Consider the following 113,399-nt stretch of genomic DNA (forward strand, 5'->3'; position numbering starts at 1 on the left):
ACCTGGCCGGGACGTCCGCCCGGCTGGTCGGTGACGCCCTGGTGGACCGGCCGCACCGGCTGCTGTCGCTCGGCGTGGGCCGGGAGGAACTACGGCGGTACGGCTCCGCTGCCGACCACGCCCGCTGGCACGGGCTGGACGCGGCGGGCCTGCGCCGGGCGGTCAGCGCCTTCCTCGAAGCGGGGCGCTGACCCGGGTCAGCGCTGCGGGCTGTCGACGGGACGGCGGCGGGTGCGCTCCCGGCCGAGGATCCAGATCGCCTCGACGCCGTCCTTCCAAGTGATCTTCTTGCCCTCCTCCCGGCCCCGCGCCCGGTAGCTGATCGGCACCTCGTACGGGCGGATGCGCCGGCGCAGCAGCTTGCCGGTCACCTCCGCCTCCATGCCGAAGCCCCGGGAGCGGACGTCGAGGGAGCGGTAGAGGGCGACCGGCATCAGCTTGAAGCAGGTCTCCAGGTCGCCGATGTACGAGTTGAACAGCACGTTGGCCGCCATGGTGACGCCCTTGTTGCCCATCACGTACCAGAAGCTGTACGCGCTGTGGCTGCCGAAGGTGCGGTTGCCGTAGACCACCGTGGCGCGGCCGTCGAGCACCGGGTCGAGCAGCTTGGGAATGTCCTGCGGGTCGTATTCCAGGTCGGCGTCGAGGATGACCATGTACTCGCCGTCGGCGTTGTCGACCGCCGTCTTGATGGCCGCGCCCTTGCCGGCGTTGCGCTGGTGGGTGATCACCCGCAGCCGAGCGTCGTCGGCCCGGCCGAGGATCTCGCCGGTGCCGTCGCGGCTGCCGTCATCGACCACGACCATCTCGATCTCGCACGGGTAGTCGACCGCCAACGCCTGCTTGAGGGCATCCGCGATGCGTTCTTCCTCGTTGTAGACCGGCATCAGGATCGAGAGCTTCACGGGAATCTCCACGGTGGCGGCGACACGTCGGCCCCAGCCTAGCCTGGCAGGTCAGCGCGACGGGGTTCACCACCGTCGGGCGTCGAGCACGGCACATCCAGCCAGATGGTGTTTACTTCGCGCCATGTCGGCAGCCGGCTCCCTGCTCGTGGCGGCCCCATTCGCCGCCGTCCTGTCGCTCACCGTGGCGCTGCGGCCGCGCGGGACTGACGCGATCGCCCCGTTGCGCCTGGCAGTGGTCCGGGCCGCCGTGGTCACCGGCGCGTTCGCGGTGCTGGCGGTGGAGCTGCTCGGGGCGCTGCGCCTGCTGACCCTGCCCGCCTTCGCGGTCGCCTGGCTGGTCTTCCTCGCCGTCGCCGCCGGGGCCGCCGGCTGGCGACGTCGCCGCGACGACGCGTCGGGGGACCCGGCCGCCGCCGCCCGCGCCGGCCTCGCCCGGCTGGCCGGCCGGTGGCGTACGGCGGGGCGGGGCGAGCGGCTGCTGGCCGGCACGGTCGGCGGGCTGGTCCTGGTGGAGCTGCTGATCGCGCTGCTGGCCGAGCCCAACAACTTCGACTCGCAGACCTACCACCTGCCCAAGGTGGAGCACTGGGTGGCCCAGGGCGGCCTGGAGTTCTGGCCCACCGCGATCCACCGGCAGGTGACGATCCCGCCCGGCGCGGAGTACCTGCTGCTGCACCTGCGGCTGTTCACCGGCGGCGACGCGCTGCACAATCTGGTCCAGTGGGCCGCCGGGGTGGGCTGCCTGCTGGCCGCCACCCGGATCACCGCTCAGCTCGGCGGGGGGCGGCGGGCCCAGCTGCTCACCGCGTTCGTGCTGGCCACCACCCCCATGGTGGCGCTCCAGGCGACCAGCACCCAGACCGACCTGGTCTGCGCCGCCTGGGTGGCCTGCGTGGCGACCCTGGCGCTGGACGGGCTGCGCCGGCGGGCCGGGGCCGGCACGCTGCTGCTGCTCGGCGCGGCGACCGGGCTGACCGCGGTGACGAAGACCAGCGGGCTGATCGGGGTGGGCCCGCTGCTGCTGCTCTGGGGCATCGGCCAGCTCCGACTGGCGTTCCTGGGCGGCCGGACGGGCCGGGTACCCGGCGACGCCCCGGGCCGGCCGGTGCTGGTCGGGGTCGGCGCGGCCGGCAGGGCTGGGGCGGTCGAGGGCGGAGGCCACCCGGCGGCCACGACGGGGGTGCCGCCGCGCGGCGGCGTCGCGGATCGCCGGGCGGAACCGTCCCGGGCGGCCGGGGTGGCCCGGACTGCGGCCGGATCACTGCTGGTGCTGCTGGTCGCCCTGGCCGTGGTCGGGCCGTTCCTGGCCCGGGTGCAGGCGGAGTTCGGTCACCCGCTGGGCCCGCCCCGGCTGCGCGAGTCGATCCCGATGGAGCGGCACGACCCGGCGTCTGTCCTGGTGAACGCGCTGCGCATCGGGCACACCGCGCTGGACACGCCGCTCGCCCCGGTTCGCGCCAGCACGGCCGAAGCGATCATGGAGGGGTCCCGCGCGATCGGGGTGGACCCGCAGGACCGGGCCATCACCTTCGGCCGGGAAACCTTCCCGGCGCTGGCCTGGTACCCGGACGAGGACCGGGTGGCGTTCCCGCTGGCCGGCACGCTCGCCCTGGTCGGGGCGGTGCTGGCGCTGGCCCGGCCGGCCCGGGTCGCCCCGGCCTCGGCCGGGGCGCTGCGGGCGTACGCCGTCGTGGTGGTGGCCGCCGTCCTGCTGCACACGGCGATGATCAAATGGCAGCCGTGGGGGAACCGGCTGCTGCTGTACGCCCTGATCCTGGCGACCCCGCTGGCCGGCCTGTGGCTGGACGCGCTGTTCCGTCGCCGGCTCGCGTCGGGCCGACGGTCGGTGGCCGCCGGCCTGGCGGCCACGGTGCTGGCCACCTCCGCGCTGGCCGGGGTGCTCGCCCTGTCGTACGGCTTCCCGCGCCGGCTGGTCGGCACCGGATCGGTCTTCACCACCTCGGAGTGGGACGCCCGATTCCTGCGCCGGCCACAGTGGGCGGACGAGTTCCGCGGGGCCGCCGACGCGGTGCGGGCGTCCGGCGCCCGGCGGGTCGGGCTGGTGCAGCAGAACGACAACTGGGAGTACCCGTGGTGGCTGCTGCTGCGCGACGCCGACGGCCGCCCGCCCGAGCTGGTGGCGCTGGAGTCGGTGCTGCCGGACCGCCCGCCGGCCGCCCCCGCCTCGACCGACGCGATCGTCTGCACCGGCAGCCGGGCGGCCTGCGTGAAGCTCGTGCCGGCCGGCTGGGCGCTGACCTGGCGGGGCTACGTCGGCTACGCCCTCCCGCCCAGCTGATCCGAGCGAGGTGGGCGGTGGCGGTGGCGCCGTCCCGGGCCGGTCCATGGTTGCCGAACCTCGACGCCAGGGCGTGTCGGGCCGCGTTCGAATCGGGCAGAAAACCGCTCAGCGGGCCACAACGGGCCGCAACGCGGTGGGGCGGGCGGCGGCCGGGGCGTCGCCGATGGTGGCCACGATCCGCTCCCGGGCCGTCCGGAGCCGGGTCCGGAACGCGTGGTGCAGCATGGTGTCGAGCTGCCACACCTGCCTCGGGTGCTGGGGCCGGATGACGAACCGCTCCCGGACGCCGTCGATGGCGGTGGCGGCCAGCTCGACCGCGGGCAGCCGGGGGTCCGGGCTCCACGTGACGTCGCTCAGCTCACGCAGTTCGGCGTTGAGGTGCAGGCACAGGCGGTGCAGCACCCGGGTCTGCCGGATGACGACGAGGCGCCGGTGGGTCAACAACAGGAGGTATTCGTCGACCGGGCGTCGCGGCCCGCTGCACCGGGTCACCAGAATGGTGGCGTCGCCGTCGCCGACGCAGCGGCGGAAGATCGGCATGTGTCGGCTGACGGTCTGCGCCGCCAGCCCGGTGTCGGCGGCGGCGGGCAGGAACGTTCGGGAGAAGACGTCCATGCCCTGCCCAACGACAGGGGCGACGGAGTGACATGGGTCACGGCGGACTTGCGGAACTTCCACGTTCCGGCGGCCCACCGGGGGCAGCGGCCCGGCGCCGGCCGGGTGCCGGTGATGGCGGGCACCCGACCGGCTGTGCTCAGAGCAGCGGTTGCATGGGCCCGAAGCCGGAGCCGAGGCGGGTCGGCGGCAGCCAGGCACCGCCGTCCCAGACGTAGCGCAGCAGGTTACCCGTCGAGGTCTGCACGGCGACGAGGTCCGGCCGGCCGTCACGGTCGAAGTCACCGGGCTGGACCAGGTCACGCATGCCGCCCCAGCCGGTACCGGCCGGCAACGGCGCGCCGAACCCGTCCGCCGCGCCCGGGTGGACCAGGAGGCGGCCGGTGGCGGTCTCCCGGGCGAGCAGGTCCGGCCGGCCGTCGCCGGTGAAGTCGTTCCCGCCGGCCAGCTCGTCCATCGCGTTCCAGCCGTCGGCGGCGAGCAGGACCCGGGTGCCGAACGTGCTGCCCCGGCCGGGATAGAACCAGAGCGCGCCGGTGGACGTCTGGACCGCCACGAGGTCCTGGTAGCCATCGCCGTCGAGGTCCCCGACCGGGGTGATCTCCCGGACGGAGTTCCAGCCCGCGCCCAGCTTGACCCGGCCGGTGATGCCGGACCCGGTCCCCGGGTAGAGCCACAGGTACCCGGTCGACTTCTCGCGGGCGACGACGTCCTCGCCACCGGCCCGGTCGAAGTTCCCGGGCCGGACGATCGCGTCCATGCCGTTCCAGCCGGCGCCGAGGGTGACCCGGCCGCTGAGCGTGGTGCCGTTGCCTCCGTAGACGTGCAACTGCCCGGTGGCCGGATCGCGGTACGCCACGTCCGCCCAGCCGTTGCCGGTGAAGTCGGCGAAGCGGGCGGCCGGCAGCAGAGCCAGGTCGAGGTGGTCGCTGTCGATGTTGAGGGTGACGCCACCCCACGTCTCGTGGTGGTCGCCCTGGTACTGCTTCATCCGCCGCCCCGGCGCCCAGAACGACTCCGGAATGGCCGGGTCCGTCACCGTGGCCACCCCGTCCCAGCGGGCGAAGTCCAGGTAGTCCGGGCCGGCGTGGGTCGGCTGCTCGTGGGCGTCGACCTGGTCGGTCACGGCGCCGGTACCGACCTTGCCGTAGAGGCCGGAGAGGTAGCCGTTGTCGTGCAACCGGATCGTCCAGGCGTTGACGAAGGCGTTGACCGCCGCCGTGCACGCCGCGTCGCCGGTCGGGTAGGTCTCCATGTCGTAGAAGACGGTGCTGTCCGGCGCCAGCCCGAGGTCGCGGGCCCGGGTGGCGGCGTCGTCCGCCGCCGCGCGGCCCTGGGTCGCCGCCTGGGCCGGGTCGATGGTCCGGCTGTACGTCGAGCACGGCGCCTGGAGACCGACGTACAGCGGGAAGAACCGCCAGCCCGCCGCCGCCTGGGTGGCCACCCAGTCCTTGGTCAGGTTGGCCTGGGCGCAGCCCCGGTTGACCCCGCCGATGTAGATGCCGAGCGCCCGGTACGGCGAGGCGAGCCACGCCTTCATGGTGGCGCTCGACGGCGCGGCGCAGGTGTCGAAGCCCTGGCCGGTGAACGCGCCCGGGTGCGGGCCGGTGTAGCCCGCCGCGGCGGCCGGCCCGGTGGTGCCGGTGAGGGCGATGCCCGCGCCCAGAACCGTGGCGGCCGTGGCGGCCAGGGCCCGCCGGACGCCGCGCCCGAACGCGGGCGCAGAGAAGCTGTTCGTCACGTGTCCCCGATCTTTCCCCGTGCAGGAAGCGAGCCGGCGGGCGGACCCGGACAGTCCTCGCGCAGCGCCGGCGCCCCGATTGTTCCGGGCCCCCGGCGGCTTTGTCGAGATCGGACGGCGGTTCAGCCGGTGAGCCCGTGCAGGGACTGGCCGTGCGGACCGGACCAGGCGACCGGACGGCCGTCGAGGGAGAGCAGGAAGCGGGTGGCGTCGGCGGGCGGCGGCGCGGGGGTGCCGGCGGGCGACGGCAGCACCCCGGCCGCCTCGTTGGCGATCCAGTGCCCGGGCAGCCCGGCGACGGTCCGGGTGAACCCGACGCGGGCCACGGGCGACACGTACGCCAGGACGGCGCTGTGGAACACCACGAGGGTGGCCTCCGGCGGCGCGGCGGCGGCCAGCGCCGGCAGGTCCGCGAGCAGGTCCCCCCGCCGCAGCAGGGGCGGGTCGGCGCGGGCGACCCGGGCGGCGGCGGTCAGCCGGTCCCGCCGCCCGTGCTGCTCGGGCCAGACCAGGGCGGTGAGCCAGCTCAGGTCGTCCGGGTCGGTGACGTCCAGCGGGTTCAGGTCGAGCCCGGCCCGCCACACCACCTCCGGCACCCGTTCGGGCAGCGCGACGTCACCCGTCACCGCGCAGGTGAGCCATACCGGGCTCGCGTCCGGGCCGACCAGGTGGTCCGCCGCCCCGGGGCGGACGTAGCGGTACCGGTAGGCATCGGGGTACAGGCAGAGGCCGGCGGACGCGCCGACCTCCAACAGGGCCAGGGGCTGCGGCAGCCGGGCCAGCAGCGGCAGCAGCACGGCGCACCGGGCGGCCTCGTTGGTCTGGGTCCGCCGGGCCCGCACGGTCGCCGCCACCTCGGCCCAGTGGTCGGCCGTCCAGCGCCGGAACGCCGCCGGGTCGTCGACCGGGCCGCCGAGGTGGCGTACGGCACCGAAGAGCAGATTGGGCTGCCGCTTCGGTTCGGGTAGGCCGTCAAGGAGGGCGATCAGCCCGGGGTCACCGGCGACGGCGAGGGCCAGCCGCTCGTACGTGGGGGACTCGCCCCGGGCCTCGCGCTCGCCGAACGCCCGGTACCACCGTGCCGTGTCCATGCGGGCAGCCTCGCCCGGGGCGCACCGGTGCCGCCATGACGGGTGCCACACTCCCCGCCGCAGCCTGTCCGACCGGTCCCGGCTACAGCATGTCGGGCTCGAACAGCTCGGCGAGCCAGCCGGGGACCGCCTCGGCGTATTCGGCTCGGGCCGGGTCCGGGGTGGACAGAGCCCGCCGCCAGGACAACGACCGGCTGACCTTGGCCACGGTGACCGCGAGGGTCGCCGCCTCCCGCAGGTCGGCCCGGTCGTGCCGGTCGGTCCAGGCGTCGAGGTACGCGTCCCGCAGCCGGGCCAGCACCGGGTCGCCGGCCGGCAGCTCGAAGGTGCCCGCGACCGAGTTCAGCGTCACCAGAAGGGTGCCGAAGGGATGGGCCAGCGAGGCGTCGCCCCAGTCGAAGACGCGGTGGTCGGCCGCGAAGATGTTGCCGTCGTGCAGGTCGTCGTGCTGCACGACGACCGGTACGCCGAACGATGCGAGCCGGCGGCAGCGCGCCTCGAACTCCGGCACGAACGCCCGCAGCCGCTCGTGCGTCTGCGGGGTCAGGCCGTCCGGGGCACCGACACGCATCGCATCGCGGTCGTCGAGCAGCCCGGCGAGCAGGCCCGGCATCGCCTCCGGGCGGTGGTCCGGCACGCCGAGGGCCAGCAGTTCGCCGGCCCGCGGCACGGTCGCGCGCTGAAGCGCGGCGTACCCGGTCAGGACGGGTTCCCAGGCGGCCGGGTCACGGTCCCGGGCCAGCGCGTCCCGCAGGGTCTCCCCGCCGTCGGGCAGCAGCGTCCAGCCCCGCTCGGCGTCCACCGCCACCGGCTCGGGGACGCGCCCCGGGGAGATCCGGGCCAGCGCGCCGAGCAGTCCCGCCTCGAAGCGGGTGCCGGCGTTGTTGGCCTTGAACCAGTACGGGCCGGCGTCGGTGGGCAGCCGCCAGACCAGCGACCAGGGCCGGAGCCGGGCCTGGACCGGGCCGGTGATCCGGCGGCCGGCCCTGCCGAGGTGGTCGGCGACCCAGGCGTGGGCCAGGTCCTGCCACCGCTGGTCGGACCAGTCGGCGGGCTGCGTCGGAGAGGCGGTCACGGTGGGCAGACTAGGGGCCGCGCCGACACGGGGCGAGGAGATTTTCCCGCCGCCCGGCCGGGACGGGATGGGACGGGAGGCTCCCCGCCCGGTGCCGACCGGGAGGCCCGGTGGGCGGGGAAACTTCGACCGGCGGGGACGGTCAGAGCAACTCGACGATGGTGGCGTTGGCCATGCCGCCGCCCTCGCACATGGTCTGCAGGCCGTAGCGGATGCCGTTGTCCCGCATGTGCTGGAGCATCGTGGTCATGATCCGGGCCCCGGAGGCGCCGAGCGGGTGGCCCAGGGCGATCGCGCCGCCGCGCGGGTTCAACCGCTCCGGGTCCGCCTCCGTCTCGGCCAGCCAGGCCAGCGGGACCGGGGCGAACGCCTCGTTCACCTCGTACACGCCGATCTCCTCGATGCCCAGCCCCGCGCGACGCAGCGCCTTCGCGGTGGCCGGGATGGGGGCGGTGAGCATGACGACCGGGTCGTCGGCGGCGACCACGGCGGTGTGCACCCGGGCCAACGGGCGCAGGCCGTGCCGACCGGCCCACTCGGAGGTGGTGACGGCGAGCGCGGCGGCGCCGTCGGAGATCTGGGACGCCGACCCGGCGGTGACCACGCCGTCGGACCGGAACGGGGTCTTCAGCTCGCCGAGCTTCGCCAGCGTGGTGTCCCGGCGGATGCCCTCGTCGGCGGCGAACCTGCCGCCGTCGGGCAGGGCCACCGGGGCCAGCTCGGGATCGAACGCCCCGGCGTCCTGGGCGGCGGCGGCCTTCTCGTGGCTGGCCAGGGCGAACTCGTCGAGTTGGGCACGGGAGAAGCGCCAGCGGGCGGCGATCAGCTCGGCGCCGACGCCCTGGTTGAACGGCAGCGGGGCGTCTTCGGCGAAGCCCTCGACCCCCCGGTAGCGGTCGCGGATCTGGTCGCTGAACGGTGCGGCGTCGCCGACGCTGGAGCCCATCGGCACCCGGGTCATCGACTCGACCCCGCCGGCCACCACCAGATCGGCCTGGCCGGACGCGACGGCGGCGGCGGCGAAGTGCAGGGCCTGCTGGCTGGACCCGCACTGCCGGTCCAGCGTGGTGCCGGGCACCGACTCCGGCCAGCCGGCGGCGAGCACGCCGTTGCGGGCGACGTTCCACGACTGCTCGCCGACCTGGGACACGCAGCCCCAGACGACGTCGTCGACCTGCTCGGGGTCGATCCCGGTGCGCTCGGCCAGGGCGCGCAGCACATGGGCCGAGAGGTCGACCGGATGCACGGCGGCCAGGCTGCCCTTGCGCCGCCCGACCGGGGTCCGTACCGCACCGACGATGACCGCGTCACTCATGTTTACTCCCCGGTAACCTGGCAGGCCTCGATACTACGTCCTGTCCTGGCCGAGGCGGCCCCGACGCCGGCCGGTGGGGGCAGGCCGAGGCGGTCCCGGCAGGGCATGCTGTACGCATGCGGCCAGAGCGGAGCCCGGAGTCGTCGGCGGTGCAGCGGGAGTGGCGGGTGCCGGCCCTGGTGCCGGTGGTCAAGCTGATCGGCGCGGCGGCGCTGGTCGGGCTCGGGCTGCTCTTCGCCGAGGGCGACCGGGTGCGGCTGGTACTGGCCGCGGCGGGCGCCGTCGCGCTGGCCGGGTGGGCGGCGCGCGACCTGCTGGTGCCGGTGCGGCTCGCCGTCGACCCGACGGGGATCACGGTGGTCCGGGGCCTCGCCGGCCGGCACCGGCTCCCCTGGGATGCCGTCGAGGCGATCACCGTGGACCGTCGGCCCCGGCTGGGGCTGTCCGCCGAGATCCTGGAGATCGACGCGGGCGACTCGCTGCACCTGTACGGCCGGTACGACCTGGACGCCCCGCCCGGCGAGGTGGCCGAGGCGCTGCGCGCCGCCCACGGCGAGACCCCCTGACGTCACGCTGCGGCCCAGGCCGCGTCGGAGGTCAGCCCGTGAGCGTCGCCGTGCGGACGACCGCGAGCCCGATCAGCGCCACCAGCAACAGCACGACGCCGACGGCCTGGAACAGCCCGCGCCGGGACCGGGGCGCGTACGCCAGCAGCAGGGCCAGCACCCCGCCGGTCACCAGCCCGCCGAGGTGGCCGGGGATGGAGATGCCCGGCACGGTCAGGGTGAAGACCAGGTTGATCACCAGGACCGGGAGCACCGCAGAAATGTCCCGCCCCATCCGGCGTTCGATCACGATCAACGCGGCGAACAGGCCGAAGATCGCGGTGGACGCCCCGGCCGTGGTGGCGTTCTCGGCGCTGAACAGGTAGGCGGCCACGTTCCCGCCGAGCCCGGCGACCAGGTAGAGGGAGAGGAAGCGCAGCGGCCCGAGGTTGGCCTCCAGCGACCGGCCGAGCACCCACAGCGCCCACATGTTCAGCAGCAGGTGGATCACGCCGTAGTGCAGGAACATCGCGGTGACCAGCCGGTACCACTCGCCCTGGGCGATGCCGTGCACACTGCCGTCGGGGAAGAGGGCCTGGCCGAGCACCGAGCCCCAGTCGGTCAGCGGCGTGCTGCCGCCCATCAGGCCGCCGAAGCCGGAGCCGCCCGCCACCGCGTCCCCGCCCCGGTCGGAGGCGATCGACAGCACCATGAGCAGCACGTTCAGCGCGATCAGGGTCTTCGTGACGTAGCCGTGGCGGCCGACGGTACCGCCGCCGAAGGCGGTACGCGCCGGCCGCACGCTACGGCGTCCCTCGCCCACGCACTCGGGGCACTGGTGCCCGACCGAGGCCTCCTGCATGCAATCCGGGCAGATCGGCCGGTCGCAGCGGGTGCACCGGACGTACGTCTCCCGGCCGGGGTGCCGGTAGCAGACCGGGGTGGTCGGTGGGGACTCACTCACGGCCGCTGCCTCCCGATGCCGGCGGGGCGCTCAGTCATGCGAGCAAAGGTACATCGCGTCCCGGTCAGGCCGGGGTGCGCTCGATCTCGACCCGCTCGATGACCACGTCGGAGAGCGGGCGGTCACTCGGGCCGGTCGGGGTGCTGGCGATCGAGTCGACGACCTTCACCGACGCCTCGTCGGCCACCTGGCCGAAGATGGTGTGCCGGCGGGTCAGGTGCGGGGTCGGCGCGACGGTGATGAAGAACTGCGAGCCGTTGGTGCCCGGCCCGGCGTTCGCCATGGCGAGCAGGTAGGGCCGGTCGAAGCTCAGCTCGGGGTGAAACTCGTCACCGAACTTGTAGCCCGGGCCGCCGCGACCGGTGCCGGTCGGGTCGCCCATCTGGATCATGAAGCCGCTGATCACCCGGTGCGAGATCGTGCCGTCGTAGTACGGCCCACTGCCCGGCTGACCCGTACGCGGGTCGGTGTATTCCATGTTGCCCTCGGCCAGGTCCACGAAGTTACGGACCGTCTTCGGAGCGTGATTGGGGAAGAGCTCCAGCCGGATCGGGCCAGCGTTGGTGTGCAGGGTGGCGTAGAGAGCCTCGGCCACGGGTACTCCTCACTCGTTGGTCAGTTCCATGCGGATCCTCCCATGTGCCCGATCTGGCAGTGCGGAGGCATCCGAAGGTGGAGGATGACGAAGGAACAACTCCCAGGAGGTGGGACCGTGTTTGGAATCGGGCGACGAAAGACCCAGGGGCAGCTGGCCAAGGTCGAGCTGAACCAGGGCATCGGTCACCTGAGGCAGGCCGCCACTCACGCCGCGAAGGGCGCCGGCGCCACGGTCGGCCCGCGGGTCCAGGCTGCCCGGGGCGCAGTCGCGCCGACCGCCATGGTGGTGCGGGACCGGGCGTCGAGCGGTCTCGCGTCGACGGTCGCGGCCCTCGCGCCGCTGGCCCTGGCCGTCCGCAACGCGCAGGCCGAGGCCGCCGGCAAGGCCGTCGCAGGCAAGAAGGCCGCCGCCGGGCGGCAGGCCGCGCTGAGCAAGAAGGTCAAGGCGAAGAATCTGAAGGTCACGCGGAAGAAGCAGAAGAAGTCGTCGCGCGGGATGATGGCCGGCCTGCTTGCCGCCGGCACCGTCGCCGGCCTGGCCGGCGCGATGGCCATGCGCCGCCGCCGGGAGCAGCAGGAGTGGACCGAGTACGCCCCGGCCCGCACCCTGGAGCCGGCGCGCGACGAGGTGGACACCCTGATCGTGGAGACCCCGTCGACGAACGGCGTGAAGGCGACCGACCCGTCCACCATGTCCGGTGGCTCGCCGGTGGCCGGCGGGCCGACGGGGGCCGGCAGCTCGGCGGTGGCCGGCGGCGACAGCGCCTCCACCAGCACCCTCGGCACCCAGCCGGTGATCCACCCGAACGACAAGGTGCCCTCGGTCGCCGAGGGTGCCCGGGACGTCTCGGGCCGGCCGGCCGACGACCTCACCACGGCCCTCGGCAAGGAGAACACCGCGCGGTCCGGCGGCCGTCGCTGACCCTCGCCCCATCGCCCGCGGCGCGGAGACGACCCCGTCGTCCCGCGCCTCGGGCGTTCCCGGGCCCGGCCCTCCGGGACGCCGGGACGCCGCAGCCGGGCCAGGCCGGCGGGGCCAGGCCGGGTGACGGGCGGTGTTCAGGGGCGTCGGGCGTCGGGTGACGGCGTCGGGCTCGTCGGGCGTCGGGCTCGTCGGGTGACGGGCGTCGGGCTCAGAGCCAGCCGTTGCGGCGGAACCAGCGGTACAGGGACAGCGAGACGACCAGCATCAGCGCGAGCACGACCGGGTAGCCGTACGTCATCTTCAGCTCCGGCATGTTCGCGAAGTTCATGCCGTAGATGCCGGCGATCGCGGTCCAGACCGCGGCGATGCCGGCCCACGCGGCGATCTTGCGCATGTCGTTGTTCTGGTCGACCGTGACCTGGGCCAGCCGCGCCTGGAGGATCGAGTTGAGCAGGTCGTCGTACGAGTTGACCTGCTCGACGGTGCGGCTGAGGTGGTCCTGCACGTCCCGGAAGTAGCGCCGCACCTCCTGCGGGACATCCCGGTTGACCTGGGCGGTGAGGGTCATCAACGGCCGTTGCAGCGGCGCCACCGCCCGCTTGAACTCGACCAGCTCCCGCTTCATCTGGTAGATCCGCTGGATCCGGCCGCTGCTCTGCCGGTCGAAGACGTCGGCCTCCAGCACGTCCAGGTCGTCCTCCAGCCGGTCGGCCACCTCCAGGTAGAGGTCGACCACCCGGTCGGTGATCGCGTACGCGACGGCCCAGGGGCCGTGCTCCAGCAGCTCGTGCCTGGCCTCCAGGTCGGCGCGGACCGGAGCGAGCCGGCAGGCGTCCCCGTGCCGGACGCTGATCACGAAGTTCGGGCCGATGAACAGCATCACCTGCCCGGTCTCGACGACCTCCGAGTTCTCGGTCAGCTCGTCGTGCTCGCAGTACCGGGCGGTGCGCAGCACCAGGAAGGTGACCTCGCCGAAGCGTTCGAGCTTGGGCCGCTGCTGGGCCTTGACCGCGTCCTCGACGGCCAGCTCGTGCAGGCCGAAGGTATCGGCGATCGCGGACATCTCGGCCAGGTCGGGCTCGTGCAGGCCGACCCAGACGAATCCGCGCTCGCGGCGGGCCGCGGCCAGTGCCTCCGCGTAGTGCCGCTCACCAGGCTGCCGCCTGCCGTCGACGTAGAGCCCGCAGTCCATCACCGCGCTGCGCCCCGGCCCGACCGGCTCGGGGGCTCGCTGGCCGTCGTCGGCGTTGAGGATCCGGGTCATCGCCCGCACCGGGGCCCAGGCCCGTGGCTTGATCGCCCGCCCGCCGTCCGGCGACGTGGCCCGGCTCCGTTCCGCCCGGCTCGACATGGCGACCCCCTCCCCACGCTGTCGCGGCAGCCGCATGCCGTCGCGGGTTGCAGGGTACGCCCGAGCCCGGCGCGGACCGGCCGGCGTCGGCCGCCGCCTCAGCGGATGGCCGACAGCTGCCCCGGGCGCAGTTGGGGCGGCTGTCCCCGGGCGCGCGGATTGGGGCGGCGCCGGGGCGGGCCGTGCCGCGTCAGGGGGGTGAGGGACGGCACGGCCCACCCGGCGCCCTTTGGGCGGGGGTTGTGCTGCGCGCACCACCGGTCGGGTGGCCGAGGCCCGCATCGGGGCAGGTCGGCCGGACGACGTGAGTGGTGCTCGCAGCATTGTGGGCCGCGAACCGGCCGGGCGGGAGGCCCGACCCGGCCGGTGCCGCACTTCTGTCAGGAATCCGACAGAGAATCAGCCTCGGACGGCCGCCACCGCCTCCGCGAGACGACGAACACCCTCGTCGATCTGATCCGCGGTGACCGCCGAGAACGCCAGCCGCAGCGCGTGCTGCCCGCCGTCGAGCACGAAGTCGCTGCCCTTGACCACCGCCACCCCCCGCTCGGCCGCCGCGGGGGCGAGCCGGTCCACCAGCACGTCCTCCGGTAGCTCCACCCAGAGGAAGTAACCGCCGTCCGGCTCCACGAACCGCGCCTCGGGAAGGTGTCGGCGCAGCGACTCGGCGAGCACCCCGGCCCGCTCGCCCAACGCGGTGCTGACCGTCTCGATCGAGCGGGTGATGTCGCCGGAGACGCAGAACTGGTGCACGATCGCCTCGGACACCATGCCGGGCGAGATGTAGAGGCTGGTCGCCTTCTTCGCGATGTCGGCGATCAGGTCCGCCGCCCCGATCAGGTAGCCGACCCGCACCCCCGGGCAGACCGTCTTGGTGAAGCTGGAGGCGTGCACCACCACGCCCTGGGTGTCCATCGAGAGCATCGACGGCAGCGGCTCGCCCCGGAACCGGATGTCGGCGTACGGGTCGTCCTCGAAGATGATGAAGCCGTGCTCGGCCGCCAGGTCGAGCAGTTCCCGCCGCTTCTCCAGCGACAGGGTGACCCCGGCCGGGTTCTGGTAGTTCGGGATGACGTGCGCGAGCTTCGGGCGGACCCCGGACTCCAGCAGCTTGCGCAGCTCCGCGATGTCCAGGCCGTCCGGCTGGATCGTCACCCCGTGGATCTCGCCGCCCATCCGCTGGAGATTGAGCAGCGTCCGGTCGTACGTCGGGCGCTCGACCACGACCGCGTCGCCGGGGCGGACCAGGTGGTCGAACAGGAACGCGTCGGCCTGGAGCGACCCGTTGGTGATCAGCACCTGGTCGGCTGCGACGCCGTGCTTCTCGGCGATCCACTTCCGCAGGGGCGGGTAGCCGACGGAGGTGCCGTAGGCCGTGACCCCGGCAGGGTCGGCGTCGAAGGCTCGGACGGCGGCGGCCTTGAGCCCCTCGACATCGACGATGTCCAGCGAGGGAGCCCCACGGGCGAAGGAGATCAGCTGCTCGGCGGTCATGCGGACGAGCCTAGGGCCTGGCCCCGGCGGTCCGACCGGCATACACGCCAAGTTCAACATGCGGGCAGCGGACGGACGGCGGAACGGCCGACGCGAAAACGGCCGGAGATGCGCGACACTCAGGTGTCGATTATCGGACCGGTCCCTGGCCGCGTCCCCGCGACCGCCGAAGGATGGGCGTCCGCGCGGTGCCGACGGACGGCAACGACACGACACCGGAGGAGTGGTGAAATTCACGTGACCGAGGACGGTACGGGTCGACTCGACGACCAGGCCTTCGCACAGTGGCTGGCCGGCGCGGCTGGCAAGGCGCTGACCACGCTGCGCGCGGAGCAGGGATTCGCCGACCCGGCGGCGCTCAAGAACGCCGGCGACAAGGTCTCCCACGACCTGATGTCGACCGCCCTGGCCCGGTGGCGGCCCGCCGACGCGGTGCTCTCCGAGGAGGAGGCCGACAGCCGGCGCGCCTGGGCCGACGACGCCGGGGCCCGTCCCGCGCGGCTGGAGGCGGACCGGGTGTGGATCATCGACCCGCTCGACGGCACCCGCGAGTTCTCCGAGTCCGGGCGCGACGACTGGGCCGTGCACGTGGCGCTCTGGCAGCGCTCGGCCGGCCCGGACGGCGCGCTGGTGGCCGGCGCGGTCGGCATGCCGGCTCGTACCGCGCCGGACGGCACGCCGCTGGTCCTGGGCACCACCGCGTCGGCCGTGGCCGCCGTGGCCGGGCCGCTGCGGATCGCGGTGAGCCGCAGCCGGCCGCCCGCGTTCGTAGGCGAACTGGTCGAGGGCATCGGGGCCCGGGCGGTGCCGATGGGCTCGGCCGGGGTGAAGGTCTGCGCGGTGGTGACCGGCGAGGTCGACGCGTACGTGCACGCCGGAGGCCAATACGAGTGGGACTCGGCGGCCCCGGTCGCGGTCGCCCTGGGCGCCGGCATGCACGCGTCCCGGATCGACGGCTCGCCGCTGCGCTACAACCGGGACGACCCGCGCCTGCCCGACCTGCTGGTCTGCCGCCCGGAACACGCGGAATCCCTGCTGGCGGCCATCGACCGTCACCACTGACCAGCGGACCCCGCCGGCCGGCGGGCGCGGTCGTGGCGCCCCCGCCCGGTCCCACCGACACCGCCGACCCGAGGAGGGTCATGAGCCCCGGCCCCACCACCGCACCCGTCCTGCCCCCCGCCCCGGCCGAACCCGGCGGCCCGCGTCGCCGGCTCGGCCGGTGGCTGCTGCTCCCGGTGGCCGCCGGCGCGGTGGCGCTGGGCACCACGGTCGCCCTGGCCACCAACGGGGACCTGCCCGGGCAGCCGGCCCCGACGGTCACCGACGCCGCGTCCGAGGGCGCGGGTCTCGGCCCGGCCGCCCCCGGCGCCCGGCCGACGCCGGGCGGGAACGAGGGCTTCGGCAGCAGCCCGAGGGCCGCCACGCCGAGCCCGAGCGTCAGCGGCGGGACGGAGTCAGGCGCGTTCCCGGGGGGCCGGAACACCCTCCCGGGGGCGAGCATCCACCTTCAGAGCGGGGAGAGCTTCGCCGCCGGGCTGGCCCGGTCCGACCGCAGCTACGGCCCGCTGCGCATGGTCCGGGTCTTCTACCCCGGCCTGCCGCCAACCTGGTCCGGCAGCCGCGCCGACGCCGCCGACCGAACCGTGGTGGTCTCCTTCAAGGCGCCGCCCGGCGAGGTGGCCTCCGGCCGGCACGATTCCCGGCTCGCCGCCTGGTTCCGCGCCGTCCCCCGCAACCTGGACGTCTACTGGTCGTACTTCCACGAGCCGGAGGACGACATCGCCCGGGGCTCATACACCGCCGCGCAGTACCGGGCCGCGTGGCAGCGGCTCGCCGGCCTCGCCGACCGGGCCGGTAACGCCCGGCTGCGGGCCACGCTGATCCTGATGTGCTGGACGCTCAACCCGAGTTCGCACCGCACCTTCGAGGACTACTGGCCGGGCGGCGACGCGATCGACGTGCTCGGCTGGGACTGCTACAACAGCGGCGGCAAGTTCGACCGGTACACCGACCCGGCGCAGGTCTTCACCCCGATGATCGCCAAGTCGAAGGCGCTGGGGAAGCCGTGGGGGCTCGCCGAGACCGGCAGCGTCCGGATCGCCGGGGACAGCGGCGCGGGGCGGGCCGGCTGGATCCGGGCGATGAGCCGGTACCTCGACGGCCAGCGCCCGCTGTGGGTGGCCTACTACGACTACCAGGTCGCCGGGGGCGACTTCCGGCTCACCGACGCGCCGAGCCGGGACGCGTGGCGGGCCTGGTGCGCCGCCTCCTGACGCTCAGATCCCCCGGCCGCGTTTGTGCAGCGTACGCAGGACGCGGTCGGGGTCGACGGCCCGGCTGGCCACGGCGAGGGCCAGATACGCGCGCGGCTCCCGGGGGTTGCGGGACAGCGTTCGCCGGGCCCAGCGGACCGCCTCGCCCCGGTTGCCCATCGCCGCCTGGGCGAAGGCGATCTGCCCGCTGACCCTGGCCTCGCCGGCCGGCACGGTGGCGAACTCCGGGTACCGGCCGAGCAGCCACTGCAACGCCGTGGCGATGGTCTCCCAGCGCTGGGCGAAGTACGACTGCTTGTGCCATCGCACCGTCACGTACGACTCGACGACGTTCACCAGCGGGGCGTGCCGGGCGGCCCGGATCAGGAACTCGTAGTCCTCCGCGTAGCTGCCCGGGATCTCCTCGTCGACCAGCCCGATCCCGTCGAGCAGCGCGTCCCGGCGGATCAGGAACGTCGACGGGTGCAGCTCGGTGTGCCGGTCCCGCAACAGGGCGGCCAGCGGCACCCGGTCCACCGAGAGCACCCGGTCGACCGGGGGGCGGCCGTCGTAGTCGACCCGGATGCCGCAGCTCACGAATGCCCCGTCCGGGGCGGCGCGCAACGCGGCCACCTGCGCGGCGAGCTTGCCGGGCAGCCACTCGTCGTCGTCGTCGCAGAACGCCACGAGGTCGCCCGTGGCGGCCAGGATGCCGGTGTTGCGGTTACCGGCCAGGCCCGGGGTGCGCTGGTTGACCAGCACCGTGACCCGGGGGTCGTCGGCCAGCGACCGGTCCGGCTCGGACTGGTCGTAGACGACCACCACGTCGATCCGGCCGGGGTAGTCCTGGCCGAGGATCGCGTCGAGGGCCTTACGCAGCAACTCGGGGCGGTCCCGGGTGGGGACCACCGCGGTCACCGACGGGTGCTCGTTCAACGACTCGGTCATGGTGCCTCCGTGGAGCCCGGGCGGCCGAGGCCGACGTATCCGTACCGCAGCCGCAGCGGCAGCGTCGCGACGCTCACCACCGCCCGGCTGCGCGAGGGCAGGGCCGTGCGCCAGGCATCGTCCTGCCGGACCCGCAGCGGCCCCGCGTTGAACCGCAGCGGGTTGCCGGCGATGCTGTGCGCCCGGACCAGCGGCGTGGGCGACGGGTCGAGCACCCGCAGCGCGTCCGGGGTGTCCGCCAGGCCGGCGAAGCGGCGGACCCGGGCGACGGTGCCGCGCGGGTCGGCGGTGAAGTCCTCGTAGCGCAGCCGGATCACCGGCGCCCGGGTGGCGAGCAGGTGGAACGCGGCGTTCTGCGCCGTCCACAGCTTGCTCACCGTGAACGGCGAGAAGGTCGGCATGTACGCCTCGGCGTCCACCACCTCGGGCCGGCGCACCTGCTTCGCCCACGAGTACGCCACCGCCCGACTGTCCCGGACCAGGTGCAACACCCGCAGGTCGAGGTCGTCGGCCCAGCGCAGCGCGAACGCCGTCGAGGCGTGCTTGCTGGAGTCCACCACGAGCTGCGCCCCGGTCACCGCCATCGCGGCGGCGTAGATCCGCGTGTAGAGGTCGGCGTAGCGGCGCACCTGCGCCAGCTCGGCGGCGGGCAGGTCTCCCCTGGCCAGCCGGGGGATGTGCCGGGTCCGGTCGACGGTGGCCTTGAGCCTGAGCACGTCGTCGCGGTCGACGGCCGACCAGCCACCGAACGCGTGCTCGCCGACCCGCTGCCAGAAGTCGCAGGCGGTGAACCGCTCCCCGCAGCCACACCGCTCGTCGCCGCCGAGGGCCCGCTCCCACAGGTGGACCACCTCGCCGACGGCGCAGACGTCGGGGTGCTGGGCGAGGATCAGCTCCAGCAGCGTGGAGCCGCTGCGGCCGAGGCCGCCGACGAACAGCACACGGGCGTTCACCGCCACCACCTGCGCCGCCCCGGCTCCCGGCTGGTCCGGACCAGGTCCTCGACGATCCGGCCCACCGCCGTGGCGGCGGCGACCCGGGGATCGGGCCGGCCCGGGTCGGCCGACAGCGCGTACGCCCTCGGGTCGGCCACCCCCCGGTCCAGGGCCGCGACCAGGTCGGCCTCGGACTCGGCCAGCCGGACCATCCCGGCCGCGCCGAGGCGGCGGGAGAAGAGCTGCTGGTGGTCGTCGACGTGCTCGTCCCGGGTCGGGTCCCGAGGCACCACGATCGGCAGGTGCCCGTGCCGGCGTGCCTCGGTGATGGTGGCCGGCCCGCCGTGGCAGACCACCAGGTCGGCCTCGGTCATCGCCCGCTGGAGCTCGTCGTGGGCCAGGAACGGGGCCGCGTCGGGCAGCCGGGGCGCGCGGCTGCGCCCGTGCTGGACGACGAGGCGGACCTCGGGGGCGAGGGCGTCGCGGCCGGCGTGCCAGCGCTCCAGCCACTCGACCAGCCGGTCGAACCGGTGCACGTCGGTGCCGACCATGGCCAGCACGGTGCGCCGGGCCGGGGAGTTGGTGCGCTGGCGGGGGATCGGCGAGCTCACAGCAGGTTCCCCACCACGGTCGCCTTCGGGTAGAGCCGGCGCTGCTCCTCCCACTGCACGAGCATCGCGGAGAGGAACGGCCGGCACAGCCGGGCCGACAGCGTCGCGGTGTCGATCCGGTCGTACACCTCGATGTAGACGGTGGGGATGCGGCGCAGCCGGGCCACCACCACGAACGGCACGGCGACCCCGGCGCCGGTGGTGACCACCGCGGCGACGTCCCGCCCGCGGAACACCCGGACGGCGAGCCACAGGTTGCGGGCCAGGTTCTTCACGTTGCGGGTGGTCGGGTGGTGTGCCCAGACCACGTCCTCGCCGTCGAGCAGCGACCGGGCGTCCGGGGTGTCGAACGTGACCCAGGAATGGGCCCGGTCGCGATACCACGGTTGCAACGCCACCAGCTGGGCGAGGTGCCCGCCGCTGGATCCGACGAGCATGACTTCACCAGACTCCACGTCACCTGCCTCCCACGGCCCCGGCCGCACCCCGGGACACGCCCAGTGGGGGCGGTCGACCGGACGGCGCGGCGCCGCAACAATGTATCGGCCACCCGGCCGGGAACATAAGTGGCTCTCACCATCATCGGACCTGTCGGATGGTTGGCTGCGACCCTTTCGCCAGTGCCTCACTCAGCCGTCCCGTGCCTAGACTGCCTGCTGACAGCAACCCGGGCGAGAGGATGGCGGATGACCGACACGGCCGAGGCGGCGCGGGGCGGCGGCACGCGGGCGGTCCCCGATCCGGTCACCGTCCTGTACGTCTGCGGGATGCCGCGCAGCGGCTCGACCCTGCTCGACCTGATGCTCGGCCAGTTCGTCGGGCACTGCGACGTCGGCGAGCTGTTCTACCTGTGGCAGTCCGGCGTCGAGCGGAACTTCCGCTGCGCCTGCGGGGAGCACTTCGACGCCTGCCCGTTCTGGGGCGAGGTCGGCCGGCGGGCGTACGGCGGGTGGACCCAGGTCGACGTGACCGACGTGCGGGCGTTGCAACGCCGGGTCGACGCCACCGGCAAGCTGCCGCTGATCGTGAACTCCCGGATGTCCCCGGCGTTCCGGCGGGACCTGGACCGCTACACCGAGCTGCTGACGAAGCTCTACCGGGCGGTGGCCGAGGTGTCCGGGGCGAAGGTGGTGGTCGACTCGACCAAGCGCCCCTCGCTGGCGTACATCCTGGCCCGGGCCCCGCAGATCGACCTGCGGCTGGTGCATGTGCTGCGCGACCCGCGCGGGGTGGCGTACTCCTGGAGCCAGGTGGTCGAGCTGCCCGAGGGCACCTCGGCCAAGGGTCGGATGAACCAGCGGTCGGCCCGGCTGACCGCCCGGCGCTGGGTCACCGTCAACGCGATGGTGGCCGCGCTGGCCCGCCGCGGCGTCCCCCGGGTGACCGTCCGGTACGAGGACCTGGTCCGCGACCCGCGTGCCGAGCTGGGCCGGATCGCCGCGCTGACCGCCGACGTGACCGGCGTCGTGGACCCGCTGGAGTTCCTGCGGGACAACGAGTTCGAGCAGGCCGGCTCGCACGCGGTCGCCGGTGGCCGGATCCGGATGCGCAGCGGCCCGATCACCCTGGCGCTGGACGAGAAGTGGCGCCGGGAGTATGCCCCGGGCCACCGCCGGCTGGTCGGCGCGCTGACCTGGCCGCTGCGCCGCCGCTACGACTACCGCTGACCCGCCCGCCGCACCCCCGCCCCGACTGCCGTCGACCCCGCACGGGGCGGGGGGCGACGAGCGGCTCAGGGGCGGGCGGCGGCCAGGTGGGCGTCCAGGGTGTCCAGCAGCTCCGGGGCGCGCTCGTAGTCGAACTTGCGGGCGAAGTGCGCCCCGCTGGCCAGCGCCCGGGGCAGGTCCTCGGCGGTCAGCGACTTCGGGTGGTTGAAGGTGCTGCCCCGGAAGTCGAAGTACCGCTTGCAGTCCGGCACCAGGTTGAACCGCCCGGGGCTGCACGCGATGGTCTGGAAGACGGCCTCCACCGGGGAGAGGCAGCGTCGGAAGTACGACACCACGTCCGGCCGCCGGTCGAAGTACTCCCGCAGGTACGCCACCACGGGCCAACTCAGCGAGGCGAACGCCGACCCGCCGTGCAGGCGCAGGTCGGGCCCGAACGGGGTGCGGGCCCGGCGGCCCACCGCCAGCCCGTACGACACGTGCACCCGGACCAGCGGCTGCACCCGGTTGACCGCCTGGATCGGGCGGAGCAGCTTCTTGCCCCGGGGGGTGAGCGGGAGCAGCCGGCGGTGCTGGAAGTGGTAGCGGGACCGGACCCGGCTGCTCGGCCAGTGGCTGTCCGGGCCGAACGCGTCCCAGTACTCCATGAACCCGTCCGCGCCCGAGTCGACCAGCTCCGCCTCGCACTCGCCGAGCGGCCGTAGGGGGTAGTCCTGACCGGTGATGTTCACCAGCCAGTCGACCTGCACCCCCTCGTCGTTCAGCCAGTCCACGGCGGCCATGTAGCGGTCCACATGACTGAAATCACCGTAGCCGCCCTCGTGCGTCTGCACGACGACGTCGGGCAGCGAGCGCAGCTCAGCGAGGTCCAGCGGTGGGCCGTTGACGTCGTGGCTGATGTGCACCACGCTGTCCGGGCTGTACCGTTTCACGGCGTGGACCAGCCGGTTCATCTGCTCGGGGGACCTGTGGCTCTGGATGTGGTAGCAAAACCGCACCCACCCATCCTGCCTCCCGTACCCGGCCGCTGAGAAGCGCACCTTCGTCGGCTTCCCCTCACCGCCCGGATCGGGGAGACTCATGGTTCCGCCATGGTGCCGCCGCCGCGGCCGACTGGCCGGTCCCGCAAAGGAAGCGACACAGCCCGATGCCCTCGCCTCACCACACCGATCTGCGCGACTCAGACGGTCCCACGCTGATGACCTACCTCGAGTGGCTGCGCCGCCGGTGGTGGATCCTCGTGGTGGCCGCGCTGCTGGGCGCGGGCGCCGGCATGCTGGTCAGCCAGGTGCAGACCCGCACGTACGTCTCGACGACGTCGCTGCTGGTCCGCCAGGTCGGCCAGGACGCCAACCCCGGCGCCAAGGTCAACCTGGACACCGAGGCCCAGGTGGTCCGCTCCCTGGTGGTGGCCGAACGGGCGCGGGCCCTGCTGAAGACGACCATCCCGCCGGAGGACCTGGCCCGCTCACTGTCGGTGACCGTGCCGCCGAACAGCCAGGTGCTCCAGATCGTGTACGAGGCGCAGAGCCCCGAGGCGGCACAGGCCGGTTCGCACGCCTTCGCCCAGGCGTACCTGGACCTGCGGCTGGCCACCGCCACCCGGTCGCTGGAGAACGAGACGACCGCGCTCAAGCAGCAGATCACCGAGACCAACAAGCAGCTCGCCGCAGTCGCCGGGAAGATCGCCGGGGCCCCGTCCAACTCGGTCGAGCGGGCCCGCGCCGAGGCCGACCGGAACGTGCTGACCAACAATCTCGCCAGCCTCAACAGCCGGCTGAGCCCGCTGCTGAGCATCGCGCTCGACCCCGGCGAGATCATCTCCGACGCGGCGCTGCCCCGGAAGCCCAGCTCCCCGAACACCACCCTCAACCTGGCCAGCGGTCTCGGCGCCGGGCTGCTCTTCGGCATCGTGGTCGCCCTGGTGCTGGACCGGCTGGACACCCGGGTCCGGCGCGGCCGGGACGTGGCCGACCGGCTCGGCCTGCCGATTCTGCTGGAGCTGCCTCCCCGGCCGACCGGGCTGACCGTCCTGCCGGCGGCCCACGAGGTCTCCCGGGAACTCGGCCGGCTACGCAACGTGCTGCAGTCCCACATGACCGAATCGCGGCCCGGGCGGGGCCGTCTGCTGCTGCTCACCGACACCTCCCGCGGCCCGGCCGCCGGCTTCGTCGTCGGCAACCTCGCCGCGGCGTACGCCCGCACCGGGGCCCAGGTCGCGGTGGTCACCACCAAGCCGGACTCCCCGCTGGCCGGGATGCTCGGCGGGGTCCGGCCCCGGCACACCCTCGCCGACGTGCTGCGCCACGACGTCTCGGCGCTCACCGCGCTGACCCCGGCCCCCGGCCTGAACCAGCTCCGGGTGCTGCTCCCGGGCAACCTCGACACCGAGGTGGAGCTGCCCGTCGCCACCATGCTGGAGATCCTCGCCGAGCTGGCCGCCCGCTTCGACCACGTGCTGATCGAGACGGCCCAGCCGACGGCGGCGGTCGAGGCGCAGGCGCTGGCCCGGCACGTGGACGGCGTGATCCTGGTGGTCGAGGGCGGGCAGACCCGCAGCAGCGAGATCACCGCCGCGATGCGGCAGTTCGAGCAGGTCGACGCGCCGGTCCTCGGTGCGGTGCTGAGCCCCCGGCTCACCGACCGGGGCCCGACGGGCCGGCCGGCCCCGCCGACGCAGGCGGCCCGCCGGGAGGGCCCGCCGTCGCCCCGCCCGCGGCCGACGCCCGCCGGGCGGCCCCAGCCGGGCATGCCGAACATCGAGACCACGATGATCCTGCCCCGGGCCGGCGCGGGCGCCCGGGACGCCGCCGCCAAGCCGGGCCCGGTCCCCCCGGGCACGGCAAAGCCGGCGTCGGGCCCGCCGCCGGTGCAGGCCCCGCCGCCCGTGCAGGCCAAAGCGGCGAACCAGCAGAAGTCCCCCGGCAAGTCCACCGTCTACCGCTCCGCCCGGGACAACGACGGCCCCGACCCCGGCCGGTACTCGATGGTCGAGGACCGGGAGTGAACCGCCGGCAGGCGCTCGGCACGACGCTCGCGGCTGTGCTCGTCACCGCGCTCGGCGCCGGTTGCGCCGAGGAGCAGGCGCCCGGTGCCACGAACGTGGCGGACCCGGGTTCCCCGGCACCCCGGCCCAGCCCCACCCCGAGCCTGCCGGCCGCGCCGCTGTCCGGAAAGCCGGTCGCGGCGGCGACGGCCGCCCGCCAGGCCGTGGTGGTGCCGCTGCGGGTGACCGCCGGCACCAGCCCGGCCGGGCTGGCCGAGGCCGACCTGGTCTACCAGGAGTTCGCCGAGTCGGAGAGCCTGCACCTGACCGCGGTCTACCAGTCCCGGGACGCCACCCGGGTGGGGCCGGTCGCCGAGATCCGGCCGGTGGACATCCGCACGGTCGGCGTGCTGCACCCGTTCGTCGGCTACGCCGGCGGGCCCACCGGGTTCCTCCGCCAGTTCGAGGCGGCGGGCCTGCCGGGGGTCACCCCGGCGCAACGCTCGGCCGCGTTCCCGTCCGGCCAGGCGTCCGTCGCCGCGCTGCGGCAGGCGGCACCGAAGGGCGGCACCGCGCCGACCCACGTCTTCGACCACGCCACCCAGGGGACCCCGCTGGCCAGCCAGGGCGTCACCCCGGCCAGCCGGCTGACCGTCACCGCGCCCGGCCACCCCACCCAGACCTGGGCGTACGACGCGGCCAGCTCGTCGTGGCGCGGCAAGGTCGGCAAGGCCACGGTGAGCGTCGCCGCGGTGGTCGTGCTGACGATGGAGTACCGCACCATCGACGTCCGCAAGCCCAGCCCTCGCTCGCTGCCCGGGGCGAACGTCTACGGGTCCGGGGCCGCGGTGGTGGTGTCCGGGCCGTCCAGCGCGAAGGCGCAGTGGAGCAAGCCCGGGCAGAAGCTGGTCTGCAACGTCACCGACTCGGCCGGCTACCAGGTCCGCCCGCAGCCCGGCCCGGCCTGGGTGATCTACGCCCCGAAGACCGCCAAGGTCAGCGTGACATGACGACGGCCGCCCCGCTCCGGCCCACCCCCGGGCCGGAGCCGGCACGGGCCGGTCGCCATCCGGCCGACCCGCTGCAGAGCCCGCCGGTCGGCGGTGCCCGCCGCTGGTCGATGCGGCTGCCCGTCGCCTGGCCGGTGACCGCGCTCTTCGTGCTGTACCCGCTGTGGTGGGCGCTCGGCCTGCCCTCGTTCATCTTCGCCATCCTGGCCGTTCCGATGGGCTTCCAGCTCTACCGGCGCGGCGCCGTACGGGTGCCGCCGGGCTTCGGGATCTGGCTGATCCTGCTGGCCTGGGTGGTGCTGTCCGGGTTGATGCTCGACATCACCGCCCCCAACACGCTCACCCCGAACGGGTCCGGCCGGTACATCGGCTGGGGCATCCGGGTGATGAACTACACCGCGCTGACCGTGACGATGCTGTACGTGCTCAACCTCAGCGAGCGCGAGCTGCCCCGCAAGCGGCTGGTGAGGCTGTTCGGCATGATGGCCGTGATCACCGTCATCGGCGGGTACGTCGGCGCGCTGTTTCCCCAGTTCAAGTTCGTCGCGCCGCTGAACTACATCCTCCCCGCCGCCATCGCCAAGGAACCGTTCGTCAACCGGTTGATGCACGTCGAGGTCGCCCAGGTGCAGGAGGTGCTCGCCGGGGAAGCCAGTTCGCCCCGCCCGGCCGCCCCCTTCGAGTACACCAACACCTGGGGCGAGAACATGGCCATCCTGCTGATCTGGTTCATCGTCGGCTGGGTGGTCCTCGGCCGGGGGCCGCGCAGGCTCACCGGGTACCTGGTGGTGGCCGCCGCCATCTTCCCGATCGTCTACTCGCTCAACCGAGGGCTGTGGATCGGCCTGGTGGTCGGCGCGGTGTACGTGGCGGTGCGGATGGCGCTGCGCGGCCGGATCGTCGTCCTGGTGGGGTTGGCGCTGGCCACCGGCCTGATCGGGGTGGCGGTGCTCGCCTCACCCCTGGGCGCACTGCTCAACGAGCGAATGGCCAACGGGCACAGCGACGACATCCGGTCCACCCTGTCCAACGGGGCGATGGAGGCGGCGAACCACTCGCCGGTGCTCGGCTACGGCGGCAACCGGGCGCTGATCGGCAGCAACCGGTCCATCGCGATCGGCAAGTCGGCCGACTGCAAGCAGTGCGGCAACCGGGAGTTGGGCAGCAACGGCCAGCTGTGGAACCTGCTGACCGGCCAGGGCTGGGTGGGCGCGTTCTGCTACAGCGCGTTCTTCCTCTGGTGCCTGTGGCGGTTCCGGCACGACCACACCCCGATCGGCATCGCCGGCAGTCTGGTGCTGATCCTGATGCTGTTCTTCCAGTTCCTCTACGGCTCGCTGAACACCACCCTGGCGTACGGGCTGATCAGCGTGGCGCTGCTCGCCCGCAACGACCTGCACCTGCGTGCGCAGCGCCGCGAGACCCGGCTCGCCGCACTCGAGACGACGGGCCCGCGCGCGTGGCCGGAACGGCGGTCCCACTGATGATCACCCCACCCCCGGGCGCGGACGCGCGCGGCGCGTACCTGCCTGAGCTGGCCGGCTTGGTCTGGCCGGCGCCGGCCAGACCGGCGCTGCGGCGCGGCGGCCGGGCCGGTTTCGCGGTGGTGCCGTCGGCCGCGCGACCCCGGCTGCTGGTCCCGGCCGGCTCCCGGCGGGCGGCGGCGGGCGCGGTCCGGCACTCCACCGAGGCGCAGGGGGCGAAGGCCCGGCTGCGCCGCGCGGTGCTGGCGGCGGCGTTCCGCACCGGGCTGGGCCGGCTCGCGTTCCGGGACCGGCTGGTGGTCGACGCCGCCGCCGACGCGCTCGACGCGCACCTCGCCGCCGTGCTGGGCCGGCCGGCGCTGCTGAGCATCCACATCGGCCCGGCCCGGGCCAACCGCAAGCCGGTGGTCCAGCTCCTCGACGCCGCCGGTGACCCGATCGGGTACGCCAAGCTCGGCGTCGACCCGCTCACCCGGGCCCTGGTCGACGCCGAGGCGGCGGCGCTGGGCCGGCTGGCGACGCTCGATCTGCCCGGAATCGCGGTGGCCGAGGTGCTGCACCACGGCGCCTGGGGCGGGCACGCGCTGCTGGTGCAGAGCGCCCTGCCGGTGGGCCTGCCCCGGGCCGCCCCCGCTCGGGCCGCCGAGGCGGAGCGGGCCGCCATGGTCGCGGTAAGCCGCTGCGCCGGCGTCGACCGCCGGTCGTACGCCGACAGCGCCCATGCCCGGCGGCTCGCCGACGAGCTGGCGGCGCTCGGTGACCGGCCGGAGGCGGCCCGGCTGAGCGCCGTGCTGGCCGAGGTCCGCCGCGCCGACCCGATGCTCGACCTCGGCGCCTGGCACGGCGACTGGAACGGCGGCAACAGCGCGGCCCTGGCCGACGGCCGGGTGCTGGTCTGGGACTGGGAGCGGTTCGCCGACGACGTGCCGGTCGGCTTCGACGCCCTGCACCGTCGGGTGCAGACGGCCATCACCCGGGCCGGCGTGGAGCCGCGCGCGGCGGCCGGGCGGCTGATCGCCGACGCGGCCGGGGCACTGGCGGAGTTCGGGCAGCCGGCCGGGGTTGCCGATCTGGTCGCGGTGCTCTATCTGGTCGAGCTGGCCGCGCGGTACCTGCGCGACCGGCAGGCCGAGGCGGGCGCCCGGCTGGGACACGTGGCCGCCTGGCTGTTGCCGGCGGTGGAGGAGCACCTGGCCGGTCGGCCGGGCGCGGGAGGAGTGGCGAAGTGACGCTGGTAAAGGCACAGGCGCGGCGCGCGGTGCGATCGGTGAGCCGGACGTACGGCCGGTGGACCGCCGGGTCGCGGCTCGCCCCCGACTTCCTCATCGTAGGCGCCCAGAGGTGCGGCACGACGTCGCTGTTCAAGACCCTCTCGCAGCACCCGGCGGTGCTGCCGGCGAACTACCACAAGGGCGTGCACTACTTCGACACCGGCTACGACCGGGGGATGGACTGGTACCTGGGGCACTTCCCGACGGTGCGCCGGGCCGAGGCGGTCCGGGAGCAGGCCGGGGTGCGCGGGGTGACCGGCGAGTCGAGCCCGTACTACATGTTCCACCCGCTGGCGGGCGAGCGGATCGCGCGGGACCTGCCGGACGTGCGGCTGCTGGTGCTACTGCGCGACCCGGTGGAGCGGGCGTACTCGGCGCACTCGCACGAGGCGGCCCGGGGCTTCGAGCCGGAGGGCTTCGAGCGCGCCCTGGAGCTGGAGGAGGAGCGGATCGCCGGGGAGCGGGAGCGGCTGCTCGCCGACCCGACCGCGCACAGCCACCACTACCAGCACAACGCCTACCTGACCCGGGGTCGCTACATCGAGCAGCTCGAACGACTGGAGTCGATCTTCGGCCGGGACCGGCTGCACGTGGTCGACGCGGACGACTTCTTCGCCGACCCCCGGCCGTCGTTCGACGCGGCCTGCGACTTCCTCGGCCTGCCACACTGGGCGGAGATCTCGTTCGGCAAGCACAACGCCCGGTCCCGCTCGCCCATGGACCCGGCGCTGCGGGCCCGGCTGGAGGAGCACTTCGCCCCGTACGACGAGCGGTTGAGCGCCTGGTGGGGACGCGTGCCGTCGTGGCGACGGTAGCGCCGACCCGGTCCCCGGCCGGCGAGCTGGGCGGGGCGGCCCGGCACGGGGTGGCGAACCTGCTCGGGGTGGCCGTCGCGGCGGTCGCCGGATTCGGCCTGAACATCGTCGTCACCCGGGCCTGGTCCATGGCGGACGCGGGCCTCTTCTTCGCCGCCACCAGCGCCTTCATGATCGCGTACGCGGCGGCCCGGCTGGGCACCGGCGTCGGCTCGGTCTACTTCCTCAGCCGCTACCGCACCCTCGGCCAGCCGGAGCGCATCCGCGCGTCGGTGCTGGTCGGGCTGCTGCCGGTGGTGCTGTTCGGCACGCTGATCGCGCTGGCCGGGTGGTGGGCCGCCCCGCGGATCGTGGCGCTGACCTTCGACGAGCCGGTGCCCGGGGCGGTACGGGCGCTGCGGCTGCTGCTGGTCTTCGTGCCGGTGGCCGCGCTCTGCGACTTCGCGCTGGCCGCCTGCCGGGGGTTCGGCAAGATGCGCCCGTTGCTGCTGGTCGAGCGGCTCGGCCGGACCGGGCTGCAACTGGTCGGGGTGGGCCTCGTCGCCCTGTTCGGCCTCTCCGCCACCACCGCCCTGCCGCTGGCCTGGGCGCTGCCCTACCTGCCCGCCGCGCTGCTCGGCACCGTGTGGCTGGCCCGGCTGGTCCGGCGGGCCGAGCGGGGCGCGCAGGCCCCGCCGGTGTCGCTGCGCGACGAGTTCTGGCCGTACTGGCGCTACAGCGGCCCCCGGGCACTGAGCGGGCTGGCCCAGATGGCGGTGCAGCGGCTCGACATCGTGCTGCTCGGCGCGCTGCGCGGGCTGCCGGAGGCGGCGCTCTACACGGCGGCCACCCGGTTCCTGGCCCTCGGGCAGCTCTCCGGGCAGGCGCTGTCCACCGCCGTGCAGCACCGGCTGGCCGAGCACCTGGTCCGCGACGACCGGGCCGCCGCCGGCCGGCTGTACCAGGCCGCCACGGGATGGCTGGTGCTGCTGGCCTGGCCGGCGTACCTGCTCTTCGCGGTCTTCGCCGAGCCGATGCTGCACCTCTTCGGCGACGGGTACGCGGCCGGCCAGCGGGTGACCGTGTTCCTGGCGCTGAGCATGCTGGTGGCCACCGGCTGCGGAATGGTGGACACGGTGCTCAACATGGCCGGCCGGACGTCCTGGACGTTCTACAACGCGCTGGCCGGCACGGTCGTCAACGTGGTGCTCAACGTGCTGCTCATCCCGCGCTTCGGCATCATGGGAGCGGCGGTCGCCTGGTCGGCGTCCATCCTGATCACCAACCTGGTGCCGCTGGCCCAGCTGCACCACGCATACCGGCTGCACCCGTTCGGCCGGGGCACGCTCGCCGCCGCCGGGCTGGCGGTGGCCTGCTTCGGCGTGCCGGCGCTGCTGGCCCGCACGGTGGTCGACGCCGGGCCGGTCACGCTGGTCGTGCTCGTGGTGCTCGGCGCCGCCGGGTACGCCGTCGGGGTGTGGCGGCTGCGCCGGGTGCTCCAGCTCGACGCGCTGCGGGCGCTGCGCCGGGGTCGACGGCGCTGAGGTTCCGGCCATGGGCCCGTCCACCAAACGTCCTCCACCGGAGCGCCGGTGGCCTCAGCACGGGGAAGGTACGGCAACGATGAAGCGGTTCCAGACGGCGGTGGTGCTCCTGCTCGGGTCGGCGCTGGCCGTGTCGGCGTGCTCCGAGGCGGCCCCGGACTTCGTGCCGCCCCCGGCTGGGCCGACCGGCACCGCGCCGGCCGCGAGCCCTCGCGCGGCGGATGGCCTGCGCACCACCGGGCGCGGCCCCGAACTGCCCGGGGAGGGTGCCTGGCTGGGCGCCTGGGTGAAGCCGGACTGGCAGACCCCGGAGGGCCGGGTCGACGCGCTGACCGCGTTCGCGGACCAGACCCGCGGCAAGGTCGTCCTGGCGCACATGTTCCACGACTGGGAGGACGACTTCCCCGGCCCCACCGAGCACGCGTTCCAGGCGGCCGGGAAGCTCCAGATGATCTCCTGGTCCGGTGCCGACACCCGGTCCATCCGGGACGGGATGTACGACCAGCTGATCCGGCAGCGGGCCGAGAAGATCAAGCAGTTCGGGGTGCCGCTGCTGCTGCGCTGGCGGTGGGAGATGGACCGCCCCAACCTGACCCAGAGCGTGCACTCCCCGGAGGACTACGTCGCCGCCTGGAAGCGGATCCGGGGCATCTTCACCGAGGTGGGGGCCACCAACGCCGGCTTCGTCTGGTGCCCGCACGTGCAGGGGTTCGTCGACGAGAAGCGCAACGCGGCGGCGTACTACCCGGGCGACGACCAGGTCGACTGGCTCTGCACGGACGTGTACCCGGGCAAGGAGTTCGACGGCTTCGCCGAGCAGATGGACACCTTCATGGCGTTCGCCGCCCAGCATCCTCGGCCGGTGGTGATCGGCGAGTTCGGGGTGACGTACCCGGGCGGCCCCGGCCAGCGGGCAGCCTGGTTGCGCGAGGCCCGCGACTACGTCAAGCAGCACCCGCAGATCAAGGCGGTGGTCTACTTCGCCGCGAAGCAGAACACGAAGCCCGTGTACGACAGCACGTTCAACGAGGACCCGGAGGGGCTGGCCGCGTACCGGGAGCTGACCGCCGACCCGTGGTTCGCCGCACCACCCCCGCCGGTCCCGGCGCACGGCCCACGTACCCGGTGACCCTGGCCTCCCCGGGTGACCGGCCCGCCGGCGAAGGCCGCGTCGATCCGATGACGGACACAACGGGCACCCCGGGGTAGACGCCGCGCGCCGCATGCGCCATCGTGTGCTGAGACTCTGTGTTCCCGGTCGTCGCCTCCCCGGCCGGGAATCACCAGGACCACCGACCGGCCGGGCCGGTCGGGTGGAGGCATCCCCGTCGTTTCTCTCCGCCGTTCATTCGGAGTTGCCCGTGGCCCGTATTCCCGCGCTCAGCCGCCGACCACTCGCGGTCCTGACCGCCGCCGCACTCACCGTCACCGGTGTCCTCGTCGCCAACCCCGCGCCCGCCGGCGCCGGCCACGCCACCGTGGTGGGCGCGGTCCCGTCCGGCCCCTCGCCGGACATCGTGGACGGCACCGTCTTCGCGATCCACGACGCCGGGAGCAAGGTCGTCGTCGGCGGTTCGTTCACCGGGGTGGAGAACCGCGGCTCGGACGTGAAGATCGCGCGCAAGTTCGTGTTGGCCTTCGACAAGGCCACCGGCAACGTGGACACCGCGTTCGTCCCGGTGGTCGACGACGAGGTGCTGGACATCCTCGCCGGCCCCACCGCCGGCACGGTCTACCTCGCCGGCAAGTTCAACACCGTCAACGGGACGAACCACCGCAAGCTCGCCCTGGTCAACCTGTCCGACGGCAGCCCGGTCGCGAGCTTCCCCAACCTGGCGTTCAACGGCCTGGTCAACGACGTCGTCAAGGTCGGCAACCGGCTGCTGGTGGGCGGCACCTTCACCACCGCCGCCACCAGTTCGCGCGGGGGGCTCGTCTCGCTCAACGCCACCACCGGCGTCGTGGACGACTACCTGACCGCCACGCTGACCGAGCACCACAACTACGACGGGGTGAGTGGCGCGAGCGCGGGCGTCGGGGCCGAGAAGCTGACGGTCTCGCCCGACGGCACCCAGCTCGTGGTGATCGGCAACTTCAAGAAGGCCAACGGGGTGCTGCACGACCAGGTGGTCCGGCTCAGCCTCGGCGCCTCCACGGCGGCCGTCTCGACCTGGAACACCAACCGCTACGAGCCGCGCTGCAACGCGAAGGCGTTCGACTCGTACGTGCGGGACGTCAGCTTCTCGCCGGACGGCCAGTACTTCGTCGTCGCCACCACCGGCAGCCCGTACGCCGGGACCCTCTGCGACGCGGTCGCCCGGTGGGAGACCTCCTCCACCGGCACGGCCGTCCAGCCGACCTGGGTCAACTACAGCGGCGGCGACACGTTCCTCTCCGTCGGCATCACCGAGCAGGCCGTCTACGTCGGCGGCCACTTCCGCTGGGTGAACAACACCTCCGCCACCAGCTCGGCGTACCCGGGCGCCGTCGCCCGGCCCAGCATCGCCGCGCTCGACCCGCTCAGCGGCCTGCCGCTGGCCTGGAACCCGGGCCGGCACCCGCGCGGCTATGGCGTGGCCGAGCTGCTGGTCACCCCGCAGGGCCTGTGGCTGGGCTCCGACCAGGAGTGGATCGGCAACTTCCAGTACCGCCGGGGGCGGATCGCGTTCTTCCCGCTCACGGGCGGCGCGGCACCACACTCCACCGCCACCACCACCCTGACGGGCAACGTCTACTACGCCGGGTCCGGCGGGGCGAACACGCTGCGCACCCGGGCCTACGACGGCCTCCGCGGGGTCAGCCTCTCCGCGCCGGTCCCCAGCCCCGACGGCACCGCGTGGTCGACGGTCCGGGGTGCCTTCTGGGTGGGCGGCACCCTCTTCTACGGGGTGAACGGCGCGCTGTGGCGGCGCACCTTCGACGGCACCACCTTCGGCGTGCCGAAGCTGGTCGACCCGTACCACGACCCGCTGTGGGACAGCGTGGTGACCGACTCCGGGCCGGAGGGCCAGAAGTACGCCGGCAACACGGTGAACTTCTACCCGGAGCTCCCGAACGTGACCGGCGCGTTCTACACCAACGGCCGGCTCTACTACACGCTGACCGGCCAGAGCGGCCTGTTCTGGCGCTGGTTCAGCCCGGACAGCGGCACCGTGGGCGCGGACAAGTTCACCGTGGCCGGCGCGACCGGCTTCGCCGACGCCGGTGGGATGTTCGTCTCCGGATCCAGCATCTACCTGGTCAGCCGCACCACCGGCAACCTCTCGTCGGCCGGCTGGGTCAACGGGGCGCCGACGGGTGGCTGGACGACGCGCAGCGGCCCCCAGGTCGACGTGATCGACTGGCGGGCCGCGGCGGTCTTCACCGGCCCCGACAGCCCGAACCCGCTGCCGACGAAGCGGACTCCGGCCAAGCGGACTCCGGTCAAGAAGAGCCGCTGACCCGCGCCCGAAGGCCCGGCCCCCGCGCGGGGGCCGGGCCTTCGGCGTTCCCGCCGGTGGCGTCCCTGGTCACCAGGCATCGCCCTACCGGGCCTCGGCTCGCTACTGTCGACAGGTGTCCACCGAGCCTCTCCGCTGCGCCGGCGCCCTGATCGTCGACGACGACGGCCGCCTCTTCATCCAGCGCCGGTCCCCGCAGCGGGTCCTGTTTCCCGACACCTGGGACATCGTCGGCGGCCACCTGGAACCGGGCGAGGGGGTGGAGGACGCGCTGCGCCGGGAGGTCACCGAGGAAACCGGCTGGACCGTGTCGCACATCCTCGGCCCGGTCGGCGAATACCGCTGGACCGGCGCCGACGGGCTGGACCGGATCGAGAGCGACTTCCTGGTCCGGATCGACGGCGACCTGGGCAGCCCCCGGCTGGAGGTGGGCAAGCACACGGAGTTCCGCTGGCTGGCCGAGCGGGACGTCGCCCTGCTGGACGAGCACCGCGACGTCAACGACGGGCTGATCCGGCGGATCGCCGAGGACGCCTTCGCGGCCCTGCGCTCGATCGGTCTGTGAGCGAGGACGTCGAGCTCGCGCCGCACCGGTTCGCCGGGCTGGTCGCCCCGGCGGTGGACCGGGTCTTCGTCGCCGGCATCCTCGCCGGCCGCGACGGGGGCGGCGCGGAGCTGAGCCAGCGGTACGGCGGGCCGGCGGCCACCGGCTTCCTGATCGAGTTCCGCACCCGGCTGGCCGCGCCGGGCGGGACCGTCGACCCGGCGGGCTTCGCCGCCGTGACCCGGTACCGGGACCCGGGGTCCTGCCAGCGCGCGCTGGACAAGCAGGTCGCCTACGGCATGCTGCACCGCCGCCCCGACGGCTGCTTCTCCGCGACGGAACGCGGGCAGGCCTTCCTCACCGAGATCTACCAGATACACGCGGAGGTGACCGAGGAGCTGTGGGCCGGGCACGACGACCGGGTGCTCCGGCTGGTCGAGGCGCTCGGCCGGCTGCTCACGTACGCGATGGTGGCCGCCGAGGAGGAGCCGGGCTCGGCCGGCGACGCGTTCGCCGTGATGGCGCCCCCGCACGAGCCGGACGGCGCCCCGCCGGGGATGCTGCTGCTCAACCGGCTCGGCACGCTGCGCTACCACCGGGCCGACGCGCACGAGGCCGCATGGACGGCGGCCGGGCACACCGCGCTCAGCATCACCGAGCTGACAACCGGCCCGGAACGGCTGGCCATCGAGCAGGAGACGGACCGGCGGGCGGCGGGCCCGTACGTGGTGCTGACCGCCGAGGAGCGGCTGGCCGTGCTCGCGGACCTGGCCGCGCTGCCGGGGTGAACCCCCGGTTGACGGCAGGCGTGATCCGTCCCGGCGCTATCCTCCACCGGTGACCTGGAGTCGTACGAGGGAGGCGGTCGCATGATCGGGATGGTTCTCGCAGCCGGTGCGGGGCGTCGACTGCGCCCGTACACCGACACCCTGCCCAAGGCGCTGGTGCCGGTGGACGGTGAGACCACCATCCTGGACATCGCGCTGCGCAACCTCGCCGAGGTCGGGCTGACCGAGGTGGTGATCGTCGTCGGGTACGCCGCCGACGCGGTCGTCTCCCGCCAGGCGGAGCTGGAGAAGCGCCACGGCGTCACGATCGCCCTCGTGCACAACGACAAGGCCGAGGAGTGGAACAACGCGTACTCGCTCTGGCTGGCCCGGGAGCACTTCGCCCGGGGCGTCCTGCTGGTCAACGGCGACACCGTGCACCCGGTGAGCGTGGAGAAGACCCTGCTGGCCGAGCGCGGCCCGGGCATCCTGCTCGCGGTGGACACCATCAAGCCGCTGGCCGAGGAGGAGATGAAGACCACCTTCGACGCCGCCGGCCAGCTCACCCGGATCACCAAGCTGATGGACCCGGGCGAGGCGTACGGGGAGTACATCGGCGCGACGCTGATCGAGCCCCAGGTGGCCGACGCCCTCGCCGACGCCCTGGAGACGACCTGGCGGCGGGACCCGAACCTCTACTACGAGGACGGCTACCAGGAGTTCGCCGACCGGGGCGGCGAGGTGCGGGCGGCGCCGATCGGCGACATCTCCTGGGTCGAGGTCGACAACCACGCCGACCTGGCCCGGGCGCGGGAGATCGCGTGCCGCTGCTAGCCCGCACGGTCCTCACCCCGCTGCACATCGACGTGCGGCGGGGCGCGGTGGCGGACCTGGCCGCGATCCTCGCCGACGGCCGGATCTCCTCCGGCGGCGATGTGGCGGTGGTGGTCGGCCCGGGGCAGGGCGGGCAAATCGCCGAGCTGATCCGCCCGTCGCTGCGCTCGGCCGACGTGTTCACCGTCGCCGGGGGCACCCTCGACGCCGCCGACGACCTGGGCGGCAAGCTCCGCGCCCGCTCGTACGACGCGGTGGTCGGCATCGGCGGCGGCAAGACCATCGACGTGGCGAAGTACGCGGCCACCCGGCGCGGCCTGCCGATGGTCACGGTGGCGACGAGCCTGGCCAACGACGGCATCGCCTCCCCGGTGGCCTCGCTGATCACCGAGGGGATCAAGGGCTCCTACGGGGTACACATCCCGATCGCGGTCATCATCGACCTGGACTTCGTGGAGGCCGGCCCGGAGCGGCACAACCGGGCGGGCATCGGCGACGTGGTGAGCAACATCAGCGCGCTGGCCGACTGGGAGCTGGCCCGGCGGGTACGCGGGGAGCCGGTCGACGGGCTGGCCGCCTCGCTGGCCCGGATGGGCGCCGAGGCGGTCCTCGCCCACCCCGGCGACATGACCGACGACGCGTTCGTCACCGTGCTGGCCGAGGCGCTGATCTCCAGCGGCCTGGCGATGGCGATCTGCGGCACCAGCCGCCCGTCCAGCGGCGGCTGCCACGAGATCATGCACGCCGTGGACGCGCTCTTCCCGGGCACCGCCTCGCACGGCGAGCTGGCCGGCCTCGGCGCGCTGTTCTGCACCTGGCTGCGGGGAGACCTGCGCCGGTTCCGGGAGATGTCGGCCTGCCTGGCCCGGCACGGCCTGCCCCGGCTGCCGGCCGACGTGGGGCTCAGCGACGACCAGTTCGTCGAGGCGGTGCAGTTCGCCCCGGCGACCCGGCCGGACCGGTACACCATCCTGGAGCACCTGGCGATGTCGCCTTCCGAGACGCGGGAGCGGCTGGCAGACTACGCCGGTGCACTCCGCGACCTTGGCTGAGCCGTCCCGCCCCTCCGTAGCCGACTTCCACCGGGTCAACCGGGGCGGCGGCCTGTTCAGTGAGTCGGTCAGCCAGTGGCTGGGCGCGGTGTTCGCGCTGGTCGCCCAGCGGCTGGGGCTGCGGCCCACGGCGCTGACCATCGCCAACCTGGTGCTCGGCCTGGCGACCTCGGTGACCGTGGTGGCCCTCGCCGGCCGGGTCGCCGCCGGGGACGTCCCGGCCTGGGTGGTCGGGTTGGTCGCGCTGGTCGGCTGGCAGGTCGCGTACGCCCTGGACTGCGCCGACGGGCAGCTCGCCCGGGTGACCGGGCAGGGCAGCGCGGCCGGCGCCCGGGTGGACGTGCTCTGCGACGTGGCCGCCCAGATCGCCCTGGTGGCCGCCCTGTCGGCCACGGCCGTGGCGCAGCACCCGGAGACGCCGAGCTGGCTGGTCGCGGTCTTCGCGGGCACCTGGATGGTCAACCTGGTGACCTCGGTGATGCAGTCCGGCCCGAACGCGGCCAGCATGGTCACCTCGACCTCGCTGCCGGTACGCCTGGTGAAGCTGGTCCGCGACTACGGCGCGGTGATCTTCGTGGCCGGGCTGGTGCTGGCGTTCGCCCCGGCCCTCGTCCTCTGGGTGATCGTGGCGTTCACGATCGTCAACGGCGGCTTCCTCCTGGCCAGCATCGCCTTCTCGGCCCGCGCCTCCCTGCGCTGACAGCCGTCATCACGACCCCGCAGGCGGTTCGGATCCGTGGTCTTCCGCGCGTTGTCGGCGGAGTTGTTCGAGGACGGCGGTGTCGGCTTCGAGGCCGGGGTGGTCGACCTGGCGGTCGAGGTCGACGACGTGTTCGAGTTCCTGGATCGCCTGGTCGAGGTCACCGCCCGCCCGGTGGATCATCGCGATGTTGTACCGGGTGGTGGCTTCGCCGGCCCGGTCGCCGACCTCCCGCCGGATGGGGAGCGCCTGGTGGTAGAAGTCGAGAGCCCGCCGCCGGTCCCCCAACCCGGCGTACACAAGGCCGATGTTGCTGAGAGTGACAGCTTCGCCGGTCCGGTCGCCGACCTCCCGCACGATGGGGAGCGCCTGGTGGTAGAAGTCGAGAGCCCGCCGCCGGTCCCCCAACCCGGCGTGCACACCTCCGATGTTGTTGAGGGTGACGGCTTCGCCGGCCCGGTCGCCGACCTCCCGCCGGATGGGGAGCGACTGGTCGTAGAAGTCGAGAGCCCGCCGCCGGTCCCCCAACCCGTCGTGCACGTGGCCGATGTTGGTGAGGGTGGCGGCTTCGCCGGTCCGGTCGCCGACTTCCCGCATGATGGGGAGCGCTTGGTGGTAGAGGTCGAGAGCCTGCGGCCGGTCTCCCAACCCGTCGTGCACGTGGCCGATGTTGTTGAGGGTGGCGGCTTCGCCGGTCCGGTCGCCGACTTCCCGCATGATGGGGAGTGCTTGGTGGTAGAGGTCGAGAGCCCGCTGCCGGTCTCCCAACCCGGCGTGCACACTTCCGATGTTGTTGAGGGTGGCGGCTTCGCCGGCCCGGTCGCCGACCTCCCGCAGAATGGGGAGCGACTGGTGGTAGAAGTCGAGAGCCTGCTGCCGGTCCCCCAACCTGTCGTACACAGCCCCGATGTTGTTGAGGGTGGCGGCTTCGCCGGCCCGGTCGCCGACCTCCCGCCGGATGGGGAGCGACTGGTGGTAGAAGTCGAGAGCCCGCCGCCGGTCCCCCAACCCGGCGTGCACGAGGCCGATGTTGGTGAGGGTGGCGGCTTCGTTGCCGTGGTCGCCGGCCTGCTGGTACATGGCCAGGGCCCGGTGGAAGTCCTCCAGCGCCGGCCGGGGCTGGCCGGTCGACGACCGTGCCCAGCCACGGTGGTAGAAGGCGCTGGCGTCCGAGCCCAGGGTCAAGGTCGCGGTGGCCATGGCCTCGACGGCGGCGAACCGGGAGGTACGCAGCCACACCCGGCACACCCGGGCACCGGTGTCCCGGGCGATCGCCGCCTGCCGGCCGGCGACAGCGAGCCGATGCACCTCGACCCACCGGACGAGGGTCAGGGGGTCAGTGGCCATCGGGGGCGGTGGGGTCGAGGACCCAGAGTCGGTGGAGGGACTGTGCGGCGGCAGCGCAGGCCTCGGTGTGTTCGTCGTCGGTGATCAGGGGGCGGACGAGGGGGTGCAGGACGTTGGAGACGTAGTAGCGGGGCTGGCGGGTTTCGGGGTCGGTGCCCTCTTCGAGTAGGCCCAGTTGAACGGCCCGCTGGATGTGCCGGGCGGCGTCGGGGTGTTGGTGCAGGGCGTGGACGGTGGCGGTAGGTACGGGTAGTTCGACGACGTTGATTCTGGCGAGCATGCGGCGGAGTTCGAGGGGCTGGGAGTCGAGCAGATTGTCGGCCAGGACGGTCTCGCGGCGGAACCGGTCGGTTTCGTTCTCGATGGCGGTGAGCAGGCCATCGATGTCGAGGGTGGGATCGTCGACGATCCGGTTGAGCCAGTCGAGCAGGCGGGGGTTGCCGGCTGCGGCCTCGATCGCCCGGTCCCGGATGGCGGGGTCGATCGTGGATCCGGGGCGCAGGTTGGCCAGGTTCGCGATCTTCTTGCTCTGCTCGACGGAGGTGAGGGTCACCAGGGCCTCGACGGCGACGGTGGTGCCGGCCGGGGCGGGGAAGCGGTAACGGCTGGTGATGATGACGCGACTTGGGCTGCCGGTGTCGCGGATAGCGGTGAGTAGGGCGGGCAGGATGTCGGCCATCGCCGGGGCGAGCACACGGCTGCCGTCGTCGCGCGTGTCGAGGTTGCCGGCTTCGAAGTCGTCGAACACGAACAGGCAGGGTGTCCCGCCGAGTGGCCCGTCGGCGTCGAGCAGGTGCCGCAGCCGGATCGGGAGGGGGACCTGTTCGTTGTCGAGGAGTTTGTTGGCCTCGCTGGTCTGGTCGACACTGTCGAAGCGGATCTTGCTGGTCAGCTCGCGAAACTTGATGGCGTCGACCTGGCCGTACCAGACGGCGTGCTGGTGGGTGGGCATGCGTTCCAGAAGCCGGGAGGCGAGGCTGCTCTTGCCGAGCCCGCCCATGCCGGCCAGCAGCAGGCCCTGCGCCGCACCGGGGGTGTCGGCGGGTTGCCTGAGGGTGCGCAGGCAGCGCTGGATGAGCCGACGCCGGCCGACGAACTCGGCGCGGGACGCGACCCGGGACAGTTGGGTCTGCGGGTCCAGGAACTGCTGATCGGCGGCGCGTACCTGCGACCGTCTGCGGCCTTTGGTGTGCAGCGGCGTGACCAGGGGCGCCAGCGGGGACCGGTCGGCGTAGACCCGGAGCAGATGCCAGTAGCTGCTCTTCTTGTCGCGGCACAGGTGGCGGCGGGCCTCGATGACGGCCTGGTCCAGCGACCGGCCGTCGGCCAGGGCCTGGTAGAGAGCGGCGGCGAAATCGGTGGCGGAGACGTCCCCGACCGGCAGCGCCCAGCCGAGCACTGCGGGGGCACCAGCCTGGACCAGGCTTTCACTCATCGATGGGAACACCCCACCGTCAGGGGCGTCAGCGGTCAGGCAGCCCGAGACGAACACCAGCCTCGGCCAGTGTCCCTGCATCGCTTGGGCGATCTGATCGGCCGTCGCCCTGGCGATCGCGCCGAACTCGTCTTCCACCACAAAGACCGGCTCCCCGCCGTCGGTGGTGGCGTGCCCACTCAGGTGCAGCACGTCGAAGTGGCCGGGCCCGTAGTCGCGGCTGAGGAACCGGAGCCCTTCCAGGGTGCCGCTCTCCTCGACCACCAGATCGGTGCCGGTCCGTCGCGTCGCCGCCAGGATCGCGGCCTCCTCGGCCTCGAAGTTGAGCTCCGGCTCGACACCTTCGGGGGAGGCTGCCATGAACAGCACCCGCAACGGCCGGTTGCCCGGCGTGACCGGGCCGGTCAGCGCCGCGTGGGTGCCGACCGCACGGACCGGCAACAGCGGCGCCCGCCCGGCCACGGTCAGGAACGTGCCCTGCTGGGCGAGTAGTTCCCAGGGCAGGTGCCGCAGCCGTTGCTCGGCGGTGATCCGCAGCACCGCCCCGTCGGGATGGGCCAGGATCGGGGCCAGCCACCGCTGGTCGCCGTCGAGGAACTCCGCCAGCCGCGCCCCCAGCTCAACCAGCCGGACCGCGCCGTACACCTTCTGTGCGCCAGCGTCACTGCTGTAGTCACGCTGCACCAGCGTGATCAGCTCATCGACCGCAGCCCGGTCCAGACCACGCGTCCGGGGCGGCTCGCCATCGGCGGCCAGCCGCAGCTCGTAGTAGTTGGAGGTCTGCGCGAAGACCTCCAGTTCGAAGGTGGTCATCTGCCCATCCCGTTTTGGTGGCCGGTGATCAGTGCTGCCCGGTGCCGTCCTGCCGCATGGCGATCTCCAGCCGCGCCTGGCTGCCCTCGGCCAGCTCGATCCGGGTGCCGTCAGGCAGCAGCACCGTGACCGCAGCACCATCCGGGTGGCGGGAACTCCACCACTCGATGATCGTCTTGGCCACCTCGACCCCGGAGAACACCAGCCCGATGACCGCAATCACCATCTCTGCCGACCGGTGCACCTGCACCGGCGACACGCTGTCGTTTGGCCCCACGGCCGCGGCCAACACAGCCCGCAGCTCCGCGGCCCACCGCGCGGCCTGAGCCCCGGAAACCTCCACTGTGGCGCTGCTCATCGCCCACACCCTCCCCCGCTGTGTCTGGTCAAGCCGGTCCAGGATTGCCTGCGTCTGGCCCAGGCCAGGCGATCGACGGCGGGCCATGGCGGCCACTGTACGTTTTGTTCGCGTACCGGGCCCGGTCGGTGGACCCGGCTCATGTGACGAGTTTCCGACTCACTGACCGCATCCCGGCCATCGTGGGAAGAACAATGACGACCGACGCACCCGCCCCACGCCGGTGCCATGGTCCGGCCCTCGGCAAGCGCCGAGTCGGCAGCCGGAGCAGCAGGAAGAACGAGGTGGCTCGGGCATGGAGGATCCAGAACCGTCGCGACCGCATCCCCTCAGCCTCGCTGCGACGGCCACCGTCACCCGACACGTGGAGGTGCATCGGCTCGCTGTCGCCGGCCGGCAGGCGGCGATCGCCCGGGACACCGGTGCCCGGGTGTGCCGGGTGTGGCTGCGTACCTCCCGGTTCGCCGCCGTCGAGGCCATGGCCACCGCGACCTTGACCCTGGGCTCGGACGCCAGCGCCCTCTACCAGCGTGGCTGGGCACGGTTGGCGACCGGCCAGCCCCGGCCGGCGCTGGAGGACTTCCACCGGGCCCTGGCCATGTACCAGCAGGCCGGCGACCACGGCAACGAAGCCGCCACCCTCACCAACATCGGCCTCGTGCACGACAGGTTGGGGGACCGGCGGCGGGCTCTCGACTTCTACCACCAAGCGCTCCCCATCCGGCGGGAGGTCGGCGACCAGGCCAGCGAAGCTATCACCCTCAACAACATCGGAAGTGTGCACGCCGGGTTGGGAGACCGGCAGCGGGCTCTCGACTTCTACCACCAGGCACTCCCCATTCTGCGGGAGGTCGGCGACCAGGCCAGCGAAGCCGCCACCCTCAACAACATCGGAAGTGTGCACGCCGGGTTGGGAGACCGGCAGCGGGCTCTCGACTTCTACCACCAAGCACTCCCCATCATGCGGGAGGTCGGCGACCAGGCCAGCGAAGCTATCACCCTCACCAACATCGGCCTCGTTCACGACGGGTTGGGAGACCGGCAGCGGGCTCTCGACTTCTACCACCAAGCACTCCCCATCATGCGGGAGGTCGGCGACCGGGCCAGCGAAGCTATCACCCTCAACAACATCGGGGGTGTGCACGACGGGTTGGGGGACCGGCGGCGGGCTCTCGACTTCTACCACCAAGCGCTCCCCATTCTGCGGGAGGTCGGCGACCAGGCCAGCGAAGCTATCACCCTCAACAACATCGGAAGTGTGCACGCCGGGTTGGGAGACCGGCAGCGGGCTCTCGACTTCTACCACCAAGCGCTCCCCATTCTGCGGGAGGTCGGCGACCAGGCCAGCGAAGCCGCCACCCTCACCAACATCGGCCTCGTGCACGACGGGTTGGGGAACCGGCAGCGGGCTCTCGACTTCTACCACCAAGCACTCCCCATCATGCGGGAGGTCGGCGACCGGGCCAGCGAAGCTATCACCCCGGTACAACATCGCGATGGTCCACCGGGCGGGCGGTGACCTCGACCAGGCGATCCAGGAACTCGAACACGTCGTCGACCTCGACCGCCAGGTCGACCACCCCGGCCTCGACGCCGACACCGCCGTCCTCGAACAACTCCGCCGACAACGCGCGGAAGACCAGGAATCCACATGAGATAGGTCCGCCAAATCAATCTGATAGACCCATCAGAGACAGACCTAGACCTGTCCCACGTACGGGAGGGAACGGATCCGCGTCTGCGGTGTGGAGGGAACGTCAACCGCACATCGTCGCGGGAGTTCTTCAAACCGCGCCGGCAGGCATACGCGCCGAGAGCCGCCGCTTTCATGGTCAACCTGGCCTTGGGACGCCGTCCGCGCGGTCGCCTCTGCCCGGCTCGTGGACCGCATCGACGACCAAGTCCCGCTACCGGGCGCGCCCGGCCAGGTGCAGCCGCCCGATCCCGGGCTCGCCCCGGTAGCTGGGCACGAGGTCAAGCGACTCCTGGGGTGACGCTAGTTGTTCTTCAGGGAGTCGATGAAGCCGTGCCAGCCGTCAGCGTCGAAGGCCAGCACGGGGCCGTTCGGGTCCTTACTGTCCCGGACGGCCACCCCGTCGCGGAGGTCGGCCACCTCGACACACTGACCATTGGCGTCGCTTCGGCTGCTCTTGCGCCACACCGCGCGTGACCGGTCCATTGCCGCGACTCTCCCTACGTCATGTCCTTGGCGATGGCGGCGATCAGCTCCCGGGACTTGTTGACGCTGAGCGCTGCCGCGTGCAGGTGAGTGTAGGCAAGCGTAACGCGCCGCAAGTCATCCTCGCGTTCGAGATAGGCGTCTCCCGCCTGGCTCACCACGTACACGACTGGGCTGTGGATGTCCTCGGGGAACTCCAGGATCGAGAAAGAGCCCACGGTGCCGGGGTGCCACCCCTCGCTGAACGGCAGTACCTGAAGCTCGATATTCGGCCGGTCGCTCATCTCGATGAGATGGTGGAGCTGGGCGTGCATGACGTCTGGGCCACCGGTCTGACGACGCAGCACGCCCTCGTCCACGATTCCCCAGAACTTCAGCGCCGGCTCTTCGGTAAGGCAAGCCTGCCTGGTCATGCGCACCTCGACCCGGCGGCGTGCTTCCTCGCTCTGGCCCGGCCAGGCCGCACTGGTGATTGCGTAGGCGTATGCCTCGGTCTGGAGCAACCCCGGCACAACGGCCAGCTCGAAGTTCCGTACTGCGGTCGCTGCGGACTCCAACCCGATGTACATGCTGTAGGGGTTCGGGAGTTGGCCGAACTTCGCCCACCAACCACGTTCCTTGCCCTGGCGCTGGAGGTCGAGGGCGGATTGCCGTATCCGGTCGTCGCTGACGCCGTAGTGGGTGAGCATCACGATCACGTCGGCCCGGCTGACGCCGACCACCCCTGATTCGATCTTGTAGATCTTCGACTCCGAGCAGCCCAGCTCTGCCGCGATCTCCTTGTGCGAAACGCCGGCTACCTCGCGGAGCCTGTGCAGCTCCCGGCCGAGCTGCCAGCGCGCGATTGTCGGGCCGCTTGCCCTCGCCACGTCTACCTCCAGGGTCGCGAACACCGCCAGTGTTCTCCTCTCCACCTCCGAGATCAAGGCACGCAGAGCGAACCATCACCTTCCATAGAAACTTTCCATGGAACTCTAGACTTGCCGGATCTGACTTGTCACTCTCTGATTGGAAGAAGCTACGTTTCGGGAGGCCCGATGGCTCGTCACGCGAAGAACCCGACACACCCCGGTCTGCTGCGGAAGCTCTGGCCGTTCAAGCGCCGTCGGGCGAGCCGACTCGAACGCCTAGGCCCGGCGACGATCTGTCCGAATCGGGCGGGGGCACATCGGGCCGTAGGCGTGGCACAGGTGACCTACCTGCCGGAACGGCCGGTGCTGACCCTCGCGGGGAAGCACCGGGCGGGGTGCTGGTCGTGACGGCGCGGCAGAAGCCCGAGCGCGAGGACCGAGGCGAGCAGATCCAGGCGGCGGAACGGGAGGCCGCGCGGCAGCGAATCCTCGCGCAGGCCGAGGCGGACCGGATACCGACGGAGGAGACCACCCGGGCGGTGCCGGACCGGAGGTGGCGGCGTGGACAGCGGTGATCTGCTGCCGGTCGGTCGGCGGGTGGCGTACTGGCGGGGGCGGCGGAAGCTGTCGCAGCAGGTGTTCGCCGATCGGCTCGGCAAGTCGAAGTCCTGGGTCGACAAGGTCGAGCGGGGTGTCCGGTCGCTGGACAAGGTGTCGACGTTGCGGGAGATCGCCGCCGCTCTGCGGATCGACACCGCCGTGTTGCTCGGCCGGGACGCTCAACCCGCCGCCATCGCCGAGCAGGTCGAGGGGGTGGAGCGGATTCGGGAGGCCCTGTCGGCGTACGAGATTGCCCTGGGCCGGCCCGTAGCCCGCCGTCTTGTGCTGCCGGCTGACCGGTTGGCCCGGGATGTCGAGCACGCGTGGGTCATGTTTCAGCATGCCCGGTATCCGCAGGTGATCGCCGTGGTGCCGGGCCTGCTGGCCGGCGTGCAGCGCATCGCCGCCGACGATTCCGGGTGGGGTCGCCCGCTGCTGGTGGAGGTGTATCGGCTGGCCGCGTCGTTGCTGGTGAAGCTCGGCGAGGTCGACCTGGGCTGGCTGGCCGCTGACCGGGCCGTGGCTGCCGCGACCGGCGATCCCGTGTTGGTGGCCGCCGCTGCGGTGCAGCTCGGCCAGGTGTTCCGCGCTTCGGGGCGGGCGCGGGCGGCGCTGTCGGCGACGCTGGCCGCCGCGTACCGGATCGCCCCGCCTGATCCGGGGGACGGTAGCCCCGGCGCGTTGTCGTTGTGCGGGACGTTGCTCGTGCAGGCCGCCCTGGCGGCGGCCCGCCAGGGCGACGACCACGCCACCGCCGAACTCCTCGACGAGGCCGCCGGCATGGCTGCCCAGGTGGGCGACGGCCACGATCATCACCGGACCGCGTTCGGGCCGACGGCGGTCGACCTGGCCCGTACCGCCGCAGCCCTTGACCTGGGCGACGCGAGCGAGGCGGTTGCCTGGCACGAGAAGACGACCAAGCGGAACGCCTGGCGGTGGCTACCGGTGGAACACCGGGCAGCGCACCTGGTCGATACCGCCCGCGCTTACGTCCAGGCCGGTGACCCGGTCAGCGCGGGCCGGGTGTTGGTCGACGCCGACCGGATGGCACCGGCTGAGGTGCGCCACCGGCCGGCCGCCCGGGAGGTGCTCGCCCAGGTGGCCCGCGACCCGGATGCCCCGGCCACAGTCATCCGACTCGCCGTCGCCCTCGGGGTGACCTGAGCATGACCGCACCGTTCCTGTCGCTGGCCCAGATCCGCAACCGGCTGGTCCTCACCGCCCGAGCGGTCCTCCGCGACCACCGGACCGGCCCGGACGGCCGCTGCCGGGTCTGCCGACGCCCGCACTGCCCGGTGTCGACCGCCGCCCGCAACGTCATCCAGGCCGCCTCTGCTCCCCGCGCAGCGGAAGAGCAGGCAGCGAACGACGAACTGTCGTAGCCGAACGGGCCGGGCCCGGCGGTTTCCCGCCGGGCCCGGTCGATGGTGGTACGTGTCGTCGACGATCAGCTGTAGACGCCCCAGTACTGGCCCGAGTTGGGGCCCAACTGCCCAACGTGGCCGCCGTTCACCGGGGTGGCGTCCAGACGGCTCAGCCGCAGGCCGCTCTTGTGGTTCTTACGCAGGTAGCCCTCCTGGGACCAGCCTTGCTCCAAGGCACCGTAGACGCAGGTCACCTGAACGGCGTGGGCGCCCGCCGCGATGCTGCCGCCCTCGATCGAGAGGCATTTGCCGCTCTTGGCGTTGACGAGCTGAGCGGACCCGTCCCAGTCCCAGCGCTGCTCGGCGCCACCATTGCAGGTCGCGACGATGACGTGGGCGCCATTGGCCACGCTGGCGCCGGCGACCGCCAGGCACAGGTCGTAACCAGTGGGACGAAGCGTGAAGCCGCTGGCGACGGCGGCCTGCGCCGGTGCGGCCGTGGACAGCAGAAAAAGGGCGGCGGCGGCAAGGCCGGTCGCCACCCTACGGCTCTTCTTGAACACAGTTGCCTTTCGATGAACGGGCCGCGCCGGGACAGCCGGCACGGGTCGCGCGTCGAGACTTCTGGCCAGCAGGAGGCATTCATGCCACCCCTTGGACTGGCTGGTTGGCAGCGGCCTTTCGGCCGGAGCCATGATCAATATAGCGCCGGAGGGGGAAAGCCGGGCAACGTTGTTTCCAGCTCGACAGACACCGTCTGCACCACCGGCACACGCCGCCCTGGCTAGGCGTCCTCGGCCTCGCTGAGGTCCTCCATCCGTACCGGCCGGTCCCGGTCGAACGTGACGATGATCCCGTACGGGTCGCAGATCGGCATGTTGCCCTCCGCGAACCGTAGATCCCACTCGTCGCCGGTGCGGAACGTCAGTTCCGGCTCCGACAGCGGCAGTTCGTGCGGCTCCAACGCCTCGTACGCCGCCACGTCGTCCATCCTCAGCCCGAAGAGCCCCGGGTCCGCCAGCAGCGAGGCCCGCAGGTAGGCGAGCGCCGCGTGCACGTACCCATCGAGGTTCTGCACGACGCCGCGGATCAGGCCGAGATCGATGCCCTCCGGGAAGTCCGGCTCGCCGCGCTCCCGCACCACGTAGACGCGCACGTCCCGCCCGCTGGCCCAGCGCACCGCCGGCGCGTCCGTCCCCCAGCACCGGATGCCCTGCGGCGCGTCGATCACCTCGAAGGGCGGCAGCCCCTCCACCGTCACCACGCTCATACGTCCCTCAACTCCGTCCGAGACACCGCCGCCCGGCGAGCGAGGGTGGCTCAGCGGGGCGGGGCGGTGGCCGAGACGCCCTCGTAGATGTCGATGAGCTGCCGCGTGACCACGTCGGGGTGGAAGGTGCGCTCGTAGCGGGCGCGGGCGGCCGGGGCGAGCGTCGCCGCCCCCGCGCGGGCCACCGGCAGGGCGGCGGCCATGGCGGCCGGCTCCGGGGCCACCACCCAGCCCACCTCCCCCGCCTGCACCCCGACCGGCAGCGCCACGCGGCCCTCCCCCGGTGCGGCCGTGGCGACGGCGGCCGGACCGGTGCCGGCGGGCTCGCGCGGGCCGTCCGCGCCGAGCAGGTACGGGATGCCGCCGAGTGCGGTGCCGAGCACCGGACGGCCGCTGGCCAACGCCTCGATGATCACCGTGGGCAGCACGTCGTGCCAGGTGGAGGCGGCGATGATCACCGCGCTGGCCTCGATCGCCGCGCGCACCCCGGCGCGGTCCAACGGCCCGAGGTACGTCACGTCGGCGCGCTCGGCGGCGGCGGCCTCGGCCAGCGGGCGCAGCTCGCCGTCCCCGGCGATGCGCAGCGGGCCGAGCGACCCGTCCGGGTGCCGCCGCCAGGCGTCCAGCAGCAGGCCCATCCCCTTCTCCGGGGAGAGCCGCGCCATGTACAGGAAGCCGTCGCCGAGCGGCGCGGGCGCACCCGGGTCGGGAATGCCGTTCGGCTTCACCACGATCCGGTCCGCCGGGACGCCGTAGTCGCGCAGGTGGTCGGCGACGGCGCTCGTGAGGGCGACGAACCGGTCCACCGACTTCCAGGTGCCCCGGTGCACGGCCAGCGTGGTGGCCATCAGCGCGCTCTGCGCCCGCGAACCCCGGTAGCAGCGGTGCACGATCGCCGGCACGCCGAGCGCCCGGCCCCGGCAGTCCTGGCAGATCATCCCGTCCCGGAAGTACAGCCCGGAGGAGCAGACCTGCCGGTAGTTGTGCACCGTCTGCACCACCGGCACGCCGTGCTTGTGCGCGGTCCGCACCACCCAGGGCGAGAGCAGCGGGTACGGGTTGTGCAGGTGCAGCACGTCCGGCCGGTGCTCGGTGATCAGCCGGCTCAGCTCCTGCTGCGCCCGGGGGGCGTAGATCGGGGAGACCGGCAGCAGCGCCTTGGCCGACTTCGGCATGCTCGGGATCTCGTCGGAGCTGCGCAGGAACGGCAGCACCTCGACCCCGGCCGCCGTGAGCTGGGCGATCTCCGCGTCGACGATCGTGTTCTCGCCTGAGGGCTGGGCTTCCCGATACCGGTTGTGCGCCACCACGATTCTCACGAGAAAGAAGGCTACCGTTGGCTGATGCCTGAACTTCCCGAGGTGGAAGCGCTCGCCGGCTACCTGCGGGAGCGCGCCGTGGGGCAGCGCGTCGACCGGGTCGAGGTCGCCGCGATCAGCGCCCTGAAGACGTACGAGCCGGCGCCGGCCGCCGCGTCGGGCCGTACGGTGACCGACGCCCGACGGCACGGCAAGTTCCTCGCCGTGGTCCTCGGCGACGACCTGCACCTGGTGGTGCACCTGGCCCGGGCGGGCTGGCTGCACTACCGGGAGTCGTTCCCCTCCGGCGGGCCGTTGCGCCCCGGCAAGGGGCCGATCGCCCTGCGGGTCCGGCTCGACGACGGCTCCGGCTTCGACCTGACGGAGGCGGGCACCCAGAAGAAGCTGGCCGCGTACCTGGTGACCGACCCGGCGGCGGTGCCCGGGGTGGCGAAGCTCGGCCCAGACGCGCTCGCCGCCGACCTGGAGACCTTCGCCGGGCGGCTGCGCAGCCGGCGGGGGCAGGTCAAGGGGGTGCTGACCGACCAGACGGTGCTGGCCGGGGTGGGCAACGCGTACTCCGACGAGATCCTGCACGCCGCGCGGCTGTCCCCGTTCGCGCTGTCCGACCGGCTGACCGACGAGCAGGTCGCCGCCCTGCACGAGGCGACCGGCCGGGTGCTGGGCGACGCGGTGTCCCGCTCACTGGGACAGAAGGCCGCGGAGTTGAAGGGCGAGAAGCGGTCCGGGCTGATTGTGCACGCCCGGACAGGGCTGCCCTGTCCGATCTGCGGCGATACCGTGCGGGAGGTCTCGTTCGCCGATTCGAGCCTCCAGTACTGCCCCACCTGTCAGACCGGCGGCAAGCCGCTCGCTGACCGTCGGTTGTCTCGACTCGTACGGTGAGTGACGACACAGGGTGGTTACGGAGTGGAATCGCCGGCCGAGCGCCGATCCTCCCGGTCCGTGCCTCTACCGGGGCCGCAATCCATCGGTATAGTGGCTCGGTCCCCGGCTTTCGCACCTGAGGTGGAGCCGGCCGGATCCCACGCGGCACACCGGCGAGAAGTCCCTAGGGTCTACGCCCGGTGCGGACCCCGCGTGGGAAACTGAACGGTGGGCGACCCGAGCCCTCACTGCGAGTGAGCGGCGCGCGTCATGCGGGAGGACATGGGTGAGGTGACGACAAGCCTCCAGCGCCCGGTAACCAACGAAGGCCGGAGCGAACTCGTGCGGCACGTGGACAGCTTCGAGATCCAGCCGCCGACACCGCCGTCACACAACGGCGTGCCTCGGTCGGCCTGGGCCCGGGCCCGTCGACGCGTCTCCCGCTGGCACCGGCCGTACACCGTCGCCCTGATCCTGCTCGATTTCGCGGCGGCGGCGCTGGCGAGCTTCCTCGCCATCCAGATCTTCGACCAGGCGGCCTCCGGCTTCTACGGCGTGAAGGAGGATCCCACCTGGTTCTACACGGTCGCCTTCGGCCTGATGCCGCTCGGCTGGGTGGTGATCCTCTGGGGCAACCGCGCGTACGACCGCCGCTACCTGGGCCTGGGCCCGGACGAGTTCAAGCGGGTGATCCGGGGCGGCGTCGCGGTCGCCGCGACGGTCTCCTTCATCGCCTTCGCCACCGTCACCCAGCTCTCCCGTTACACGGTCGGCTTCGCGCTGCTCGGCGCCCTGCTGCTGATCCTGTTCGGCCGCATCCTGGCCCGCTCCACGCTGCACGCGATCCGCCGCCGGGTCGGCCAGGCCGGGCACCGGATGGTGCTGGTGGGCACCCTGCCGGAGTGCCTGGAGGTCTACACGGCGGTCACCCGCAACCCGAGCGCCGGGCTCGTGCCGGTGGCCATCTACATCACCGACGGGTACGCCGCCGCCCGGGGCATGCAGACCCCGGTCCCGGTGTACGCCGGCCGGGACATCCTCGCCCTGGTCCGGGAGGTCGGCGGCGACACGATCGCGGTCTGCGGCTCGGCGAGCGCCGAGCCGGGCGAGCTGCGTCGGCTGGCCTGGCAGCTTGAGGGCTCCGGCGTCGACCTGGTGGTGGCCCCGCAGCTCACCGACATCGCCGGCCCCCGGGTGCACATCCGCCCGATCGAGGGGCTGCCGCTGCTGCACGTCGAGGAGCCGACGCTGTCGGGCCCGGCGCTGCTGGTCAAGAACCTGATGGACCGGGTCGCCGCCGGGATCGGCCTGCTGCTGCTCGTCCCGGTCTTCCTGGCCGTCGGGGTCGCGATCCGGCTCTCCGACCCCGGCCCGGTCTTCTTCCGCCAGCCCCGGGTCGGCCACGAGGGCCGCACGTTCCGGGTGTGGAAGTTCCGCACCATGTACGTCGACGCGGAGGACCGGCTGGCCGGCCTGGTCGACCAGAACGAGACCGACGGCATGCTGTTCAAGATGAAGCAGGACCCCCGGGTCTTCCCGGTGGGCCGCTTCCTGCGGGCCTCCTCCCTCGACGAGCTGCCCCAGTTGATCAACGTGCTCTGGGGCGAGATGTCGCTGGTCGGTCCGCGCCCGCTGCCCGCCGACGACGGCGACTTCCTCGGCGACGTGCGCCGCCGACTGCTGGTCCGGCCGGGCATGACCGGGCTGTGGCAGGTCTCCGGCCGCTCCGACCTGTCCTGGGACGAATCGGTCCGGCTGGACCTCTACTACGTCGACAACTGGTCCCTGGCGTACGACCTGAGCATCCTGTGGCGCACGGTGGGCGTGGTGCTGGCGAGCAAGGGCGCGTACTGACGGGCTTGGCGTAGCGGGCGGGACAGGCCAGGATCGCTGCGTGGGTGGCAACATATCCGCCGTCGTCGGCGTGGTCTCGCTCAGCACCGCGCTGGCCGCGGCGCTGTACGCGGTGGCCCGGCTGCGCGCCCGGCGGGGCATCGCCACCGCCACCCAGCGGGCCACCTACGAGGTGCTGCACACCGCCGGGCTGGCCGCCGAGCCGCTACGGGCCGGCCTGAGCGCGGCGGGGGCGGCGAAGGCCGTACGCCACCTGCGGGCCCTGATCGGGGCGGCCGGGCTGGCCCTGACGGACCGGGAGGCCCTGCTCGCCCTCGACGGGCGCGGGACGCACCACACCGACCAGCTCGTCGCGGCGGCCCGGCGGGCGGTGTCCGGCGGGCGGTCGACCGTGCTGGGGGAGCCGGAGCTGCACTGCGACCGGGTCGACTGCCCGGTCCGGGGCGCGGTGGTCGCCCCGTTGCGCGCCGACGGCCGGGTGGTCGGGGCGCTGGTCGCGGTCGCCGACGGCCCGCCCGCGCCGGGGCTGGTGCAGGCCACCCTGGAGACCGCGCACTGGGCCGGCAACCAGCTCGCCCTGGCCGAGCTGGACGCCTCCCGGGAGCGGCTGGCCCGGGCCGAGGTGCGCGCGCTGCGCGCCCAGATCAGCCCGCACTTCATCTACAACGCGCTGACCGCGATCGGCTCGTTCGTCCGGACCGACCCGGAGCGGGCCCGGGAGCTGATCCTGGAGTTCGCCGAGTTCACCCGGTACTCGTTCCGCGCGCACGGCGAGTTCACCACCCTGGCCGAGGAGCTGCGCTCCATCGACCGGTACCTGACCATCGAGCGGGCCCGGTTCGGCGACCGACTCCAGGTGCGGTTGCAGATCGCCCCGGAGGTGCTGCCGGTGACGCTGCCGTTCCTCTGCCTCCAGCCGCTGGTGGAGAACGCCGTCCGGCACGGGTTGTCCCGCAAGCCCGGCACCGGCATGGTGAGCATCGAGGCCCGGGACGCGGGCGCCGAGTGCCACATCACGGTGGAGGACGACGGAGTGGGCATGGACCCGACGACGCTGACCGCCGGGATCGCCGAGCTGGCCGGGGCCGGCAGCGACCCGACCGACGACCCGGGCCAGCACGTCGGCCTCTCCAACGTCGACGAGCGGCTCCGCTCGGCCTTCGGGGACCGGTTCGGCCTGGTCGTCGAGACCGGCCTCGGCTCCGGTACGAAGGTGAGCATGCGGGTGCCGAAGTTCCACCCCGGCGTGCGGGCGGGCTCGTGAGCGAGCGGCCCGGCCCCGCCGGCCTGGCCACCGGCGCATTCCTCCGCGTGCTGGCGGTCGACGACGAGCCGCCGGCGTTGGACGAGCTGGCGTACCACCTGCGGGCCGACCCCCGGGTCGCCCGGCTGCACACGGCCGGGGACGCCACGGAGGCGCTGCGGGTGCTCCGCGACGGCGACGTGGACGTGGTCTTCCTGGACATCCGGATGCCCGGGCTGGACGGCATGGAGCTGGCCCGGGTGCTGCGCCGCTTCGCCCGGCCCCCCGCGATCGTCTTCGTCACCGCGTACGACGACGGCGCGGTGGACGCCTTCGACCTGGGCGCGACGGACTACGTGCGCAAGCCGGTGCGGGCCGAGCGGCTGGCCGAGTCGCTGCGCCGGGTGGTCGGCTCCCGGGTCGTGCCGGCGCACCCGGCGGCCCTCGCGCGGGCGGAGGAGGACCCGACGATCCCGGTGGAGCTGGCCGGCACCACCCGGATGCTGCCCCGCTCGGCGGTGCGCTGGGTGGAGGCGCAGGGCGACTACGCCCGGCTGCACACCGCCGACGGTTCGCACCTGGTCCGGGTCTCGCTGGCCACCCTCGCCGAGCGCTGGGCGGACGCGGGATTCGTGCGCATCCACCGGTCGTACCTGGTGCAGTTGAAGCTGATCGCCGAGCTGCGCCTGGTCAACTCCGGCTACGTCGTGGTGCTCGACGGCACGGAGCTGCCGGTGAGCCGGCGGCACACCAGGGAACTGAAGGACAAGCTGGTCCGCGCCGCCAAGCAGGACTGGAACCGCTGAGCCGGGAACAACCGAAACGCCGCCGTACGTTGTACGGTAGACGTACGACTCCCGTGGAGGCCACCGTGACCGTCATGAACCGCACCGCCGACACCCAGCGCACCGCCGACGCGGATCGCCCCACCGACCTGGACCGCAGCTCCGACCCGGACCGCACCACCGTCGTCGAACCCAGCGGCTTCGACCCCGGCACCGAGTTCGACCGGCAGGTCGCCAACCTCGTCCGCCTCGGCTACCCGGCCCTCGCCGGCTGGACCGTCGACCGGTTCACCGAGCTGGTCGCGCCGCTGCGGGCCGCCGCCGTGGCCGGCGCAGCCGAGCTGCCGCCGCCCACCGAGGCCCGGGTGCCGTTCCTGCTCGTGATCACCCGCGACCTGGCGCCCGTGCCGGACCGCCTCGCGCTGACCACCCTCGCCGGCAAGCGCAGGCCCGGCTTCCTCGACAAGAACTTCCCCCTGGCTGACCTGCCGAGGTTCGAGCCGGTCAAGGAGCTGGCGCTGCCGGCCGGGCCGGCGTACCTGCTCTTCGACGTCGACCGGGGGGAGGAGTTCCGCAACGTGACGCCCGCCGCCGCCGTGGACGCGATGGCGGCCGTCGACCGGCTGCCGATCACCATCGACGAGGGGATCGCCCTCATCACCCAGTTCCCGGCCGCGCTGGCGAGCAACCGGTGCTTCTCGCTCGTCGGGTCCCGCTGCGGCGACCGCCGGGTGCCGGCGCTGTGGATCAGCCAGGTCGCGCCGAAGCTCGGTTGGTGCTGGCACGGCAACCCGCACACCTGGCTCGGCTCCGCCTCCGCCCGCCCGGAACGGATCGGCCTGAACTGACTGACGGGACCACCGTGCCGTTCGTCCACGGCAGCCTTGCCCGAACGCCGGCCCACCGCGTTGTCCACCGGGTTATCCACAGGTGTGGAGAGTTCTCCACAGGTTGTTCACAACGTGCCCCACCGTCCTCCACGACCCCTGCATACAGTCACCTCCCATGAGGGAACGCAGGGTGCTGGTGGTCGAGGACGAGCGGACGATCGCCGAGTCGGTCGCCACCCGGCTGCGGGCCGAGGGCTTCACGGTGGAGATCGCCGGGGACGGGCCCACCGCCGTGGACCGGTTCCGGGCGTGGCGGCCCGATCTCGTCGTCCTCGACGTCATGCTGCCCGGCTTCGACGGCCTGGAGGTGTGCCGGCGGATCCAGGGCGACCGGCCGGTGCCCGTCCTCATGCTGACCGCCCGCGACGACGAGACCGACCTGCTCGTGGGGCTGGCCGTCGGGGCGGACGACTACCTCACCAAACCGTTCTCGATGCGGGAGCTGGCCGCCCGGGTGCATGTGCTGCTGCGCCGGGTGGAGCGGGCGGCTGCCGCCGGGCCCGCGACGCTGACGGTCGGCGACGTCGAGATCAACCAGGCCGAGCGCCGGGTGCTGCGGGACGGCGTCGAGGTGCACCTGACCCCCACCGAGTTCGACCTGCTGGTGCACCTCGCCGGCCGGCCGCGCGCGGTGCTGCCCCGGGAGCGGCTGCTCGCCGACGTGTGGGGTTGGGCGGAAGGCGGCGGCACCCGGACGGTCGACAGCCACGTGAAGGCGCTGCGGCGCAAGCTCGGCGCGGACCTGATCCGGACCGTGCACGGCGTCGGCTACGCGCTGGAGACACAGCCGTGACCGGGCGTCTCGTGACGTGGCTGAACCGGGTGCTGCCCCGGCCGCTCGACCCGGTCCGCTCGATCAAGGTGAAGCTGGGCGTCCTGCTGGTCACCTCGGGCACCGCCGGCCTGTCCTACTTCTGGTACGCCATCGGCTGGCTGCCCCCGATGACCTCGGCGACGGCGATCGGCCTGGCCCTGCTCACCTCGCAGGTGCTCGCGCACGGGATGACCTCACCGCTGCGGGAGATGACGGCGGCGGCCGGGGCGATGGCCCGGGGCGACTACTCCCGGCGGGTCCGGGCCACCTCCCGCGACGAGGTCGGCGAGCTGGCCCACGCGTTCAACAAGATGGCCGCCGACCTCGCCGCGGCCGACCAGCGCCGGCGGGAGCTGATCGCGAACGTCTCGCACGAGTTGCGTACGCCGATCACCGCGCTGCGGGGGGTGCTGGAGAACCTGGTCGACGGCATCGCCCCGACCGAGCCGGCCGCGCTGCGCACCGCGTTGGCCCAGACCGAGCGGCTCAGTTACCTCGTCGCAGACCTGCTCGACCTGTCCCGGCTGGACGCCGGGGTGGTACCGCTGCGCCGGACGCAGATCGACGTCGCCGAGTTCCTCGACGAGGCCGTGGAACACGCGGCGGCGACCGCCGCCGGGGTCGGGCGGGACGTCCGCTTCCGGCTCGACCCGCTGCCGGCCCCGCTGACCGTGTACGCGGACCCGGCGCGGCTGCACCAGGTCTTCGCCAACCTGCTGGACAACGCCGCCCGGCACAGCCCGGCGGGAGGAACGGTGCTGGTCAGCGCGGAGGAGCAGGACGACCACCTGCACTTCGAGGTCACCGACGAGGGCGAGGGCATCCCGGTCGCCGAGCGCTCCCGGGTGTTCGAGCGGTTCACCCGGGGCGACCGGTCGGGGGGCGGCGGGACCGGGCTGGGCCTGGCGATCGCGCACTGGGTGGTGGAGCTGCACGGCGGCGCCATCGCCGTCCTGGACCCCCACCCGGGCTCCCACCCCGGCTGCCGCATCCGCGTGTCCCTCCCCCACCCCACGCACCCCTGACCTCCCTCCTTCCCCTCTTTCCCCCCCTCGGTGTCGATCAAGGAGTTGCGGTGCCCGATAAGAGCGACAAATCAGCAGACGTACCCCAACACGAGCCCATGATCGACGGGAAGATGGCGGCCGGAACCGGGCAGCAGGTCGTGGTCGCGGGCGACGGAGGGCAGGTCACCTCCGGGACGCCCCGGACGGGGGTGCCGTCGCAGACAGGGCTGCCGCCACAGACAGGAGTGCCGTCGCAGACGGGGGTGCCGCCGCAGACAGGAGTGCCAGCACGGACTGGGCTGCCCGCGCGGCCACCGTCCTTTCTTGAGCGGCGGTGGCCCGGGCCGAACGGCCCGGCCAGGCCCGTGGTGCTCGGCGCGGTGGCCGTGGCCGCCGCGGTGGCGGCGTTCTTCGTCCCCTTCGACCGCCCCGGGCTCGGCTGGCTGGTGGCGGTGCTCGCCGCGACCGCCGCGCTCGTCACCGCCGGCACGGGACGCCGGGACCCCGCACCGGACGGTTCGACGCTCGGCCCGGCGTCCGATCCACCAGCCGGCACGGTGGTCCTTTCGGAGGCGACTGCCGGCACCGACGTCTCCCCCGAGACGACCGCCCGAACCGGGGCGGCTGCCGGGTCCGCCGACCGTCCCGACGCCACGGGGGCGCCGGGGCGGGCGGCGGACCCGGCCCCGGGCCGGGCACTGGACCGGGCGGAAGGCCGGGCGGAAGGCCGGGCGGAAGGCCGGGCGGAAGGCCGGGCGGAAGGCCGGGCGGAAGGCCGGGCGGAAGGCCGGGCGCCGAGGCGGGCGCCGGACCGGCTGATCTGGGCCGTCGCCACCATCGCCCTCGTCTCGGTCGGGTACGTCCGGGCGGCCGGCTGGCTCTTCGTGCTCTGCCTGCTCGCCGCCGTGGTCACCGGCATCCTCGCCGTGGCGGGTGGCCGGACGCCGCTGGGCATGCTCACGGCCGCTTGGCTCACCCCGGCGGCCCCGTTCCGGGCGCTCCCCTGGGCGGGACGCGGGCTGCCCCGGTCCGGCCCCGGCGGGTCGACGGTCGGGCGCAGCCTCGCCACCGTCGCCGCGTCGGCGGCGCTGCTGCTCGTCTTCGGCCTGCTCTTCTCCTCGGCCGACGCGGTCTTCGCCGACCTGGTGACGGGCCTGCTGCCCGAGGTGTCGGTGGGCGCGACGATCGGCTGGCTGTTCCGCTGCGTGCTGATCGGCGCTGGCCTGCTCGGCGCGGCGTACCTGCTGGCGGCTCCGGCCGACCTGGACGGGCTGCGGGCCGCCCCGGCCCGGCCCGTGCGCCGGCTGGAGTGGGTGGTGCCGCTGGCCCTGCTCGACACGCTGTTCGCCGCGTTCGTGCTGGTGCAGCTCACCGTGCTGTTCGGCGGCTCCGCCCACGTGCTGCGCACCGCCGGCCTCAGCTACGCCCAGTACGGCCGCGGCGGCTTCTGGCAGCTGCTGACGGTCTCCGCCCTCACCCTGCTGGTGATCGCCGGGACCACCCGTTGGGCGCCCCGGGCCACCCGAGCCGACCGGCTACTGTTCCGGCTCCTGCTCGGCACGCTCACCGCGCTCAGCCTGGTCGTGGTCGCCTCGGCGCTGTACCGGATGCAGGTGTACGCCGACGCGTACGGGGCGACCCGGCTGCGGCTGGTGGTGGCCGCCGTCGAGCTGTGGCTCGGGGCGCTGTTCGTCCTGGTCGGGGTGGCCGTGGTGCGCCTGCGGGCCGGCTGGCTGCCGCAGCTGGTGGTGGGTACGGCGGTGCTCGCCCTGCTCGGGTTGGCGGCCGTCAACCCGGACCGGCTGATCGCCGAGCGCAACGTCGACCGGTACCGGCTGACCGGAATGATCGACGTGCAGTACGCCTCCCAGCTCTCCGCCGACGCGGTGCCGGCGCTGGACCGGCTGCCCGAGCCGCTGCGCTCCTGCGCGCTGCGGTACATCGCCATCGAGCTGCCGGTCGACCACGTCAGGACCGCCAACCTGGGCCGGGCGACGGCCCGTGACCTGCTGGACCTGTCGCCGACAGGTACGACGGCCCTGAGCTGCCCAACCTTCCGCCGCGGGTGAGGACCGATTTGCGGACGGCCCGACGGACAGCAGCCCCGCGCGGCGGACGTCCACCGCACGACCGCCCTTGACAATCCCGTCGATCGGGCGAGACTGCCGGGGTGGCCGCACCCGACGATCCCGTACCGCCACCCCGGGCCCCGGGCCCGGCCGGGTCACCGGTCACCCCGACCCGGACGCCGGTGCCCACGACCGAGGCGTCGGGCCGGATGCCGGTCGCGCCGGGCCGGACCCGGGTCGTGCTGGCCGAGGTGTCCCGCCGGGAGCCCGGGGCGGACCGGGCCCGGGCCGAGCTGACCCAGCAGACCCGGGTGGGGGAGGCGCTGGTCCGGGGGCTGGTCCGGGCCCAGCTCGCGTTGGCGCTGCGGCTGAGCCTGGTGGTGCTGATCGGGCTGGGCGGCCTGCCCTTGCTGTTCGCCATCGCGCCGGCGGTCAGCCGGGTCACCGTGTTCGGGGTGAACCTGCCCTGGCTGCTGCTGGGGGTGGCGTCGTTCCCGTTCCTGATCGCCGTCGGGTGGGCGTACGTGCGGCTGGCGGAGCGCAACGAGCAGGACTTCACCGACCTGGTCCAGCGGCCGGAGCGCTGAGATGGGCAACGGGTACGTCGTCCCGGCGATCGTCGCGGTCACCCTGGTCACCGTCGGAATCGGCTTCTACGGGCTGCGGCTGGCCCGGACCACCTCCGACTTCCTGGTCGCCTCCCGCTCGGTCAGCCCGACCTGGAACGCCGCCGCGATCGGCGGGGAGTACCTGTCGGCGGCGAGCTTCCTCGGCGTGGCCGGGCTGATCCTCAAGTACGGCGTGGACGTGCTCTGGTACCCCGTCGGCTTCGCGGCCGGCTACCTGGCGCTGCTGCTGTTCGTGGCCGCGCCGCTGCGCCGCTCCGGGGCGTTCACCCTGCCGGACTTCTGCGAGCTGCGGCTCGGCTCGCGCCGGCTGCGCACCCTGGCCACCGCCTTCGTGATCTTCATCGGCTGGCTGTACCTGGTGCCGCAGCTACAGGGGGCGGGGCTGACCCTGGCCACGCTGACCGGGGCGGCGTACCCGGTCGGGGCGGTGCTGGTGGCGGTGGTGGTCACCGCGAACGTGGCGCTGGGCGGGATGCGGGCGATCACCTTCGTCCAGGCGTTCCAGTACTGGCTGAAGCTCACCGCACTCGCCGTACCCGCGATCTTCCTGGTGTTGCAGTGGCAGGCCGACGCCCGCCCGGCGGTGACCCCGCCCGACGGGCCGGCGTTCCGGACCGCGATCACCGTCGTGGTCGAGCACCGGGCGACCCTCACCTTCCCCGACGGCGACGCCCGCGAGGTACGCCCCGGCGACCGTCTCGACTTCGCGGCCGGCGACCCGGTGCCGCAGGTCTCCGGCGCGGCCACCGAAGCCGCCGACTGGCTGCTGCCGGACACCGCCGGGGACGACGACCGGGGGCTGTTCGCCACGTACTCGCTGATCCTGGCCACGTTCCTGGGCACCATGGGGCTGCCGCACGTGCTCGTCCGGTTCTACACCAACCCGGACGGCGCGGCGGCCCGACGCACCACCCTGGTGGTGCTGGCCCTGGTGGGCGCGTTCTACCTGCTGCCCACCCTGTACGGGGTGCTGGGCCGGATCTACACCCCACAGCTGCTGGTCACGGGGCAGACGGACGCGGTGGTGGTGCTGCTGCCCGGGGCGGCGCTCGGGGACGGCACGACCGGCCGGCTGCTCGCCGCGCTGGTCGCCGCCGGGGCGTTCGCCGCGTTCCTGTCCACCTCGTCCGGGCTGCTCACCAGCGTGGCCGGGGTGATCTCCACGGACGTGCTGGGGCGCGGCTCGGTACGCGGCTTCCGGCTGGCCACGGTGATCGCGGGCGGGGTGCCGACGGTGCTCGCGCTGAACGTCTCGGGGCTGGACGTCTCCCAGGTGGTGGGGCTGGCCTTCGCGGTCGCCGCGTCCAGCTTCTGCCCGCTGCTGGTGCTGGGCATCTGGTGGCGCGGCCTGACCGACGTGGGCGCCGCAGCCGGGGTGCTGGTGGGCGGCGGAGCGGCCGTCGGGGCGGTGCTGCTGACGGTGCTCGGGCCGCCGCTGTCCGGCTGGCCGGCCACGCTCACCACGCAGCCGGCCGCCTGGACCGTCCCGCTCGCCTTCACGGTCATGGTCGCGGTGTCGACGGCGACCCGCCGCAGGCTCCCCGCCGACGTCGCCGGCATCATGCTCCGCCTGCACTCCCCCGAGGCGCTCCGCGCCGAGGGAAGGTCCCCTGCCTGACGCCCGCCGTGCAGGGCTGCCCACGGACGGCCCCGGAACCGCCTCCTGCCAGAGGAGGAGGACGGGCTCGTCCCGTGGCGGGAGCGTTCACTAGTCCCGGCCGGATACGGTCGGACCATGACTGATGAGCACCCCGCGCTCGCGCTGCGTGGCCTCGCCAAGCGGTTCGACGGCAAGGTGGCGGTGGCCCACGTCGACCTCGACGTCCCGGCCGGCTCGTTCTACGGGCTGCTCGGCCCGAACGGCGCCGGCAAGACCACCACCCTGTCCATGGCGGTCGGGCTGCTCCGCCCGGACGCGGGCGAGGCGTGGGTGCTCGGGCACGACGTGTGGGCCGACCCGGTCCGGGCAAAGCAGCTCCTCGGCGTGATGCCGGACGGCGTGCGGCTGTTCGACCGGCTCACCGGGGCGGAGTTGCTGGCGTACCACGGTCTGCTGCGCGGCATGGACCCGGCGGTGGTCGACCAGCGGGCGGCGGAGCTGCTCGACGTGCTCGCCCTCGGCGATGCCGGCCGGACCCTGGTGGTGGACTACTCCGCCGGCATGAGGAAGAAGATCGGCCTGGCCTGCGCGCTGCTGCACGGGCCCCGGCTGCTGGTGCTCGACGAGCCGTTCGAGGCGGTCGACCCGGTGTCGGCGGCGCTGATCCGGGACATCCTGCACCGGTACGTCGTCGGCGGCGGGACGGTCGTCTTCTCCAGCCACGTGATGGAGGTCGTGGAGCGGCTCTGCTCACACGTGGCGATCCTCGCCGACGGGACGATCAAGCGGGTCGGCACCCTCTCCGAGGTGCGCGGCGACCGCTCGCTGGAAGACGTGTTCGTCGAGGTGGTCGGCGGGCGCACCGCGACGGGCGAGGAGTTGGCGTGGCTGTCCCGGTGACCGTGCCCGACGCCACTGCGGCTCCAGCCGCCCTCACCGAGCGGGCCCGACCGGTCTCGGCCCGGCACTTCGTGCGGCTCAAGCTGCGGGTGATGGGCAACAACTTCCGTGGCCAGGGCTGGCGGGTCGCGATGTTCGTGGGCGGGGTGATCGGCGGGCTCTGGTTCGCCGCCACCGGGTTCTTCCTGCTGGCCGCCCCCGGGCTGGCCGGCGAGCCGAAGTACGCGCTGATGGTCGCCGCGTTCGGCGGTGGCCTGCTGGTGCTCGGCTGGCTGCTGCTGCCGCTGGTCTTCTTCGGCGTGGACGAGACGCTCGACCCGGCCCGGTTCGCCCTGCTGCCGCTGACCCGGCGCACCCTGGTCACGGGGCTGCTCGCCGCCGCGCTGGTCAGCGTCCCGACGGTGGCGGTGCTGATCGCGACCTTCGGGCTGGTGCTCACCGCCGGCATGCTGGGCGGGTGGGCGGCGGCGCTGGTCGCGGCCGTCGGGGTGGCCGCCGGGCTGATCCTCTGCGTCGCCGCGAGCCGGGCGGTGACCAGCGCGTTCGCCACGATGCTGCGATCGCGGAGGGTGCGCGACCTGGCGGCCGTGCTGCTCGCGGTGCTCGCCGCGCTGCTGGGCCCGTTGCAGATCGTGGTGCTGGCCGCCGTGCGGCAGGCCGACTGGGACCGGCTGGCCGGGGTGGCCCGCATCGTCGGCTGGACCCCGTTCGGCGCCCCGTGGACGGTGGGCATCGACGTGGCCGAGGGGCGGGCGTGGGCGGCCCCGCTGAAGCTGCTGATCACGGCGGCGGCCATCGGGGCGCTGCTGTGGTGGTGGTCCCGGTCGCTGGAGTCGGCGATGGTGGGGGCGGCCGGCGGGGGCACGGCGAAGGCCCGCAGCGGCCCGGTCGGCGGCGCGGTCAGGCAGCTCTTCCCCCGGGCTGTCGGCTGGGCCCGGCGGGACCGGTTCGGCGCGCTGGTCGCCCGGGAGTGCCGCTACTGGTGGCGGGACGCCCGGCGGCGGGCCAACCTGATCACGATCGCGGTGATCGGGATCTTCGTGCCGGTAATGGTCAACTTCGGCGGGGCGAGCCTCTCCACCGCCGACGGGATGGAGCTGGCCACGCCCGACTCCTCACCGGTGCTGGCCAGCCTCTCGGTGATCTTCGTCGGGGTGCTCGCCTCGGTCACCCTGGCCAACCAGTTCGGCTTCGACGGCAGCGCGTACGCGGCGAACGTCGTCGCCGGGGTGCCGGGCCGGCTGGAGCTGCGGGCCCGGGCGGCGGCGTTCTCGGTGTACGTGCTGCCGATCCTGGCCGTCGTCGCGGTCGTCCTGGCGGTGGTGCTGGGCCGGCCGGCGTGGCTGGGCCTGCTGGCCGGCACCCTGCTCGCCTCGTACGGGGTGGGGCTGGCGGTCAACGCGCTCATCTCGGTGCTCGGGGCGTACTCGCTGCCGGAGACGAGCAACCCGTTCGCGATGAACAGCGGGGCCGGGCTGGCGAAGGGCCTCCTCACCGTGCTGTCGATGATCGCCTCGACGGTCGCCGCAGTACCGATGGTGGTCGCGGCGGCGCTGCTCGGCGACGTCTGGCTCTGGCTGGCCCTGCCGCTGGGCCTCGCGTACGGCCTGGGCGCGGCGCTGCTCGGGACGTACCTGGCCGGGGACGTGCTCGATCGGCGGGCCCCGGAGCTGCTGACGGCCGTCACCCCGCGCCGCTGACGCCCGGCCCGGCCCAGCGGTGACGGTCAGCGGCGACGCGGGAACGCGGGTCAGCGGCGGCGCAGGAACGCGTAGAGGAACTGGTTCCGGCTGACGTCGGTGACGTTGACCAGCTCCCACCCGAACTGGGACAGGTACTCGACGCCCTCCATCAGCCGGGTGACGCCGCTGTTCGTCATGCCGGGGCGGGCGAGCAGTGCGAGGTGCCGGTGTGGGTAGGCCCGCAGGTCCACCTCGTTGCGGGCCAGGGCATCGACGTCGAGGACGCGGGTCTGGGCGAGCTTCTGCGGCGTCACGGGGGCCATGCCGGCACGATAAGGCCCCCGCGCACGCGCCGGCCGGCCGCTCCCAGGCGTGGGTTGGCGAGCGGCGGCACAATGGGCCGATGCCTGTCGTCGAGTCGGTGATCACCGTTCCGGTGCCGCCCGAGCTGGCGTTCGCGGTGTCGCAGACCGTCGCGCCGGTGCGCTACCGCTGGGACCCGTTCGTCCGCGAGCAGCACTTCACCGACGGGGCGACCCGGCCCGGCAAGGGGGTGCGCACGTTCACCCGGTCCCGGCACGGCCTGATCATGGTCAGCGAGTACGTCTCCTTCGCCCCGCCGAGCCACGTCGGGATGAAGATGGTCCGGGGCCCGTGGTTCTTCGAGATGTTCGCGGGTGGCTGGCGGTTCGCGCCCGGCCCGGAGCCGGGCACGGCGGTCGCCACCTGGCGGTACAGCTTCCGCTGCCGCCCGGCGTTCCTGCGCCCGGTCGCCGACCGGATCGGGGTGTGGCTGCTGACCCGGGACATCCGCCGCCGGATCGCCGGGTACGCCGCCGGCTGCACCGACCCGGAGGTCCTGGCTGCCGCCCGCCACTCCCTCACCACCGACGAGTGAGTCTCCTTGATCGTCTGTCGAGAAATGAGGCGCGGGCGGCGTGTCGTCCCCCGTTCTCAGCAGACGATCACGGGCAACTGGGCTGGGTGCGCGCCCGGGGCGGCACAATGTTTCACGTGAATCATCAGCCGGGTGCCGAGATCCACCACACCGACCCGTTCGCCGTGCCCTCCGGGCAGAAGTCCCCGGCCCGTCGCCTGCGGGGCCGGCTCGCGGCCCCGGTGACGCTCTGGACCGCGCCCGGGCCGGCCGGCCTGACCGTGTCGTCCACGCTGGTCGCCGAGGGCGAGCCGGACCGGCTGCTCGGCCTGGTCGACCCGGAGTCGGACCTGTGGGCGGCGGTCGAGGAGGCGGGGCGGTTCGCGGTCGTGCCGCTGGGCCCGGCACACCGGCAGCTCGCCGACCGGTTCGCCGGCCTGTTCCCGTCGCCGGGCGGCCTCTTCGCCACCGGCGGCTGGACCGACACGGAGTACGGCCCGGTCCCCGCCGACGCCGGCGGTTGGACCGGCTGCCGGCTCGACACCGCCCGCGAGTACGGCTGGGCGCTGCTGGTCGAGGCCACCATCGAGGCCGTCACCCTGACCGAGGAGACCACCCCCCTCCTGCACTACCGGGGCCGGTACCACGAGCTGACCTGAGCGGGTCGGGCCGGATCGGCGACTCGGGCGGGAGGTCGCCACGCCGCCGACGTGGGCGTCGACCACCGGCCGCCGGTCACCGGAGTGACGTGGGTCACCTGGCGCAGGCAGGCGACCGTTCGGCGCAGTGGGCGACCGGGGCCGGCCCACGTCTTCCCGGGCGAGGGGCGCGGTTCCTACCGTGCGCGAAACTCCCCACGCCTGTGAAGGTGGTGATCCACAGATGTCCACGGACACACCCGCGCCCGATGCGCCGTCGCCGGCCGCGCCGGAGACGGCGACCTCGGCCGCGTCCGCCGCTGACCGGTACCTCGCCGTGCAACGGTCGGACGAGTTCGTCGGGTTGCGTCGCGCGCTGCGCGGCTTCGTCTTCCCGATGACCGTCGCGTTCTTCCTCTGGTACGCGCTCTACGTGATCCTGTCCGCGTACGCGCGGGACTTCATGGGCACGCGGCTGTTCGGCAGCCACATCAACGTCGCCCTGGTCTTCGGGCTGCTCCAGTTCGTCTCGACGTTCCTCATCGCCTGGCTCTACTCCCGATTCGCCGACCGGCGGCTCGACCCCGTCGCCGACCGGATCCGCACCGAGATCGGGGAGGTGACCCATGAACACGGTCCTCGCGGCTGAGGCGGGCGGCAGCACCGCCCGCAACCTGACCATCACCCTGTTCCTGGTCTTCGTGGCGATCACCCTCGCCATCACCGTCTGGGCCAGCCGGCAGACCAAGACGGCCACCGACTTCTACGCCGGTGGCCGGTCCTTCTCCGGCTTCCAGAACGGCATGGCGATCGGCGGCGACTACATGTCGGCGGCGTCGTTCCTCGGCATCGCCGGCATCATCGCCCTGTACGGCTACGACGGCTTCCTGTACTCGATCGGATTCCTGGTCGCCTGGCTGGTGGCGCTGCTGCTCGTCGCCGAACTGCTGCGCAACTCGGGCCGGTACACGATGGCGGACGTGCTGGCGTTCCGGATGCGCCAGCGCCCGGTCCGGACGGCGGCGGCGGTCTCCACGATCACCGTGTCGATCTTCTACCTGCTGGCCCAGATGGTCGGCGCGGGCGCGCTGGTGGCGCTGCTGCTCGGCATCAAGCCCGGCACCACGTTCCTCGGCATGGACGCCGACACCGCCAAGATCGCCACGATCGTCATGGTCGGCGCCCTGATGATCATCTACGTCACCGTGGGCGGCATGAAGGGCACCACGTACGTCCAGATCGTCAAGGCGTTCCTGCTGATGACCGGCGCGCTCGTGATGACCCTGCTGGTGCTGGCGAAGTACAACTTCAACCTGTCGGAGCTGCTCGGCAGCGCCGCCGCCTCCTCCGGCAAGGGCGAAGCCCTCCTCAGACCGGGCCTGAAGTACGGCGTCGAGGTCGCCGGCGACGCGACGCAGACGTTCTACAACAAGGTCGACCTGCTCTCGCTCGGCATCGCGCTGGTCCTCGGCACGGCCGGCCTGCCGCACATCCTGATCCGCTTCTACACCGTGCCGACGGCGAAGGCGGCCCGCAAGAGCGTGCTCTGGGCGATCGGCATCATCGGCGCGTTCTACCTGCTCACCCTCGCCCTGGGCTTCGGCGCGGCGGCGCTGGTCGGCAGCAAGGACATCATCGCGCAGGACAAGGCCGGCAACACCGCCGCGCCACAGCTCGCCGAGGCCCTCGGCAGGGAGTTCTTCGGCGGCGACCTCGGCGGGGCGACCCTGCTCGCGATCATCGCGGCGGTCGCCTTCGCCACCATCCTGGCGGTGGTCGCCGGGCTCACCCTGGCCTCGTCGTCCAGCCTCGCGCACGACTTCTACGCCAACGTGGTCAAGAAGGGGCAGGCGTCGGAGCGCCAGGAGGTCCGGGTGGCCCGGCTCTCGGCCCTGGTCATCGGCGCGGTGTCGATCGCCCTGTCGATCTACGCGCAGAGCCTGAACGTGGCCTTCCTGGTGGCGCTGGCATTCGCGGTGGCCGCCTCGGGAAACCTGCCGGCGATCCTCTACAGCCTGTTCTGGCGGCGGTTCAACACCTCCGGCGCGGTCTGGTCGATCTACGGCGGCCTGCTCGCCGCGGTGCTGCTGGTGTTCTTCTCGCCGGTGGTCTCCGGGGCGCCGACCTCGATGTTCCCGGACCACGACTGGCACTGGTTCCCGCTGTCCAACCCGGGCATCCTCTCCATCCCGTTCGGCTTCCTGTGCGGGTGGATCGGCACGGTGATCTCCAAGGAGCACGACGAGGAGAAGTACGCGGAACTGGAGGTGCGGGCGCTCACCGGCGCCGGCGCGCACTGAGTCGGACCCGCTCGGCACCGCACCCGCCGAGCTGTCGAGGGGCCCCCGCCACGCCCGAGGCATTGGCCGGGGGCCCCTCCTCACCTCTGTAGGCTGGCCGTATGAAGGTTGCTCCGCGCTTCGGCCCCGGTCACCGTGTCCTCGTCACCGGCGGCGCCGGCTTCGTGCCGTCGCACCTGGTGGACTCCCTCGTCGCCCGCGGCTGCACAGTGGTGGTGCTGGACAACTTCGTCACCGGCTCCAAGGACAACGTCGCCCACCTGCTGGAGAAGCCGACCTTCACGCTGGTCGAGGCGGACGTCTCCGACGGGCTGCCGAACCACCACCCGGCCCTGGCCGAGCGGTTCGACGCGATCCTGCACATGGCCTCCCCGGCCAGCCCCACGGACTTCGCCACCCTGCCGGTGGAGATCCTCCGGGTCGGCTCGGTGGGCACCCTGCATCTGCTGGACCGCGCGGTCGCCGACGGGGCCCGGTTCCTGATGGCCTCCACCTCCGAGGCGTACGGGGACCCGAAGGAGCACCCGCAGCGCGAGACGTACTGGGGCAACGTCAACCCGATCGGCGTGCGCAGCGTCTACGACGAGGCGAAGCGGTTCTCCGAGGCGGCCACGATGGCGTACCACCGGTACCGGGGGCTGGACGCCGCGATCGTGCGGATCTTCAACACGTACGGCCCGCGGATGCGGCCGGACGACGGCCGGGCCATCCCGACGTTCATCTCGCAGGCGCTGCGCGGCGAGCCGATCACGGTGCACGGCACGGGCGACCAGACCCGGTCGATCTGCTACGTCGAGGACCTGGTGCGCGGCATCCTGCTGCTGCTCGACTCGACCGAGACGGGCCCGGTCAACTGCGGCACCGAGCACGAGCTGACCATGCGGCAACTCGCCGAGTTGATCGTGTCGCTCTCCGGGAGCGCGTCACAGGTGACCTACGTCACCCGGGCTGCCGACGACCCGGAGATGCGCCGGCCGGACCTCACCCTCGCCCGTGAACTGCTCGGATACGAGCCGTCAGTGGCGCCCGAGGACGGCCTCCGACGCACCATCGAGCACTTTCGCGCACGGCTAGGGTAACCGGTCGACGGGCCACGCCCCGCCGGGTGACCTGCGCTTCGGCGCGGCGCTCGACGGGGCTACGTACCCTCGGGTACATGTCAGCGACCACTCCCGCCGGCGTCCCGCTCCCGCACCTGCGTCGCAGCGCCGGACGCGCCTCGGTGCCCGGCCCCGGCCAGGGCTCCTCGGGGCGCGCCCGCGTCTCCGACGCCCAGTGGCCCCCCGCGCCCAGCGACCGCTCGCCGGGCGGCGGCTTCGGCGGCCCGGGTGGGCCCGCCGGCCCTGTCGGGCCCACCCGCCCCGGCGGGCCGAGGCGACCGGGCGGGCAGGGGCCGCGGTGGCGCCGGATCGGCCTGGTGGCCGGCGTGGCGGCGCTGGTGCTCGCGCTGCTCGGTGGTGCGGGCGCCTGGCTCTACACCAGCAACCTCAACGACGACCTGGCCCGCACCGACCCGTTCTCGGAGCTGACGGGCGGTCGCCCGGCCAAGGCGGTGAACGGCGCGCTGAACATCCTGCTGGTCGGCAGCGACTCGCGGGACCCGGACGCCCCGGTGGACCAGCAGAGCCAGTGGCGGGCGGACACGATCATCGTCATGCACATCCCGGCCGACCACAAGTCCGCCTACCTGGTCTCCGTCCCCCGCGACCTGTACGTGCCGATCCCCGAGAACGCCAAGTCGGAGTGCGGCTCGGGACAGCGGGCGAAGATCAACGCGGCGTTCGCGTTCGGCGGCCTGCCGCTGGCCGTGAGGACGGTGGAGTGCTTCACCGACGTACGGATCGACCACGTGCTGGCGATCGACTTCGCCGGCTTCAAGCAGGTCACCGACGCCCTCGGCGGGGTCGACCTGAAGGTGGAGCGGTCGGTCACGTCGATCCACAAGCCGTTCCGGAAGTTCACCAAGGGCACCATGCACATGACCGGCGCCGAGGCGCTGGACTGGATCCGGCAGCGCAAGCAGTTCCCCGACGGTGACTTCGCGCGGATGCGCCACCAGCAGGAGTTCCTGAAGGCGCTGATGGACAAGGCGGCCAGCACGGGGACGCTGACGAATCCGAAGAAGCTGAACGGCTTCCTCCAGTCGGTGACCGACGCGGTCACGGTGGACGAGGGATTCTCGCTGGTCGACATGGCGTTGCAGTTCCGCAGCCTGCGCGGGGACAACCTGATCTTCGTCACCAGCCCGAACTCGGGCAGCGAGACGATCAACGGGGAGTCGGTGGTGGTCTCCGACCGGGAGAAGGCCCTGGGCATGTACAAGGCCATGACGGCGGACACGATGGCCGACTGGGTGAAGGCCAACCCGCCGGCCGGCGGCACGGGTAACGGGAACTGACGCACGGCACCCGTTACTTCGACGGACGTCATCGCCGGTCGGCGGTGGAACCCCTTCGCCGGGGGGCGAACCGCCGACCGGTCGCATCGACCTGGACGTTCGGGCAATTCCCGCAAGCGACGGCCGGTAGAACGGCAGATATCCACGTGACGAACTCGCCTTGACGGGAAGCGGTACGTACAGTGGGCCCGCCCCCCTCAAAACGCGAGCTGGAGCACGCATGCCGGTTCAAGCCAGCCGTCGCCCCCCGTCGCCGGAGCCCGTCGGCGCAGCCGCACGGGTCCCGTCGCAGCCCCGCCGTGGCGGCAAGCGCCCCGGCGGTGGCCCCGCCAAGAAGCGGGCCCGCCGCAAGGACCCTCTCTGGGCGCGTCTCACCGTGGTCTTCGGCGCGGTGTTGATGCTGAGCAGCGGGGTCGCCATCGTGGGCAGCAAGGCGCTCATCGGCCAGGCCACCGGCAGCATCGCCCAGGGCAACCTGCTCGGCGACGCCGGCAAGTCCGACGCCGACGGCGGCGCGAGCCTGGAGGGCCCGATCGACATGCTGCTGCTCGGCGTGGACGCCCGCGAGCGCTGGGCCGCCGACAACGTCCGGGCGGACAGCATCATCGTGCTGCACATCCCCGCCTCGCACGACCAGGCGTACCTGATCTCGATTCCGCGGGACACCCAGACGGAGATCCCGGGCCACGGCGTAGACAAGATCAACGCGGCGTTCCAGGCCGGCGCCCAGAACGGGCGCGGCTGGGAGGGGGGTGCCCAGCTCATGGCCAACACGATCAAGAAGATGACCGGGGTCAGCTTCGACGGCGCGGGGATCATCAACTTCGGCGGCTTCAAGAAGATCATCGACACCCTCGGCACCGTGCGGATCTGCGTCTCCCAGGAGGTCAAGTCGTTGCACATGTCGTACGTCGACGGCAAGCCGATGTGGAACGCGGACGCCAAGAAGACCGGCAAGCCGATGACCCCGGTGGTGCACAAGAAGGGCTGCCGGGAGATGGAGGGCTGGGCGGCGCTGGACTACTCCCGGCAGCGCAAGGGCCTGGACGGCGGCGACTACGACCGCCAGCAGAACCAGCAGCAGCTGATCAAGGCGATGGCGAAGAAGGCGACCGAGAACGGCACGCTGACCAACCCGGTGAAGCTCAACGCGCTGATGAAGGCGGCCGGCGGGGCCCTCGTGCTGGACACCGGCGGGGTGCCGATGATCGATATGATCTTCACGATGCGCGGGGTCACCGGCAACGACCTGACGATGCTGCGCACCAACGGCGGGAAGTTCCACCCCACCGCCGACGGCTCGAAGGAGATGCTGAGCCCGCAGACCCTGGAGATGTTCCAGGCGGTCAAGAACGACAAGCTCGCCGAGTTCGTGTACGCCAACCCGGACGTGCTCTCGACCCGCAAGTAGCCGTCCCACCAGCAGTTGGCCGTCCGGCCCGCAGTTAGCCGTCCCACCTGCGGGTAAGCCGTCTGGCCTGCTCGAAAGCCGCCCGGCGGCCCGACCACCCCCTTAACCTGACGTGAGTAGGTTTCACGTTCGGCGGCGGGGGGCGTCACGACCAGGTCAAAGGAAGCCGGGCGGGGGCGGCGCGAGCCGGCCCGTCGGCGCGTACCCCGGTGGAGCCGGGCCCTCCTCGGGGCCGGCCTGGCCCTCACCCTGCTGGCCGCCGCCGCGGTGGCCGGGCTCAAGATCCTGAGCCACCGGTACGAGCGCACGGTGACCCGGGAGCAACTGCTCGACCCGGATGCCCGGCGGGACCGGACCGACCTCGACGCCGCGCTCAACTATCTGCTGGTCGGCTCGGACCGCCGGGCCGGCAGCACCGCGGACGACCAGCGCTCGGACACCATCCTCGTGGTGCACGTGCCGGCCGGCACGAAGCGGGCGTACCTGATCTCCGTCCCGCGCGACCTGCGGGTGGCCATCCCGCCCGCGCCGAACGGTTGGGGCGGCGGCAGCGACAAGATCAACGCCGCGTACGAGCACGGCGGCGGCGGCGAGGCCGGGGTCCAGCTCCTCTCGGTCACCCTCACCCGGCTCACCGGCCTGCGCTTCGACGGGGCCGCGCTGATCGACTTCGCCGGGCTGCGGCAGGTCATCGACCTGCTCGGCGGCATCCGGATGTGCGTCGACACCGCAGTCCGCTCGATCCACACCAGGACCCTGTTCCCCGTCGGCTGCCAGCAGATGGACGGCGCCCGGGCGCTGGACTACGTCCGCCAGCGGTACGACCTGCCAAGAGGCGACTACGACCGGCAGCGCCACCAGCAGCAACTCCTGCGGGCGATGCTGGACCGGGCCGGCGAGACGAACCTGCGCCGCGACCCGGTGCGGCTGGACCGGCTGATCCGGGCGGTCGGTGCGTCGCTGACCGTCGACACCAACGGGGTGCCACTGGAGGAGCTGGCGCTCACCCTGCGGGACCTGCCCCCGAACGCGCTGACCGGCGTGCAGGTCCCCTCCCACCCGGAGACCATCGACGAGGTCTCCTACGTGGTGCTCGACGGCGGGGGCAACGGCCTGTTCGACGCCGCCCGCAGCGAGCGGATGCCCGACTGGGCCCAGGCCAACCCCGGGTGGATCACCCGGCTCTGAGCGCGCCACGGGCCGGATCGCATCTCTTCCGCACGTCGCCCGCCGGTTCGGTCCGGCGAGGATCTAGGCTTGGTGACCGTGTTCGGACCCCAGGTTCCCACCGTGCCCGTGACCGAGATCGCCGACGACACCTACCTGCTCGACGTACGCGAGGACGACGAGTGGACCGCCGGGCACGCGCCCGACGCCCACCACCTGTCGATGACAGAGCTTCCGGCCCGGCTTGCCGAGGTCCCGACCGATCGTGAGGTGGCGGTGATCTGCCGCTCCGGCGGCCGGTCGGCGCAGGTGGTGGCCTACCTGATGAACAACGGCTGGGACCAGGTGCGCAACGCCGACGGCGGGATGCGCCAGTGGGCCGCCGTCGGGCGACCCGTGGTCGATGCGAACGGGCGGCCGGGCCAGGTCATCTGAGAGCGACGGGCATGGTTCCCCTCGTCTTCGCCCACCGCGGGGCGTCAGCCGACCTGCCGGAGCACACCCTCGCCGCGTACCTGCGGGCCCTCGACGAGGGTGCCGACGGGCTGGAGTGCGACGTCCGGCTGACCCGGGACGGTCACCTGGTCTGCGTGCACGACCGGCGGCTGGGCCGGACCAGCAACGGCACCGGCCTGGTCAGCGCCCGCACGCTCGCCGAGCTGGAGGCGCTGGACTTCGGCTCCTGGCACCCGGGCTGCCCCCCGTCGGACGGCGACGAGCCGCCCGACGAGTCGCACACCCGGCTGCTCACCCTGGAACGGCTGCTGGACGCCGTGCTGGCCGCCGGCCGGCCGGTCCGGCTGCTGATCGAGACGAAGCACCCCTCCCGGTACGGCCGGGACGTGGAGCGCCGCCTGGTGGCCCTGCTGCGCCGGTACGGCCTGGCCGAGCCCGGGCCGGACAGCCCGGTCCGGGTCACCGTGATGTCCTTCTCCCCGCTCGCCGTGCGCCGCGTCCACGACCTGGCCCCCGGCCTGCCCACCGTGCTGCTGCTGGACGTGCTGCCGCGCTGGCTGCCGCCCGGCCGGCTGCCGTCCGGCACCCGGATCGCCGGGCCCGGGGTCGGGCTGGTGCGGTCCCGCCCCCGGCTGTTGCCCACGCTGCGGGCCGCCGGCAACCAGGTGTACGTCTGGACGGTCAACGAGCCGGCCGACCTGGAGCTGGTGCTCGACGCCGGAGTCGACGGGATCATCACCGACCGGCCGGCCCACACGCTGGCCAGGCTGGGCCGGTGAGTCCCCGGGGCGGAATGACCCGCTGGCTCAGCGGCACCGGCCGGATGTCCGAACAGCCAGGGGTGCCAATGGAGGGTTCGGCGCGGCACACTCGGGACATGCCGGAGCGCACCGACCTCGCCGCTCTCATCGTCGGCCATGGCAGGGTGATCGAAATGATCAACTCTGGTGAAGCCGGGCTGCCGGTCCTGAACCGGCTGCTCCAGGTGGTCCTGCCGGCCGTCGGGGCGGCCAGCACGGCGTTCGTGGAGTTCGCGCCCAAGGGCGGCCGGGTGATCGCCGCGACCGAGAACGCCGAGTGGGCCGTCGGCCGCCCGGTGTCGCCCACCGACCCCGCCACCGTCTGCCTGCTCTCCGGCGCCCGCGTCCGCGACATCCGGGTGGACCGGATCCCCGGCCCGATCGGCGAGGAGCTGATCGACCGGGGGCTGCGCCGGATGGTGGTCGCCCGGGCCGAGATCGGCGGGCTCATCGTCGGCAGCCTGCACGCCTTCTACCTCGACCACGACGAGTCGACGGCGGTCGGGCAGCACGAGGTGCTGGCGTACATCGCCGCCTGCATCGCCCACATGTACGGCGACCAGACCGGCCTGCCGGTGCACGGCGACGGCCCGGTGGTGGCGGCGCTGGCCGACGGGCTGGCCGTGGTCGACCGGGGCGGCCACGTCCGGCTGTGGAACCCGGCCGCCGCCGAGGTGACCGGCCTCTCGGTCGCCGAGGCGCTGAACCGTCCGCTGCCGTTCCCGCTCCCCCCGTCCGGTCAGGTCCTCGACCACCGGCTGCCGGACGGCCGCTGGCTGAAGATCACCTCGGGGGAGCTGCCCGGCCCGGGCTCGCTGTGGGTGGTCACCTTCCGGGACATCACCGACCAGCAGCTACGCGACCAGGACCGGGACCTCTTCGTCGCGGTCACCAGCCACGAGCTGCGCACCCCGGTCACCGTCATCAAGGGGTACGCCGACACCCTGACCGACCACTGGGACTCGCTGACCGACGTCGACCGGCGGCACGCCGCCCGGGTCATCGGGCAGCGGGCCAACGAGCTGGCCCGGCTGGTCGACCGGCTGCTCGCCTCCGCCACCGAGGGACGCCCCGGTGAGCCGCTGGCCCCGTTCGACCTCGGCGACGCGCTCCGGTCGGCGGTGGCGGACCTGCCCTCGGACCTGCGCCGCCGGATCGTGCTGGACGTGCCGGCCGGCCTGCCGAAGGCGGTCGGCGAGCGGCAGAGCCTGGCCACGGTGCTGACCGAGCTGGGCACCAACGCCGACAAGTACTCCCCGCCCGACTCCCCGATCGAGATCGCCGCCACCGGCAACGTCCAGACCGTGTCGTTCCGGGTCAGCGACCGGGGCATCGGCATCCGGCCGGAGCACGTGGAGCGGGCCTTCGACCGGTTCTGGCAGGGGGAGTCCGGCGACCGCCGGGGCTACCCGGGCGCCGGGCTCGGCCTGTACCTGGTCCGCCGGATCGTCGAGCAACAGAATGGATGGGTATCCCTCCGGCCGAGGGCAGGTGGCGGTACGGTCGCAGAGGTGCGGCTGCCGCGTACGTGAGCACGGCCCGGGCCGCCACCCGGAAGGCGTGAAGGAGCGCGGTGACCTCAGGGCCGGCCGAGCGGTCGTGGTGCGTGGTGGTGCCGCACCACCCGACCGGCGCGCGCCTGGCCCGGCACCGGCTCGCCGACGAGCTGGCCGGCCTCGTCCCCGCGATGCTGCTGGCCGACCTGGTGGCCGTCCTGGCCGAGCTGGTCGGCAACGCGATCCGGCACGCGGAGCCGCTCCCGGGCGGGGTGGTCCGGGTGGCGTGGCGGATGAGCCCGGCCACCGGCGACGAGCGCCTCGTCCAGCTCCGGGTCACCGACGGCGGGGCGGGCACCGGGCCCCGGATGCGGGCCGCCAGCCAGGACGCCGTCGACGGCCGGGGCCTGCACATCGTCTCCGGCCTGGCCACCCGCTGGGGGGTCGACCGGGACGGCCTCGGGCAGAGCGTCTGGGCCGAGTTCGACCGCACCGGCACCCCCAGCGCGGGCCTCGTCGCCGCCGGCTGATCCTCGTCCCGCCGAGCGGGGCGCCCGGCACCCGCGAGGGCGGGCCGGGTCCGCGAGGGCGGGCCGGGTCCGCGAGGGCGGGCCGGGTCTGCGGCCTCCGGTGGGGCATCTAGGCTGATTCGCCGTGAGCAAGCGTCGAAAGAGCCAGCGGGCCTCCGAAGCCACCCCCAAGCGGGAGAAGGTACGGGACGTCTTCGTCCCCCGACCGTTCGAGGGGCTGACCGACGAGCCGGAGTGGATCGCGCTGCGCGAGCTGGTCCCGGCCGCGTCCGCGCCCCTACGACTCGTCCCCGAACTGGTCGAGGAGCACGGCGACCGAGCCGTCACCCTGGCCACCGTGCTGCCCATGGCGGCCCCGGCGATGACGAAGGCCGACGGCCGGGTCTTCATCGGCCTCCAGCGCCACCAGCAGTCCGGCGACGTCTCCCGGGACCTGGCCGAGGCGCTGCTCTGCGCGCTGCGCGCCGAGCCCGGCAAGCCGGTCGCGGTGCCGCCGCTGCCGGGCCTCGGCCCCCGCCTCCAGGACATCCTGGTCGACGGGCCGCTCGACGTCACCATGCACGAGGGCTTCGAGTTCTGGCTCGACCCGGGGGCCACCGACGACCCGACCGTCCAGGCCTCGCTGGAGCGGGCCAACGCGGCGATCTACCCGACCGTACGGCTCGCCGCGGTGCGGGCCGCGTACTGGTGCCAGGTGCCGGAGAAGGCGCACGTGCGCTGGGTGCTCCCGGACGACGAGGACGCCGCCCTGGACGCGCTGGCCCGGCTGAGCGTTGCGGGCACGCTGCCCCTCGCCGGGAACACGAAGTTCGCCGGCATGTTCCGCGCGCACGGCCGCCTCGTACCCGTCTGGGACCTGCCCGAGGACGTCCCGGCCGCCGACTGGGAGGAGCCGGTGACCGAGTTCGCCAAGCGCTACACCGAGGCGCTGGAGACCGGCGAGGCGCTGGACGCGGCGGGCCGCCGGGCCCGGCACGGTCTGCTCGGCCGTCAGCTCACCCTCCGCTGAGTCACCCGCGCCGGGCGTCGGAAGGTGCCCCTGTCGACGTTCGGCGCGGCCCGCCCTACCGGACGAGGGGTTCGCGGACCAGGGGTTCGCGGACCAGGGGTTCGCGGACCAGGGGGCAGGACATGCACCTCGGGCCGCCCCGGCCGGAGCCCAGCTCGGAGCCGGCGATCGGGATGACCTCGATGCCGGCCCGTTCGAGCTGGGCGTTGGTGCCGGTGTTGCGTTCGTAGCCGACGCACAGCCGGGGGGCCAGCGCGAGGGTGTTGTTGCCGTCGTCCCACTGTTCCCGCTCGGCGGTGACCGGATCGAGGCCGGTGTCGATGACCCGGAGCTGGTCGAGGTCCATCGCGTCGGCGGCGGCACGCAGGAACGGCGCGGGCCCGTCCACCCGCAGCTCGCCGTCCGGCCCGGCCACCACCGTGTACGCGGCCAGGGTGCTCGCCACGTTCGCGTACATCAGCACGGCGTCGACGTCGACCATCGTGCAGATCGTGTCCAGGTGCATGGTGGCCCGTTCCTGGGCGATCGGGACGACCAGGATCGTGTGCGCCAGCCCGGCGGCGAAGACCTGCCGGCCGAGCCGCTCCGCCCCGGCGGGCGTGGTCCGCTCGCCCACCCCGACCGCCAGCACCCCGGGGGCCAGCAGCAGCACGTCGCCGCCCTCCAGGTGCTCCAGCCCCGGGTGGTAGACGAACTCCGTGCCGACGAAGCGCGGGTGGTGCCGGTAGATCGCGTCGGTGATGGTGGTCTCCCGGCGGCGGGCCGGCATGGCCAGGCTGGTCACCCCGACCCGGTCCCCGATCCACAGTGAGGAGTCCCGGGTGAACAGCAGGTTGGGCAGCGGGTCGATGACGAACTCGTGCCGGTCCATCAGGGCGTAGACCAGCCCGCCCGGCCGCTCCTGGCTGATTCGCAGCTCCTCGTGGGCGAGCCCGGCGATGAGCACGTCGGCGAGGGCGGCCGGGTCGAGATAGGCGAGATGGTCGGCGACCCGGCGGCGCAGGGTGTCGCCGAGCCGGGGCGAGCTGAGCACCTGCTCGGTCAGCTCGGCGCGGGCCTCGCCGACGGCCAGCGTCTCGGCCAGTAGGGTGGCGAGGTGGAGCACCTCCACCCCGCGTTCGCGCAGGGCGGCGGCGAAGGCGTCATGCTCCTCCTGCGCCCTCCCAACCCATGGGATGGCGTCGAAGAGGAGAGAGTCGTTGTTGCGCGGGGTGAGTCGGGCCAGCTCCGGCCCGGGTCGGTGCAGCAGCACCGTGCCGAGGCGGCCGACTTCGCTGTCCACGTAGTGGGTCACTCGGCCAAGGGTAGGGCAGAGTTTGGCGGCATCCGGTAAAACATCTGTGGATGAATATGGCATTCATCCGTACTCACTCCGGCGCTCCGACTTGCCGGGTACCCGGTATGTCGACGTAGGGTAGTGAGGACATAACTTCGAGGGACCTTTTGCCGGAGGTCGCGATGACTGTCTTTCCCGCACGCCGAGCCGCACCCACCTCGCGGGCACTGCCGCCCGTGTCGGTGCAGCACCCCCGCGCCGAGGCGCCGGGGGCGCTTGAGCCTGTCCGTCCGAGCCCCCTTGAGTGGGCTCGTCGACGGCGTGCCGAGCGAGGTGCCCGCCGGTTGGAGGCAGCCGGGGCTCGGGCCCTCGGCCGGCTCGACCACCTCGGCCCGTCCTGGCACGTCATCGAGTGGCCCCGCACAGACAATTCGGACCTCCTCCTCGACCAGGGGCAGGACGAGCGGGCCGGGTTCCTCGCAATCGGCCCGAGCGGCCTGTTCGCGGTGACCATCGCCGACCACGGCCGGGCCCGGGTGCTGGTGGCGGGGGACGTCGTCCAGATCAACGGCAAGCGCCCGGCCTATGTGGCCGAGACCCGCCGGGACGCCAGGCGGGCGAGCAAGGCGCTCTCCGCGGCCGTCGGGCTGTCGATCCCGGTGACGCCGGTGCTGACCTTCGTCGGTTCCGGTGTCATCAGCGTGTACGGCCTGCCGAAGGACTGCCTGATGGCCACCCACCGCGAGCTGGACCGCCTGCTCGTGGCCGGAGGCAACCGGATCAGCCCCGCCACCGCCGACAAGCTGGCCCAGGTCGCGCAGCACCCCGGCACCTGGATGAACGGCACGTACCGCCCGGCCGCCGACTACCGGTGGTACGACGACGGCCGAACGGCGGCTGACAAGCCGGCCAACCGCCGGTAACGTCTCCGGCGACGCCATGCGGTCCGGTCAGCCCCCGGAGCACCGGCCGCGACGTCGCCGGCCCCGGGGGCAGGGCAACTGATCACCGGCGGCCTGGTGGCTGAAGTGCGGTCGGTGGCCCCCGCGACAACCGGTTAGCGTGGACAGACCGTCGGTGTACATAGGAGGCGCGGTGGCCCACGTCGAACTCTCGATCTCGGAAGTGTTCGTGCCCGCCGCTCGGACGCCGCCGGAGCAGGAGTCCGACAATTTCGGCCAGTGGTCCGCCACCGTGTCCCACGCGGCCGAGCCCTGCCTGCTGATCGACGCGGACACCCGCGTCGTCGCAATCTCCTCGGCCGGCTGCGAGCTGCTCTGCCTGTGCTGCCCCGAGGACGTGATCGGCCTCCCGCTGCTCGACGGGTGCCTGCGGCTGCTCGACTTCACCGCAAACCGGGGCGAGCTGACCGAGCAGGACACCGACAAGATCCCGCCGCTGCTCGCCCTGCACTCCAAGCGCCTCGCCCGAGGGCTGCTCCGGGTCCAGGCCTCGACGGCGGGCCGGTCGGACGCCACGGTGGACGCCATCTCCACGCCGGTGCTGACCCACGGCGAAGTGGCCGGATCGCTCACCTTCTTCTCCGAGATCTGATCCGCCCATCGCCGTCCTGAACTGCACGAATGTGGTGTTCGCCGCACCCTTTGACGCTGGGTCGGACCGGCACCCAGGCCGTAGGGTGCCCTCATGCTCGATGTCGCTCTGCTGCCGGGGGAGTACGCGGTGTGCCGGCTGCCCGCCGATTCCGCCCTCCGGCCCGACCTGTGGGGCGACCTGGGCGACGGCGAGGTGGTCAGCGTGAGCTGGTCCGCCGACGGGGTCTCGGTGATCTGCCCCGCGTCCCGCGCCCCGGCCGAGGCCGAGGCCGAAACCGACTGGCGGTGTCTGCGGGTCGTCGGGCCCCTCGGCCAGCCGGTGACCGGCACCCTGGCCGCGCTCGTCGCCCCGCTGGCCGAGGCACGGGTCAACGTGGTGGCGTTCTCGACCTACGACACGGACCACGTGCTCGTCCCGGCCGTGCGGCTGGACGAGGCGACCGCCACCCTGCGCCGGGCCGGCCACCGCCTCCTCGACTGACGATCCCCGCCGCCACCCTTCACCTGCGCCCCGGCGGCTCCTACGATGGGCACGGCCACCCGGCCGTCACGACGCTCTTCGATGCAAGGATCGGCTCGTGTCGCCCACCGCACCACACCGCACCGCACCCCGCCGGCCACCCCGCCCGGCCGTGCTGCTCGCCGTCGCGTCCCTCGCTCTCGCGTCCGCCGGCTGCGGCACGCCGCCGGAGCTGCGCGGGCCCGCCCCGGCACCGACCGCCACAGCGGGCACCTCCGCCGGCCCGACCACGCCCGCCACCCCGACCGCCCCGCCGAACCCGGTCCCCCCACCGCCCGTCGTCCCGTCGCCCACCGCCGGCTCCGACCTGGTCGCCACCGCCTGCCGCGAGGGCCCGTCCGGGGACCGGGTGATCACACTGCTGCGGGGCTCGGCCGACGTGCTGCCCCGGGCGGTCGAGGTGCGGGTGCGCACCGGCCCGCTCTGCGCCGGGAACTGGCAGTACACGGTGCTCCGGGTGACCGGGCACGAGGAGCTCCAGGTGGTCACGCGGGGCCGGCCGGGCGCGCTGGAGCTGGTCACCGCCGGCACCGACGTCTGCACCATCGAGGTACGGGTGGCCGGGCCGATCGGCATCCGGACGCTCGCCTGCGACGCCGTCCCGGGGGGCATACCAGGTGCGTAGGCTGGGCGACATGCCCGGAACACCACCCACCCGCTTCGTCTACCTCGGCCCCGAGGGCACCTTCGCCGAGCAGGCGCTGCGCACCGTGCCCGCCGCCGAACACGGCACCCGCACGCCCGCCCGCAGCGTCGGCGAGGCGCTGGAGAGCGTCCGGGCGGGGGACTCCGACGCGGCCCTGGTCCCGTTGGAGAACTCGATCGGCGGCGCGGTCGGGGTGACCCTGGACGAGCTGGCCGAGGGCGAGCCCCTGGTGATCACGCGGGAGGTGATCCTGCCGGTCGAGTTCGTGCTCGGCGCCCGCCAAGGGACGTCCCTGGAGGCGATCCGGTCGGTGGCCGCCCACCCGCAGGCGTCCACCCAGTGCCGTGGCTGGCTGCGCACGTACCTGCCGGACGCCGTCGTGGTCGACGTGCTCTCCAACGGCGCCGCTGCGGCCGGCGCGGCGGGTGGCGGGTACGACGCGGCGATCTGCGCCCCCATCGGGGCGGCTCGGCACCGGCTGGCCGTGCTGGCCGACAAGATCGCCGACCACGCCGACGCGGTGACCCGGTTCGCCCTGCTGTCCCGCCCCGGCCCGCCGCCGACCCCCACCGGGGACGACGTGACGTCGTTGGCCGTCTACATCGCCCACGACCGGGTGGGCGCCCTGCTGTCGGTCCTGATGGAGCTGGCCGTGCGCGGGGTCAACCTGACCCGGATCGAGTCCCGACCGACCGGCGAGGCGCTGGGCCGGTACGTCTTCTTCCTCGACTGCACCGGCCACGTGGCCGACGTCCGGCTCGGGGAGGCGCTGCGGGGGCTGCGCCGGGTCTGCGCGGACGTGCGCTTCCTCGGGTCGTACCCCCGGCACCGCTGGGCCGACGGGGCGGCCGAGCGGCCGGTCCCCGCGCCGGCCGGCCTCTCGGACGCCGACTACGCCGACGCGGCGGCCTGGCTGGCCCGGTTGCGTGCCGGCGAGCTGAGCTGAGACCGGGGTGCCCGGTTGCGCGGGCACCCCGCCCCGGTCGGTCAGCTCAGCAGGCCGCCGAGCAGGCCGCCCTGCTGCTCCTGGGCGCCGCTGCCGGCGACCGGCGGCTCCTCGGAGGGCTGCACCACCACGAAGCCCTGCCCGGCGAAGCTCATCGTGAACGCCTCGCCGGTGGTGCGGCCCAGCAGTGAGCCCAGGCCGAGCTGCTCGGCCCGGTGGTAGCCGGTCTGGAGGTTGGCCGACCAGCAGACAGCGGCCTGCGGGTCGACGTACGTCGGGGCGTCGACGTTGAGCACCACCGGGGTGCCCTTCGTGGTGATCGCGATCCGGCCGTGGCCGGTGAAGACGCAGTTGAACAGGCCGGACGAGGAGGCCATCCCGGCGCCGCCCACCATCTTGATGTCGTACTGGAGGGTGGAGTCGAAGGCCAGCACGCTGGAGCCGTTGATGGACAACGCGTCGCCCGGCTCCAGGTCGACGATGTGCACGTCCTTGGCCAGCTCGGCGAGGAAGACGTCACCCCGGCCGCTGAGCTTCATCAGCGGGACGCCCTCGCCGGTGAGCTTCTGCTTGAGGAACTTGCCCAGGCCGCCGGAGCCGAGCGCCTGGAACTGCACCTGGCCCTGGTAGGCGACCATCGACCCGACCCGGGCCATCGCCTCGCCGTTGAGCTCGATCTTCAACATCTTGGAGTTCTGCAGCCGCATGCCGGGCTGGGCGGACTCCTTCTCCAGGTTCTCTGCGGAGAACAGCGCGCTGCGCATGGAAGTGCCTCCTGAGTCGGGGTATCTGCCCGGAGGGTAGGTGGCCAGCGCAACCGGCGGCATCGGCCGAGCGGGGCCGTCGAGCCGGCCCGGTGACGCTCGCCGGGGGCGGCGCAGGGGTGGGGTCTCAGCCCCAGCCGAGGTCGTGCAGCCGGTCGTCGTCGATGCCGAAGTGGTGGGCGATCTCGTGCACCACGGTCACCGCCACCTCGTCGACGACGTCCTCCTCGGTGTCGCAGATCCGCAGGATGGGACGGCGGTAGATGAGGATCCGGTCCGGCAGGACGCCGGAGTAGTCCCAGCCGCGTTCGGTGAGCGCGTGCCCCTCGTAGAGGCCGAGCAGGTCGCCGTCGCCCGGGGGCGGGTCGTCCTCGACCAGGATCACCACGTTGCTCATCAGCCCGAGTAGTTCCTCGGGCACCTCGTCGAGGGCTTCGCCGACCAGCTCCTCGAATCGTTCCCGACTCATCTCCACCGCCACGCCCCCATTCTTCCCGAGCCGGCCCGCCCCGCCGAGCCCAAGATCCGGCCCGGGACGCCGAGGCCCCCGTCCGGGTCGGACGGGGACCTCCGCGACGGGCGGGCGCGGTGCGCCGGAGGGATCAGGAGGCGATGCGGGCGGTGAGGCTGATCTGGGCGCCCGGGGAGAGCAGCCGCGAGATGGGGCAGTTCTCCTTGGCTGTCTCGGCCAGCTTGGTGAACTGGACCTCGTCGAGGCCCGGCGCCTGGCCGACCGTCTCCAGGTCGATCCGGGTGACGGTCATCCCCGCGTCGGTCTTGTCGAAGTGCACCTTGGCGGCGGTCTCCACCCAGGTGCCGGTGACGCCGGCGTCGGCGAGCTGCTTCGAGAACGCCATCGAGAAGCAGGCGGCGTGGGCCGCCCCGATCAGCTCCTCGGGGTTGGTCCCCTCGCCCTCCTCGAAGCGCGACTTGAAGGAGTAGTTCCCCTGGAGCCCGCCCTTGCCGGTGCGGACCGTGCCGGAACCCTCGGTGAGATCGCCCTGCCAGCGTGCGGATGCGGTACGGATAGGCATGCACCGACGCTAACCGAAAGCCGGACGGCGGGCGACCGACTGCGTCCGATCGGATCCGGTTCCCGGCCGTGCGGTGTCGGCTGTGTCATGATTCGGCTCAGGCCCGCGAGCGGTGGAGAGGTGGCCGATGTCCCAGGATCTCCCCATCCCCCGGCAGGACACCCGGTCCGACGGCACGGCCGTCCTGGAGTGGGGCGGTTCCGAACCCACGCCTCCCGGGCGGGCCGGCCGGGCGCTCGCGGGGCTGGGACGGGACTGGCGGCTGCCGCTGCTGCCGGCCGGTCTCGGTGTCGCGGCTGCCTTCGCCTCCCTGGTCGGTGAGTGGATGGTGCTGACCGTGCCGAACGGGGGCCCCGAGGGCAACACCACGTTGCGGGTGCCGGGCGGGGTGTCCGACATCGGCGGGTTCGGGGTGGGGTACCTGATGGGGCTCTTCGCGCTGGCCGCGGCGGTGGCCCTGGCCCTGCGGGGCACGCCCACTGTGCGGCACAACGCGCGGGTGGCCGGCCTCGCTCTGGCGGCGGCCCTGCTCGGTCTCCTGGTCGCCACGGCGTTCTCGCTCGACGACTCCGGCCAGCGCACCTTCTTCTACTCCTCCGAGGACGGTTTCCGGGTCGAGTACGGCCGGGGCCTGGTGATGGCCTTCGCGGCCTGTGCGCTGCTGACTGTGGCGCTGCACCTCGCCGGCCGGGTGCCGGCCCCCGGCCCGCCCGGCCGGGAGAACGCCCCGGTCGACGGGGCCGGGCCGGCGGACCCCGAGCCCGAGCCGGGCCGCTGGGGCTGGCGGGGAGGCACACCCCGGTCGGGCCGCGACGCCGGCCTGCCGCCCGCGCCGGCGGACCTCACCGTCCAACCCACGCTGCCGTTCGCCCGCCCCGAACCGCCCGCCTGACAACCGCCCGGCCGCCGGGGCCGGTGACCCGCACGTCCCCCTGGCCGGCCCGGCCCACCCCGCCACCTGACGGCGCGAGCCCGGCACCCCGCCGGCATCTCCCGACCCGGCTGCACCACGCCGCTCACGGCCGGCGGCCGGAACACCGGGTGGCCATCCACCGGCGCCGGCCGGTTCGCCGGGAAGCCATGTTGCGACCTTCACGGCGAGGTACGGTTGCTGCCCGCCGTCACTCCCGGTCAAGGCACCGACGACCGAACGAACAGGCCGGCGCGACGGCGGCGGGCGAAGGAGGAACGATGACCCGCCCGGGACTACCCAAGCTGATCGCCACCGACCTCGACGGGACCCTGGTCCGCAGCGACGAGACGGTCTCCGCGTACACGCACGAGGTGCTCGACCGGGTGCGGGCCGCCGGCATCCCCGTGGTCTGCGCGACCGGTCGGGGGCCACGGCTGACCGAGCTGACCCGCAACGACATCCGCGCCGCCGACTTCCTGGTGATGGCCGGCGGGGGCCGGGTGGTCGACCAGAGCGACCCGGCCGGCCCGCTGGTGCTGCGCGACGAGCGGCTCTCCGGCGAGGTGCTGGCCCGACTGATCGCCGACCTGGAGGCCGTGGTCGGTCCCCTCACCGTGATGGTCGAGGCGTCCGACGAGCACGACGCCCCGCTCTGGGGCGACTACCACCCGAGCTGGCCGTACCCGGACCGGTTCGAGGCCCGCACCCGCAACGAGTGCCTCTCCGGCGACGTGATCAAGGCATTCGCCCGAACCGCCGAACACCACGTGGACACGCTGCTGGAGACCGCCCGCCGGATCATCCCGGCGGAGGTCGCCTCGTTGACCCAGGCCGGGCTCGGCTTCATCGAAATCTGCGCGCCCGGGGTCGACAAGGCGTCCGGGCTGACCGTGGTGGCGCAGCGGCTCGGGGTGGACCCGGCCGAGGTGCTGGTCTTCGGCGACATGCCCAACGACCTGCCGATGTTCGCGTGGGCCGGGTGGGGCCGGGTGGCCGTCTCCAACGCCCACCCGGCGGTCCGGGCCGCCTCCGACGAGGTGACCCTGCGCAACGACGACGACGGAGTCGCGGTCTACCTGGACCGACTACTCTCCCGGTGATGGGAGAGACACCTCGGCTGATCGCCACCGACATCGACGGCACGCTGCTCGGCGACGACCGCACGATCAGCCCACGCACCCAGGACGCGCTGGCCCGGATGTCCGCCCGGGGCACCCCGGTCGTGCTGGTCACCGGCCGCCCGCTCCGCTGGCTCTCCCTGGTGTACGAGCAGCTCGCCGAGCCGCTGCCGGCGATCTGCGCCAACGGCGCCGTGGTGTACGACCCGGTGACCGACGAGGTGATGCGGGCCGACCCGCTCGCCCCGGAACTGCTCGCCGAGGTGGCCCGCCGACTGCGCGCCGAGGTGCCCGGGGTGAGCTTCGCCGTGGAGATCGTCGACAGCCGCGAGATGCGGCACGAGGCGGGCTACCCGCTGCGCTGGGACGCCGACGCCGAGGCGATCCGGGCGATCACCTCGCCCGAGGAGCTGCACTCGGTGCCGGCGGTGAAGCTGCTGGCCCGGGCCGGGGAGCAGGATCCCGACGTGTTCGTCCAAGTGGTCGCCGGGGCGCTGCGCGGGCTGGCCGAGGCGACCCACTCGTCGTACACGGGGCTCGTGGAGATCTCGGCGGCCGGGGTGACCAAGGCCGCCGGGCTGGCCTGGTACTGCACCCGGGCCGGCATCGACCAGCGGGACGTGCTGGCCTTCGGCGACATGCCCAACGACGTGCCGATGCTGACCTGGGCAGGTCGGGGGGTGGCGGTCGCCAACGCGCACCCCGCCGTCCTGGAGATCGCCGACGAGGTCACCTCGGCGAACTCGGAGGACGGCGTGGCCGCGTACCTGGAGAAGGTCTTCGGGGTGGGGTGAGCCGCGCCGGGCCGCGGACGGCCCGGCGCGCGGCGGTCAGAGGTACTGGCCGGTGCTGTGCCCCTCGCCGCCCTGCGGCTGGCCCATGCCTGGCATGCCCGGCATGCCGGGCACCAGCCCGCCCGGGCCGCTGGGCAGCGCCTGCCGGCCAGAGCGCATCTGCTCCAGCTGCACCCGGGCGGCCATCTGCTGGGCCACCAGGGCCGCCTGGATGCCGTGGAACAGCCCCTCCAGCCAGCCGACGAGCTGGGCGTGGGCGATCCTCAGCTCACCCTCGCTGGGCGCCTTGTCCTCGGCGAAGGGCAGCGAGATCCGCTCCAGTTCCTCGCGGAGCTCGGGGGCCAGGCCCTCCTTCAACTCGACGATCGAGCGCTCATGGATCTCCCGCATCCGGTGCCGGCTCGCATCGTCCAGCGGCGCGGACTTGACCTCCTCCAGCAGCTGTTTGATCATGCTGCCGATCCGCATCACCTTGGCCGGCTGCTCCACCAGGCGCGTCGGGTCCTCCCCGGCGGTCTCGTCGGTCTGCACGGTGCCGACCGGCCGGCCGTCCGGGCCGACCACCACCACCATTCCGGCGCCCCCGACACCCTCGTGATCCGACTCGTCGTTCTGTCCAGCGGAGTGAGCTTCGGTCATGCGTCCCATCTTCGCCCAGCCGAGAGGCGGCACGCTCGCCGGGACCGATCCTGGCTGCGAGTTCCCGCGCTACCGTCGCCGGCATGCCCGCCGACCCCCGTGCCGTGCTCGACCGTCCCGCCCCCGCCCCGGACGCCACCGTCGCCTACGGCGGGCATCCGGACCAGGTCGCCGACCTGCGCCGCCCGGCGGGGAACGGCCCGCCCCGGCCGCTGGTCGTGGTGGTGCACGGCGGCTTCTGGCGGGCGGAGTACGACCGGGCCCACACCGGCCCGCTGGCGGTGGCCCTGGCCGGGCTCGGTCACCCCGTGGCCCAGTTGGAGTACCGGCGGACCGGGCAGCCGGGGGGCGGCTGGCCGGGCACCCTGACCGACGTGCTGGCCGGGGTGGCGGCGCTGCCGGGGCTGGCCGGGCCGGTGCTGGGTGATCGGCTGCGACCCGGCCCGCCGCTGCTGGTCGGGCACTCGGCCGGCGGCCACCTCGCGCTGTACGCCGCCGCGTCCGCCCCGGACACGGTGGCCGGGGTGCTGGCGCTGGCCCCGGTGGCCGACCTCGCCGAGGCGTACCGGCTGGACCTGGACTCGGGCGCGGTGGCGGCGCTGCTCGGCGGCGGCCCGGCGGAACACCCCGAGCGGTACGCGGACGCGGACCCCTCGGCTCGGTTACCGCCATCGACACCGACCGTGGTCGTGCACGGCACCCTGGACCGGCAGGTGCCGGTGGCGCTGAGCAGGTCCTACGTCGCCGCAGCGCGGTCGGCGGGGAGCCGGGTCCGCCTGATCGAGCTCCCTGGATGCGAGCATTTCGGGCTTATCGATCCGGAGTCGTCCGCCTGGCCCGAAGTGGCCCTTGCGCTGCGTTCCTTGCAGGTTGATCCCTGATCATTGACGCAGCGTCGCGGAGCGGGTAGAACGCCGAGGGGGGCGGTATCGGCCCTGCTCAGCTCCCGGAAGGAACTCGGTGTCCCAGATGAACCGTAGGCGGGCGCTCCAACTGTTGGCCGCTCTCGGTACCACCGGCCTCACCACCGCCTGCGCCACGGAGGACGAGGACGACTCGGCCCCCACCGGCGCCCCTGTCAAGATCGGCCTCATCGCGCCGCAGTCCGGCGGCTACAAGGCCATCGGCGACGAGGTCCTCAACGGCTTCCAGCTCTACCTCACCCTGCACGACCAGCAGCTCGGCGGCCATCCGGTGACCCTGCTGACCGCCGACGAGGGCGACGACGCCAAGACCGGCAAGGCGGCGGTGGACAACCTGCTCAAGCAGGGCGCGCTGGCGCTGACCGGGGTGGTCAACTCGGCGGTCATGGTCGGCATCCGGGACACCGTGGAGAAGGCCCGGGTCCCGCTGATCGGCTCCAACGCCTCCCCGAAGAGCCTGCAGAGCGTCGTCTACATCTGGCGCACCTCGTACGTGCTGGACGAGCCGGGCCGGGCGCTCGGCCCGTACATGGCACAGCGGCTTCCCGCCGGCAGCCGGATCTCCATCATCGCGCCGGACAACCTGGGCTCCCGGGACGTGATCCAGGGCCTCCAGGCCCAGTTCAGCTCGGCCGGTGCGGCGGACCCCAGGATCTCCGACCCGGTGATCTGGGCCGACCCCACCACCACCCCGGACAGCACCACCTACGCCGCCGACATCCGCAGGGCGATAACCCGGAAGCCGGACGCGATCTTCTGCCACTTCGCCGGGCCGGCCGCAGTGCAGTTCATCAAGCAGTTGCACCGGGAGCGGTACGCCGGCCCGATCTACGCCACCGGCTTCCTGACCGAGGGCACGGTGCTCAACGAGGTGCAGGAGGTGGAGACGCGCAACATCGTGACCGCGCTGAACTACTCCGCCGACCTCAACAACACCGCGAACCGCACCTTCGCCGCGGCGTACCGCAAGACCCACGGCACGTCGCCCACCACCTACGCGATGGCGTCGTACGACGCGGCTCAGGTGCTGGACAAGGCGATCCGGCTGGCCGGGTCGAACCCCACCTCACAGCAGGTCAACCTGGCGATGGGCAAGATCGGCCAGATCGACAGCCCGCGCGGGGCGTGGCAGTTCAACCAGCCGCGTACCCCACAGCAGAAGTGGTACCTGCGCAAGGTCCAGCGGGACGGCCGGCTGCTGTCCAACGTGCTGATCAACGAGCTGGCCACGCTCGGCTGAACGGGCCCGCCGCGACGCAGGCAGGTGCCGAGGGCTCGGCTGAACGGGCCGCGCCGCCGGCCCGGCAGGTGTTGAACGGCAACGGACGCGCGAGGGCCGGTCTCCCCCAGGTGAGACCGGCCCCTCCCCGTCGGCACGCCCGTGCGGTGGTGCGTCCGCCGAGCGCCGCCGTGGTCAGTGGCGCAGCTCGGCGACGCAGCACTTCACGCTGCCGCCGCCCTTCTTCAGCTCGGACAGCTCGACCGGCACCGGCGTGTAGCCGGCGGCCTTGAGCCTGCCGGCGAGCCGGGTCGCGGCCCCGTTGAGCACGACGTTCGCGCCGTCGCTGACCAGGTTCAGCCCGAAGGCCAGGGCGTCGGCGTCGTCGGCGAGCACCGCGTCCGGGAAGAGCTGGGCGAGGACCCGCTGGCTGGCCGCCGAGAAGGCACCCGGGTAGTAGGCGATGTTCCCGTCGTCGATCGAGGCCAGCGCCACGTCGAGGTGGTAGAAGCGCGGGTCGACCAGGTGCAGCGACACCACCGGTCGACCGAGCGCCTCCTGCGCCTCGGCGTGCGCGGGCAACTCGGTGCGGAAGCCGTGGCCGGCGAGGATCAGGCCCCCGTGCGCCTCCGGCAGGTACGCGAAGTCGCCCTCGCCCTCGTTGGTCTCGCCCGGTGCGATGAACCGCCACCCCTGGGCCTCGTAGAACGCCCGGTGCAGGGCGGCCTCGGCGGCCCGCTGCTCGTGCTTGTACCGGGCGCCGTACACCGTTCCGTCGACCATGAACGCGCCGTTGGCGGCGAACACCATGTCGGGCAGCCCCGGCTCGGGAGTGAGCAGGTGTACCTCGTGACCGAGGCCGACCAGGGTCCCCCGCAGGCGGTCCCACTGTCTGACCGCCAGCTCCGCGTCGACGGGAGTGGCGACGTCCATCCAGGGGTTGATCGCGTACTCGACGGCGAAGCGCTCCGGCGAGCACATGAGATATGTCCGCTTTCGCAGGACTCGCTGCTGGTTCACGGTGACCAAGAGTAGGTACCGTACAACTTTGGTAACAGCCACAACCATTGCTTCCCCGAAGGCGAAACGTTGCAGATAGACGCCGTAGACCAGCGAATCATTGCGTTACTCGTGGCAGACGCGCGCGCGTCGTACGCCGACATCGGCACCCGGGTCTCACTCTCCGCCCCCGCCGTCAAACGCCGGGTCGACCGGCTGCGCGCCACCGGGGTGATCCGGGGGTTCACGGCCGTCGTCGACCCGGCCGCCGTCGGCTGGACGACAGAGGCGTTCGTCGAGCTGTTCTGCGCCGGACGGACCACTCCCGCCCAGATCGGCGTGGCCGTCCGCCGGCACCCCGAGGTGGTCGGCGCATACACCGTCTCCGGGGAGGCGGACGCGCTGGTGCACCTGCGCGCTGCGGACATCGCCCACCTGGAGGATGCCCTGGAACGGCTGCGCGCCGAGTCCTTCGTCACCTCGACCCGGAGCACCATCGTGCTGTCCCGCCTGGTCGAATCCCCCGGCGTCGGCCCCTCCGCGTAAGCCGCCCGGGAACCGGCGTCGGCCCCACCGCGGCGGGGCTGGGAACCGGAGCCGGACGCACGGCGTCGAAGCGGGCATGACACGGGGACGCCTGACCGCTGCGGCCGGCACGCTGGCCGCGCTCACCCTGCTGGCCGGGAGTGCCGCCGCCTTCCCGCGCCACGAGCCGCAACCACCGCCGTCGGGCCCGCTCCGGCTGGTCTCCTTCGACACCTGCGCCGAGGCGCTGACCCGGCTGCGTGCGGCGACCTCCGCCTCGGTGGGGCCCTGGGGCTTCCAGCCCGGCTGGCGCACGGGCATGACGCCGGGTGGGCTCGCCGGGCGGGCGATGGTGCCCAAGACGGCGGACGGCGCGCGGGCGGCGGCCGGCGCGGCGGCGGAACACTCCGGCACCAACAACCACGAGCCCGGCGCCGACGAGCCGGACCTGGTGAAGACCGACGGCCGGCGGATCGTCACGGTCACCGGGGGCGTGCTGCGGGTGGTGGACGCGGTGACCCGGCGAGCCACCGGGCAGCTCGACCTGACCGGCGACGGCGGTCGTTTCGGGTGGTCGCCGGACAGCCTGCTGCTGCACGGGGACCGGGCACTGGTCCTCGTGCGGTCGGCGACGGTCCGCCCGGCCGTCGAGCCGTCGGGCAGCCGGCGCGCGGCCGACGTGCCGGCCGGGTCCCGACTGCTGCTGGTGGACCTCGCCGGGCGGCCCACGCTGACCGGGACGTACCGGAGCGACGGGAGCCTGCTCGACGCGCGGCTCACCGGCCCGACGGCCCGGGTGGTGGTCCGATCGCAGCCCCGGCTGGTCTTCCCCGACCTGGGCGAGGACGCCACCGACGCGCAGCGGCTGGCGGCGAACCGGGCGGTGATCGCCCGCGCCGGCCTGGACGCCTGGCTGCCGACGTACGAGCGGACCGAGGATGGCCGCGACGACGCCGGCCAGGTCGGCTGCGACCGGCTGAGCGCGACGGCCGACAGCACCGGCACCGCCGTGCTCACCGTGCTCAGCTTCGACCTTGCCACGGGCCGGCTCGGCGACGGGGACCCGGTCAGCGTGGCCGGCGACGCGGACACCGTCTACGGCACCGCCGGCAGCCTCTACCTCGCCGGCCAGCAGCAGCGGCCGGGCCAACTCCGGCCGCGCGGCCGGCTCGGGCCCTCGGACGACACGACCACCGTGATCCACCAGTTCGACACCGGCGCCCCGGGCCGGCCCCGTTACCTGGCCAGCGGCGCGGTGCCGGGCACGCTGATCAACCAGTACGCCCTGTCGGAGTGGCAGGGTCACCTCCGGGTGGCCACCACCAGCAGCAGCGACCGGCGCGGGGCGCGACCGGCGACCGAGTCCGCCGTGTACGTGCTGACCCGCCGGGACGGCGCCCTGGCCCGCACCGGGACGGTCGGCGGGCTCGGCCGGGACGAGCAGATCCACTCGGTGCGGTACCTCGGCCCCACCGGGTACGTGGTGACCTTCCGACGCACCGACCCGCTCTACTCGCTCGACCTGACCGATCCGGCGGCGCCCCGGGTCACCGGCGAGCTGAAGATCACCGGGTACTCGGCGTACCTGCATCCGGCCGGCGAGGGGCGGCTGATCGGGGTGGGCCAGGAGGCCGACGCCGACGGGCGGGTGCAGGGCCTCCAGGTCTCCCTGTTCGACGTGGCCGACCCGGCCCGGCCCACCCGGCTGGCCCAGTACCAACTGCCGAAGGCCGGCTCGACGGCGGAGTTCGACCCACACGCCTTCCTCCACGACCCCCGGACCGGCCTGGTGGCGATCCCGGTCCACGACGGCTCGCTACTGCTGCTGAGGGCCACCGGCGGGACCGTCACGCGGGTCGGCGCGGTCGCCCACCCGGGCCGCGCCCCCGTCGCCCGGTCGGTGCTGGTCGGCGGCACCCTCTGGACCGTCTCCGACGCCGGCCTGCGGGCCAGCGACCCGTCCGGCGGCACCACGCTGGCCTGGCTGCCGGCGACCTGAGCCGCCCACTGCCGGTGGGTGGGGCCCGGCACCCGGGCCGCCCGGGTCCCACCCACCCTCGACGTCATCGTGGCGTAGCCGCAGCCGGCCCTCCGTCAGAGGTACATGCCGGTGCGGTGCTCGTCCTGCTCCCGCCGGCCGGGCTTGTCTGCCTCGCCGAAGAAGCGCTTCCCGCCGAACTCGCCGTGCAGCCGGTCGTCCAGCTCGTCGGCGAGGCCGGTCATCACCTGCACGGCGAGCATCAGGTGGGTGGCCTGGAAGTCGCGGCCGAAGACCGGGATGGACGCCCACACCGTGTCGTCCGCGCAGTAGAGCCGCCCGATCGGCATCCGGTTGGTCAGCTCGGAGAGCTTGACGTAGAGCCGCTCGGTCGGCTCTACCTCGGTGAGCACCGGCGAGAGGACGTCGACCAGGGGCGGGTTGTCGCGGACCCGGACGAAGACCATCGCCGACCCGGCCCGGATGTTGATGTCCCCGTCCGAGTCGACCTGCAACTGGTCGGAGCTGGACTTGAGCATGGTGGAGACGACGGTGCGCACCCGCTCCGCCAGGTCCAGCACGTCGCTCTGGGCAGCCTGGGCGCCGGCGGCGGCCAGCGCCTCGTCCAGGTCGGCCTCGACGTCCTGGTCCGGACCGAACTCGCTGCGCGCGGTGCCCAGCGGCTCCACCGGCACGGGCTCGCCCTCGGCGTCGTGCACGACGTAGACCAGGAACGCCGGGTGCGGCGCGCCGTAGACGTCCCGCAGGGTGCGGGAGAGCAGCGCGGCCAGCCGGGTCGCCTCGGCGGGGTCGCCCTCCAGGCCGAAGTGCTCGCCGGAGCCCGGGACCACCCCGGGCGGGGACCAGCCGAGCGCGACCATGTCGGCGACGGCGGACCGGTCCAGCCGGTAGCCCTGCGGGAGGGTCGCGTTGCCGACGGCCCGCGCCGAGAGCCGGCCCTCGGCGGTGAAGTCCACGCTGATCGAGTAGACGGCGTTCCCGGTGCCGGAGGCGGTGGGGTCGAGGGTCAGCTCGACGTGCGTTCCGGCGGGCAGCTCGCGCAGCCGTTCGGCCAGGGCCCGGGCGAACTCGCGCCAGGCCTCGGTCACCTTCGCCCGCAGGTCAGCCGTGGTCGGCTCGTCGAGCAGGATCGACTCGTGCTGCTCGTGCGTGTCGCCTGGCGGTTCTCCGGCCGGTGCCGAGGGGTGGCCTACCGTCATGATCGCCTCCGTCCGTCACGGTCACCCTACCCAGGACGCCCCGGGGCCGACCAGGATCGGACACCGGCCCGTGACCCCCGTCCGGAGGCGGCGGCTGCGGGTCGTTCCCGTACCGGAGACGGGTGGAAAACCGGGCGGGTCAGGCGGGAGGCTGGTCGCCCAGCTCCACCGGCCAGGTGCCGGCGAGCGCGCTCAGCCGGCCGGCCGTCGCGGCCGGGTCGGCCCCACGCCCCACGGCCAGGCCGAGCAGGTACGCGCTGACCGGCGCACCCGGGCGCAGCACCTGGTGGGCGACGTCCCTCGCCAGGTCGAGCACGACCGGCACCGGCACCTGGTCCGGGTCGAGGCCCAGTTCCGCACAGGCCGCCGTGACCCAGTCGTCCATCACCGTCATCGCGTCCACTCCTCCGCCCGGCGTACGTCCTCGTCAGTGTCGCAGTCGAACCAGGGCGGCGGGCCCGTCCCCGACCAGGGCAGGTCGCGCACGGTCAGGCCGGCGAGCAACGCCCGCATGGCCGCGCCGTCGAGCGTCCCGCCCCGGGCGGCGGCGAGCCGGTCGAGGGCAGCCCGCAGCGGCGCGACCCGCCACACCCCGCACAGCGGCTGCCGCCGGCCGTCGGGGTCGACGAGGCACACGCCGTCCACCGTGGGGTCGGCGAGCTGGTCGCGCAGCACCCGCACCGCGGCCCCGGTGAGCAGGGGCAGGTCGGCGGCGAGCAGGGCGACGGTCGGCGTACCGGCGGGCAACAGGGACAGGCCGGCGGCAGTGGCGGCGACCGGGCCGCCGCCCGGCGGGCTCTCCCGGGTCAGCCGGACCCCCGGCGGCACCGGGCCGGCCGGGCCGACCAGGACCCGAACGTCGGCGTCGGCCACGGCGTCCAGCACCCGGTCGCGCATCGACCGACCGCCGACCGGCAGGGCCGGCTTGTCCACGCCGCCCATCCGGCGGGCCGCTCCACCCGCCAGCACGATCGCCGCCCAGCCCGCCATGCGGTCACCGTACCTCCTGCCCGCGTCGGGGACGCATGTCACCGAGTCGACGGGCAGGCGGAGCGGACGGTCCGGACGGGTCTGTAAATCTTGTTAATTCCTTCATAGAGTGACGACTCAGGAACGCTCCGTCCGAGCCTTGTGGCGCCCGTGGCCGAGCCGGTCGGCAGCGCTTCGGGGCCGGGGCGTCACGCTCTTCGACGTTGGACGGAGGGACAGGTGTACATGCCAGCAGACGACCGTCCGGAACTGCCCGCCCTGGTCGGCCGGGACCGGGAACGCGAAGCCCTCCACGAGGCGCTGGACCAGGCCCGGTTGGGCTGCGGCGGCACGATCTTCCTGGTCGGAGGCGACGGCATGGGCAAGTCCCGGCTGACCCTGGAGACGACCCACCGGGGGCGGCGGGCCGGGATGGGCGTGCTGCTCGGCCGGGCGGGCTCGGCCGTCCGCGCCGTGGCCCTGCGGCCCCTGACCGAGGCGTTGGCCCTCCTGTTCCGCACCGAACCGATCCTGGAGCACGCCAGCCTGCGGCCCTACCGGTCCGCCCTCGGCGGCCTCATCCCGGAGTACCGGTCGGCGGAGACGGCGGAGACCGCGCCGTCCCCCGTGCTGCTCGCCGAGGCGGTGCTGCGGCTGCTCTCGGTCACCGGCACCGGCCGGGGCTGCCTGCTCGCGCTGGAGGACCTGCACGACACCGACCCGGCGACGCTGGCGGTGGTCGAATACCTGGCCGACAACATCGCCGACCAGGGCACCCTGCTGCTGGCTACCCTCCGGCCCGAGCCGGGGCCGGCGTGGGACCTGGCGCAGGCGCTCGGCCGGCGGTGCAGCGGCACCGTCCTGCGCCTGGAGCCGCTGGGCCGCCGGGCCGTGCACCTGCTCGCGGCGTCCCGGCTGGGACTGGCCCCGGAGCGGATACCGGAGCCTGTCCTGGACCGGCTCTGCCGCGACAGCGCCGGCAACCCTTTCCTGGCCACGGAACTGCTGCGCGCCATGTGGGACAGCGGCACCCTGGTGGTGGAGTCCGGCGGGTGTTTTCTGGTCGACGAGGTGCGCACCGAGGTGCCGCCGACCGTGCGGCACAGCGTCATCGACCAGGCCGACCGGCTCGGTCCCGCCGGCCGGCACCTGCTCACCGCCGCAGCCGTGATCGGCGAGCGGTTCCCGATCTCCGTGCTCGGCCGGGCCCTGCGGATGAAACAGGACGACCTGCTCGGGCACCTGCGCGCCGCCGTCACCGCCGGCCTGCTCGCCGCCGAGGGGGGCGACCACGACTGGTACGCCTTCCGCACCATGACGACCGCCGTCGCGCTGCTCGGCCAGCTCACCCCCACCGACCAGGCCGCGCTCGCCCTCCAGTCGGTCGACGCGGCGAACGAGCTGTACCCGGGCCTGCCCGGCGAGTGGTGCCGGTTCACCGCCCGGCTCACCCAGCTCGCGGGCGACGCACGGGGCGCCGTACGGCTGCTCGCCCTGGCCGGGCGCCGGGACCTCAACGCCGGGCGGCTCCGGTCGGCGACCGAGACCCTCGACCGGGCGTGGCGGCTGTCACAGGCGTCGGCCGACAACCCGCTCCGCGCCGACGTGCTGCACGAGCTGCTCTGCGCGCTGGTGGAGAGCGGCGAGGCCCGGCGCGGGTTACGGCTGCTCGACAACCTCGACGACCTCTGCCATCCGGCCGTCCCGCCCGAGCGGCTGGCGGCGGTGCACGTCCTGTTCGCCCGGCTCGCCCTCCTCGCCGGTCGACGTGCCGACGCCGCCACCCAGCTCGACGCCGCCCGTACGGTGCTCGGCCCCGGCGCCCACGATCGACAGACTGCGGCGGTCGACGCCGTCGCCGCCGCCCACCTCGGCCCGGACGCACCCGAGCGGGCCGCCCGGCTCGCCACGCGCGCCGTGCAGAAGGCCGAGCTGGCCGGGCTGCCGGGCGTCGCCTGCCTCGGCTGGCAGGCGCGCGGGATGCTGGCCCAACGGCAGGGCGCGGACGAGGCCCAGTGCTGCTTCGCCCAGATGCACCGGCTCGCCGAGCGACACCACCTGCCGCTGTGGCGCAACCGGGCCGCGGTGCTGCTCGCCGAGCAGCGGTGGCTGCTCACCGGGGACACCGACGCGCTGCTGCGCGCCACCGAGCGGGCCCGGCGGACGGGTGCCTCGGCCGCGCGGCACACGGTCGACGTCCTGCTCGCCTGGGACCACGCTCTGCGGGCCGAGTACGCCGAGGCCGAGCGGCTCGTCGAGGAGTGCGCGGCCGAGGCGCAGCGGCTCGGGCTGGGCGACAGCGCGCCGCTGCTGGCGCTGGTCCGCGCGGTGTGCGCCGGCCACCGGGGGCAGCGGCACCAGCTGGACGCGGTGCTGGCCGGCCTGTCGGAGGACGACACGGGCCCGCCGGTCGCCGCGCTCGCCCACGGCATGGCCGCCGCGGTGTGCGCCCTGCTGGAGGAGGACCGGGGGCGGGCCCGCCGCGAGCTGGACCGGGCTGCGGCCTGCGACGCCGAGCTACCCGCGCCCTACCCGCTCACCGGCCAGCAGGGGCTGGGCCTGCTGCTGGCGGTGCTGGACGGCGACGCCGACTGGCGCCGGTGCTGCGAGGTCGGGGCGACGCCGGCCGGGCGGCTGCACTGGAACCGGCAGTTCGTGCTGTTGGCGAAGGCGGTGCTGCTCGGCCGGCAGGGCGAGCGGGAGGCGGCCGGTGCGGCGGTGACGGCGGTGCGGCGGGCCCAGGCCCACCCGGTGGTGGTCCACCTCGGCCTGCGGCTCGTCGCGCCGGCGGCCCACGCGGACCGGTGGGGGGACCCGGTCGACTGGCTGCGCGGCGCCGAGGAGTACTTCTGCCGGGCGGGGCTGCCGGCCCCGGCCCGCGCCTGCCGGGCCCACCTGCGCCGGCTCGGCGTGGTGGTGCCGTACCGCCGCACCACGAGCCGGGTGCCGCAGCCGCTGCGGATGATCGGGGTCACCGAGCGGGAGTACGAGGTGCTCCAGCTCATGGCGGACTGGTCAGACAACCGCCGCATCGCCAGCGAGCTGTTCATCTCGCCGCGCACGGTGGAGAAGCACGTGGCGAGCCTGATCGCCAAGACCGAGCAGGCGAACCGGGCGGCGCTCAGCCGCTACGCCGCCCGGGTCCGGGACGAGGTCACGCCGGACTGACCGTCCGGTAGTGGCCACCGAAGAAGACAGCCGGATCCGCGTCGTCCCCGGCCTGGCACCGGTACGGGGAGCCGAGCACCAGCATGTGGTCGGCGACGCCGATGAGCTGGGTCACCGTGCACACCGCCACCGCCATCGCCCCGTCGAGCAGGGGCAGCCCGTCGACCGTGCGGTGCGCCACCCCGGCGAAGCGGTCCCCGGCGGCGGTCGCGAACCGGTCGGCCAGGTCCCGCTGCCGGCGGTCCAGCAGGTTCACCGCGAAGCCGCCCTCGGCCGTGATCGCGGCCAGCGTCCGGCTCGTGCGGGCCAGCGAGACGAGCAGCAGTGGCGGGCGCAGGGACACCGAGGTGAACGCGTTCACCGTGCAGCCGACCGGCCGCCCCGCCAGCCGGCTGGTCACCACCGCCACCCCGGTGGCCCAGCTGCGCATGAACTCCCGCAGCTCGGGGCCGCTGACCGGGGCCGGCCGGGCCGGCTCGGGGCTGCCCGTCGGGACGGGGCGGACCGCCCCCGAGCCGCCGGATCCGGCGTTCCGGGCCGGCTCGGCCCCGGGGGGCGGCGGCGCGGCCGGGGCGGGGTCCCCCGGTGGGACCCGGACGGCCCCCGCCCCGGCGTGCCGGGAGGCCGTGGTGGTCACCGCGCGCCGGCCAGGTTCGGCTGCCCGGCGGCACCGGCGGCCCGGTCGGCCCTGGAGGCGTCCACGTCGCCGAGCTCGGCGTGGCAGCGGGCGCGCCGGCTGAGCAGTTCCTCCCGGTCCGCGCCGGGCACGTCCATCGCCCGGCTGTAGTCCGCGACCGCCTCGGCCCACCGGCCCGCCGCCTCGTGGACGAACCCACGGTTGTACAGCAGGTCCGGGTTGTCCGCGTCCACGGCGATGGCGGCCGTCAGGTCGGCCACGGCCCGCTCGTGGTCCCCGCCGTCGAAGGCCAGGGCGGCCCGGCTGGCGAGCGCGGCCACCAGCGCCGGGTCTGCCACCAACGCCTCGTCGAGGTACCGCCGGGCGTCCGCCTCCGCCCCGTCCGTCACCGCCAGCACGCCGCGCAGGTGCAGCAGCCGGGCCTCGCCGGGATGACGGAGCAGCCCCTCCTCGACGTGCGGCCGGGTGGCGTCGACCGAACCCTCGTCGAGCAGCAGGCTGATCAGGTTCACCCGGGCGTCGAGCTGGTCGGGTTCCAGCTCGACCACGTAGCCGAAGTCGGCGATCGCGCCCGCCAGGTCGCCCAGCTCGGCCTTGAGGTCGGCCCGGTTGTAATACAGCTCGAAGAAGGGCGGCGACAGGCTGATCGCCGTGTCGCAGTCCGCGACCGCGCCGGTGAGGTCGCCCAGCCGCCGCCGCACGTCGGCCCGGTCGAAGTAGTAGTCGGCGTAGTTCGGGTCCAGCTCGATCACCTTGGTCAGGTCCGTCAGCGCCTCGTCCAGCCGGCCCAGGGCGAGATACGCCTTGCCCCGGTTGTGCACCAGCACCGAGCGGTGCAGCCGGTGCTTGTCGCCGGGCAGCTCCCGGTCGAGCCGGTTCAGCCCGTCGTCGACCAGGCGAAGCGCGGCCGGCAGCCGGCCCAGCCGCATCTCGATCAGCGCCAGCCCGTTGTTCTGGAACACCGAGTGGAAGGCGCGTTTCTGCAGGTCGGGCAGCAGCGAGGCGATCGCGATGGAGTTGTTGATGTAGCCCCGGGCCAGGTGGTGGTCCCTCAGCTCCTCCGGGTGGAAGCGGGTGTAGAGCATGGCCAGCGCGTACCCGGTGGACATCTGCAACTCCGGCTCCGCGTACCGGCTGCGCAGGTCGAGGTAGGTCGGCTCCGCCTCGACGGTGCGGCCGAGCACCACCATCGCCGAACTCGCCCGCGTGCTGAGCAGCCAGAACCGCTCCATCTGCGTGTCGGGGTCGACGATCGCCCGGCCACGGGTCCCATAGTCGATCACCGCGTGGTAGTAGCCCAGCGCACCGCAGTGCCGCGCCGCCTCGTACAGCGCCTCCGCGCCGGCCCCGGCGGGGTCGCTGCCGCGCTCCAGGTGCCAGGGGATCGCGCCGAGCTCCAGGCTCCATTCGCCCCGTCCGCGCAGCAGCGCCGCGCGGGCATCGTGCAGCGCCACCCGCGCCTGCGGGTCGGCCTGCCGGTACGCGGCCAGCTCGGCCGGGTCCTCGGAGGTGCCGTCCGCGTCGACGTACGCCCGGAGCAGCTCCTCCGGGTCTCGTCCGGGACGGCCGGCGACCGGGGTCAGCTCCGGCAGCCGCCCCGCGTACCGGTCGAGGGCGGCGGTCAGCTCGGGCTCCAGCGCCCCGCCGCCGGTGCCGATCAGCACCCGCACCACGTCCGGCCGCACCCGGCGCAGGAAGATGGCAAGGAACTCCTGGTCGGTGGGGTCCGCCTGGTCCACCCGGTCCAACGCGAGCCGCAGCGGGAGGCGGCCGGCGCGGGTGGCGTACCCGGCGAGGAACTCCGTCGCGCCGTGCGCCAGGCGGCGGGTGCGGTTGGCGGGGTAGATCCGGGTCCGCTCCTCGGGCACCGCCAGGGAGGTGAGCGTCTCGGGTGCCGCGTCGATCGCGCCGCGCAGCTCCGGGGCGGCGGAGAGGATCTCGGTCAGGTGCCGCTGGACGAGGTCCGGCCAGCGTTCGTACGCCTCGGGTACGACCAGCCGCAGCAGGCTGCCCAGGCCCGTGTAGGGACCGCGCAGCCCTCGGTGACAGTCGACCGCGATATCGACCTGTTCGCCGTCGACCGGCGCCGGCCCGATCCGCCATTGGTGTGCAGTCATGCCGTTGCTCCTCCGTTGGGATGGACCTTTGCGTCGCGGTGGGTGTCGGGGGGATGGCCGGGCAGGGGTGGCCGGTCGGGGGTGGCCGGGCAGGGGTGGCCGGGCGGGGGTGGCCGGGCGGGGGTGGCCGGGCGGGGTGCCGTCAGCCCGCCGTCGCCGGGTCAGGTGCGGGGGTGGCCCGCCGCCGGGTACGGCCGGCGAGCAGCGGCAGCAGCACGATCTCGAAGGCGACCAGCAGCAGCGACCCGACGGAGTCCCAGAAGCCGGGGCCGGTGGGGGAGCCGTTCACCAGGGCGGAGAAGACCCGGGAGGCGAACTCCAGCACCAGCGGCGCGGTCCACAGCGTGACGGTCACCAGCAGCGCCACGACCCCGCCGCAGGTGATCAGCGCGAACCAGGGCGCGAGCTGCCGGTCGCGTGGGGACCAGTCGTCGGGGGGCTCGTCGGACGGGTGCACCCAGGGCAGCCAGGCGAACCGGTCGCGCAACCAGGCCCGGCTCACCTCGTGCAGGTTGGTGCAGCCCAGCGCCGTGGTCGCCACGTAGTACAGGTCGGTGCGCAGGAAGACGTAGAACTGCCAGGACATTCGCAGCAGGACGGTGTACGCCACCGCCAGCGCCAGCCGTCCCGGCCAGGACAGGCCGTCGGACAGGCCGACCCAGGCGACGAGCACCAGCGCGCCGAAGAGCACCGCGTCGGCCAGCAGCCCGGCCAGCATCGGCAGGTAACGCTGCCGGGCCGGCACGGTGAGCAGGGCGTCCAGCTCGGTCTCCACCACCGCGTAGTAGAGCCGGCGGCCGACCCGCATCCGGGTGGGCAGACCGAGTCGGCGGGCGGCGAGCAGGTGGTACCACTCGTGCCACAGGATGCCCGGCGACTGGCACAGGGCCAGTCCGAGCTGCACGGCGAGCAGCGACGGGACGAAGAAGACGTTCTGGGCGTGCGGCCGCAGCTCCGGCCGGCTCACCATGGCCACGGCGGCGGCGATCACGATCAGCGCGTACGCCGCCCAGGCCAGCGGGGAGAAGGCCGCCCGGCCGAGCCGCCGGAAACGGACCTCGGGCAACCGGGCCAGTGGTTCCCCGTCGGCCCGGATGAAGCCGAGTTCGCGCAGCGTGTCGACGAAGTCGGCCATGTCGACGGGCTCCCCGAAGGTGCGCCGGTACCACTGTTCCGCCTCGCCGACCGGCATCCCGTCGGCGAGGCGGCGCAGCAGCGCGACCCCGTCCTCGGGCAGCAGGGCGAAGGACGCGGCGTCGATCCGGCCGACCGTGACACCGTCCCGCTCCGTCACGTACGTGAGTGGATGGAACTCCAGGCGGGTGGTTGACATGGTTCCTCCAGGGCATGGGCCCGGCGAAGGCCGTCCCGGCACGCCGACGCGCCGGGACGGCCGACCGGTCAGCAGCAGTCCGTGCAGTACAGCGGCGCCGACGTGGTGAGCTTGATGGAGCCCGTCTTGCGGATCGTGATCTTCTTCATGGCCGTTCACCTCCTCAGGCCGGCGGGTCGTGGGGGCGGCCGGCTGAGGACGAACCTGCCAGCCGGACGCCCCGGGCGGCATGGGGAGCGGCCCCCAAACTCCCGCGCCGAACCGGCGGCGAAGATGGGGCCGTTCCCCCATGTCCGCGACGTCCCCGCGCCGGGACGCTGTCCGCATGCGAGACGACGCGCTTTCGGTCATCATCTGCGGCTCCAGCGCCGCGATGGCGGCCTCCGGGTACCTGTCCTGGCTGCGCCAGGAGATCGACCTGCCGCTGCGGGTGCTGCTCACCGCCAGCGCCGAGCGGTTCGTGCAGCCCCAGGTGGCCGCCTGGTACGCGGACGAGGTGTTCGCCAGCGGCGACCCCGCGCTGAACCCCACCGAGTTCGCCAAACGCTCGCTCGGCATCGTCGTGCTGCCGGCGACCGCCGGCACGATCGCGGCGGCGGCGCTCGGCCTGGCCGGCACCCCCGCGCAGACCGCCCTGCTGGCCAGCGACCGGCCGGCGATCTTCTTCCCGAGCATGAACAAGTCGATGTGGACGAAGCGGAGCACCCAACGCCACGTGGAGACGCTGCGCGACGAGGGCCACACCGTCGTCGAGCCGCAGGAGCGGGTGGTCTTCGAGCTGTGGCAGCGCGAAAACGTCCTCGGCATCGCCATGCCCCCGCCCGACGCGGTCGCGGAACTCGTGGCGAGCTGGCTGGAGAGCAGCCTGTCCGGCGAGGCCGAGGAGCCCGCCGGCCCGGCTGCTGCCTCCTGAACCGACTGTCCGCTGCCCGCTGCCGGCTGCCGGCTGTCGGCTGCCGGCGCGCATCGCTCGGTGCCCCCGGCGCTCGGCGCTCCCGCCGGCTTACCGCGCTCGGCTCACGGCACTCGCCTTACCGCTCTCCCGGCCGGACGCTTCGCCCCAGCCGCGCCGTTCGGGCAGGATGGCGGGATGGGACGGGCCACTGACCGGCGGAGCGTGCTCCGGATCGACCTCGACGCGACCGACCCGGACCGCGTCGCGGTGCGCCGGCCGGACAGCGTGTCCGTGGAGGAACCGCTGGAGATCCGGGTCGGCCCGGGCGGGCCGGGCCGGCGGCGACCGCTGGCGGTGACCATGCGCACCCCCGGCGACGACCTGGACCTGGCGATCGGGTTCCTGCTGACCGAGGGGCTGATCCGGTCCGCCGCAGACGTGCACACCGCCCAGCTCTGCGCGGGCGCGGACACGCCGAACACATACAACGTGGTGGACGTGGTGCTCGCCCCCGGCGTGCCGGAGCCGACCACCGACCCGGCGCGGAACTTCTACACCACCAGCTCCTGCGGGGTGTGCGGGAAGGCCAGCATCGACGCCGTACGGACCCGCTCCCGGTTCGCCGTCGCGGACGACCCGCTCACCGTGCCGGCCGAGCTGCTGGCCGAGCTGCCGGACCGGCTGCGGGCGGCGCAACGCAACTTCGACCGCACCGGCGGCCTGCACGCGGCCGGGCTGTTCACCACCGGCGGGGAGCTGGTGGTGCTGCGCGAGGACGTCGGCCGGCACAACGCCGTCGACAAGGTCGTCGGCTGGGCGGTCCGGCAGGAGCGCCTGCCGCTGACCGGGCACCTGCTGCTGGTCTCCGGCCGGGCCAGCTTCGAGCTGACCCAGAAGGCGTGGATGGCCGGGGTGCCGCTGCTCGCGGCGGTATCCGCCCCCAGCACCCTGGCAGTGGAGCTGGCCGAGGAGGCGGGGATGACCCTGGTCGGCTTCCTGCGCGGCCGGACCATGAACGTGTATGCGGGAATGCAACGAATCACGGCACTATCCCCGAGCACGCGCCCGGGTGATGAAGCGATCGGTCAGGTCACCCGGAGGTAGGCCGACGCCGCCCAGGGATCCTCCCGGCGCCACAGGGTCGGCAGGTGGAGCGCCAGCCCGTCCTGGTGGGCCAGCCGACCGAGAACACGCATGGTGACGTCGAGGTCGTCGCCCACGTACGGCAGGGCGCGCAGCGGCCGGTGCAGCGGGCGGAAGAAGTCGTCCCAGTGGACGAGTATGACGCGACGCGCCCCGACGGCCCGCACAGTCTCGGCCCAGTACGCACGCAGGTACTCCTCGTCCTGCCCGCCGAGCTGGCCGACCCCCAGGTAGACGACGTCGGCCCGGTGCCCGTCGAGCGCGCCCGGCCGATAGCCGGCGCTGCCCTGGACCAGGGCGGTCCGGCCGCTCGCGTGTGCGACGAGCACCGACCATGCTTCCCCGCACCGGTAGACGGACGCCCTGGCCGGGGGCACCAGGGGCGCGGTGATGGTGCCGGGGAAGCGATCCGGTGGGCAGTGCTCGGACTCGACAAACGTGAGTGTGAAGGTCCCCAGGGTCATCGGCTCGTGGGGGGTGACAACGCGGATGCGCTCGTCGGCGAGGCCAGCTCCCCGGCCGACATTGGCCGCCGACCGCCCACCGGCGAGCATCGCGCCGGTGCGCAGGGCGACGGCCGCGGAGTCCATGACGTGATCGAAGTGGGTGTGTACGGGAATCACGGCGGCCAGGCGGCGGCCCCCGTGGTCGAGGCCCAGCCGGGTGAGCGTGGAACCGATGCGGGCGCCGTCGGGTGCGAGCCGGCCGAGGGCAACCCTGAGCAGGGACGGCCGGGAGAAGAATCCGTCGGTCATCACCGTCGTGTCGCCGTCGTCGAAGAGCAGGCTGGAGACGCCGAGGAACGTGACGCTGAAGTCCTCCGTCGCGGGCGGAACGTCGAACCGGTCGGCGTACGCGGCCAGGTCGGGCCGGCCGAGCTTCATACGCATGGCGGGACGCTACCTCCTTGGCCCGGCTGTGGCGACGGTCGGAGCAGCAGGGGTGGTCGGCTTCCGGCGGCGGCGCCGATGCCCTCGTCCGCCTACGATCTCACCATGATCACTCTGCCCCTGCCGCCCGGGGCGCTCGCCTGCTATCCCGGGCTTGAGCGGTTCGGCCGTACGACGACCCGGCTGCACCCGCGTCCCGGGGCGGTCACGGCCGCCGACAGTCACGTGGGCGGGCCGCTACGCTGGCCGGCCGGCGAGCCTTGGCCCGCCTGCGACGTGCCGTTCATGGTGCACGGGGAGGTGCCGATCCCGGCCGAGCTGGTGACCCGGATGCGGGCGGCGGAGCGCGGGCGCACGCAGTCGCACGTCCTGGCCGAGGGCGAACTCGAGCTGCACCAGGAGATGGCTGCCCTGGTCGGCCCGGGTTTCGTCGGCTGGGGCTCGCGCGACGGCGGCCCGGTCGTCGGCTACCGGTACGTGCCGCGACCGCACCCCGTGCCGAACCCGATGGTCGCGCTGGCGCAACTGCGCGCCGAGGACGTACCCGACCTGCCCCGCCCCGGCGGGGCGGACCTGTTGCAGGTGCTGTGGTGCCCGTTCGAGCACTCCGAGGGCCCGTGGGGGCCGACGGTGCAGCTGCGCTGGCGGCGGGAGGCGGAGCTGACCGACCTCCTCGCGGAGCCGCCGCGCGGCGAGGTCGACACCGACGGGTACGTGCCCCGGCCGTGCCGGCTGCACCCGGAGCAGGTCGTCGAGTACCCGGACCCGGATGAGCTGCCGGAGGACCTGCGGCGGCTGGTCGACGAGGACGAGGACGACGACTACGTCGACACCTTCATGGCACCCGGCTGGAAGGTCGGCGGCTACGCCAAGTGGAGCCTCACGGACCTGCGCCCGACGCCGTGCCCGCGCTGTGCCGGCCCCACCACGCTGACCCTCGTCATCGACTCCTCCGAGCGGGGCGCCGCGCGGTGGCAACCGACGCGGGCGGACGGCGATTCGTACGACGATTCGTACGAGCCGACCGGGGTGGTCGTCGGTCGGCACGGCGCGCTGCGCGTCTTCGTGTGCCTGAGCTGCCCGGACGCGCCGTTCCTGCTCGACCAGCAGTGAGGTGAGGTGACCGTGCCCGTTCGATGAACCCGTGGTTGTCAGGACCCACACCCACCGGCCGCCTTTCCCGCGAACGCCTGGGGGCGCGTATCCGCAACCTGCTGTCGTCGCAGGTCTTGCCGCTCGACGACGGACGGTCACGGCGTTAGGTGGTCCGGGTGCAACGGGTGCCACGCCCACTGGTCACGTCCTCGACGAGCAGCAGGCGACCTTCGGGCGATCGTTCGATGACGGCGAACGCCTTCGGCCCACTTCGGATGTGACCGAGACACACGACCTCCGTGGGCCCGATGGCCCCCGGCACCGGTCGTGCATGTGGCCGCAGAAGTGCCACCGCGGCCGGAGGCGTTCGCACAACGTACGCAGCTCATCCCGGCCGACCGGGCCGTTCCGGCGCGGTCCGGTGATCCCGGCCGGCCAGTCATGGGTGAGCCGGACGTCGACGGCCCCCGTCCGGCGGGCTGGCGCTGCTGGGCAGTTCGCAGGCCGGACTCAGCGTACGGCGAAAGAGAACCCGGAGGAGCCCGGAAACACCACGCCAACACCCCCGGCCAACCTGCTCGTCAGCCGCGTCGACGGCGTTGCCGGCGAAGCACGCCCGGTGGGCCGGCCGTCGGCCAGCCGTCGAGTTGGGACGGGGGCACCCCGCGACGCAGCAGGTCGTCGAGGAGCAGGGCGAGCGAGTAGTCCGGGTGCGCCTCCAGCACCCGTTCCAGCGCCACCGCCGCGAGCGCCCCCTGCCCGGCCCGCCAGGCGGCGAAGGCCAGCAGTGAACCCGGAGCGGCGATCAGGTCCCGCTCGGCGCGGCGCAGGACGTCGGTCCAGAGGGCGAGGTCCCGCTCCCGCCCGTCGGTGCGCTCCCAGGCGTGGTCACGGACCGGCAGGTGGGTGAGGAGCAAGGTCAGCCAGGCCACCTCGTCGTCGGTGAGTCGCTCGCCCTGCCGGCACTGACGCAGGGCGGTACGGACCGCGTCCAAGCCGGCCCGACGCAGCGTCCGACCGCCGAGCAGGTCGGCCTCGGGTGCCCCGACCAGCATGGCCGCCAGGCGGCGTTCGGCGCGGTCGACCGCCCGGCCCATCGCCACCCGGGCCGGGCCGCCGAACGGGGCCACCTGTGTGGTCAGGGCCGCCCGGTCGGGCAGGGCCACCTGACCGGCGAAGACCGCCGCCGCACTGACCTCGCTGGCCCCGGTGTCGTACGGGGTGCCCTCGGGCGGGCAGCAGGCCGGCTCGTCGCACAGGTAGGACCAGTAGCGGCCGTCGGTGACCCGCAGGGCGTCCAGCACGGTCAGCTCGGCGGCGGCCAGCGACCCGCGTACCGCGTCGATGGCCGGGGTGACGCGGGAGGCATCGCCATAGCCGAGCACGGTGGCGGACTCGGCGCCCTGCCGGGCGATGACGCCGGCCAGGTGGGTGGCCGGGTCGAGCGGGTCGTCGCCCGGGCCGGGCAGGTCCGCCCGGGCGGCGAAGATGATCCGCCGGCCCCGCATCGCGACCACCACCACGCTGTCGGCGGGATGGAACCCGAGCAGGTACGGCACGGCCGCGATGAGGTCGGCGGGCGAACGGACGGTGAGCCGGGGGCGGTCGGTACGGGCCATGGGAGGCAGCCTCGGCCGCGTCCGAGCGTCTCGACAGGCCCTGTGGACGACACGCGGGTTGTCCACAGATACGGAGAGTAGCGGCGCAGCTCAGCCCCGATCACCGTCGGGCCGGCGAGGGGCCGGCAACAGCCGGGCGGCACGCCCCGCTGAGGCTGGCCCACACCGGAGACACCCCCGGGAAGCGCCCCGAGCGGCTACCTTGCGGTCATGGACCTGGCGTACCTGCGGGCGCATCCGGAACACCTGCCGACCTTCCTCACCCACCAGCGGATCCGGGAAACGCCGGTCGCCGGCGGGGACGTCTGCGCGGCGTCCCGGCTGACCCTGGACGACGGGCACTCCGTCTTCGCCAAGACCTGGCCGGAGGCGCGGGCCGGGCGGCCGGCGCCGGAGGGCTTCTTCGCCGCCGAGGCGGCCGGGCTGAGCTGGCTGAGGGAGGCCGGCGGGGTCCCCGTACCGGAGGTGGTGGTGGCGCTGCCGGAGCTGTTGGCGCTCGACTGGGTCGAGGCCGGCGAGCCGACGCCCGAGGCCGCCGAGCGGTTCGGCCACGACCTGGCCGCGACGCACCGCGCCGGGGCCGCCGCGTTCGGCGCGGAGTGGCCCGGCTTCATCGCCGCGCTCCCCCAGGACAACACGCCGGACCCGGGCCCGTGGCCGGACTGGTTCGCGCGCCGGCGACTCGCCCCGTACCTGCGGATGTCGGTCGACGGCGGCGCGCTCACCGGCGTCGAGGCCGCGCTGGTGGAGGCGGTCCTCGACCGGATCGGCGAGTTCGGCGGGGACGAGCCGCCGGCCCGGGTGCACGGCGACCTGTGGCCGGGCAACGTGCTCTGGGGGAACGACGGCCGGGCCTGGCTGATCGACCCGGCGGCGCACGGCGGGCACCGGGAGACCGACCTGGCCCAGTTGGCGCTGTTCGGCGGGCCGCCGCACCACGACCGGATCATGGGCGCCTACCGGGAGGCGTGGCCGCTGGCGGACGGGTGGACCGAGCGGGTGCCGCTGCACCAGCTCCACCTGCTGCTGGTGCACGCCGCCCTGTTCGGCGGGGCGTACCGCGAGGCGGTCGGCGACGCCGCCCGCGCCGCCCTGCGCGTGGCCGGGCGCGCTACGGTCGAGGGGTGACCGTCCCCCCACCGACCGAGGGCGTCCTCGTCGACCGGTACGGCCGTGTCGTCCGGGACCTACGCGTCTCGCTGACCGACAAGTGCAACCTGCGCTGCACGTACTGCATGCCGGCCGAGGGGCTGCCCTGGCTGGCCGGCCCGCAGTTGCTGACCGACGACGAGATCGTCCGGCTGGTCCGGCTGGCCGTGCGACGCCTCGGGGTGACCGAGGTGCGGTTCACCGGCGGGGAGCCGCTGATCCGCCCCGGCCTGGTCGGCATCGTCGCGGCCGTGGCCGCGCTGGAGCCCCGACCCCGGATCTCGCTGACCACGAACGGCCTCGGGCTGGAACGGCTGGCCCCCGCCCTGCGGGCCGCCGGGCTGGACCGGGTGAACGTGTCGCTGGACACCCTCGACGCCGCCCGGTTCGCCCGGCTGACCCGGCGGGACCGGCTCGCCGACGTGCTCGCCGGGCTGGCCGGGGCGACCGCCGCCGGGCTCGCCCCGGTGAAAATCAACAGCGTGCTGATGCGCGGGGTCAACGACGACGAGGCCCCCGCGCTGCTCCGCTTCGCCCTGGCCCACGGCTATGAGCTGCGGTTCATCGAGCAGATGCCGCTGGACGCCCAGCACGGTTGGGACCGGTCGACCATGGTCACCGCCGACGAGATCCTGGCCGGGCTGCGTACCGGCTTCGACCTGATCCCGGACCCCGCCGGGCGGGGCGCCGCGCCGGCCGAGACCTGGCTGGTCGACGGCGGGCCGGGTCGGGTCGGGGTGATCGGCAGCGTGACCCGGCCGTTCTGCGGCGACTGCGACCGCACCCGGGTCACCGCCGACGGCCAGGTCCGCGCCTGCCTGTTCGCCACCGAGGAGTCCGACCTACGCGGGGCGCTGCGGGCCGGGGCGGACGACGAGGAGTTGGCCCGGCGCTGGCGCACCGCGATGTGGGGCAAGCGGGCCGGGCACGGCATCGACGACCCGGCCTTCCTCCAGCCGGCCCGGCCGATGTCCGCGATCGGCGGGTGACGGGTGCACCGTGACGTACCGGACCACCCGACCGGGCTGCTGACCGTCCGCTACTTCGCCGGGGCGCGGGCCGCCGCCGGCACCGCCGAGGAGACCGCGCCCGCCGGGCGGTCCCTGGGCGAACTCACCGGTGACCTGGCCGAGCGGCACGGCGCACGGCTCGCTGCCGTGCTGACCGTGGCGAGTTTCCTGGTCGACGGCGTGACCTGTCATGATCGTCAGGCACCGCTGCCGGCCGGAGCGACGATCGACGTACTGCCCCCGTTCGCGGGCGGCTGAGGAGGCTCACGTGTTGGCGAACCTGGCGTTCGTGGGCTTCGCGGCGCTCGTCGTCGGCCTGCTCCACTTCTACCTCTGGAAGCGGCTGGTCAAGGACACCACCGGCCCGGGGCGGTGGCGGCGGATCGGGGGCGTCGTCGCGCTGGTGCTGGCGCTGCTCGTCCCGGCCACGATGATCGGCACCCGGGCCGGCCTGTTCTGGCTGGCCTGGCCGGGCTACCTGTGGCTCGCGCTGATGTTCTACCTGCTGGTCGTGCTGCTGGCGCTGGAAGTGCCGATGCTGGTCGCCAGGCTGGTGCTACGCCGCCGGGTGGTCGCCGCCGCGCCGGCCGCCGCCGCGCCCGAGCCGGTGCTGGTGGGCGCGTCCGGCGGGGCGGAACCGCCGGCCGTCGCGGCCGTCGACCAGCCCGACCACGATCCGGACCGCCGGCTGCTGCTGGCCCGCGGCGCGGCGATCTTCGCGGGCCTCACGGCCGCCGGGGTCACCGGCTACGGGGTACGCAACGCGATGGGCCCGCCGCGCCTGGACCGGGTGCGGATCCCGCTGGCGAAGCTGCCGCGCGGGATGGACGGGCTGCGCATCGCCACCGTCTCGGACATCCACCTCGGGCCGCTGCGCGGCCGGGCGCACACCGAGCGGATCGTGGCAATGATCAACCGGCTGGACGCCGACCTGGTCGCGGTCGTCGGCGACCTGGTCGACGGCTCGGTCGCCGAGCTGGGCGAGGCGGCGGCGCCGCTGCGCGACCTGCGCTCCCGGTACGGCAGCTTCTTCGTCACCGGCAACCACGAGTACTACTCCGGCGTGGAGGAGTGGGTGCAGGAGGTGGACCGGCTCGGCCTGCGGGTGCTCCAGAACACCCGGCAGGAGATCCGGACCCCGGGCGGGGTGCTGGACCTGGCCGGGGTGAACGACGTCAGCGCCGCCGGCACCGGGCTGGCCGCCCCCGCCGACTTCACCGCCGCGCTCGGCGACCGGGACCCTGGCCGCCCCGTGGTGCTGCTCGCCCACCAGCCGGTGGCGGCCGTCGAGGCGGCGAAGTTCGGCGTCGACCTGCAACTGTCCGGGCACACCCACGGCGGTCAGATCGTGCCGTTCAACCTGCTGGTGAAGCTCGAACAGCCGGTGGTCTCCGGCTTCGGCGAGGTCGACGGCACGAAGGTGTACGTGACCAACGGCGCGGGCTTCTGGGGCCCCCCGGTCCGGGTCGGCGCGAACCCCCAGGTGACCCTGGTGGAACTCCGCACCCCTTGATCCGGGGCGGGCGCGCACGCCTAGCGGGCGGCGGCCGGGGTGTCCAGGGAAGGACGCTCAGGTCACCCGTACGCGTGGCGGGGAGCGGCCGTCGGGGCGGGCGTGACAGGATGCGGCGTGCTCCCGTTCAGCGCCGCACCCGCCGGTGGCCCCTCGCCGTTCGTCGCGGACCTGCACATCCACTCGAAGTACTCGCGGGCGTGCAGCCGGAACCTGACCCTGCCGAACCTCGGCTGGTGGGCCCGGCGCAAGGGCATCGGCGTGCTCGGCACCGGCGACTTCACCCACCCCGCCTGGTACGACCACCTGCGCGAGACGCTGCACCCGGCCGAGCCCGGCCTGCACCGGCTCAGCCCCGAGGCGGAGCGGGACATCGCCCGCCGCCTGCCGCCCCTGCTGGCCAGCGAGGCGGAGGCGGACCCGGTCCGGTTCATGCTCAGCGTGGAGATCTCCACGATCTACAAGCGGGACGACCGAACCCGCAAGGTGCACCACCTGATCTACCTGCCCGACCTGGACGCGGTGCAGCGGTTCAACACCACCCTCGGCCGGATCGGCAACATCGCCTCGGACGGCCGGCCGATCCTCGGCCTGGACTCCCGGGACCTGTTGGAGATCACCCTGGAGGCCAGCCCGGACGGCTACCTGGTGCCGGCGCACATCTGGACGCCCTGGTTCTCGGCGCTGGGCTCGAAGTCCGGCTTCGACGCGATCGCCGACTGCTACGCCGACCTGGCCGAGCACGTCTTCGCCGTGGAGACCGGGCTGTCGTCCGACCCGGAGATGAACTGGCGGGTCGGCAGCCTGGACCGCTACCGGCTGGTTTCCAACTCGGACGCGCACTCCCTGCCCGCCCTGGGCCGGGAGGCCACGGTGTTCTCCTCCGGCCGGGACTACTTCGCCATCCGGGAGGCGCTGCGCACCGGCGACGGCCTCGCTGGCACGATCGAGTTCTTCCCTGAGGAGGGCAAGTACCACGCCGACGGGCACCGGGTGTGCGGGGTCAGCTGGTCCCCGGAGCGGACCCGGGCCGCCGGCGGGCGCTGCCCGGAGTGCGGCAGGCCACTCACCATCGGGGTGCTCAGCCGGGTCGAGGAGTTGGCCGACCGGCCCGAGGGGTATCGGCCCGACCATGCCCGGGACGTCACCCACCTGGTCCCGCTGGCCGAGATCCTCGGCGAGCTGAACGCGGTGGGCCCGAAGTCCAAGAAGGTCGAGGGGAAGCTCAACAAGCTGATCGCCGCGCTCGGCTCGGAGCTGGACATCCTGACCCGCGCCCCGCTGGACGAGATCGGCCGGGTCGGCGGGGAACTGCTCGCCGAGGGGATCGGCCGGCTGCGTCGGGGCGATGTGCGCCGGGTGCCGGGCTACGACGGCGACTACGGGGTGATCACCCTGTTCGACCCGGCAGAGCTGGGCGGGAAGGCGACGGGGGCGCAGGCGGAGACGCTGTTCGACGTACCGGTGCCGGCGCAGCGGACGCCCACGGAGCCGGCGGCGAAGGCCAAGCGGCCGGCGGCGGCGAAGGCCGAGCCGAAGCGGAAGGCCGCCCCGCCGCCCCCGCCCCCGCCGATTCCGCCGCAGCCCTCCCCGCACGAGCCGTTCGAGCCGATGCTCGCCGGGATGGAGGAGGTCGGCACCGGGCTGCTGGACCGGCTGGACGCGATGCAGCGGGTGGCCGCGTCCGCGCCGGGCGGGCCGCTGCTGATCGTGGCCGGCCCGGGCACGGGCAAGACCCGGACGCTGACCCACCGGATCGCGTACCTGTGCGCCGAGCTGGGCGTCTTCCCGGAGCGCTGCCTGGCGATCACCTTCACCCGGCGGGCGGCCGAGGAGTTGCGGCACCGCCTCGACGGGCTGCTCGGGCCGGTCGCCGAGGACATCACCGTGGGCACGTTCCACTCGCTGGGGCTGGCCATCCTGCGGGAGAACGCCGGGGCCGCCGGGCTGCCGGCCGGCTTCCGGATCGCCGACGACGCCGACCGGGCGGCGGCGAAGGCCGAGGCGGGCGAGGACCTGGCCGCCTACACGGCCCTGCTGCGCAAGCGGGACCTGGTCGACCTGGACGAGC

109 protein-coding genes and 1 pseudogene (2 of these 110 only partly in view) are annotated in these 113,399 nt (G+C 73.7%); 72 read left to right on the forward strand and 38 right to left on the reverse strand.

Annotated features, from left to right (window positions below):
* Positions 1–191, forward strand: partial view of a transketolase family protein gene (locus GVV04_RS14585; RefSeq protein WP_161689378.1) — the end only. Its footprint begins 697 nt before the window's first position; only the last 191 of its 888 coding nucleotides appear in the window; the start codon falls outside the window, past its left edge; it ends in the stop codon at positions 189–191.
* 6 nt (positions 192–197) lie between these two features.
* On the opposite strand, the gene GVV04_RS14590 is transcribed toward GVV04_RS14585, so the two are convergent.
* Complete coding sequence (locus tag GVV04_RS14590; protein ID WP_161688526.1) at positions 198–905, reverse strand: glycosyltransferase family 2 protein; 708 nt, start codon at positions 903–905, stop codon at positions 198–200.
* Positions 906–1,029: 124 nt separating this feature from the next.
* Between GVV04_RS14590 and GVV04_RS14595 the strand changes: the two genes are divergently transcribed.
* The gene (locus GVV04_RS14595) at positions 1,030–3,207 is read left to right on the forward strand and encodes a hypothetical protein (RefSeq protein WP_161688528.1); all 2,178 of its coding nucleotides are present in this window, start codon (positions 1,030–1,032) and stop codon (positions 3,205–3,207) included.
* A gap of 108 nt (positions 3,208–3,315) precedes the next feature.
* On the opposite strand, the gene GVV04_RS14600 is transcribed toward GVV04_RS14595, so the two are convergent.
* From GVV04_RS14600 to GVV04_RS14620, 5 genes are all read right to left on the reverse strand, one after another.
* Positions 3,316–3,825: a hypothetical protein gene (locus tag GVV04_RS14600; RefSeq protein WP_161688530.1), complete on the reverse strand. Its 510-nt coding sequence runs from the start codon at positions 3,823–3,825 to the stop codon at positions 3,316–3,318.
* Positions 3,826–3,964: 139 nt separating this feature from the next.
* Positions 3,965–5,566, reverse strand: coding sequence for a glycoside hydrolase domain-containing protein (locus GVV04_RS14605; protein ID WP_161688532.1), 1,602 nt, complete (start codon positions 5,564–5,566; stop codon positions 3,965–3,967).
* Between the two features lie 122 nt (positions 5,567–5,688).
* Entirely contained in the window at positions 5,689–6,657 is a 969-nt protein-coding gene (locus tag GVV04_RS14610) for a DUF2332 domain-containing protein (protein WP_161688534.1), read from the reverse strand.
* An 82-nt stretch (positions 6,658–6,739) separates the two neighbouring features.
* Positions 6,740–7,732, reverse strand: a complete 993-nt coding sequence (locus tag GVV04_RS14615; RefSeq protein WP_328822391.1) for an aminoglycoside phosphotransferase family protein — start codon at positions 7,730–7,732, stop codon at positions 6,740–6,742.
* Between the two features lie 142 nt (positions 7,733–7,874).
* Positions 7,875–9,047, reverse strand: coding sequence for a thiolase family protein (locus GVV04_RS14620; RefSeq protein WP_161688536.1), 1,173 nt, complete (start codon positions 9,045–9,047; stop codon positions 7,875–7,877).
* 116 nt (positions 9,048–9,163) lie between these two features.
* Between GVV04_RS14620 and GVV04_RS14625 the strand changes: the two genes are divergently transcribed.
* On the forward strand, positions 9,164–9,613 hold the full coding sequence (locus tag GVV04_RS14625) for a PH domain-containing protein (RefSeq protein ID WP_161688538.1): 450 nt from the start codon (positions 9,164–9,166) through the stop codon (positions 9,611–9,613).
* 31 nt (positions 9,614–9,644) lie between these two features.
* Here the strand turns inward: GVV04_RS14625 and GVV04_RS14630 are convergent, their stop codons facing one another.
* Positions 9,645–10,556, reverse strand: coding sequence for a rhomboid family intramembrane serine protease (locus tag GVV04_RS14630; RefSeq protein ID WP_161688540.1), 912 nt, complete (start codon positions 10,554–10,556; stop codon positions 9,645–9,647).
* A 64-nt stretch (positions 10,557–10,620) separates the two neighbouring features.
* Positions 10,621–11,151 carry a peptidylprolyl isomerase gene (locus tag GVV04_RS14635; protein WP_161688542.1) on the reverse strand — a complete coding sequence of 177 codons (531 nt, stop codon included), beginning with the start codon at positions 11,149–11,151 and terminating at the stop codon, positions 10,621–10,623.
* Positions 11,152–11,235: 84 nt separating this feature from the next.
* On the opposite strand from GVV04_RS14635, the gene GVV04_RS14640 reads away from it, so the two are divergent.
* The gene (locus GVV04_RS14640) at positions 11,236–12,075 is read left to right on the forward strand and encodes a hypothetical protein (RefSeq protein WP_161688544.1); all 840 of its coding nucleotides are present in this window, start codon (positions 11,236–11,238) and stop codon (positions 12,073–12,075) included.
* A 211-nt stretch (positions 12,076–12,286) separates the two neighbouring features.
* Here GVV04_RS14640 and corA read toward each other — a convergent pair whose 3' ends face one another.
* Both corA and GVV04_RS14650 read right to left on the reverse strand, forming a co-directional pair.
* Positions 12,287–13,342, reverse strand: a complete 1,056-nt coding sequence (gene corA, locus GVV04_RS14645) for a magnesium/cobalt transporter CorA (RefSeq protein ID WP_235966284.1) — start codon at positions 13,340–13,342, stop codon at positions 12,287–12,289.
* A gap of 486 nt (positions 13,343–13,828) precedes the next feature.
* The gene (locus tag GVV04_RS14650; RefSeq protein WP_161688548.1) at positions 13,829–14,923 is read right to left on the reverse strand and encodes an aminotransferase-like domain-containing protein; all 1,095 of its coding nucleotides are present in this window, start codon (positions 14,921–14,923) and stop codon (positions 13,829–13,831) included.
* Between the two features lie 237 nt (positions 14,924–15,160).
* Here GVV04_RS14650 and GVV04_RS14655 point away from each other — a divergent pair, with 237 nt between their 5' ends.
* Both GVV04_RS14655 and GVV04_RS14660 read left to right on the forward strand, forming a co-directional pair.
* Positions 15,161–15,985: a 3'(2'),5'-bisphosphate nucleotidase CysQ gene (locus GVV04_RS14655; RefSeq protein ID WP_161688551.1), complete on the forward strand. Its 825-nt coding sequence runs from the start codon at positions 15,161–15,163 to the stop codon at positions 15,983–15,985.
* 80 nt (positions 15,986–16,065) lie between these two features.
* Positions 16,066–17,199 (forward strand): glycoside hydrolase family 26 protein, encoded by a 1,134-nt coding sequence (locus GVV04_RS14660; RefSeq protein ID WP_161688552.1) that lies wholly within the window; start codon positions 16,066–16,068, stop codon positions 17,197–17,199.
* 3 nt (positions 17,200–17,202) lie between these two features.
* Here the strand turns inward: GVV04_RS14660 and GVV04_RS14665 are convergent, their stop codons facing one another.
* From GVV04_RS14665 to GVV04_RS14680, 4 genes are read right to left on the reverse strand one after another with little or no spacing between them, the layout of a single operon-like run.
* Entirely contained in the window at positions 17,203–18,126 is a 924-nt protein-coding gene (locus GVV04_RS14665; RefSeq protein ID WP_161688554.1) for a glycosyltransferase family 2 protein, read from the reverse strand.
* The gene (locus GVV04_RS14670; RefSeq protein ID WP_161688556.1) at positions 18,123–19,088 is read right to left on the reverse strand and encodes a sulfotransferase family protein; all 966 of its coding nucleotides are present in this window, start codon (positions 19,086–19,088) and stop codon (positions 18,123–18,125) included. The genes GVV04_RS14665 and GVV04_RS14670 overlap by 4 nt, the downstream gene beginning before the upstream one ends.
* On the reverse strand, positions 19,076–19,612 hold the full coding sequence (locus tag GVV04_RS14675; protein ID WP_161689381.1) for a glycosyltransferase: 537 nt from the start codon (positions 19,610–19,612) through the stop codon (positions 19,076–19,078). Before GVV04_RS14675 ends, GVV04_RS14670 begins: the two co-directional genes overlap by 13 nt.
* 56 nt (positions 19,613–19,668) lie before the next feature.
* Entirely contained in the window at positions 19,669–20,109 is a 441-nt protein-coding gene (locus tag GVV04_RS14680) for a glycosyltransferase family protein (RefSeq protein ID WP_161689380.1), read from the reverse strand.
* Positions 20,110–20,358: 249 nt separating this feature from the next.
* Here GVV04_RS14680 and GVV04_RS14685 point away from each other — a divergent pair, with 249 nt between their 5' ends.
* Positions 20,359–21,339 (forward strand): sulfotransferase, encoded by a 981-nt coding sequence (locus GVV04_RS14685; RefSeq protein WP_161688558.1) that lies wholly within the window; start codon positions 20,359–20,361, stop codon positions 21,337–21,339.
* Between the two features lie 65 nt (positions 21,340–21,404).
* Here the strand turns inward: GVV04_RS14685 and GVV04_RS14690 are convergent, their stop codons facing one another.
* Positions 21,405–22,334: a core-2/I-branching beta-1,6-N-acetylglucosaminyltransferase family protein gene (locus GVV04_RS14690; protein ID WP_161688560.1), complete on the reverse strand. Its 930-nt coding sequence runs from the start codon at positions 22,332–22,334 to the stop codon at positions 21,405–21,407.
* Between the two features lie 200 nt (positions 22,335–22,534).
* Between GVV04_RS14690 and GVV04_RS14695 the strand changes: the two genes are divergently transcribed.
* The 13 genes from GVV04_RS14695 (at position 22,535) to GVV04_RS14755 (ending at position 37,762) form a co-directional block, all read left to right on the forward strand.
* Complete coding sequence (locus GVV04_RS14695) at positions 22,535–24,343, forward strand: lipopolysaccharide biosynthesis protein (RefSeq protein WP_235966227.1); 1,809 nt, start codon at positions 22,535–22,537, stop codon at positions 24,341–24,343.
* Positions 24,340–25,332 (forward strand): DUF3048 domain-containing protein, encoded by a 993-nt coding sequence (locus GVV04_RS14700; RefSeq protein ID WP_161688573.1) that lies wholly within the window; start codon positions 24,340–24,342, stop codon positions 25,330–25,332. Before GVV04_RS14695 ends, GVV04_RS14700 begins: the two co-directional genes overlap by 4 nt.
* A complete protein-coding gene (locus GVV04_RS14705) occupies positions 25,329–26,816 on the forward strand; it encodes an O-antigen ligase family protein (protein WP_201753556.1) in 1,488 nt (495 codons plus the stop codon). The genes GVV04_RS14700 and GVV04_RS14705 overlap by 4 nt, the downstream gene beginning before the upstream one ends.
* Complete coding sequence (locus tag GVV04_RS14710; protein WP_235966229.1) at positions 26,816–28,045, forward strand: hypothetical protein; 1,230 nt, start codon at positions 26,816–26,818, stop codon at positions 28,043–28,045. Before GVV04_RS14705 ends, GVV04_RS14710 begins: the two co-directional genes overlap by 1 nt.
* The gene (locus GVV04_RS14715; RefSeq protein WP_161688575.1) at positions 28,042–28,902 is read left to right on the forward strand and encodes a sulfotransferase; all 861 of its coding nucleotides are present in this window, start codon (positions 28,042–28,044) and stop codon (positions 28,900–28,902) included. The genes GVV04_RS14710 and GVV04_RS14715 overlap by 4 nt, the downstream gene beginning before the upstream one ends.
* Positions 28,890–30,425: a lipopolysaccharide biosynthesis protein gene (locus GVV04_RS14720; RefSeq protein WP_328822393.1), complete on the forward strand. Its 1,536-nt coding sequence runs from the start codon at positions 28,890–28,892 to the stop codon at positions 30,423–30,425. Before GVV04_RS14715 ends, GVV04_RS14720 begins: the two co-directional genes overlap by 13 nt.
* Before the next feature lie 79 nt (positions 30,426–30,504).
* Positions 30,505–31,554: a glycoside hydrolase family 26 protein gene (locus GVV04_RS14725; protein WP_161688577.1), complete on the forward strand. Its 1,050-nt coding sequence runs from the start codon at positions 30,505–30,507 to the stop codon at positions 31,552–31,554.
* Positions 31,555–31,786: 232 nt separating this feature from the next.
* Positions 31,787–33,865, forward strand: a complete 2,079-nt coding sequence (locus tag GVV04_RS14730; RefSeq protein ID WP_328822394.1) for an eIF2A family protein — start codon at positions 31,787–31,789, stop codon at positions 33,863–33,865.
* A 115-nt stretch (positions 33,866–33,980) separates the two neighbouring features.
* The gene (locus GVV04_RS14735; protein ID WP_161688579.1) at positions 33,981–34,430 is read left to right on the forward strand and encodes an NUDIX hydrolase; all 450 of its coding nucleotides are present in this window, start codon (positions 33,981–33,983) and stop codon (positions 34,428–34,430) included.
* Positions 34,427–35,197 carry a hypothetical protein gene (locus tag GVV04_RS14740; RefSeq protein ID WP_161688581.1) on the forward strand — a complete coding sequence of 257 codons (771 nt, stop codon included), beginning with the start codon at positions 34,427–34,429 and terminating at the stop codon, positions 35,195–35,197. Before GVV04_RS14735 ends, GVV04_RS14740 begins: the two co-directional genes overlap by 4 nt.
* Before the next feature lie 81 nt (positions 35,198–35,278).
* Positions 35,279–36,010 carry a phosphocholine cytidylyltransferase family protein gene (locus GVV04_RS14745; RefSeq protein ID WP_161688583.1) on the forward strand — a complete coding sequence of 244 codons (732 nt, stop codon included), beginning with the start codon at positions 35,279–35,281 and terminating at the stop codon, positions 36,008–36,010.
* The gene (locus tag GVV04_RS14750; protein ID WP_161688585.1) at positions 35,998–37,062 is read left to right on the forward strand and encodes an iron-containing alcohol dehydrogenase family protein; all 1,065 of its coding nucleotides are present in this window, start codon (positions 35,998–36,000) and stop codon (positions 37,060–37,062) included. The genes GVV04_RS14745 and GVV04_RS14750 overlap by 13 nt, the downstream gene beginning before the upstream one ends.
* Entirely contained in the window at positions 37,040–37,762 is a 723-nt protein-coding gene (locus GVV04_RS14755; protein ID WP_161688587.1) for a CDP-alcohol phosphatidyltransferase family protein, read from the forward strand. The genes GVV04_RS14750 and GVV04_RS14755 overlap by 23 nt, the downstream gene beginning before the upstream one ends.
* A 9-nt stretch (positions 37,763–37,771) precedes the next feature.
* Here the strand turns inward: GVV04_RS14755 and GVV04_RS14760 are convergent, their stop codons facing one another.
* Genes GVV04_RS14760 through GVV04_RS14770 form a run of 3 tightly spaced genes read right to left on the reverse strand, consistent with a single transcriptional unit; the run spans position 37,772 to position 41,715 of the window.
* Positions 37,772–39,109 carry a tetratricopeptide repeat protein gene (locus GVV04_RS14760; protein WP_161688589.1) on the reverse strand — a complete coding sequence of 446 codons (1,338 nt, stop codon included), beginning with the start codon at positions 39,107–39,109 and terminating at the stop codon, positions 37,772–37,774.
* Complete coding sequence (locus GVV04_RS14765; RefSeq protein ID WP_161688590.1) at positions 39,099–41,357, reverse strand: CHAT domain-containing protein; 2,259 nt, start codon at positions 41,355–41,357, stop codon at positions 39,099–39,101. The genes GVV04_RS14760 and GVV04_RS14765 overlap by 11 nt, the downstream gene beginning before the upstream one ends.
* Before the next feature lie 28 nt (positions 41,358–41,385).
* Positions 41,386–41,715, reverse strand: a complete 330-nt coding sequence (locus GVV04_RS14770; protein WP_161688592.1) for an effector-associated constant component EACC1 — start codon at positions 41,713–41,715, stop codon at positions 41,386–41,388.
* A gap of 295 nt (positions 41,716–42,010) precedes the next feature.
* On the opposite strand from GVV04_RS14770, the gene GVV04_RS14775 reads away from it, so the two are divergent.
* Together GVV04_RS14775 and GVV04_RS14780 are read left to right on the forward strand one after the other, a co-directional pair.
* Positions 42,011–43,234: a tetratricopeptide repeat protein gene (locus GVV04_RS14775; protein WP_161688594.1), complete on the forward strand. Its 1,224-nt coding sequence runs from the start codon at positions 42,011–42,013 to the stop codon at positions 43,232–43,234.
* Positions 43,212–43,370, forward strand: coding sequence for a hypothetical protein (locus GVV04_RS14780; protein WP_161688596.1), 159 nt, complete (start codon positions 43,212–43,214; stop codon positions 43,368–43,370). The genes GVV04_RS14775 and GVV04_RS14780 overlap by 23 nt, the downstream gene beginning before the upstream one ends.
* Positions 43,371–43,711: 341 nt before the next feature.
* On the opposite strand, the gene GVV04_RS14785 is transcribed toward GVV04_RS14780, so the two are convergent.
* Positions 43,712–43,894 (reverse strand): DUF397 domain-containing protein, encoded by a 183-nt coding sequence (locus GVV04_RS14785; RefSeq protein WP_161688598.1) that lies wholly within the window; start codon positions 43,892–43,894, stop codon positions 43,712–43,714.
* Between the two features lie 14 nt (positions 43,895–43,908).
* The gene (locus GVV04_RS14790; RefSeq protein ID WP_328822395.1) at positions 43,909–44,787 is read right to left on the reverse strand and encodes a helix-turn-helix domain-containing protein; all 879 of its coding nucleotides are present in this window, start codon (positions 44,785–44,787) and stop codon (positions 43,909–43,911) included.
* A gap of 362 nt (positions 44,788–45,149) precedes the next feature.
* Between GVV04_RS14790 and GVV04_RS32190 the strand changes: the two genes are divergently transcribed.
* The 3 genes from GVV04_RS32190 to GVV04_RS14800 are packed head-to-tail and all read left to right on the forward strand — an operon-like array spanning position 45,150 to position 46,727.
* Entirely contained in the window at positions 45,150–45,320 is a 171-nt protein-coding gene (locus GVV04_RS32190; protein ID WP_201753819.1) for a hypothetical protein, read from the forward strand.
* The gene (locus tag GVV04_RS14795; RefSeq protein WP_328822396.1) at positions 45,307–46,509 is read left to right on the forward strand and encodes a helix-turn-helix domain-containing protein; all 1,203 of its coding nucleotides are present in this window, start codon (positions 45,307–45,309) and stop codon (positions 46,507–46,509) included. Before GVV04_RS32190 ends, GVV04_RS14795 begins: the two co-directional genes overlap by 14 nt.
* Before the next feature lie 2 nt (positions 46,510–46,511).
* Positions 46,512–46,727: a hypothetical protein gene (locus tag GVV04_RS14800; protein WP_161688600.1), complete on the forward strand. Its 216-nt coding sequence runs from the start codon at positions 46,512–46,514 to the stop codon at positions 46,725–46,727.
* Positions 46,728–46,792: 65 nt separating this feature from the next.
* Here the strand turns inward: GVV04_RS14800 and GVV04_RS14805 are convergent, their stop codons facing one another.
* The 3 genes from GVV04_RS14805 to GVV04_RS14815 all read right to left on the reverse strand — a co-directional run bounded on the left by GVV04_RS14805 (position 46,793) and on the right by GVV04_RS14815 (position 49,298).
* Positions 46,793–47,251: an RICIN domain-containing protein gene (locus GVV04_RS14805; protein ID WP_161688602.1), complete on the reverse strand. Its 459-nt coding sequence runs from the start codon at positions 47,249–47,251 to the stop codon at positions 46,793–46,795.
* A gap of 242 nt (positions 47,252–47,493) precedes the next feature.
* On the reverse strand, positions 47,494–47,979 hold the full coding sequence (locus tag GVV04_RS14810; protein ID WP_161688604.1) for a hypothetical protein: 486 nt from the start codon (positions 47,977–47,979) through the stop codon (positions 47,494–47,496).
* Between the two features lie 50 nt (positions 47,980–48,029).
* The gene (locus tag GVV04_RS14815; protein WP_161688606.1) at positions 48,030–49,298 is read right to left on the reverse strand and encodes a glycosyltransferase; all 1,269 of its coding nucleotides are present in this window, start codon (positions 49,296–49,298) and stop codon (positions 48,030–48,032) included.
* A 24-nt stretch (positions 49,299–49,322) separates the two neighbouring features.
* On the opposite strand from GVV04_RS14815, the gene GVV04_RS14820 reads away from it, so the two are divergent.
* The 12 genes from GVV04_RS14820 (at position 49,323) to GVV04_RS14875 (ending at position 63,656) form a co-directional block, all read left to right on the forward strand.
* Positions 49,323–50,183, forward strand: coding sequence for an Fpg/Nei family DNA glycosylase (locus GVV04_RS14820; RefSeq protein WP_161688608.1), 861 nt, complete (start codon positions 49,323–49,325; stop codon positions 50,181–50,183).
* A gap of 264 nt (positions 50,184–50,447) precedes the next feature.
* Positions 50,448–52,019, forward strand: a complete 1,572-nt coding sequence (locus tag GVV04_RS14825; RefSeq protein WP_201753633.1) for a sugar transferase — start codon at positions 50,448–50,450, stop codon at positions 52,017–52,019.
* Between the two features lie 40 nt (positions 52,020–52,059).
* The gene (locus tag GVV04_RS14830) at positions 52,060–53,283 is read left to right on the forward strand and encodes a sensor histidine kinase (protein WP_161688612.1); all 1,224 of its coding nucleotides are present in this window, start codon (positions 52,060–52,062) and stop codon (positions 53,281–53,283) included.
* 23 nt (positions 53,284–53,306) lie between these two features.
* Positions 53,307–54,068: a LytR/AlgR family response regulator transcription factor gene (locus tag GVV04_RS14835; protein WP_161689386.1), complete on the forward strand. Its 762-nt coding sequence runs from the start codon at positions 53,307–53,309 to the stop codon at positions 54,066–54,068.
* 74 nt (positions 54,069–54,142) lie between these two features.
* Positions 54,143–54,895 carry a DUF5701 family protein gene (locus GVV04_RS14840; RefSeq protein ID WP_235966293.1) on the forward strand — a complete coding sequence of 251 codons (753 nt, stop codon included), beginning with the start codon at positions 54,143–54,145 and terminating at the stop codon, positions 54,893–54,895.
* Between the two features lie 157 nt (positions 54,896–55,052).
* On the forward strand, positions 55,053–55,730 hold the full coding sequence (locus GVV04_RS14845; RefSeq protein ID WP_161688614.1) for a response regulator transcription factor: 678 nt from the start codon (positions 55,053–55,055) through the stop codon (positions 55,728–55,730).
* On the forward strand, positions 55,727–56,776 hold the full coding sequence (locus GVV04_RS14850) for a HAMP domain-containing sensor histidine kinase (protein ID WP_161688616.1): 1,050 nt from the start codon (positions 55,727–55,729) through the stop codon (positions 56,774–56,776). The genes GVV04_RS14845 and GVV04_RS14850 overlap by 4 nt, the downstream gene beginning before the upstream one ends.
* A gap of 98 nt (positions 56,777–56,874) precedes the next feature.
* On the forward strand, positions 56,875–58,827 hold the full coding sequence (locus tag GVV04_RS14855; RefSeq protein ID WP_161688618.1) for a DUF4153 domain-containing protein: 1,953 nt from the start codon (positions 56,875–56,877) through the stop codon (positions 58,825–58,827).
* 209 nt (positions 58,828–59,036) lie between these two features.
* Complete coding sequence (locus tag GVV04_RS14860; protein ID WP_161689388.1) at positions 59,037–59,414, forward strand: DUF485 domain-containing protein; 378 nt, start codon at positions 59,037–59,039, stop codon at positions 59,412–59,414.
* Between the two features lies 1 nt (position 59,415).
* Positions 59,416–61,074 (forward strand): sodium/solute symporter, encoded by a 1,659-nt coding sequence (locus GVV04_RS14865; RefSeq protein ID WP_161688620.1) that lies wholly within the window; start codon positions 59,416–59,418, stop codon positions 61,072–61,074.
* 117 nt (positions 61,075–61,191) lie between these two features.
* A complete protein-coding gene (locus GVV04_RS14870) occupies positions 61,192–61,956 on the forward strand; it encodes an ABC transporter ATP-binding protein (RefSeq protein WP_161688622.1) in 765 nt (254 codons plus the stop codon).
* The gene (locus GVV04_RS14875) at positions 61,941–63,656 is read left to right on the forward strand and encodes an ABC transporter permease (RefSeq protein WP_407938801.1); all 1,716 of its coding nucleotides are present in this window, start codon (positions 61,941–61,943) and stop codon (positions 63,654–63,656) included. The genes GVV04_RS14870 and GVV04_RS14875 overlap by 16 nt, the downstream gene beginning before the upstream one ends.
* A gap of 50 nt (positions 63,657–63,706) precedes the next feature.
* On the opposite strand, the gene GVV04_RS14880 is transcribed toward GVV04_RS14875, so the two are convergent.
* Complete coding sequence (locus GVV04_RS14880) at positions 63,707–63,961, reverse strand: hypothetical protein (RefSeq protein ID WP_161688624.1); 255 nt, start codon at positions 63,959–63,961, stop codon at positions 63,707–63,709.
* Positions 63,962–64,041: 80 nt separating this feature from the next.
* Here GVV04_RS14880 and GVV04_RS14885 point away from each other — a divergent pair, with 80 nt between their 5' ends.
* The 13 genes from GVV04_RS14885 to GVV04_RS14945 all read left to right on the forward strand — a co-directional run bounded on the left by GVV04_RS14885 (position 64,042) and on the right by GVV04_RS14945 (position 76,720).
* Positions 64,042–64,536 (forward strand): SRPBCC family protein, encoded by a 495-nt coding sequence (locus tag GVV04_RS14885; RefSeq protein ID WP_161688626.1) that lies wholly within the window; start codon positions 64,042–64,044, stop codon positions 64,534–64,536.
* Entirely contained in the window at positions 64,533–65,174 is a 642-nt protein-coding gene (locus tag GVV04_RS14890; protein WP_407938802.1) for a flavin reductase family protein, read from the forward strand. Before GVV04_RS14885 ends, GVV04_RS14890 begins: the two co-directional genes overlap by 4 nt.
* A gap of 223 nt (positions 65,175–65,397) precedes the next feature.
* Positions 65,398–65,802: a DUF485 domain-containing protein gene (locus tag GVV04_RS14895; protein ID WP_161688630.1), complete on the forward strand. Its 405-nt coding sequence runs from the start codon at positions 65,398–65,400 to the stop codon at positions 65,800–65,802.
* A complete protein-coding gene (locus GVV04_RS14900; RefSeq protein WP_161688632.1) occupies positions 65,780–67,453 on the forward strand; it encodes a solute symporter family protein in 1,674 nt (557 codons plus the stop codon). Before GVV04_RS14895 ends, GVV04_RS14900 begins: the two co-directional genes overlap by 23 nt.
* A 101-nt stretch (positions 67,454–67,554) precedes the next feature.
* Positions 67,555–68,532, forward strand: coding sequence for an NAD-dependent epimerase/dehydratase family protein (locus GVV04_RS14905; protein WP_161688634.1), 978 nt, complete (start codon positions 67,555–67,557; stop codon positions 68,530–68,532).
* 77 nt (positions 68,533–68,609) lie between these two features.
* A complete protein-coding gene (locus tag GVV04_RS14910) occupies positions 68,610–69,851 on the forward strand; it encodes an LCP family protein (RefSeq protein WP_161688636.1) in 1,242 nt (413 codons plus the stop codon).
* 220 nt (positions 69,852–70,071) lie between these two features.
* A complete protein-coding gene (locus tag GVV04_RS14915; protein ID WP_161688638.1) occupies positions 70,072–71,262 on the forward strand; it encodes an LCP family protein in 1,191 nt (396 codons plus the stop codon).
* A gap of 267 nt (positions 71,263–71,529) precedes the next feature.
* Positions 71,530–72,450 (forward strand): LCP family protein, encoded by a 921-nt coding sequence (locus tag GVV04_RS14920; protein WP_456238322.1) that lies wholly within the window; start codon positions 71,530–71,532, stop codon positions 72,448–72,450.
* Between the two features lie 78 nt (positions 72,451–72,528).
* Positions 72,529–72,864 (forward strand): rhodanese-like domain-containing protein, encoded by a 336-nt coding sequence (locus GVV04_RS14925; RefSeq protein ID WP_161689391.1) that lies wholly within the window; start codon positions 72,529–72,531, stop codon positions 72,862–72,864.
* 11 nt (positions 72,865–72,875) lie between these two features.
* Positions 72,876–73,664 carry a glycerophosphodiester phosphodiesterase gene (locus GVV04_RS14930; protein WP_161688639.1) on the forward strand — a complete coding sequence of 263 codons (789 nt, stop codon included), beginning with the start codon at positions 72,876–72,878 and terminating at the stop codon, positions 73,662–73,664.
* A 98-nt stretch (positions 73,665–73,762) separates the two neighbouring features.
* The gene (locus GVV04_RS14935; protein ID WP_161688641.1) at positions 73,763–75,217 is read left to right on the forward strand and encodes a PAS domain-containing sensor histidine kinase; all 1,455 of its coding nucleotides are present in this window, start codon (positions 73,763–73,765) and stop codon (positions 75,215–75,217) included.
* A 41-nt stretch (positions 75,218–75,258) separates the two neighbouring features.
* Complete coding sequence (locus GVV04_RS14940) at positions 75,259–75,711, forward strand: ATP-binding protein (protein ID WP_161688643.1); 453 nt, start codon at positions 75,259–75,261, stop codon at positions 75,709–75,711.
* A 124-nt stretch (positions 75,712–75,835) separates the two neighbouring features.
* A complete protein-coding gene (locus GVV04_RS14945; protein ID WP_161688645.1) occupies positions 75,836–76,720 on the forward strand; it encodes a DUF5926 family protein in 885 nt (294 codons plus the stop codon).
* Between the two features lie 55 nt (positions 76,721–76,775).
* Here the strand turns inward: GVV04_RS14945 and GVV04_RS14950 are convergent, their stop codons facing one another.
* A complete protein-coding gene (locus tag GVV04_RS14950) occupies positions 76,776–78,014 on the reverse strand; it encodes an arginine deiminase (RefSeq protein WP_161688647.1) in 1,239 nt (412 codons plus the stop codon).
* A gap of 164 nt (positions 78,015–78,178) precedes the next feature.
* Here GVV04_RS14950 and GVV04_RS14955 point away from each other — a divergent pair, with 164 nt between their 5' ends.
* The 5 genes from GVV04_RS14955 to pheA all read left to right on the forward strand — a co-directional run bounded on the left by GVV04_RS14955 (position 78,179) and on the right by pheA (position 81,664).
* Positions 78,179–78,919, forward strand: a complete 741-nt coding sequence (locus GVV04_RS14955) for a hypothetical protein (protein WP_161688649.1) — start codon at positions 78,179–78,181, stop codon at positions 78,917–78,919.
* A 172-nt stretch (positions 78,920–79,091) separates the two neighbouring features.
* Positions 79,092–79,550 (forward strand): PAS domain-containing protein, encoded by a 459-nt coding sequence (locus tag GVV04_RS14960; protein ID WP_161688651.1) that lies wholly within the window; start codon positions 79,092–79,094, stop codon positions 79,548–79,550.
* 93 nt (positions 79,551–79,643) lie between these two features.
* Positions 79,644–80,033 (forward strand): ACT domain-containing protein, encoded by a 390-nt coding sequence (locus tag GVV04_RS14965; protein ID WP_161688652.1) that lies wholly within the window; start codon positions 79,644–79,646, stop codon positions 80,031–80,033.
* 151 nt (positions 80,034–80,184) lie between these two features.
* Positions 80,185–80,697 carry a hypothetical protein gene (locus GVV04_RS14970; protein WP_161689392.1) on the forward strand — a complete coding sequence of 171 codons (513 nt, stop codon included), beginning with the start codon at positions 80,185–80,187 and terminating at the stop codon, positions 80,695–80,697.
* A 10-nt stretch (positions 80,698–80,707) separates the two neighbouring features.
* Positions 80,708–81,664: a prephenate dehydratase gene (gene pheA / locus GVV04_RS14975; RefSeq protein ID WP_161688654.1), complete on the forward strand. Its 957-nt coding sequence runs from the start codon at positions 80,708–80,710 to the stop codon at positions 81,662–81,664.
* Between the two features lie 41 nt (positions 81,665–81,705).
* Here pheA and GVV04_RS14980 read toward each other — a convergent pair whose 3' ends face one another.
* The 3 genes from GVV04_RS14980 to GVV04_RS14990 form a co-directional block, all read right to left on the reverse strand.
* Positions 81,706–82,428 carry an AIM24 family protein gene (locus tag GVV04_RS14980; protein WP_161688656.1) on the reverse strand — a complete coding sequence of 241 codons (723 nt, stop codon included), beginning with the start codon at positions 82,426–82,428 and terminating at the stop codon, positions 81,706–81,708.
* Between the two features lie 127 nt (positions 82,429–82,555).
* On the reverse strand, positions 82,556–82,903 hold the full coding sequence (locus GVV04_RS14985) for a metallopeptidase family protein (RefSeq protein WP_328822454.1): 348 nt from the start codon (positions 82,901–82,903) through the stop codon (positions 82,556–82,558).
* Between the two features lie 127 nt (positions 82,904–83,030).
* Positions 83,031–83,462, reverse strand: coding sequence for an OsmC family protein (locus GVV04_RS14990; protein ID WP_161688660.1), 432 nt, complete (start codon positions 83,460–83,462; stop codon positions 83,031–83,033).
* A 127-nt stretch (positions 83,463–83,589) separates the two neighbouring features.
* On the opposite strand from GVV04_RS14990, the gene GVV04_RS14995 reads away from it, so the two are divergent.
* The 3 genes from GVV04_RS14995 (at position 83,590) to GVV04_RS15005 (ending at position 86,287) form a co-directional block, all read left to right on the forward strand.
* A complete protein-coding gene (locus GVV04_RS14995) occupies positions 83,590–84,354 on the forward strand; it encodes a hypothetical protein (protein ID WP_161688662.1) in 765 nt (254 codons plus the stop codon).
* A 299-nt stretch (positions 84,355–84,653) separates the two neighbouring features.
* Positions 84,654–85,475: an HAD family hydrolase gene (locus GVV04_RS15000; RefSeq protein WP_161688664.1), complete on the forward strand. Its 822-nt coding sequence runs from the start codon at positions 84,654–84,656 to the stop codon at positions 85,473–85,475.
* On the forward strand, positions 85,475–86,287 hold the full coding sequence (locus GVV04_RS15005) for an HAD family hydrolase (protein WP_161688666.1): 813 nt from the start codon (positions 85,475–85,477) through the stop codon (positions 86,285–86,287). The genes GVV04_RS15000 and GVV04_RS15005 overlap by 1 nt, the downstream gene beginning before the upstream one ends.
* Positions 86,288–86,323: 36 nt before the next feature.
* Here GVV04_RS15005 and GVV04_RS15010 read toward each other — a convergent pair whose 3' ends face one another.
* Complete coding sequence (locus GVV04_RS15010; RefSeq protein ID WP_161688667.1) at positions 86,324–86,935, reverse strand: bacterial proteasome activator family protein; 612 nt, start codon at positions 86,933–86,935, stop codon at positions 86,324–86,326.
* A 74-nt stretch (positions 86,936–87,009) separates the two neighbouring features.
* Here GVV04_RS15010 and GVV04_RS15015 point away from each other — a divergent pair, with 74 nt between their 5' ends.
* Positions 87,010–87,807: an alpha/beta hydrolase family protein gene (locus GVV04_RS15015; RefSeq protein WP_161688668.1), complete on the forward strand. Its 798-nt coding sequence runs from the start codon at positions 87,010–87,012 to the stop codon at positions 87,805–87,807.
* Positions 87,808–87,886: 79 nt separating this feature from the next.
* Positions 87,887–89,089 carry an ABC transporter substrate-binding protein gene (locus GVV04_RS15020; protein ID WP_161688669.1) on the forward strand — a complete coding sequence of 401 codons (1,203 nt, stop codon included), beginning with the start codon at positions 87,887–87,889 and terminating at the stop codon, positions 89,087–89,089.
* A 174-nt stretch (positions 89,090–89,263) separates the two neighbouring features.
* Here GVV04_RS15020 and ddaH read toward each other — a convergent pair whose 3' ends face one another.
* Positions 89,264–90,097, reverse strand: a complete 834-nt coding sequence (ddaH, locus tag GVV04_RS15025) for a dimethylargininase (RefSeq protein ID WP_201753560.1) — start codon at positions 90,095–90,097, stop codon at positions 89,264–89,266.
* 60 nt (positions 90,098–90,157) lie between these two features.
* Between ddaH and GVV04_RS15030 the strand changes: the two genes are divergently transcribed.
* The gene (locus tag GVV04_RS15030) at positions 90,158–90,613 is read left to right on the forward strand and encodes an Lrp/AsnC family transcriptional regulator (protein WP_161688670.1); all 456 of its coding nucleotides are present in this window, start codon (positions 90,158–90,160) and stop codon (positions 90,611–90,613) included.
* Between the two features lie 76 nt (positions 90,614–90,689).
* Positions 90,690–92,591, forward strand: coding sequence for a beta-propeller domain-containing protein (locus tag GVV04_RS15035; RefSeq protein ID WP_161688671.1), 1,902 nt, complete (start codon positions 90,690–90,692; stop codon positions 92,589–92,591).
* Positions 92,592–92,686: 95 nt separating this feature from the next.
* Here GVV04_RS15035 and GVV04_RS15040 read toward each other — a convergent pair whose 3' ends face one another.
* From GVV04_RS15040 to mobA, 3 genes are all read right to left on the reverse strand, one after another.
* Positions 92,687–93,790, reverse strand: a complete 1,104-nt coding sequence (locus tag GVV04_RS15040; protein ID WP_161688672.1) for a T3SS (YopN, CesT) and YbjN peptide-binding chaperone 1 — start codon at positions 93,788–93,790, stop codon at positions 92,687–92,689.
* A 139-nt stretch (positions 93,791–93,929) separates the two neighbouring features.
* Positions 93,930–94,184, reverse strand: a complete 255-nt coding sequence (locus tag GVV04_RS15045) for a DUF6457 domain-containing protein (protein ID WP_161688673.1) — start codon at positions 94,182–94,184, stop codon at positions 93,930–93,932.
* Complete coding sequence (gene mobA, locus GVV04_RS15050; RefSeq protein WP_161688674.1) at positions 94,181–94,780, reverse strand: molybdenum cofactor guanylyltransferase; 600 nt, start codon at positions 94,778–94,780, stop codon at positions 94,181–94,183. Before mobA ends, GVV04_RS15045 begins: the two co-directional genes overlap by 4 nt.
* A 225-nt stretch (positions 94,781–95,005) precedes the next feature.
* Between mobA and GVV04_RS15055 the strand changes: the two genes are divergently transcribed.
* The gene (locus GVV04_RS15055) at positions 95,006–97,927 is read left to right on the forward strand and encodes a helix-turn-helix transcriptional regulator (protein WP_161688675.1); all 2,922 of its coding nucleotides are present in this window, start codon (positions 95,006–95,008) and stop codon (positions 97,925–97,927) included.
* Here the strand turns inward: GVV04_RS15055 and GVV04_RS15060 are convergent.
* The 3 genes from GVV04_RS15060 to GVV04_RS15070 form a co-directional block, all read right to left on the reverse strand.
* Positions 97,914–98,564, reverse strand: a complete 651-nt coding sequence (locus GVV04_RS15060; RefSeq protein ID WP_161688676.1) for a flavin reductase family protein — start codon at positions 98,562–98,564, stop codon at positions 97,914–97,916. The genes GVV04_RS15055 and GVV04_RS15060 overlap by 14 nt on opposite strands.
* Positions 98,561–100,681 carry a tetratricopeptide repeat protein gene (locus GVV04_RS15065; RefSeq protein ID WP_161688677.1) on the reverse strand — a complete coding sequence of 707 codons (2,121 nt, stop codon included), beginning with the start codon at positions 100,679–100,681 and terminating at the stop codon, positions 98,561–98,563. Before GVV04_RS15065 ends, GVV04_RS15060 begins: the two co-directional genes overlap by 4 nt.
* 142 nt (positions 100,682–100,823) lie before the next feature.
* Positions 100,824–102,014: a hypothetical protein gene (locus tag GVV04_RS15070; protein ID WP_161688678.1), complete on the reverse strand. Its 1,191-nt coding sequence runs from the start codon at positions 102,012–102,014 to the stop codon at positions 100,824–100,826.
* Positions 102,015–102,339: 325 nt separating this feature from the next.
* Between GVV04_RS15070 and GVV04_RS15075 the strand changes: the two genes are divergently transcribed.
* Both GVV04_RS15075 and fdhD read left to right on the forward strand, forming a co-directional pair.
* On the forward strand, positions 102,340–102,927 hold the full coding sequence (locus GVV04_RS15075) for a flavoprotein (protein ID WP_161688679.1): 588 nt from the start codon (positions 102,340–102,342) through the stop codon (positions 102,925–102,927).
* Between the two features lie 177 nt (positions 102,928–103,104).
* Complete coding sequence (gene fdhD / locus GVV04_RS15080; protein ID WP_161688680.1) at positions 103,105–104,013, forward strand: formate dehydrogenase accessory sulfurtransferase FdhD; 909 nt, start codon at positions 103,105–103,107, stop codon at positions 104,011–104,013.
* Here fdhD and GVV04_RS15085 read toward each other — a convergent pair.
* Positions 103,995–104,942 (reverse strand): MBL fold metallo-hydrolase, encoded by a 948-nt coding sequence (locus GVV04_RS15085; protein WP_161688681.1) that lies wholly within the window; start codon positions 104,940–104,942, stop codon positions 103,995–103,997. The genes fdhD and GVV04_RS15085 overlap by 19 nt on opposite strands.
* Before the next feature lie 105 nt (positions 104,943–105,047).
* Here GVV04_RS15085 and GVV04_RS15090 point away from each other — a divergent pair, with 105 nt between their 5' ends.
* On the forward strand, positions 105,048–106,055 hold the full coding sequence (locus tag GVV04_RS15090) for a hypothetical protein (RefSeq protein WP_161688682.1): 1,008 nt from the start codon (positions 105,048–105,050) through the stop codon (positions 106,053–106,055).
* Between the two features lie 23 nt (positions 106,056–106,078).
* Positions 106,079–106,168, forward strand: a pseudogene (locus GVV04_RS33115) (pyridoxamine 5'-phosphate oxidase family protein); the annotation flags it as partial.
* Between the two features lie 450 nt (positions 106,169–106,618).
* Here the strand turns inward: GVV04_RS33115 and GVV04_RS15095 are convergent.
* Entirely contained in the window at positions 106,619–107,656 is a 1,038-nt protein-coding gene (locus GVV04_RS15095; protein ID WP_161688683.1) for a DUF4192 domain-containing protein, read from the reverse strand.
* A gap of 210 nt (positions 107,657–107,866) precedes the next feature.
* On the opposite strand from GVV04_RS15095, the gene GVV04_RS15100 reads away from it, so the two are divergent.
* From GVV04_RS15100 to GVV04_RS15120, 5 genes are all read left to right on the forward strand, one after another.
* On the forward strand, positions 107,867–108,784 hold the full coding sequence (locus tag GVV04_RS15100; RefSeq protein WP_161688684.1) for a fructosamine kinase family protein: 918 nt from the start codon (positions 107,867–107,869) through the stop codon (positions 108,782–108,784).
* Positions 108,781–109,794 carry a GTP 3',8-cyclase MoaA gene (gene moaA, locus GVV04_RS15105; protein WP_161688685.1) on the forward strand — a complete coding sequence of 338 codons (1,014 nt, stop codon included), beginning with the start codon at positions 108,781–108,783 and terminating at the stop codon, positions 109,792–109,794. The genes GVV04_RS15100 and moaA overlap by 4 nt, the downstream gene beginning before the upstream one ends.
* Positions 109,795–109,797: 3 nt before the next feature.
* Complete coding sequence (locus tag GVV04_RS15110; protein WP_161688686.1) at positions 109,798–110,073, forward strand: MoaD/ThiS family protein; 276 nt, start codon at positions 109,798–109,800, stop codon at positions 110,071–110,073.
* Positions 110,074–110,083: 10 nt separating this feature from the next.
* A complete protein-coding gene (locus GVV04_RS15115) occupies positions 110,084–111,328 on the forward strand; it encodes a metallophosphoesterase (protein ID WP_328822399.1) in 1,245 nt (414 codons plus the stop codon).
* A 117-nt stretch (positions 111,329–111,445) separates the two neighbouring features.
* A protein-coding gene (locus GVV04_RS15120; protein ID WP_161688688.1) for a UvrD-helicase domain-containing protein crosses the window boundary here: on the forward strand, positions 111,446–113,399 show its 5' portion. Its footprint extends 1,238 nt past the window's final position; the window shows 1,954 of its 3,192 coding nt (coding positions 1–1,954); the start codon lies at positions 111,446–111,448; its stop codon lies off the right edge, out of view.

Source organism: Micromonospora rubida (assembly GCF_009908295.1).
Classification (GTDB): Bacteria; Actinomycetota; Actinomycetes; order Mycobacteriales; family Micromonosporaceae; genus Micromonospora; species Micromonospora rubida.

Coding starts and splice junctions, on each gene's coding strand:
- GVV04_RS14660 (WP_161688552.1), top strand. CDS start 16,066: ATGAGCCCCGGCCCCACCACCGCACCCGTCCTGCCCCCCGCCCCGGCC.
- GVV04_RS14780 (WP_161688596.1), top strand. CDS start 43,212: ATGGTCCACCGGGCGGGCGGTGACCTCGACCAGGCGATCCAGGAACTC.
- GVV04_RS14775 (WP_161688594.1), top strand. CDS start 42,011: ATGGAGGATCCAGAACCGTCGCGACCGCATCCCCTCAGCCTCGCTGCG.
- GVV04_RS14765 (WP_161688590.1), bottom strand. CDS start 41,357: ATGACCACCTTCGAACTGGAGGTCTTCGCGCAGACCTCCAACTACTAC.
- GVV04_RS15015 (WP_161688668.1), top strand. CDS start 87,010: ATGCCCGCCGACCCCCGTGCCGTGCTCGACCGTCCCGCCCCCGCCCCG.
- GVV04_RS15040 (WP_161688672.1), bottom strand. CDS start 93,790: ATGACGGTAGGCCACCCCTCGGCACCGGCCGGAGAACCGCCAGGCGAC.
- GVV04_RS14995 (WP_161688662.1), top strand. CDS start 83,590: ATGTCCCAGGATCTCCCCATCCCCCGGCAGGACACCCGGTCCGACGGC.
- GVV04_RS15010 (WP_161688667.1), bottom strand. CDS start 86,935: ATGGGACGCATGACCGAAGCTCACTCCGCTGGACAGAACGACGAGTCG.
- GVV04_RS14810 (WP_161688604.1), bottom strand. CDS start 47,979: ATGAGCGTGGTGACGGTGGAGGGGCTGCCGCCCTTCGAGGTGATCGAC.
- GVV04_RS14910 (WP_161688636.1), top strand. CDS start 68,610: ATGTCAGCGACCACTCCCGCCGGCGTCCCGCTCCCGCACCTGCGTCGC.
- GVV04_RS14825 (WP_201753633.1), top strand. CDS start 50,448: ATGGGTGAGGTGACGACAAGCCTCCAGCGCCCGGTAACCAACGAAGGC.
- GVV04_RS14935 (WP_161688641.1), top strand. CDS start 73,763: ATGCCGGAGCGCACCGACCTCGCCGCTCTCATCGTCGGCCATGGCAGG.
- GVV04_RS14820 (WP_161688608.1), top strand. CDS start 49,323: ATGCCTGAACTTCCCGAGGTGGAAGCGCTCGCCGGCTACCTGCGGGAG.
- GVV04_RS14760 (WP_161688589.1), bottom strand. CDS start 39,109: ATGGCCACTGACCCCCTGACCCTCGTCCGGTGGGTCGAGGTGCATCGG.
- GVV04_RS14855 (WP_161688618.1), top strand. CDS start 56,875: ATGATCGACGGGAAGATGGCGGCCGGAACCGGGCAGCAGGTCGTGGTC.
- GVV04_RS15035 (WP_161688671.1), top strand. CDS start 90,690: ATGACACGGGGACGCCTGACCGCTGCGGCCGGCACGCTGGCCGCGCTC.
- GVV04_RS15070 (WP_161688678.1), bottom strand. CDS start 102,014: ATGTCAACCACCCGCCTGGAGTTCCATCCACTCACGTACGTGACGGAG.
- GVV04_RS14965 (WP_161688652.1), top strand. CDS start 79,644: ATGCTCGATGTCGCTCTGCTGCCGGGGGAGTACGCGGTGTGCCGGCTG.
- GVV04_RS15005 (WP_161688666.1), top strand. CDS start 85,475: ATGGGAGAGACACCTCGGCTGATCGCCACCGACATCGACGGCACGCTG.
- GVV04_RS15100 (WP_161688684.1), top strand. CDS start 107,867: ATGGACCTGGCGTACCTGCGGGCGCATCCGGAACACCTGCCGACCTTC.
- GVV04_RS15075 (WP_161688679.1), top strand. CDS start 102,340: ATGCGAGACGACGCGCTTTCGGTCATCATCTGCGGCTCCAGCGCCGCG.
- GVV04_RS15095 (WP_161688683.1), bottom strand. CDS start 107,656: ATGGCCCGTACCGACCGCCCCCGGCTCACCGTCCGTTCGCCCGCCGAC.
- GVV04_RS14840 (WP_235966293.1), top strand. CDS start 54,143: ATGAACCGCACCGCCGACACCCAGCGCACCGCCGACGCGGATCGCCCC.
- GVV04_RS15045 (WP_161688673.1), bottom strand. CDS start 94,184: ATGACGGTGATGGACGACTGGGTCACGGCGGCCTGTGCGGAACTGGGC.
- GVV04_RS14695 (WP_235966227.1), top strand. CDS start 22,535: ATGACCTACCTCGAGTGGCTGCGCCGCCGGTGGTGGATCCTCGTGGTG.
- GVV04_RS14860 (WP_161689388.1), top strand. CDS start 59,037: ATGCCGGTCGCGCCGGGCCGGACCCGGGTCGTGCTGGCCGAGGTGTCC.
- GVV04_RS15085 (WP_161688681.1), bottom strand. CDS start 104,942: ATGCGTATGAAGCTCGGCCGGCCCGACCTGGCCGCGTACGCCGACCGG.
- GVV04_RS14980 (WP_161688656.1), bottom strand. CDS start 82,428: ATGCGCAGCGCGCTGTTCTCCGCAGAGAACCTGGAGAAGGAGTCCGCC.
- GVV04_RS14930 (WP_161688639.1), top strand. CDS start 72,876: ATGGTTCCCCTCGTCTTCGCCCACCGCGGGGCGTCAGCCGACCTGCCG.
- GVV04_RS14725 (WP_161688577.1), top strand. CDS start 30,505: ATGAAGCGGTTCCAGACGGCGGTGGTGCTCCTGCTCGGGTCGGCGCTG.
- GVV04_RS14905 (WP_161688634.1), top strand. CDS start 67,555: ATGAAGGTTGCTCCGCGCTTCGGCCCCGGTCACCGTGTCCTCGTCACC.
- GVV04_RS14600 (WP_161688530.1), bottom strand. CDS start 3,825: ATGGACGTCTTCTCCCGAACGTTCCTGCCCGCCGCCGCCGACACCGGG.
- mobA (WP_161688674.1), bottom strand. CDS start 94,780: ATGGCGGGCTGGGCGGCGATCGTGCTGGCGGGTGGAGCGGCCCGCCGG.
- GVV04_RS15065 (WP_161688677.1), bottom strand. CDS start 100,681: ATGACTGCACACCAATGGCGGATCGGGCCGGCGCCGGTCGACGGCGAA.
- GVV04_RS14680 (WP_161689380.1), bottom strand. CDS start 20,109: ATGCTCGTCGGATCCAGCGGCGGGCACCTCGCCCAGCTGGTGGCGTTG.
- GVV04_RS14595 (WP_161688528.1), top strand. CDS start 1,030: ATGTCGGCAGCCGGCTCCCTGCTCGTGGCGGCCCCATTCGCCGCCGTC.
- GVV04_RS14880 (WP_161688624.1), bottom strand. CDS start 63,961: ATGGCCCCCGTGACGCCGCAGAAGCTCGCCCAGACCCGCGTCCTCGAC.
- GVV04_RS14675 (WP_161689381.1), bottom strand. CDS start 19,612: ATGGTCGGCACCGACGTGCACCGGTTCGACCGGCTGGTCGAGTGGCTG.
- GVV04_RS14745 (WP_161688583.1), top strand. CDS start 35,279: ATGATCGGGATGGTTCTCGCAGCCGGTGCGGGGCGTCGACTGCGCCCG.
- GVV04_RS14610 (WP_161688534.1), bottom strand. CDS start 6,657: ATGGACACGGCACGGTGGTACCGGGCGTTCGGCGAGCGCGAGGCCCGG.
- GVV04_RS14710 (WP_235966229.1), top strand. CDS start 26,816: ATGATCACCCCACCCCCGGGCGCGGACGCGCGCGGCGCGTACCTGCCT.
- GVV04_RS15000 (WP_161688664.1), top strand. CDS start 84,654: ATGACCCGCCCGGGACTACCCAAGCTGATCGCCACCGACCTCGACGGG.
- GVV04_RS14990 (WP_161688660.1), bottom strand. CDS start 83,462: ATGCCTATCCGTACCGCATCCGCACGCTGGCAGGGCGATCTCACCGAG.
- fdhD (WP_161688680.1), top strand. CDS start 103,105: ATGGGACGGGCCACTGACCGGCGGAGCGTGCTCCGGATCGACCTCGAC.
- GVV04_RS14865 (WP_161688620.1), top strand. CDS start 59,416: ATGGGCAACGGGTACGTCGTCCCGGCGATCGTCGCGGTCACCCTGGTC.
- GVV04_RS14895 (WP_161688630.1), top strand. CDS start 65,398: ATGTCCACGGACACACCCGCGCCCGATGCGCCGTCGCCGGCCGCGCCG.
- GVV04_RS14625 (WP_161688538.1), top strand. CDS start 9,164: ATGCGGCCAGAGCGGAGCCCGGAGTCGTCGGCGGTGCAGCGGGAGTGG.
- GVV04_RS14885 (WP_161688626.1), top strand. CDS start 64,042: ATGCCTGTCGTCGAGTCGGTGATCACCGTTCCGGTGCCGCCCGAGCTG.
- GVV04_RS14685 (WP_161688558.1), top strand. CDS start 20,359: ATGACCGACACGGCCGAGGCGGCGCGGGGCGGCGGCACGCGGGCGGTC.
- GVV04_RS14620 (WP_161688536.1), bottom strand. CDS start 9,047: ATGAGTGACGCGGTCATCGTCGGTGCGGTACGGACCCCGGTCGGGCGG.
- GVV04_RS15055 (WP_161688675.1), top strand. CDS start 95,006: ATGCCAGCAGACGACCGTCCGGAACTGCCCGCCCTGGTCGGCCGGGAC.
- GVV04_RS14900 (WP_161688632.1), top strand. CDS start 65,780: ATGAACACGGTCCTCGCGGCTGAGGCGGGCGGCAGCACCGCCCGCAAC.
- GVV04_RS14785 (WP_161688598.1), bottom strand. CDS start 43,894: ATGGACCGGTCACGCGCGGTGTGGCGCAAGAGCAGCCGAAGCGACGCC.
- GVV04_RS14845 (WP_161688614.1), top strand. CDS start 55,053: ATGAGGGAACGCAGGGTGCTGGTGGTCGAGGACGAGCGGACGATCGCC.
- GVV04_RS14915 (WP_161688638.1), top strand. CDS start 70,072: ATGCCGGTTCAAGCCAGCCGTCGCCCCCCGTCGCCGGAGCCCGTCGGC.
- GVV04_RS14665 (WP_161688554.1), bottom strand. CDS start 18,126: ATGACCGAGTCGTTGAACGAGCACCCGTCGGTGACCGCGGTGGTCCCC.
- corA (WP_235966284.1), bottom strand. CDS start 13,342: ATGACCCGGATCCTCAACGCCGACGACGGCCAGCGAGCCCCCGAGCCG.
- GVV04_RS14705 (WP_201753556.1), top strand. CDS start 25,329: ATGACGACGGCCGCCCCGCTCCGGCCCACCCCCGGGCCGGAGCCGGCA.
- GVV04_RS14640 (WP_161688544.1), top strand. CDS start 11,236: ATGACGAAGGAACAACTCCCAGGAGGTGGGACCGTGTTTGGAATCGGG.
- GVV04_RS15090 (WP_161688682.1), top strand. CDS start 105,048: ATGATCACTCTGCCCCTGCCGCCCGGGGCGCTCGCCTGCTATCCCGGG.
- GVV04_RS14870 (WP_161688622.1), top strand. CDS start 61,192: ATGACTGATGAGCACCCCGCGCTCGCGCTGCGTGGCCTCGCCAAGCGG.
- GVV04_RS14800 (WP_161688600.1), top strand. CDS start 46,512: ATGACCGCACCGTTCCTGTCGCTGGCCCAGATCCGCAACCGGCTGGTC.
- GVV04_RS14955 (WP_161688649.1), top strand. CDS start 78,179: ATGACTGTCTTTCCCGCACGCCGAGCCGCACCCACCTCGCGGGCACTG.
- pheA (WP_161688654.1), top strand. CDS start 80,708: ATGCCCGGAACACCACCCACCCGCTTCGTCTACCTCGGCCCCGAGGGC.
- GVV04_RS14770 (WP_161688592.1), bottom strand. CDS start 41,715: ATGAGCAGCGCCACAGTGGAGGTTTCCGGGGCTCAGGCCGCGCGGTGG.
- GVV04_RS14650 (WP_161688548.1), bottom strand. CDS start 14,923: ATGACCGCCGAGCAGCTGATCTCCTTCGCCCGTGGGGCTCCCTCGCTG.